This window comes from Natrinema hispanicum (genome assembly GCF_004217335.1).
Classification (GTDB): Archaea; Halobacteriota; Halobacteria; order Halobacteriales; family Natrialbaceae; genus Natrinema; species Natrinema hispanicum.
The window spans coordinates 444984-558869 of sequence record NZ_SHMP01000003.1 but is presented as its reverse complement, the minus strand read 5'-3'; the positions used below and the strand labels follow the sequence as shown (position 1 = coordinate 558869).

107 protein-coding genes, 3 tRNA genes and 3 rRNA genes (2 of these 113 running past the window's edge) are annotated in these 113886 nt (G+C 62.6%); 63 read left to right on the top strand and 50 right to left on the bottom strand.

The features are described from left to right. Positions 1 to 307, bottom strand: the 5' end (the start) of a protein-coding gene (rio1, locus tag BDK88_RS03540; RefSeq protein WP_130499187.1) for a serine/threonine-protein kinase Rio1. 569 nt of this gene lie to the left of the window's left edge; 307 of the gene's 876 nt are visible here — the first part of the coding sequence; its start codon is at positions 305 to 307; its stop codon lies off the left edge, out of view. 144 nt (positions 308 to 451) lie between these two features. Between rio1 and BDK88_RS03535 the strand changes: the two genes are divergently transcribed. The 3 genes from BDK88_RS03535 to ligA all read left to right on the top strand — a co-directional run bounded on the left by BDK88_RS03535 (position 452) and on the right by ligA (position 4399). After that, a complete protein-coding gene (locus BDK88_RS03535; RefSeq protein ID WP_130499186.1) occupies positions 452 to 1852 on the top strand; it encodes a selenium-binding protein SBP56-related protein in 1401 nt (466 codons plus the stop codon). A gap of 8 nt (positions 1853 to 1860) precedes the next feature. Beyond that, positions 1861 to 2226, top strand: coding sequence for a 2Fe-2S iron-sulfur cluster-binding protein (locus BDK88_RS03530; RefSeq protein WP_130499788.1), 366 nt, complete (start codon positions 1861 to 1863; stop codon positions 2224 to 2226). An 88-nt stretch (positions 2227 to 2314) separates the two neighbouring features. Further along, positions 2315 to 4399 (top strand): NAD-dependent DNA ligase LigA, encoded by a 2085-nt coding sequence (gene ligA, locus BDK88_RS03525; RefSeq protein WP_130499185.1) that lies wholly within the window; start codon positions 2315 to 2317, stop codon positions 4397 to 4399. 42 nt (positions 4400 to 4441) lie between these two features. On the opposite strand, the gene BDK88_RS03520 is transcribed toward ligA, so the two are convergent. The 5 genes from BDK88_RS03520 to BDK88_RS03500 form a co-directional block, all read right to left on the bottom strand. Next, the gene (locus BDK88_RS03520; protein ID WP_130499184.1) at positions 4442 to 4630 is read right to left on the bottom strand and encodes a multidrug transporter; all 189 of its coding nucleotides are present in this window, start codon (positions 4628 to 4630) and stop codon (positions 4442 to 4444) included. Positions 4631 to 4688: 58 nt separating this feature from the next. Further along, on the bottom strand, positions 4689 to 5660 hold the full coding sequence (locus BDK88_RS03515) for an ArsA family ATPase (protein WP_130499183.1): 972 nt from the start codon (positions 5658 to 5660) through the stop codon (positions 4689 to 4691). Positions 5661 to 5751: 91 nt separating this feature from the next. Next, positions 5752 to 6711, bottom strand: coding sequence for an ABC transporter permease (locus BDK88_RS03510; RefSeq protein WP_130499182.1), 960 nt, complete (start codon positions 6709 to 6711; stop codon positions 5752 to 5754). Then, positions 6708 to 7640: an ABC transporter ATP-binding protein gene (locus BDK88_RS03505; RefSeq protein ID WP_130499181.1), complete on the bottom strand. Its 933-nt coding sequence runs from the start codon at positions 7638 to 7640 to the stop codon at positions 6708 to 6710. The genes BDK88_RS03510 and BDK88_RS03505 overlap by 4 nt, the downstream gene beginning before the upstream one ends. A 114-nt stretch (positions 7641 to 7754) precedes the next feature. Then, the gene (locus BDK88_RS03500; RefSeq protein ID WP_130499180.1) at positions 7755 to 8024 is read right to left on the bottom strand and encodes a hypothetical protein; all 270 of its coding nucleotides are present in this window, start codon (positions 8022 to 8024) and stop codon (positions 7755 to 7757) included. A 172-nt stretch (positions 8025 to 8196) separates the two neighbouring features. On the opposite strand from BDK88_RS03500, the gene BDK88_RS03495 reads away from it, so the two are divergent. The 18 genes from BDK88_RS03495 (at position 8197) to lpdA (ending at position 34258) form a co-directional block, all read left to right on the top strand. Continuing rightward, positions 8197 to 8877, top strand: coding sequence for a hypothetical protein (locus BDK88_RS03495; protein WP_130499179.1), 681 nt, complete (start codon positions 8197 to 8199; stop codon positions 8875 to 8877). 26 nt (positions 8878 to 8903) lie between these two features. Next, the gene (locus tag BDK88_RS03490) at positions 8904 to 10646 is read left to right on the top strand and encodes an excinuclease ABC subunit C (RefSeq protein ID WP_130499178.1); all 1743 of its coding nucleotides are present in this window, start codon (positions 8904 to 8906) and stop codon (positions 10644 to 10646) included. A 635-nt stretch (positions 10647 to 11281) separates the two neighbouring features. Next, positions 11282 to 11578, top strand: coding sequence for an SUI1 family translation initiation factor (locus BDK88_RS03485; protein WP_130499177.1), 297 nt, complete (start codon positions 11282 to 11284; stop codon positions 11576 to 11578). 161 nt (positions 11579 to 11739) lie between these two features. Further along, positions 11740 to 12219: a GNAT family N-acetyltransferase gene (locus tag BDK88_RS03480; RefSeq protein WP_130499176.1), complete on the top strand. Its 480-nt coding sequence runs from the start codon at positions 11740 to 11742 to the stop codon at positions 12217 to 12219. Positions 12220 to 12321: 102 nt separating this feature from the next. After that, entirely contained in the window at positions 12322 to 12804 is a 483-nt protein-coding gene (locus BDK88_RS03475) for a GNAT family N-acetyltransferase (protein WP_130499175.1), read from the top strand. 650 nt (positions 12805 to 13454) lie between these two features. Further along, positions 13455 to 14789, top strand: a complete 1335-nt coding sequence (gene nrfD / locus BDK88_RS03465; RefSeq protein WP_130499174.1) for an NrfD/PsrC family molybdoenzyme membrane anchor subunit — start codon at positions 13455 to 13457, stop codon at positions 14787 to 14789. Between the two features lie 179 nt (positions 14790 to 14968). After that, positions 14969 to 16195 carry a putative manganese transporter gene (locus BDK88_RS03460; protein WP_130499173.1) on the top strand — a complete coding sequence of 409 codons (1227 nt, stop codon included), beginning with the start codon at positions 14969 to 14971 and terminating at the stop codon, positions 16193 to 16195. A gap of 181 nt (positions 16196 to 16376) precedes the next feature. Beyond that, positions 16377 to 17549 (top strand): lamin tail domain-containing protein, encoded by a 1173-nt coding sequence (locus tag BDK88_RS03455; protein ID WP_242611605.1) that lies wholly within the window; start codon positions 16377 to 16379, stop codon positions 17547 to 17549. A 4179-nt stretch (positions 17550 to 21728) separates the two neighbouring features. Further along, positions 21729 to 22178, top strand: a complete 450-nt coding sequence (locus BDK88_RS03445) for a hypothetical protein (protein ID WP_130499171.1) — start codon at positions 21729 to 21731, stop codon at positions 22176 to 22178. Further along, positions 22179 to 22856, top strand: coding sequence for a CIS tube protein (locus BDK88_RS03440; protein WP_130499170.1), 678 nt, complete (start codon positions 22179 to 22181; stop codon positions 22854 to 22856). It abuts the gene before it with no gap. A gap of 2 nt (positions 22857 to 22858) precedes the next feature. Further along, a complete protein-coding gene (locus BDK88_RS03435; RefSeq protein ID WP_130499169.1) occupies positions 22859 to 23887 on the top strand; it encodes a phage late control D family protein in 1029 nt (342 codons plus the stop codon). After that, positions 23884 to 24621, top strand: a complete 738-nt coding sequence (locus BDK88_RS03430; protein WP_130499168.1) for a phage baseplate assembly protein V — start codon at positions 23884 to 23886, stop codon at positions 24619 to 24621. Before BDK88_RS03435 ends, BDK88_RS03430 begins: the two co-directional genes overlap by 4 nt. 11 nt (positions 24622 to 24632) lie before the next feature. Continuing rightward, positions 24633 to 24923, top strand: a complete 291-nt coding sequence (locus tag BDK88_RS03425) for a PAAR domain-containing protein (RefSeq protein WP_130499167.1) — start codon at positions 24633 to 24635, stop codon at positions 24921 to 24923. Between the two features lie 3 nt (positions 24924 to 24926). Then, on the top strand, positions 24927 to 25325 hold the full coding sequence (locus BDK88_RS03420; protein WP_130499166.1) for a GPW/gp25 family protein: 399 nt from the start codon (positions 24927 to 24929) through the stop codon (positions 25323 to 25325). Further along, entirely contained in the window at positions 25322 to 28504 is a 3183-nt protein-coding gene (locus tag BDK88_RS03415; protein WP_130499165.1) for a putative baseplate assembly protein, read from the top strand. Before BDK88_RS03420 ends, BDK88_RS03415 begins: the two co-directional genes overlap by 4 nt. A 66-nt stretch (positions 28505 to 28570) precedes the next feature. Next, complete coding sequence (locus BDK88_RS03410; protein ID WP_207225248.1) at positions 28571 to 30544, top strand: putative baseplate assembly protein; 1974 nt, start codon at positions 28571 to 28573, stop codon at positions 30542 to 30544. A 3-nt stretch (positions 30545 to 30547) separates the two neighbouring features. After that, positions 30548 to 32686 carry a phage tail protein gene (locus tag BDK88_RS03405; protein WP_130499163.1) on the top strand — a complete coding sequence of 713 codons (2139 nt, stop codon included), beginning with the start codon at positions 30548 to 30550 and terminating at the stop codon, positions 32684 to 32686. Positions 32687 to 32806: 120 nt separating this feature from the next. Beyond that, positions 32807 to 34258, top strand: coding sequence for a dihydrolipoyl dehydrogenase (gene lpdA / locus BDK88_RS03400; protein WP_130499162.1), 1452 nt, complete (start codon positions 32807 to 32809; stop codon positions 34256 to 34258). Positions 34259 to 34275: 17 nt separating this feature from the next. Here the strand turns inward: lpdA and BDK88_RS03395 are convergent, their stop codons facing one another. Further along, a complete protein-coding gene (locus BDK88_RS03395; RefSeq protein WP_130499161.1) occupies positions 34276 to 34572 on the bottom strand; it encodes a DUF7521 family protein in 297 nt (98 codons plus the stop codon). After that, a complete protein-coding gene (locus tag BDK88_RS03390; protein ID WP_092932093.1) occupies positions 34569 to 34946 on the bottom strand; it encodes a winged helix-turn-helix domain-containing protein in 378 nt (125 codons plus the stop codon). The genes BDK88_RS03395 and BDK88_RS03390 overlap by 4 nt, the downstream gene beginning before the upstream one ends. 886 nt (positions 34947 to 35832) lie before the next feature. Here BDK88_RS03390 and BDK88_RS03385 point away from each other — a divergent pair. The 5 genes from BDK88_RS03385 (at position 35833) to BDK88_RS03365 (ending at position 41137) form a co-directional block, all read left to right on the top strand. Continuing rightward, positions 35833 to 37306, top strand: a 16S ribosomal RNA gene (locus BDK88_RS03385). Positions 37307 to 37445: 139 nt separating this feature from the next. Further along, positions 37446 to 37517 (top strand) — tRNA-Ala (locus BDK88_RS03380). Between the two features lie 227 nt (positions 37518 to 37744). After that, positions 37745 to 40660 (top strand): 23S ribosomal RNA (locus BDK88_RS03375). A 136-nt stretch (positions 40661 to 40796) separates the two neighbouring features. Then, positions 40797 to 40918 (top strand): 5S ribosomal RNA (gene rrf / locus BDK88_RS03370). The 16S, 23S and 5S rRNA genes sit together here with 2 tRNA genes alongside, the layout of an rRNA operon. A gap of 143 nt (positions 40919 to 41061) precedes the next feature. Then, a tRNA-Cys gene (locus BDK88_RS03365) sits at positions 41062 to 41137 on the top strand. Between the two features lie 577 nt (positions 41138 to 41714). Here the strand turns inward: BDK88_RS03365 and BDK88_RS03360 are convergent. From BDK88_RS03360 to BDK88_RS21030, 3 genes are all read right to left on the bottom strand, one after another. Beyond that, positions 41715 to 41788 (bottom strand) — tRNA-Lys (locus tag BDK88_RS03360). A gap of 62 nt (positions 41789 to 41850) precedes the next feature. Beyond that, complete coding sequence (locus tag BDK88_RS03355; protein ID WP_130499160.1) at positions 41851 to 42546, bottom strand: DUF7119 family protein; 696 nt, start codon at positions 42544 to 42546, stop codon at positions 41851 to 41853. Between the two features lie 54 nt (positions 42547 to 42600). Then, complete coding sequence (locus tag BDK88_RS21030) at positions 42601 to 42741, bottom strand: hypothetical protein (RefSeq protein ID WP_165396899.1); 141 nt, start codon at positions 42739 to 42741, stop codon at positions 42601 to 42603. 726 nt (positions 42742 to 43467) lie between these two features. On the opposite strand from BDK88_RS21030, the gene rimI reads away from it, so the two are divergent. From rimI to BDK88_RS03330, 5 genes are all read left to right on the top strand, one after another. After that, complete coding sequence (gene rimI, locus BDK88_RS03350) at positions 43468 to 43941, top strand: ribosomal protein S18-alanine N-acetyltransferase (protein ID WP_130499159.1); 474 nt, start codon at positions 43468 to 43470, stop codon at positions 43939 to 43941. Positions 43942 to 43984: 43 nt separating this feature from the next. Then, on the top strand, positions 43985 to 44389 hold the full coding sequence (locus BDK88_RS03345) for a DUF5810 domain-containing protein (protein ID WP_130499158.1): 405 nt from the start codon (positions 43985 to 43987) through the stop codon (positions 44387 to 44389). Positions 44390 to 44414: 25 nt separating this feature from the next. Continuing rightward, a complete protein-coding gene (locus BDK88_RS03340) occupies positions 44415 to 44825 on the top strand; it encodes a DUF5809 family protein (RefSeq protein ID WP_130499157.1) in 411 nt (136 codons plus the stop codon). Positions 44826 to 44906: 81 nt separating this feature from the next. Beyond that, positions 44907 to 45494, top strand: a complete 588-nt coding sequence (locus BDK88_RS03335; RefSeq protein WP_130499156.1) for an NUDIX hydrolase — start codon at positions 44907 to 44909, stop codon at positions 45492 to 45494. Between the two features lie 91 nt (positions 45495 to 45585). Further along, on the top strand, positions 45586 to 45951 hold the full coding sequence (locus BDK88_RS03330; protein WP_130499155.1) for a rhodanese-like domain-containing protein: 366 nt from the start codon (positions 45586 to 45588) through the stop codon (positions 45949 to 45951). Positions 45952 to 46075: 124 nt separating this feature from the next. Here the strand turns inward: BDK88_RS03330 and yciH are convergent, their stop codons facing one another. The 6 genes from yciH to BDK88_RS03300 form a co-directional block, all read right to left on the bottom strand. Further along, positions 46076 to 46369: a stress response translation initiation inhibitor YciH gene (gene yciH / locus BDK88_RS03325; RefSeq protein WP_006180453.1), complete on the bottom strand. Its 294-nt coding sequence runs from the start codon at positions 46367 to 46369 to the stop codon at positions 46076 to 46078. 126 nt (positions 46370 to 46495) lie between these two features. Then, positions 46496 to 48781: a transglutaminase TgpA family protein gene (locus BDK88_RS03320; protein ID WP_130499154.1), complete on the bottom strand. Its 2286-nt coding sequence runs from the start codon at positions 48779 to 48781 to the stop codon at positions 46496 to 46498. Then, positions 48778 to 49779: a DUF58 domain-containing protein gene (locus BDK88_RS03315; RefSeq protein ID WP_130499153.1), complete on the bottom strand. Its 1002-nt coding sequence runs from the start codon at positions 49777 to 49779 to the stop codon at positions 48778 to 48780. The genes BDK88_RS03320 and BDK88_RS03315 overlap by 4 nt, the downstream gene beginning before the upstream one ends. After that, positions 49776 to 50756, bottom strand: a complete 981-nt coding sequence (locus tag BDK88_RS03310; RefSeq protein ID WP_130499152.1) for an AAA family ATPase — start codon at positions 50754 to 50756, stop codon at positions 49776 to 49778. Before BDK88_RS03310 ends, BDK88_RS03315 begins: the two co-directional genes overlap by 4 nt. Positions 50757 to 50965: 209 nt before the next feature. Continuing rightward, the gene (locus BDK88_RS03305) at positions 50966 to 51160 is read right to left on the bottom strand and encodes a cold-shock protein (protein WP_008010533.1); all 195 of its coding nucleotides are present in this window, start codon (positions 51158 to 51160) and stop codon (positions 50966 to 50968) included. Positions 51161 to 51256: 96 nt separating this feature from the next. Next, positions 51257 to 51466, bottom strand: coding sequence for a DUF7573 domain-containing protein (locus BDK88_RS03300; protein ID WP_130499151.1), 210 nt, complete (start codon positions 51464 to 51466; stop codon positions 51257 to 51259). An 86-nt stretch (positions 51467 to 51552) separates the two neighbouring features. Here BDK88_RS03300 and BDK88_RS03295 point away from each other — a divergent pair, with 86 nt between their 5' ends. Next, entirely contained in the window at positions 51553 to 51747 is a 195-nt protein-coding gene (locus BDK88_RS03295) for a hypothetical protein (protein ID WP_130499150.1), read from the top strand. 22 nt (positions 51748 to 51769) lie between these two features. Here BDK88_RS03295 and BDK88_RS03290 read toward each other — a convergent pair whose 3' ends face one another. The 6 genes from BDK88_RS03290 to BDK88_RS03265 all read right to left on the bottom strand — a co-directional run bounded on the left by BDK88_RS03290 (position 51770) and on the right by BDK88_RS03265 (position 59276). Beyond that, complete coding sequence (locus tag BDK88_RS03290) at positions 51770 to 52807, bottom strand: 5,10-methylenetetrahydromethanopterin reductase (RefSeq protein WP_130499149.1); 1038 nt, start codon at positions 52805 to 52807, stop codon at positions 51770 to 51772. Further along, positions 52804 to 53577: a coenzyme F420-0:L-glutamate ligase gene (locus BDK88_RS03285; protein ID WP_130499148.1), complete on the bottom strand. Its 774-nt coding sequence runs from the start codon at positions 53575 to 53577 to the stop codon at positions 52804 to 52806. The genes BDK88_RS03290 and BDK88_RS03285 overlap by 4 nt, the downstream gene beginning before the upstream one ends. Positions 53578 to 53691: 114 nt before the next feature. Next, positions 53692 to 54414 carry a maleate cis-trans isomerase family protein gene (locus BDK88_RS03280; protein WP_130499147.1) on the bottom strand — a complete coding sequence of 241 codons (723 nt, stop codon included), beginning with the start codon at positions 54412 to 54414 and terminating at the stop codon, positions 53692 to 53694. Next, a complete protein-coding gene (locus BDK88_RS03275; RefSeq protein WP_130499146.1) occupies positions 54407 to 55996 on the bottom strand; it encodes a hydantoinase B/oxoprolinase family protein in 1590 nt (529 codons plus the stop codon). The genes BDK88_RS03280 and BDK88_RS03275 overlap by 8 nt, the downstream gene beginning before the upstream one ends. Beyond that, positions 55993 to 58062, bottom strand: a complete 2070-nt coding sequence (locus BDK88_RS03270; RefSeq protein ID WP_130499145.1) for a hydantoinase/oxoprolinase family protein — start codon at positions 58060 to 58062, stop codon at positions 55993 to 55995. Before BDK88_RS03270 ends, BDK88_RS03275 begins: the two co-directional genes overlap by 4 nt. Positions 58063 to 58070: 8 nt before the next feature. Next, entirely contained in the window at positions 58071 to 59276 is a 1206-nt protein-coding gene (locus tag BDK88_RS03265; protein ID WP_130499144.1) for an Nramp family divalent metal transporter, read from the bottom strand. A gap of 263 nt (positions 59277 to 59539) precedes the next feature. Between BDK88_RS03265 and BDK88_RS03260 the strand changes: the two genes are divergently transcribed. Genes BDK88_RS03260 through BDK88_RS03245 form a run of 4 tightly spaced genes read left to right on the top strand, consistent with a single transcriptional unit; the run spans position 59540 to position 61934 of the window. Then, on the top strand, positions 59540 to 60202 hold the full coding sequence (locus BDK88_RS03260) for an energy-coupling factor ABC transporter permease (RefSeq protein ID WP_130499143.1): 663 nt from the start codon (positions 59540 to 59542) through the stop codon (positions 60200 to 60202). After that, on the top strand, positions 60199 to 60477 hold the full coding sequence (locus BDK88_RS03255; protein WP_130499142.1) for an energy-coupling factor ABC transporter substrate-binding protein: 279 nt from the start codon (positions 60199 to 60201) through the stop codon (positions 60475 to 60477). The genes BDK88_RS03260 and BDK88_RS03255 overlap by 4 nt, the downstream gene beginning before the upstream one ends. 6 nt (positions 60478 to 60483) lie before the next feature. Then, entirely contained in the window at positions 60484 to 61212 is a 729-nt protein-coding gene (gene cbiQ / locus BDK88_RS03250; protein WP_130499141.1) for a cobalt ECF transporter T component CbiQ, read from the top strand. Next, the gene (locus BDK88_RS03245) at positions 61209 to 61934 is read left to right on the top strand and encodes an energy-coupling factor ABC transporter ATP-binding protein (protein WP_130499140.1); all 726 of its coding nucleotides are present in this window, start codon (positions 61209 to 61211) and stop codon (positions 61932 to 61934) included. Before cbiQ ends, BDK88_RS03245 begins: the two co-directional genes overlap by 4 nt. A gap of 11 nt (positions 61935 to 61945) precedes the next feature. On the opposite strand, the gene BDK88_RS03240 is transcribed toward BDK88_RS03245, so the two are convergent. Beyond that, positions 61946 to 62497, bottom strand: coding sequence for a ribbon-helix-helix protein, CopG family (locus tag BDK88_RS03240; protein WP_130499139.1), 552 nt, complete (start codon positions 62495 to 62497; stop codon positions 61946 to 61948). 70 nt (positions 62498 to 62567) lie between these two features. After that, positions 62568 to 63068, bottom strand: coding sequence for a metallophosphoesterase family protein (locus tag BDK88_RS03235; RefSeq protein ID WP_130499138.1), 501 nt, complete (start codon positions 63066 to 63068; stop codon positions 62568 to 62570). Positions 63069 to 63129: 61 nt separating this feature from the next. Here BDK88_RS03235 and BDK88_RS03230 point away from each other — a divergent pair, with 61 nt between their 5' ends. Beyond that, the gene (locus BDK88_RS03230; protein ID WP_130499137.1) at positions 63130 to 64521 is read left to right on the top strand and encodes an NUDIX domain-containing protein; all 1392 of its coding nucleotides are present in this window, start codon (positions 63130 to 63132) and stop codon (positions 64519 to 64521) included. Positions 64522 to 64671: 150 nt separating this feature from the next. Here the strand turns inward: BDK88_RS03230 and BDK88_RS03225 are convergent, their stop codons facing one another. Continuing rightward, the gene (locus BDK88_RS03225) at positions 64672 to 64860 is read right to left on the bottom strand and encodes a hypothetical protein (RefSeq protein WP_130499136.1); all 189 of its coding nucleotides are present in this window, start codon (positions 64858 to 64860) and stop codon (positions 64672 to 64674) included. Between the two features lie 243 nt (positions 64861 to 65103). On the opposite strand from BDK88_RS03225, the gene ddh reads away from it, so the two are divergent. Next, a complete protein-coding gene (gene ddh, locus BDK88_RS03220; protein ID WP_130499135.1) occupies positions 65104 to 66033 on the top strand; it encodes a D-2-hydroxyacid dehydrogenase in 930 nt (309 codons plus the stop codon). 281 nt (positions 66034 to 66314) lie between these two features. Here the strand turns inward: ddh and engB are convergent, their stop codons facing one another. Both engB and BDK88_RS03210 read right to left on the bottom strand, forming a co-directional pair. After that, positions 66315 to 66938, bottom strand: a complete 624-nt coding sequence (gene engB, locus BDK88_RS03215; RefSeq protein ID WP_130499786.1) for a GTP-binding protein EngB — start codon at positions 66936 to 66938, stop codon at positions 66315 to 66317. 112 nt (positions 66939 to 67050) lie between these two features. After that, positions 67051 to 67524 carry a hypothetical protein gene (locus BDK88_RS03210; protein ID WP_130499134.1) on the bottom strand — a complete coding sequence of 158 codons (474 nt, stop codon included), beginning with the start codon at positions 67522 to 67524 and terminating at the stop codon, positions 67051 to 67053. Positions 67525 to 67653: 129 nt separating this feature from the next. On the opposite strand from BDK88_RS03210, the gene BDK88_RS03205 reads away from it, so the two are divergent. Continuing rightward, positions 67654 to 68946 (top strand): TIGR00341 family protein, encoded by a 1293-nt coding sequence (locus tag BDK88_RS03205; protein WP_130499133.1) that lies wholly within the window; start codon positions 67654 to 67656, stop codon positions 68944 to 68946. A 51-nt stretch (positions 68947 to 68997) separates the two neighbouring features. On the opposite strand, the gene BDK88_RS03200 is transcribed toward BDK88_RS03205, so the two are convergent. Continuing rightward, on the bottom strand, positions 68998 to 69981 hold the full coding sequence (locus BDK88_RS03200; RefSeq protein WP_130499132.1) for an NOG1 family protein: 984 nt from the start codon (positions 69979 to 69981) through the stop codon (positions 68998 to 69000). Between the two features lie 82 nt (positions 69982 to 70063). On the opposite strand from BDK88_RS03200, the gene BDK88_RS03195 reads away from it, so the two are divergent. Next, entirely contained in the window at positions 70064 to 70435 is a 372-nt protein-coding gene (locus tag BDK88_RS03195; RefSeq protein WP_130499131.1) for a DUF5518 domain-containing protein, read from the top strand. Between the two features lie 44 nt (positions 70436 to 70479). Here the strand turns inward: BDK88_RS03195 and BDK88_RS03190 are convergent, their stop codons facing one another. From BDK88_RS03190 to BDK88_RS03175, 4 genes are all read right to left on the bottom strand, one after another. After that, positions 70480 to 70833, bottom strand: coding sequence for a four-helix bundle copper-binding protein (locus BDK88_RS03190; RefSeq protein WP_130499130.1), 354 nt, complete (start codon positions 70831 to 70833; stop codon positions 70480 to 70482). 120 nt (positions 70834 to 70953) lie between these two features. Further along, positions 70954 to 71238, bottom strand: coding sequence for a phosphoribosyl-ATP diphosphatase (gene hisE / locus BDK88_RS03185; RefSeq protein WP_130499129.1), 285 nt, complete (start codon positions 71236 to 71238; stop codon positions 70954 to 70956). Continuing rightward, complete coding sequence (locus BDK88_RS03180; RefSeq protein ID WP_092930668.1) at positions 71239 to 71706, bottom strand: bifunctional nuclease family protein; 468 nt, start codon at positions 71704 to 71706, stop codon at positions 71239 to 71241. 106 nt (positions 71707 to 71812) lie between these two features. Beyond that, positions 71813 to 74296, bottom strand: coding sequence for an ATP-binding protein (locus BDK88_RS03175; protein ID WP_242611604.1), 2484 nt, complete (start codon positions 74294 to 74296; stop codon positions 71813 to 71815). 88 nt (positions 74297 to 74384) lie between these two features. On the opposite strand from BDK88_RS03175, the gene BDK88_RS21690 reads away from it, so the two are divergent. The 6 genes from BDK88_RS21690 (at position 74385) to BDK88_RS03135 (ending at position 81444) form a co-directional block, all read left to right on the top strand. Further along, positions 74385 to 75611 (top strand): eCIS core domain-containing protein, encoded by a 1227-nt coding sequence (locus tag BDK88_RS21690; protein ID WP_242611603.1) that lies wholly within the window; start codon positions 74385 to 74387, stop codon positions 75609 to 75611. A gap of 5 nt (positions 75612 to 75616) precedes the next feature. Continuing rightward, positions 75617 to 76573: a hypothetical protein gene (locus BDK88_RS03165; RefSeq protein ID WP_242611602.1), complete on the top strand. Its 957-nt coding sequence runs from the start codon at positions 75617 to 75619 to the stop codon at positions 76571 to 76573. Between the two features lie 137 nt (positions 76574 to 76710). Then, positions 76711 to 78018: an eCIS core domain-containing protein gene (locus tag BDK88_RS21685; protein WP_242611601.1), complete on the top strand. Its 1308-nt coding sequence runs from the start codon at positions 76711 to 76713 to the stop codon at positions 78016 to 78018. Beyond that, positions 78018 to 78986, top strand: coding sequence for a hypothetical protein (locus tag BDK88_RS03150; RefSeq protein ID WP_130499128.1), 969 nt, complete (start codon positions 78018 to 78020; stop codon positions 78984 to 78986). The genes BDK88_RS21685 and BDK88_RS03150 overlap by 1 nt, the downstream gene beginning before the upstream one ends. 440 nt (positions 78987 to 79426) lie before the next feature. Further along, entirely contained in the window at positions 79427 to 80599 is a 1173-nt protein-coding gene (locus tag BDK88_RS03140) for an eCIS core domain-containing protein (protein ID WP_242611600.1), read from the top strand. Positions 80600 to 80709: 110 nt separating this feature from the next. Beyond that, positions 80710 to 81444: a hypothetical protein gene (locus tag BDK88_RS03135; RefSeq protein ID WP_242611599.1), complete on the top strand. Its 735-nt coding sequence runs from the start codon at positions 80710 to 80712 to the stop codon at positions 81442 to 81444. Between the two features lie 119 nt (positions 81445 to 81563). Here the strand turns inward: BDK88_RS03135 and pdxT are convergent, their stop codons facing one another. Further along, positions 81564 to 82181 (bottom strand): pyridoxal 5'-phosphate synthase glutaminase subunit PdxT, encoded by a 618-nt coding sequence (pdxT, locus tag BDK88_RS03130; protein WP_130499127.1) that lies wholly within the window; start codon positions 82179 to 82181, stop codon positions 81564 to 81566. 177 nt (positions 82182 to 82358) lie between these two features. Here pdxT and BDK88_RS03125 point away from each other — a divergent pair, with 177 nt between their 5' ends. Next, complete coding sequence (locus BDK88_RS03125) at positions 82359 to 82574, top strand: DUF4177 domain-containing protein (protein ID WP_130499126.1); 216 nt, start codon at positions 82359 to 82361, stop codon at positions 82572 to 82574. A gap of 54 nt (positions 82575 to 82628) precedes the next feature. Beyond that, complete coding sequence (locus BDK88_RS03120; RefSeq protein WP_130499781.1) at positions 82629 to 83609, top strand: hypothetical protein; 981 nt, start codon at positions 82629 to 82631, stop codon at positions 83607 to 83609. Positions 83610 to 83736: 127 nt separating this feature from the next. Here BDK88_RS03120 and BDK88_RS03115 read toward each other — a convergent pair whose 3' ends face one another. Then, positions 83737 to 83898 carry a preprotein translocase subunit Sec61beta gene (locus BDK88_RS03115; RefSeq protein ID WP_008010615.1) on the bottom strand — a complete coding sequence of 54 codons (162 nt, stop codon included), beginning with the start codon at positions 83896 to 83898 and terminating at the stop codon, positions 83737 to 83739. A gap of 66 nt (positions 83899 to 83964) precedes the next feature. Between BDK88_RS03115 and BDK88_RS03110 the strand changes: the two genes are divergently transcribed. Continuing rightward, positions 83965 to 84285: a thioredoxin family protein gene (locus tag BDK88_RS03110; RefSeq protein WP_242611598.1), complete on the top strand. Its 321-nt coding sequence runs from the start codon at positions 83965 to 83967 to the stop codon at positions 84283 to 84285. A gap of 94 nt (positions 84286 to 84379) precedes the next feature. Here BDK88_RS03110 and npdG read toward each other — a convergent pair whose 3' ends face one another. Continuing rightward, complete coding sequence (npdG, locus tag BDK88_RS03105; RefSeq protein ID WP_130499125.1) at positions 84380 to 85048, bottom strand: NADPH-dependent F420 reductase; 669 nt, start codon at positions 85046 to 85048, stop codon at positions 84380 to 84382. Between the two features lie 90 nt (positions 85049 to 85138). Further along, a complete protein-coding gene (locus BDK88_RS03100; RefSeq protein WP_130499124.1) occupies positions 85139 to 85396 on the bottom strand; it encodes a hypothetical protein in 258 nt (85 codons plus the stop codon). Positions 85397 to 85563: 167 nt separating this feature from the next. Here BDK88_RS03100 and BDK88_RS03095 point away from each other — a divergent pair, with 167 nt between their 5' ends. The 3 genes from BDK88_RS03095 to BDK88_RS03085 all read left to right on the top strand — a co-directional run bounded on the left by BDK88_RS03095 (position 85564) and on the right by BDK88_RS03085 (position 90109). Further along, positions 85564 to 86391, top strand: a complete 828-nt coding sequence (locus BDK88_RS03095) for a glycerophosphodiester phosphodiesterase (RefSeq protein WP_130499123.1) — start codon at positions 85564 to 85566, stop codon at positions 86389 to 86391. 363 nt (positions 86392 to 86754) lie between these two features. Further along, positions 86755 to 89229, top strand: a complete 2475-nt coding sequence (locus tag BDK88_RS03090) for a cbb3-type cytochrome c oxidase subunit I (RefSeq protein ID WP_130499122.1) — start codon at positions 86755 to 86757, stop codon at positions 89227 to 89229. 112 nt (positions 89230 to 89341) lie between these two features. Then, a complete protein-coding gene (locus BDK88_RS03085) occupies positions 89342 to 90109 on the top strand; it encodes a Nif3-like dinuclear metal center hexameric protein (RefSeq protein WP_130499780.1) in 768 nt (255 codons plus the stop codon). A gap of 109 nt (positions 90110 to 90218) precedes the next feature. On the opposite strand, the gene BDK88_RS03080 is transcribed toward BDK88_RS03085, so the two are convergent. Then, positions 90219 to 90599, bottom strand: a complete 381-nt coding sequence (locus BDK88_RS03080) for a putative quinol monooxygenase (RefSeq protein WP_130499121.1) — start codon at positions 90597 to 90599, stop codon at positions 90219 to 90221. A gap of 242 nt (positions 90600 to 90841) precedes the next feature. On the opposite strand from BDK88_RS03080, the gene BDK88_RS03075 reads away from it, so the two are divergent. Further along, positions 90842 to 91897: a deoxyhypusine synthase gene (locus tag BDK88_RS03075; RefSeq protein ID WP_130499120.1), complete on the top strand. Its 1056-nt coding sequence runs from the start codon at positions 90842 to 90844 to the stop codon at positions 91895 to 91897. 22 nt (positions 91898 to 91919) lie between these two features. Here the strand turns inward: BDK88_RS03075 and BDK88_RS03070 are convergent, their stop codons facing one another. Then, positions 91920 to 92321, bottom strand: a complete 402-nt coding sequence (locus BDK88_RS03070) for a pyridoxamine 5'-phosphate oxidase family protein (RefSeq protein WP_130499119.1) — start codon at positions 92319 to 92321, stop codon at positions 91920 to 91922. 472 nt (positions 92322 to 92793) lie between these two features. Here BDK88_RS03070 and BDK88_RS03065 point away from each other — a divergent pair, with 472 nt between their 5' ends. Beyond that, complete coding sequence (locus BDK88_RS03065; protein ID WP_130499118.1) at positions 92794 to 93024, top strand: hypothetical protein; 231 nt, start codon at positions 92794 to 92796, stop codon at positions 93022 to 93024. 206 nt (positions 93025 to 93230) lie between these two features. On the opposite strand, the gene BDK88_RS03060 is transcribed toward BDK88_RS03065, so the two are convergent. Further along, positions 93231 to 93998: a hypothetical protein gene (locus BDK88_RS03060; RefSeq protein WP_130499117.1), complete on the bottom strand. Its 768-nt coding sequence runs from the start codon at positions 93996 to 93998 to the stop codon at positions 93231 to 93233. Positions 93999 to 94103: 105 nt separating this feature from the next. Here BDK88_RS03060 and BDK88_RS03055 point away from each other — a divergent pair, with 105 nt between their 5' ends. Together BDK88_RS03055 and BDK88_RS21505 are read left to right on the top strand one after the other, a co-directional pair. Further along, positions 94104 to 94274, top strand: a complete 171-nt coding sequence (locus tag BDK88_RS03055; protein ID WP_092930637.1) for a DUF1059 domain-containing protein — start codon at positions 94104 to 94106, stop codon at positions 94272 to 94274. Between the two features lie 155 nt (positions 94275 to 94429). Further along, positions 94430 to 95803, top strand: coding sequence for an SRPBCC family protein (locus BDK88_RS21505; RefSeq protein ID WP_207225247.1), 1374 nt, complete (start codon positions 94430 to 94432; stop codon positions 95801 to 95803). Positions 95804 to 95888: 85 nt separating this feature from the next. On the opposite strand, the gene BDK88_RS03040 is transcribed toward BDK88_RS21505, so the two are convergent. Both BDK88_RS03040 and BDK88_RS03035 read right to left on the bottom strand, forming a co-directional pair. After that, positions 95889 to 96512: a class I SAM-dependent methyltransferase gene (locus BDK88_RS03040; protein WP_130499116.1), complete on the bottom strand. Its 624-nt coding sequence runs from the start codon at positions 96510 to 96512 to the stop codon at positions 95889 to 95891. A gap of 101 nt (positions 96513 to 96613) precedes the next feature. Then, entirely contained in the window at positions 96614 to 97867 is a 1254-nt protein-coding gene (locus BDK88_RS03035; RefSeq protein WP_130499115.1) for a cation:proton antiporter, read from the bottom strand. A gap of 210 nt (positions 97868 to 98077) precedes the next feature. Here BDK88_RS03035 and BDK88_RS03030 point away from each other — a divergent pair, with 210 nt between their 5' ends. Together BDK88_RS03030 and BDK88_RS03025 are read left to right on the top strand one after the other, a co-directional pair. Next, entirely contained in the window at positions 98078 to 98914 is an 837-nt protein-coding gene (locus BDK88_RS03030) for an ion transporter (RefSeq protein WP_130499114.1), read from the top strand. Positions 98915 to 99235: 321 nt separating this feature from the next. Further along, on the top strand, positions 99236 to 100630 hold the full coding sequence (locus BDK88_RS03025) for an FAD-dependent oxidoreductase (protein ID WP_130499113.1): 1395 nt from the start codon (positions 99236 to 99238) through the stop codon (positions 100628 to 100630). Positions 100631 to 100708: 78 nt separating this feature from the next. Here the strand turns inward: BDK88_RS03025 and BDK88_RS03020 are convergent, their stop codons facing one another. Beyond that, a complete protein-coding gene (locus tag BDK88_RS03020) occupies positions 100709 to 101170 on the bottom strand; it encodes a pyridoxamine 5'-phosphate oxidase family protein (protein WP_130499778.1) in 462 nt (153 codons plus the stop codon). Between the two features lie 64 nt (positions 101171 to 101234). Next, complete coding sequence (locus BDK88_RS03015; protein ID WP_130499112.1) at positions 101235 to 102890, bottom strand: sensor histidine kinase; 1656 nt, start codon at positions 102888 to 102890, stop codon at positions 101235 to 101237. Between the two features lie 223 nt (positions 102891 to 103113). On the opposite strand from BDK88_RS03015, the gene BDK88_RS03010 reads away from it, so the two are divergent. Further along, entirely contained in the window at positions 103114 to 105000 is a 1887-nt protein-coding gene (locus tag BDK88_RS03010; RefSeq protein WP_242611597.1) for an MASE3 domain-containing protein, read from the top strand. 69 nt (positions 105001 to 105069) lie between these two features. Here BDK88_RS03010 and BDK88_RS03005 read toward each other — a convergent pair whose 3' ends face one another. Next, a complete protein-coding gene (locus BDK88_RS03005; RefSeq protein WP_130499111.1) occupies positions 105070 to 106125 on the bottom strand; it encodes an LEA type 2 family protein in 1056 nt (351 codons plus the stop codon). Positions 106126 to 106359: 234 nt separating this feature from the next. On the opposite strand from BDK88_RS03005, the gene BDK88_RS03000 reads away from it, so the two are divergent. The 4 genes from BDK88_RS03000 (at position 106360) to BDK88_RS02985 (ending at position 109863) form a co-directional block, all read left to right on the top strand. After that, positions 106360 to 107025: an AIM24 family protein gene (locus BDK88_RS03000; protein WP_130499110.1), complete on the top strand. Its 666-nt coding sequence runs from the start codon at positions 106360 to 106362 to the stop codon at positions 107023 to 107025. A 148-nt stretch (positions 107026 to 107173) separates the two neighbouring features. Then, positions 107174 to 107911, top strand: coding sequence for a hypothetical protein (locus BDK88_RS02995; protein ID WP_130499109.1), 738 nt, complete (start codon positions 107174 to 107176; stop codon positions 107909 to 107911). A gap of 78 nt (positions 107912 to 107989) precedes the next feature. Further along, complete coding sequence (locus tag BDK88_RS02990) at positions 107990 to 108433, top strand: DUF2391 family protein (protein WP_130499108.1); 444 nt, start codon at positions 107990 to 107992, stop codon at positions 108431 to 108433. A gap of 170 nt (positions 108434 to 108603) precedes the next feature. After that, positions 108604 to 109863: an MgtC/SapB family protein gene (locus tag BDK88_RS02985; protein ID WP_130499107.1), complete on the top strand. Its 1260-nt coding sequence runs from the start codon at positions 108604 to 108606 to the stop codon at positions 109861 to 109863. Positions 109864 to 109879: 16 nt separating this feature from the next. Here BDK88_RS02985 and BDK88_RS02980 read toward each other — a convergent pair whose 3' ends face one another. The 5 genes from BDK88_RS02980 to BDK88_RS02960 all read right to left on the bottom strand — a co-directional run. Beyond that, entirely contained in the window at positions 109880 to 110341 is a 462-nt protein-coding gene (locus tag BDK88_RS02980) for a pyridoxamine 5'-phosphate oxidase family protein (RefSeq protein ID WP_130499106.1), read from the bottom strand. Between the two features lie 113 nt (positions 110342 to 110454). Continuing rightward, complete coding sequence (locus BDK88_RS02975; protein ID WP_130499105.1) at positions 110455 to 111270, bottom strand: GNAT family N-acetyltransferase; 816 nt, start codon at positions 111268 to 111270, stop codon at positions 110455 to 110457. A 306-nt stretch (positions 111271 to 111576) separates the two neighbouring features. Then, positions 111577 to 111987, bottom strand: a complete 411-nt coding sequence (locus BDK88_RS02970) for a universal stress protein (protein WP_130499104.1) — start codon at positions 111985 to 111987, stop codon at positions 111577 to 111579. 59 nt (positions 111988 to 112046) lie between these two features. Further along, positions 112047 to 113744: an acyl-CoA synthetase gene (locus tag BDK88_RS02965; RefSeq protein ID WP_130499103.1), complete on the bottom strand. Its 1698-nt coding sequence runs from the start codon at positions 113742 to 113744 to the stop codon at positions 112047 to 112049. Positions 113745 to 113846: 102 nt separating this feature from the next. Beyond that, positions 113847 to 113886 carry the end of a hypothetical protein gene (locus BDK88_RS02960; RefSeq protein ID WP_130499102.1) on the bottom strand. 227 nt of this gene lie beyond the right edge of the window, so the window shows 40 of its 267 coding nt (coding positions 228-267); its start codon lies beyond the right edge, outside the window — the gene reads right to left on this strand; it ends in the stop codon at positions 113847 to 113849.

The window sequence follows — 113886 nt, the reverse complement described above, 5'->3', positions numbered from 1 at the left end:
GGTCGTCGCCCAGCGCGTGATAGACGTTTGCCTCCTTGCCCGTCGAGAGCGGGCCGCCGAAGGCCTCGACGTAGCCGTCTTGGACGAGTTTATACAGCGCCGCGAACGTCGCGTCGTCGAACACCGACTGCTCGACTTTGAACTGGTCGGCGTCCTTGATTCGCTCCTGGAACTGGTTGAACTCGCGATCGCGCTTGCGGGCGATCCGATCTGCTTCCGTATCCGAGACGTCGATCTCTTCCCACTCGTCGCCTGGGGTCTCGGCTTCATCTACGTCGACCAGTCCGAACTCCGTTCCCTGTCCCATCTAGTCGGTTGTAGTGGCTCTGAGGGGTAAAGTACTGGGTCTCGTTTGGCGACGTATCATCGAGATTGAAAGTAACTGGTTGGCTTCGTTCGGCTGCTGTAACTCTCGAACAGACTTATCTACCTGTTCGTAGTCCAGAAGACCATGAGTGATGCTAGCACAGGTGGTGGCGCGGAGTCGGATCATGACCACGCCCAGCACCACGAGGGACCGGGCTACACAACACCACAGGCTGCTATCGAGGAGGGCGGACGGGAAAAATTGGCATACGTGATGAGTCTCTACGTCGGCACGGACGTCGACGCGCCGGACTTCGTTGCGGTCGTCGACCTCGATCCTGAATCGGACACGTACTGCGAAATCGTCGATCGCATCGAGATGCCAAACCGCGGTGATGAACTCCACCACTTCGGGTGGAACGCCTGTTCGTCGTCGTGTCACATGGAGGGCCTCGAGCGCCAACACCTGATCGTCCCGGGTCAGCGTTCCTCGCGGATCCACGTGATCGACGCGGCCGACCGACGGAATCCCGAACTGGTCGAGGTGATCGAACCCGAGGAGATCTTCGAGTACGATCTCTCTGCCCCGCACACGGTTCATTGCGTTCCGGACGGACAGATCCTGATCAGCATGCTCGGCGATGCCGATGGTGATCTCCCCGGCGGCTTCCTCGAGTTAAACGAGGACTTCGAGATCGAGGGCCGGTGGGAGCCCCCGGGCGAGATCGAGATGAACTACGACTACTGGTATCAGCCACGCCAGAACGTGATGGTCTCGACCGAGTGGGCCGCGCCGAAGACCTACTACCCCGGCTTCGACTTAGAGGACGTCGAGGAGGGCAAGTACGGCCAGAAGATCCACTTCTGGGACTGGGAAAACGGCACTGTCGAGCAGACGATCGACCTCGGCGAGGAAGGCCAGATTCCACTCGAGGTACGATTCCTCCACACGCCTGAATCGACACATGGGTTCGTCGGGACCGCGCTCTCGTCGAACATGTTCCACTTCTGGCGCGACGAAGAGGCCGGCGAGTACCGCGCTGAGAAAGCGATCGACTTCGAGGCCCGCGAGCATCCAGACTGGGATATGCCCGTTCCCGGGCTGACAACCGACATCCTGATCTCGATGGACGATCGCTACTTGTTCGGCTCGAACTGGCTCCACGGTGAGGTCTGGATGTACGATATTTCGGACCCGTCGAACCCGCGACGGGCCGACTCGCTTTCGGTCGGCGGCACCTTCGGCGACATCCGCGAAGTCCAGGGGCGGGAAATCGTTGCTGGCCCGCAGATGCTCCAGCTCTCGCTGGATGGCGAACGGCTCTACTGGACCACCTCGCTGTTCTCGTCGTGGGACGACCAGTTCTATCCCGAAGAAGCCGAGCGCGGTTCGGTGATGTTGAAAGCCGACGTCGATCCCCGAACGGGCACCCTCGAGTTGGACGACGACTTCCTCGTCGACTGGGGTGAGTGCCCGGCGGGCCCGGCCCGCGCTCACGAGATTCGCTGGCCCGACGGCGACTGCACGAGTGACGTCTGGCAGTGACTGCGCCAATGGCGAGCCATGAGGTCCGCCTCGAGTGGCCGACCGGCCGGACGAAGACGGTGACGGTCCGCGAGGACGAGACGGTCCTCGAAGCGGCTGGACGCGAGGGGATCGGACTGCCCTACGGCTGTCGAACCGGTGCCTGTGGGACCTGTACCGGTCGGCTGCTCGAGGCCACCGGGCGCGAGTCGGGCGACGAGCAGGTCCTCGACGTCGACGACGCGTTCGCGTATCGCCGGTGCCAGCGAGCGCTGAAGGATCGACACCGGTCGGACGGCTACGTGCTGCTGTGTGTCGCCGAGCCGCGGGCCGACTGCCGGCTCGCTGTCGGTCCCAGCGTCCATACGGAACTGGTCGAAAACCCGTGGAAATGAGGCTGCTCGCCGACCCAATCTGGACCGAAATAGCTCGATCGCGTCGCTGTCAGTACCATTAACGGGGGCGAGCCGCTACCCTCGAGCAATGCCAGCCGCCGACGAGAACGCGGACGCGGACAATCCCTATCTCCGGGAGCCGCCGACCGATTTCGCGCCGATCGAAGAACTGTCGGAGATCGAGGCCGAGCAGCAGGTCGAACTACTTCGCGAGGCGATCCGCGAACACGACCGCCGCTACTACGCCGAACACGAACCGGTGATCGCCGACCGAACCTACGACACGCTTTTCGCTCGTCTGCAAGCCCTCGAGGACGAATTCGACCTCGCCCATCCCGACAGCCCCACCCGCAGCGTCGGCGGCGAGCCGCTCGAGGCGTTCGAAACGGTCGACCACGTCGCGCCGATGCTGTCGATCGACGCGAGTGGTGAGGCCGAGGACGTTCGAGCGTTCGACGACCGTGTCCAACGCGAGGTCGGCGACGTTCAGTACGTCTGCGAGCCCAAGTTCGACGGCGTCTCCATGGAGTTCGTCTACGAGGACGGCTGGCTCGAGCGTGCCGTGACCCGCGGAGACGGCCGCGAGGGTGACGATGTGACAGCTAACGCGCGCACCATCGGCTCGGTCCCGCAGCGACTCCACGGTGACCACCCCGAGTTCCTCGTGGTTCGGGGCGAGGTCTACATGCCAAAAGACGCCTTTCAGGAGTATAACCGCGAGCGCATCGAGCGTGGCGAGGACCCCTTCGCGAATCCCCGCAACGCTACCGCTGGCACGATCCGCCAACTCGATCCGTCAGTCGTCGCCGAACGCCCGTTGTCGGTCTTCTTTTTCGACGTGCTCGAGGCCAGCGACCTCGCGGACAGCCATCAGGCCGAACTCGAGACGTTTCCCGACTACGGCCTGCGGGTAAACGACCGGGTCGAGGTGGTCGAGACTATCGAGGGCGCGATCGAGTACCGCGACCGCATGCTCGAGGCCCGTGACGAGTTAGACTACGAGATCGACGGCGTCGTGATCAAAGTCGACGATCGCGAGGCCCGCGAGGAACTCGGCCGGACGGCCCGTCACGACCGCTGGGCGTACGCTTACAAGTTCCCCGCCCGCGCGGAAGTGACCACGATCGCCGACGTGGCGGTTCAGGTCGGCCGAACGGGCCGGCTGACGCCCGTCGCCCTGCTCGAGCCGGTCGACGTCGGTGGCGTCACCGTCTCGCGGGCGAGCTTGCACAACCCCGCGGAGATCGCAGAGAAGAACGTCAACGTCGGCGACACGGTCCGCGTCCAGCGCGCTGGCGACGTGATCCCCTACGTCGAGGAGGTCGTCGAGAAAGGCAGCGAGGGCCACTACGAACTGCCAGACACCTGCCCTGTCTGTGATAGCCCCGTCGAGCGCGACGGCCCCATCGCCTTTTGTACCGGCGGCTTAGGCTGTGACGCCCAGCTGCGTCGGTCGATCGAGTACTACGCGGGTGACGACGGCCTCGATCTCGAGGGACTTGGGGAAAAAAGCGTCCGCCAGCTCGTCGACGCTGGGCTGCTCGACTCCGTTGCCGATCTCTATGCCCTCGAGCGCGACGATCTGACCGATCTCGAGGGGTGGGGCGAGACGAGCGCCGCGAACCTCCTGTCGGAAATCGAGGCCAGCCGCGAGCCGCCGCTTGCCGAGTTCGTCTCGGCACTTGGCATCCCCCACGTCGGCCCAACGACGGCCCGCGAACTCGCCCGCGAGTTCGGTACCTTCGTGGCGTTTCGCACAGCCGCGAAAGACGATCCTGACCGGCTCGAGGACGTCGAGGAGATCGGTGAGACCGTCGCCGAGACGATTCACGACTTCTTTACGAGCGAGGCCAACGCTGTCGTAGTCGACGATATTCTCGCGCACGTCTCGCCACAGGAAGCCGACACCGGCGCTGGCGGCGACGAACTCGATGGGCTCACGTTCGTCTTTACGGGTTCGCTCGAGGGAATGACAAGAGGCGAGGCCCAGGACCTCGTCGAAGCCCACGGCGCGAACGCGACGAGCAGCGTCTCGGGCAACACGGATCATCTCGTCGCCGGCGAGAATCCGGGCGCGACGAAACAGGAGGACGCACGGGACAACGACGTGCCGATCGTCGACGAAGACGAGTTTTGGGCGCTGCTCGCGGAGCGGGAGATCGACCTCGAGTAGTCACTCGAGAACGCAGGCCTCGAGCCAGACCAACGGGGGACCTCACCCGCGGCGAGTGAGCACCACGACGACCGCGATCACGGCGGCGGCAACGCCGATAAGCATCGGCACAAACTGCCCTGAACTCCACTCCCAGCCGAGATACTGGGTCCCGATGATGGCGACGAGCGCAACGACGGTGCCGATCGCCGTGATGGCCGGCGACGAGGTCCGACCGATCGAGAGTGCCATGGTCGAATGTTACTGAACCAACACAATAAGCGCTGGGCCGACCCCGTCAGATGTCCACTCAGGTCGGCATTCGCTCGGCGATAATCGACAGCGACTCCCGCCCGTGTACCTCGCCCTCGAGGTCCGGCAGCGTCACGATATCGAGGTCGGGGAACGTCTCGTGGATCTCGGCGAGGCGCTCCTCGTGGCGGGCCTGTCGGGACTGACAGCGCGGACAGCCCTCGTGTGGGTCCTCGAGCACCCGGTTGACGATCAGGCGCTCGACGGACACGTCGGCTTCGCGAAGTCGCGCGACGAGCCGCTCGGTCTCCGCGATGGCCATCTGCTCGGGGATCAGGACGACCCGAAACTCGGTTCGGTCAGGATCGGCGAGTAACTCGCGGGCGCGCTCGAGCCGGGCCTGAAACGACGCAAGACTCTCGTCGTCGTCCTGGTTGCCGAGCATCGACAGCGGCCCGAACATCGCCGTGCGGGCGGCCGAGCCGATCCGGCGGGCCTGTCCCCGCAGCGATTGGGCCGTCTCGAGGGCGTTGCCCATGATACCGGGCATATCGAACAGCCGCAGTGTGTGGCCCGTCGGTGCGGTGTCGAAGACGAGTACGTCCCACTCGCCGGAGTCGACGTATTCGACCAGCAAGTCGAGTGCTGCGATCTCGTCGCTGCCGGCCGGCATACCGCCGGAAAACAGCCGTTCGATCTCTGCATCCGAGAGGCTGATACCGGCACTGCGCAGATCGGCCGCCAGCGCACGCGCCAGTTTTTCGTAGCGCTCCTGTTGTGTTGCTGGGTCGATCTCGACGCCCCACAGCTTGCCTTCGGAGTGTGTCTCTCCCTCGAGCGGGCCTGGTAGCTCGAGTGCGGTCGGTTCCGAGTCGATGTCGGTCTCGAACGAGTCGGACAGCGAGTGAGCCGGATCGGTCGAGACGACGAGCGTTCGCTGCCCGGCGGCGGCAAGCGAGAGTCCGGTGGCCGCAGCACAGGTCGTTTTGCCGACGCCGCCTTTTCCGCCGTAGTAGATGCAGTCGGTCACGGCCACGGTTACCACGGTCGCTGATATAAACGGTGTCCCGAACCTAGAATCGCACGTCTCGATGGGAGCCGGCCGATGCCGGCCGGTGCGCTCAGATATCGACGCGGTCGAACCGGTAGAGCGCGACGGCGAGCGGGACGGCGATCCAGAACAGCAGGATCAGCAAGGAGAACCAGTCCTGTAGGAAGAACGGAAACCCGTTGGGGAAGGCGGCCTCGTTGAACGACGTTCCGATCCGGTCACTCGAGAGGGAACTGAACAGCGTGATCGTGTTCTGGTAGGCGTTGCCCGGATCGATCATATCGATGAACAGCGCCCAGTCGGGGAGCCTGGTCAGCTCGATCTGTTGGCCGGTAAAGTTCGTCGTCGTGTAGGAGACGCCCTCGATGTAGCCACGTTGCATCAGGAGGCCGAGTGCCGTCCGGATCGAGTTCCAGACGATATAGAAGAGGACAAAGACGCCGAACATCGCCGCGCCGGCCATCGTCGTCGATCGGGTCAGCGACGACAGCGAGACCGCGATGCTCATGTACGCGAGCCCGTAGACGATCGTCATCGCGAGGAAGGCGATGTACGCGGGGAAGGAAAACTCCGAAACCGCGAACACGACGGCGACCATCGCAATAAGGAAGCCGATAAGCAACGATAGCGAGAGCACGGCCGTCCGACCGAGCAGCTTGCCCAGTAGCACGTCTTTCCGAGAGTGAGGCAGCGACAGGAGGATCTTGATGCTCCCCGCTTCGCGCTCCCCGGCGATGGCCTTCCAGCCGAGGAGCAGCGCGATCAGTGGGATGATCAGCTTACACACTTGGCTGACGAGGGCGATGAAGCTGATCGTCGTAAAGTTGTCCGGATTCGCCCACGAGAGGAACCCGGCAAGAGCGGCCATCAGCGTAAAGAAGAACGCGCTCAGTCCCCAGAACAGCCACGATCGAACCGCATCCTGGAAGTCCTTCTTCGCGACTGCGCGGACACTCTCTGTGTCGATCGAACTCGCGGGCGAGCTGCCCGCGTCCGTCGCATCCGCCCCGGCCCCGGTTTCGGTACTCATTGCGCGTGCACCTCCGTTTCCGTATCGGTCGTATACGACTGGAAGACATCGTCGAGCGAGGCTTCGGTCGTCTCGAAGTCCCGGATCTCGATGCCGCGATCCTCGAGCACCGAGAGGACAGCCGTCTTCGAGCCGTCGACGGTGACGACGACCGTCGGTGGTGCGTGAGACTCAACGGTGGCGTCGGTGACGTCGGGCAGCGAACGGACCGCCTGTAGGGCGTCATCGTCGATCCGATCGACGGTGACCTGTAGCGTCGTCCCGCCGTCGACGGAGCTGCGCAGTCCCTCGACGGAGTCGACGGCGACCATCTGGCCGTCGCGCAGAATGCCGACGCGGTCACAGACCGTCTCGACCTGCTCCATGATGTGACTCGAGAAGAAGACGGTCGCGCCCCGTTCGTTTTCCTCGCGGACGATTTCGCGCATCTCGCGGGCTCCGTTCGGGTCGAGTCCGGTGGAGGGCTCGTCTAAGATCAGCAGGTCGGGTTCGCCGACCAGTGCCATCGCGAGCATGAGCCGCTGGGCCATCCCTTTCGAGTAGCCGCCGGCTTTTCGGTCGATCGCATCGGTCAGCCCGACGCGCTCGAGCAGCGCTTCGGGGTCGTCGGCAGCACCTTTCGAGTCGATGACGAACTCGAGGTGTTGGCGGGCGGTGAGCCGGTCGTACAACTCGACGCCTTCGGGGAGGACGCCGGTTCGCTGCCGAATCTCTCGGCTCCGTCGCTGGGCGTCCATGCCGAGGACGCTGGCCGAACCCGACGTCGGGCGGACGAAATCGAGGAGGACGTTGATCGTCGTCGACTTCCCGGCACCGTTCGGCCCGAGGAAGCCGAACACCTCGCCGTCCTCGACCTGAAAGGAGAGCGTTTCGAGTGCGACGGTCTGACCGAACCGCTTGGTCAGCTCGTCGACTGTGATAGCGGGCATGGCTGTGTGGTCGGAGCCGTGCCCGATAAGATTTGTGCCACTCGAACCGCGGCTGAATTCATCTGTTTCAGTTCGTCAACGATCGGATCCGGGGGTCAGAGCGGACGCCGCAGGTCAGATCGGATCGTCGGGATCGTACCGCTCGGCGGTTCGGTCGACCTCCGTGGCGTAGCGCTCGCGGGTTTCCTCGTCGGGCACCGGCTCGAGTCCGTTTTCGGGAATCTCGACCGCTGCGGTGACTTGTGTCCCAGTCCGTAATGCCGTCGAGGACCGCTGGCGCTGCTGATAGCGCGAGCCGTCCGGCGTCGCATAGACCAGCGTGACGAAATCGCGGTCGCCCAGTTCCCGTTCGACCAGCCAGCACTGCACCGTCGAGTCGCTCATAGTCGACGAGTTTGCAGTCGAGCACCGAGAATGTACCGCGTTCGCGCCGTCCGTCCTGAAGGGACGGCCTACGGATGCGAACGGCGAGCGTACACGCGCGAATGACGCCCATATGCGCGTGAACGAGCCCCGACGTACTTGATGGTCGACGGTGGACAGGTGACGACCACCGATGGCCGGACGCCGGACCGAACGCATCGACGAGTGGCGCGAGCGCGTCGACGAGCTGTGTTACGACGGTGAACACGTCGAACGCCGCGTCGACCTCGAGTGCGCGACGGTCGTCGTCACGACCCAGCGCGTGCTGGCGTTCGTTCCCACCACTGCTGGCCCGGCGTTTCGCCACGTCGATCGACCGAACGTCGGGACTGTCTCCCTCGAGACGTCGCAGCGACTGGCCGCTCTCTGTGCGGGGATCGTCGCCGCGTTCGCCGGCGTCGCCACGCTCGAGACGGCGACCAGCGTCGACTTCGCGTCGTTCGCGCCGTCCGTCAGCCTCGACGGACTCGCCCCCCTGCCCGGCTCCGACCTCGTCGTCGGCCTCGTCGAAGCCGTCCTCACAGCGATCGAGACGGTACTCGTGGCCCTCGAGTGGAGCATCCTCCTCGTCGGCGTCGCTGCGTTCGTCGTCGCCCTCGGGCTTATTGCTTATTACGCCCGCTCGCGCGCGCGATTGCTCGTCGTGCGCGTCAGCGGCGACGACGACCTCGAGATCCCCGTCACCGGGTCCGATCTCGAGTCCGATCCCGCTGTCACCCTCGAGGCTGCGATTCGGCCGGGATCGGACTCGACGCCCGCGTGTGAGGAACCCCTCGGCGAGCATGGTCGGGTCGACCTCGAGGAGTCAGGCTGAAACCGTCCCACTCCGTAGGACCGCCGATGAACGCCGATGGGGTTCGCGAGCGCGCCGGATCGTTGCCGCGAGAGCCCGGCGTCTACCAGTTTCGGGAGGGTGAGACGACGCTGTACGTCGGGAAGGCGGTCGATCTGCGCGATCGGGTCCGGTCCTACGCCGACCCGCGCAGCGCACGGATCGGCCGGATGGTCGACCGGGCCGACGACATCGAAATCGCCGTCACCGACACCGAGACGCAGGCGCTGTTGCTCGAGGCGAACCTGATCAAGCGCCACCAGCCCCGCTACAACGTCCGCCTCAAAGACGACAAGTCGTATCCGATGGTCCAGGTGACCGACCACGATGCGCCGCGGATCGAGATCACTCGCGATCCAGACGAGTCGGCGACCGTCTTCGGTCCCTACACCAGCAAGCGTCAGGTCGAGACCGTCGTGAAGGCGCTTCGCGAAACCTACGGGATCCGGGGCTGTTCGGACCACAAGTATGCGGGCCGCGACCGGCCGTGTCTGGACTACGAGATGGGGCTGTGCACCGCCCCCTGTACCCGCGAGATCGATCTCGCGAGCTACCGCGAGGACGTCACCGCCGTCGAGCGGTTTCTCGAGGGCGAAACCGGAATTCTCGCTGATCCGCTGCGCCGAGAGATGGAAGCGGCTGCGGAGGACCAGCACTTCGAGCGCGCGGCGAACCTGCGGGATCGACTCGAGACCGTCGAGACCTTCCACGGCGAGGGCGGCGAGGCGGTTCAGTCGGTCGGCGACGAGCGAGCCGTCGACGTCCTCGGGGTCGCCATCGAGGGTGACGACGCCACCGTCGCCCGCCTCCGCGCCGAGGACGGCAAGCTGGTCGACCGGGATCGGCATACGCTCGAGGCACCCGGTTCGTCGGCGGACGGCGATAGCGTTCCAGCCGTTCTGGCAGCCTTTATCGTGCAGTATTACGCCGAACGCGAACTGCCAGACGCCCTTCTGTTGCCCGAACGCCACGGTGACGAGGAGGTCGCAGCTTGGCTCGAGACCGAGGGCGTCGCGGTTCGCGTCCCGGGTGCCGGCCGGGAGGCCAAACTCGTCGACCTCGCCCTGAAAAACGCCCGGCGCAACGTCGGCCGGCGTGACGAATGTGGCATGCTCGCGGACGCCCTCGACCTCGATACTGCCCGACGGATCGAAGGGTTCGACGTGAGCCACGCCCAAGGGACGGCGGCGGTCGGTAGCAACGTCACCTTCGTCGACGGCAGCGCCGAGAAAGGCGAGTACCGACGGAAGAAACTCACCGATCAAAACGACGACTACGACAACATGCGTGCCTTACTCGAGTGGCGCGCTACGCGGGCCGTCGAGGATCGCGACGACCGGCCCGACCCCGATCTGTTGCTGATCGACGGCGGGGAGGGCCAACTCGCGGCCGCTCGCGACGCACTCGCTGCGGTGGGCTGGGACGTGCCGGCGGTCGCGCTGGCGAAAGCCGAAGAGCGCGTCGTGACGCGGGAGAGGGAGTATGCGTGGCCCAGCGATGCACCACAGCTGCATCTCCTCCAGCGTGTGCGCGACGAGGCCCACCGCTTTGCGGTGCAGTACCACCAGACGGTCCGCGACGAGGTGAAGACGGTATTAGACGATGTCGAGGGGGTCGGTCCCGAGACCCGGAAGCGGTTGCTCGGGCGATTCGGCAGCGTCGAGAACGTCCGTGACGCGAGCCTTGCAGACCTCCAGAGCGTCGAGGGGATCGGCGAGAAGACCGCCGCGACGATCAAATCGCGACTTTGAGGGTGCTCGCGAACACGTCTCACCGCGGTGTGATCGTGAGCAGCGGGGTCGCCTATCGCAGCCACTCATGGCTGTGGCTGAGAGCTGTCGTCCGTCGTTTGCGGGGTGGACCGCTCAGAACTCGTAGTGAGCGATCTCCCGTGAGTTGCAGTTCGAGCACCGGTCACGGTCAGGCGCGAGCTTTGTCCCGCAGTTTCGGCATTCGTACAGCCCCGTGTCGTCGGGTTTCCCGCGTAATGTTCTCAGCACACCCATCTTTTGCTCCCCCTTATCTAGGGGATTGGTGTGTACAACCATTAACATTATCGAGGGTTGGAGTGAGACTCACGTTCTTTCGACAGTCGGTCTGAGGGGACGCTCTCGGAACGCCTGCACCGACTCTCGTACTGGTTATGGGGCCGTCGTGCGACCGGAGCAGTCATACGGTCTGCTGTACCGAGTTACCGGTGCAACCGCAGTGCGGGTCGCGGTTGCACCGGCACTGACTGACAGGAGTCCGTATCGTGGCTCCGACGGACGGCGAACCGTCCGATTGTGACAACTGCTACAGCCCTCGCTCGCGTCGTCGACGATTGATCGCTAACCCGTTGCGACAGCAAGGACAGGACTATGGCCGCGCACAGTCATGTTACTGTATGGCAGACGAAGACGACCTCGAGGAACTGCTCGAGGAACTGGATACGCAGGGTGACCTCGAGACAGCTGAACAGGTGCTATCGCTGCGGATCGAGAAACGACGCTACGACAAGCCGGTGACGATCATCGAGGGGTTCGACCTCCCGCAATCGGAACTCAAGTCGACCGCATCAGCCCTCAAGAGTGCGCTGGGGACCGGTGGGACGGTCGACGAGGGTCGAATCGAACTGCAAGGTGACCACCGCGACCGCGTGCCGGATCTCCTACGCGAGCGGGGATTCGAGATCCGCGAGTGATACGGTCTGCTGTAACGATTTACCGGTGGGCCCGCAGTGCGGGTTGCGGTTGCACCGGAAATGACTGACAGTAGTCCGTATGAGCCCACACCACGACCGATTTGGTTTCGTCTCGTGTTTCTGGCAAGGAGTTATGTATATCCACCATTCAATGATGAGGTATGGACATTCGATCCGCGACAGCCGCTGATTTTGAAGCGATTACGGAAGTCGCCCGTGAAACCTGGCACGCGACCTACGACGAGCTCGAGCCCGACGTAATCGACCGGACCGTCGACGACTGGTACACTGACGACTCGATGCCGCTCGAGGCACCCGGCACGATCGTCCTCGTCGCGGAAGAAAACGGCGACCTCGTTGGCTTTACCCACGCCGTTGCCCAGGGCGACACTGCCGATATCCTGCGGCTGTACGTCCACCCGGACCACCAAGGCGAGGGGATCGGATCGGCCCTCCACGAACACCTCCTCGAGGCGATCGACTCGTACGATGTCGACCGGCTCCGGTCGTTCGACTTCGCGTTCAACGACGCCAGTCGCGCGTTCTACGAGGGGCTTGGCTTCGAGCAGACCGACGAAGGCGAGGTCGAAATCGACGGCGAGTACTACCCTGAAGCGGTCTACACGTTCGACTTCGCGTAATCAGCGCAGTCACATACGGATTCGATCACTGATTTCGGCTGCTGGCCGATACCTAACTGAGATGGTGCAACCACTTTGCTGTTCGCTCCCGTACCACGCAGTATGGAGATACAACCAGCGAGCCACGACGACCGCGATCGGATCAGAGCCGTCGCCCGCGAGACCTGGCACGATACCTACGACGAACTCGATGCCGAGACCATCGACGAGACGATCGAGGAGTGGTATAGCGACGAGGCACTCGAGACGGCGTTGACGAAACCGGGGACGGCCTTCCTCGTCGCAGAACGGGATGGGAAGATCGTCGGCTTTACTCACGGCGTTGTCAGCGAAGCGGAAGGTGATGTCCTGCGCATGTCCGTCCACCCGGACCACCAGAACGAGGGCATCGGCACCGCGCTGTACGAGCGACTGCGTGAGGACTTACAGGACTTCAATATGGAACGCATGCGCGCGATCGACCTCGCCTCGAACGAGGGCGGCCGGGAGTTCTACGAGACCCACGGCTTCGAGCCGACCGACGAGGACGACGTCGAAATCGGCGGCGAAAAGCGACGCGAGGTGGTCTACACGCTCGAGCTGTAAGCCATCGGGAACGAACCAACGGTATCGGGTCGCCATCCTCTGATCGGTTGGCGATCCCGATGTTGCGGCCGTCGTTCGAACAGGACAACTCGAGGAACTGCCCCGTCAACCACAGTGTCCGCTTGCTGCCCGCTGGGACGAAGAGACTCCGGCTCGAGGGGAGGCTGGCCGGATTCGTGACGTATCTGTTCTCGCCAACCTGACCAGTGACGCGCACCGTCACGCGACTACCGCTGCCTGGACACGCCTGTACCGTTACTGCACCGGTCGACCAGTCGTCTGCCGTCAGTGCCGCGTCGTTGCAGCCACGGGTCCGGATGGCTCCACCGCCCTGTGCTGCACCCGGCTCTGACAGTGCCGTCGCACCCGTCAGCGCACCGATTGCGCCGAGCAACGTGCGCCGTCGTGGGGACGCGCTGTCGCTCTCGCTCGAGTCGGACGGATTGTCATCGGTCATTGTGACCACCACTCATTACTTGCGGCTCGGAACGTGAAATATTGCTGTTACGATTCGACGAACTGGTCTCGCGGTGAACGCAATCGGGGAGAGATATTCAACGATGGTGACGCTAAGCAGGTCGATCAGTCGAACCCTTGCAAATGCACCGTACGGACGCAAGTGGAATGACGGTGTGTTTAATGGTAGCACGATGGGGACGAAAACGCCGAGCGAGGCCGATATCCTGCGACCGGTCGGATCGACATCGAGAACGTACTTCATCATGGTCGCCATCGCGGGGCTGGCGTTCGTCGCCTTTCTCGTGGGATGGGCCTACCAGCTTCAGGAGGGACTGGTCGTCACTGCCCTCGGTGACTGGGGGAGCGGCGGCGGTGCCACGTGGGGGATCTACATCGGCGCGTTCATCTGGTGGGTCGGGATCGCCCACGGCGGGATCATCCTCTCGGCCGCCGTCCGCCTGCTGGGCATGGACCGGTACATGCCGGTCGCCCGGCTCGCCGAGTTGCTAACTCTCAGCGGGCTCTCTGCGGCGGGCTTTTATATCATTGTCCACCTCGGTCGCCCCGACCGGATGGTCACCAGCGTCATCGGCCACTATCACATTACGGTCCACAACTCGCCGCTGGTGTGGGACGTGACCGTTATTACGGCGTACTTCGTGCTGACGGCGACCTACCTCGGGCTGACGCTCCGATACGACGTGACCCGGCTGCGCGATCAATTGCCCGATCGACTCGATCCGATTTATCGGTTTATGACGATCGGCTACACTGAAACGGAAGATCGGATCGTCGAGCGAATGGTCTGGTGGCTTGCGCTCGCGATTATCATCATGGCACCGCTGTTACTCCACGGTGGCGTCATCCCGTGGCTGTTCGCGGTGTTGCCGAACTATCCGACCTGGTTCGGCGGCGTGCAGGGCCCGCAGTTCCTCACGATCGCGCTGACGTCTGCCATCAGCGGCGTGATCATCCTCTCGTTTGCGTTCCGACGCGCGTACGACTGGGATCACATCATCACTGACGACATCTTCCGCGGACTGTTGCTCTGGCTCGGGTTCTTTTGTCTTCTCTTCCTGTGGCTGCAACTCCAGCAGAACATCACTGGTCTCTTCAAGGCCCCTATCGACCTGACTATCGCAGCCCTCGCCAGAGCCACCAACCCCATCTACCTCACGTCGATGTCGCTGGTCTTCGTGACGCTGTCGTATATTTTCGCCCAGACGATCCGACCGGCGCTGTTCACCAGGCGACGGGCTATTATCGCCGGCCTCGCCGTCCTCACCGCGACGATCTTAGAGAAAGTCCTGTTCGTCGTCGAGGGGTTCTTACACCCCACCTTCGACATCTACGAGGCCGTCCCGGGCGTCTACGTCCCTGGGTTGATCGAGGTTCTGTCGATCCTCGGAACGATCGGCATGGTCTGTCTGTTCTTCCTCACGATCGCCAAGATCGTCCCCGTGGTCGAACTCCACGCGATCGAGCACCTGCGTGACGGCCACGAGTCGATCAACGACCACGAATAGCGTCGCAAAACCCAGTTTTCTCGCGCGTCGACCGGTCAGCGGGTCGACCGCCGACGGATTTCGTTCTCGCGTCGCCATCAGGACGGACCATCAGCAACTATTTACCCAATGGTGCTAAACCTGTTTTTAGAAATGTCTAAACTTTGGCCTCCTCGCCTCCGAATCGCAGGTGAGACGGCATGAACGAGCTGCTGGACGTGTTCCTCGCGTCGCTTCGCGACGGCTACGTCCAGGTGAGCGCGTTCGTCGCAATGACGGTGCTCGCGTTCGGACTGGTCCAGTATCGCACGGACGGTGCGCTCATCGCCGCCATCGAAGACAACGAGCGACTGCAGGTGCTCTTCGGCGGCTTGCTGGGACTGACGCCGGGCTGTGGCGGTGCGATCGTCGTCATGCCGCTGTACGTCCGCGGGACGGTCAGTTTCGGAACCGTCGTCGCGACGCTTGGGGCGACCGCCGGCGACTCTGCGTTCGTCATCCTCGCGCTCGCGCCCGAGGCCGCACTGTACGCCTACGCCGTCGCCTTTGCGGCCTCCGTCGCAACGGGGTATCTGGTTGACTCCGTCGGCCTCGGCGTTTCGCGAGTCGACGCCGCCGTCGCGCGCCTCTCACCCGCCGCACGGCCCGACGGCGGTACTGCCGTCAACGGCGGCGTCACGCCGAACCCGGCTCACGACTACTGCGGGCCAGCCCCCACTCATGCCCACGAGGCGGGACCGGACCGTCGCTCTCGAGTCCTCACCCCGCTCTCCCACCTCGCACACATCACGTGGTGGGGGACCGCCATCGCCGGCCTCGGCCTCGGGATACTCTACTTGCTTCGTGGCGGCCCCGAGGTCGCGCTCACAGTGGGGGTCGGGTTCGATGGCCTGTTCACGATCGTCGGCATCGCCGGCGCAGTGCTGTCGCTGTACCTCTATCTGATCGGCCGTCACTACGTCGGTGAGGGGGAGATCGCACGGGCTCGAGACTCCTTTCACTCGGCTTACGACGCGCTCACGCATGCGGCGATGGAGACCAGCTTCGTCACCGTCTGGGTGCTCGTGGCCTTCCTCGTCTACGAGTACGCCGTGCTCCTGACGGGGCTGAACGTCGCCACTTTCGCTGCAGCGGCGGGCGTGCTGGCCCCGATCGGCGGTGCAGCCGTCGGGCTGATCCCGGGCTGTGGCCCCCAGATCCTGCTCGCCAGCGTCTACGCCGAGGGCGGGCTGCCCTTTTCGGCGCTGACTGCCAACGCGATCGCTCAGGACGGTGATGCTCTGTTCCCGCTGCTGGCCGTCGACGCCAGGGCTGCCGTCGTCGCCACGATCTATAACTTCTTGCCTGCTGTCGTCGTCGGTGTCGCGCTTGACCTGTTGTGGGGCCCCGTCTTCGGCATGGCGGAGTTCGGGTTTGGCGTGCTCTGAAACCGTTCTGATCGCTATCGCAGCGTGTTCGGTGCTGTCGGTGGTGCAATCGCATCGATCACGTCGTTCACAGATTCGATATGGTGGAGCATTATATTTTAATAGTATGCAATAGATATTATACGGTAACAAATGCGTACTATGCTCGTGAGGGACACCGAACTCCTTCTGCGGTCGGTCGGTGGAAGACATAACGGCCCGTTCGATAGCGCTACAATCGGGGTGGATCGGTGAGACGATGCGTCGGCTCTCACAGATAAAAACGGCCGTTCAAAAACGGCTTCCCGCAGTTACTCGATCGCCGATCGCAGCGTTGATTGTCGCGCTGATCCTCCTCGTTGTGGTTGCCGTGGCGGGTGTCGTCGGATACGAGTTCCCGTCGGGAATTTCCGCGGACGCGTGGATTTCGTCACCGCGGCTCGTCCTCTGGAGCAGCATCGTCGTTCTCGCGATCGTCACGATCGGTGGTTACCTGCTCTATCGACGGTACGAGGAGATGCTCCTCGATCAGTGGAGACAACTGTCGAATTGGGCGCAGGCGATCATCGCTGGCACAGTCTGTGGGGCGCTCGTTGCAACCGGTCTCGGCCTCGCTACCCTCGCTGGAGCGGTACCGCTTGCGTTCGTCCCTGTGTGGTCGCTGATCGCATGGCTTATCACGACCGTCTGTACGCTCCGCCAGCGCCGCACCTCGAATCCGGACGATTCCTCGTCCGCGCTCGAGTCGATGCTTATCACGGTTGGATACGCGCAGGCCAAGCACCTCCAGACACGCACGCTCGCTGGAATCGTGGGGCTTGCGGGTGCTGTCCTCGGGAGCGTCGGCGTTCGTGCGCTGCTCTCGTGGTTCACTGTAACCCTCACACCGCTTCAGAGTGCTTTCCTCGCTGTGTGCGTGTGGCTGGTTGCGACGGTGATCGTCTACAACCGCTACGCGTCTACGATTACCGATCGGACCGACCTCGAGTTCGTCGCGGTCTCGAACCCGGAACTGCGGGACGGCCGCGAGGTGACGATCAAAAACACCGGAACCGTCCCCATCGAACTGGCGCAAGCGAAGCTTCGTGACACGAACCGTGACTGCTATCAGTTCGATGGCGGCGTCACGCTCGGGCCCGGTGCATGCTGTTCGTTCGCGGTTCCGGCGTCGTTTTCGCTCGAACCGAACGAAGCCACGACGGCGCTTCCGCTTGGGTATACCCTTACGCAGGGGAGCGAATACCCGATGCTCTACACGCGAGACGGCGAGCAGTTCGTCCTCCAGAGCGGGACTGAGATGCGTGACCGTGATTCCACCCACGATACGACCCGACAGCCGGTCGGGCTGGGTGCCGATCCAACGCCACAGGAGTAGCCACACTCGGATTATACCATGCTCTGTGACGATTTCGAGCGCGAGTCGACAGTGCGAGAGATCAGCGTCCTTCGCCAGCAGCCGACGACGACCGACTCGTCGATGGGGCTCGAGTCGGGCACTCGTCGACCGACCGCCCGACTCGAGTCCAGTGTCACGACGATCGCAACGCTGACACCTGGCCGGCTGGCCGGCGGACTCGGTGTCCGTATCGCCCGAAAACGGAGTCCAGTCGAGTTGTTGGTTCGGTTGCCCCATGTGGCTCGTCCTGACGACGGGCTGGGAGACGAGTCGGGGGTGTCGGTCGTGTCGCCGTCTCCGATTTCCGGGCGGCCGGCTGCTCGCACGCGTTCGGCTTCGTCTGCCATCTCACCTAGCCGCCCGAACTGTACCGACCAGTCTAGTGGGATCCACAATCCGTCCGCTCTCGGGCCGATCCGTGCTCCTCGCTCGGTCACCGACACGGTGGGCACCTCGAGTGGAGCGCCACGACGGCCGCTCGAGTCGTTCGGGAGCGATACGGAGCGGACACGCCACCAGAAGCGGTGGCCACAGCCGGTGATGAGACGATTGATGCGCTCGGGAGACGTTCCGGAGAGGCAGAATGCCCTCGCGCATACCAGCAGCCAGGCGATCGCACTGCCCAACGCGGCTAGATTCGGTTTGTCACACGCGCTCGGCACTCGAACCGTGTCGCCGACCGACGAGATCGACGATCTATCCACTGATTACACCCCCTCGAGCCATGTCGTCGACCATGTCGATGCCTCGCTCGAGCGTGTAGTCCGACAGACTGGCCCGCAAGACGGTGCAACGAACGTGATCGCCCGACCTGATCGGATCGAGACACGACGTGTGGCTGCAGTCTCGGCCGATAGCGGACAGCGACGGCGTTCTGGAACTGGTTCGACTGTCTGGATGACGGATCGACACACGATGGCTGGTGTCGTGGCCGACAGCCGACACACTCCTGTCTGGCACCGTTCGTTGCGACGGCGCGATGGACCGACGCTGCGCCAGCATCGCCCGCGACGGAACGACCGTACGCGGGGGGGTCTCGATCTCCTCGCCGTCCACGCTTCCGATGACTCGCACGTCCAGACACGCGACCGTTCACGAGAGGGGTTTGCCACACGGGATCCCGTCTCTCTCCCTCACCGCGTGTCTCGAGTGCGCCCGTCTTTCTCGTCCCCTCGGTCGACATCATACATGACCGGTCGCGATCGGAGTCAGTGGCAGTCACGACTCGAATCGACCGCTTCGACTGCGCTGTACGAGGGACCGATCACCGAGCAGCCCCATTTCGCTTCGGTCGCGTCTCGAGTGCGCCCGTCCTTCTCGTCCCCTCGGTCGACATCACACATGACCGGTCGCGATCTGAGTCCGTGGCAGCCACGGCTCGAATCGACCGCCTCGACTGTGCTGTACGAGGGACCGATCACCGAGCAGCATCGTTTCGCTTCGGTCGCGTCTCGAGGACCGCACACGTCGACCCGACGCGATCGAGCGCCCCGCGATCAGGTGGCTCAAGCACCCACCGCTTTGGCTTCCGGCTCCGGGACGATGGAGTCACAGCGAACGGCCATCCAGCCGACCGGGCCGGTGTGGCTGTCGACCGACACTCACGACGCACGCAAGCCACACAGGCGGTTGTGGCTGCCGTCGGCCACGCGTCAGGAAAGCGACGTCTCAGGTGTCACCGCCGGCCAGCGCTCTCTTCGGTTACAGCGTGTCGCCGCGACCGAAGCCATCCGTCTGTCGGAAACCGCATCGCCGAGCGCGAGTCTGTCCAATCTGTTCGGTGGCCGACGTGTTCGTCGCATCCTCGAGACCAACACACAGCGTCGCATTGACCAACTGCGATCGCGGGTCGACGAGCGAGCGCCATCGGATCGTGTCCGCCGCCCTCGCCGCGTTCTGTCGAGGCGATCCGAGAGCGACACTGCTGGTAGACTACCAGTCGGTCGCTCGAGCATGGGTGGCGCAAGTGACGGAGATGGTGTCGGGTCGGTTCAGCCGGTCCGGATGCAGTCTCCGATCGCGGACGTCGCCCCAGCTTCGGTCAGTGTGGCCCGTGTCGATACCGGCCGCTCAGACCGACTGCAACCGGTATCTGTGAGAACGGACTTGGACGCCACTGCACGAGGTCCGTCTCCGGTTGAGCGACGTCGGCCACAAGGACTGCGACGGCCAGCGGTGTGGTCGGTACAGGCCGACGCTCAGCGATCCACTCGAGCACTGTCATATCTTGGTTCACGCCGCGACCTCACGCGTGCGTTCAGTAGGGAAATCGAACGGAAGCCCCACAGCAACGACGCCGCTCTCCGCTCGGATCGATATCTGTCGGAGCCGCAAGTAATACGTTCACCGGTCCAGCGATCCGGACAAGCTGGCCGTTTCCGACGCGAACCAGGGTTTACCGACGAGACTGTGGCTGGCCTGCCGGAAACCGTGACACCACCAGGTCGATATCTATCGGAGTCGCGAGTGGTACGTTCACCGATCCAGCGATCCGGACGAGCTGGCCGCTTCCGACGCGAACCGGGGTTTACCGACGAGACTGTCGCTGGCCCGCCGGAAACCGTGACACTACCGGATCGGTCTCTGCGCGTAAATACGCCCGACACCGCGTCTCGGACGCGAGTTGCTGCCGACCGAGTCAGGGACAGGGCTGTTAGCGGTGGCTCCACGAATACCGTCTCTGAGATCCGTGGACCCGACGAGGCGAACCACCTCGCTCGCGGCGGCGCAGTCGGCAACTTGGCGGTCCAGCGCGACCGACTAGGCGGAACCGCACGTCACTCGAGCGACCGGCTGTCGGTGCTCCGAACGCTTCCTGATGGTCGATCGCATTCCCGATTGCCCGACAGGACGACGGCGTCGGCGTTCACGGTGATCACACCGTCGGCGTTGACAGCCGGTTCAGGACGACCGGTCTCGAGCGAGAGACAACCCGTCGTGAGACCACGATCGAGTGCAGGGACGTACTGGGAACCGTCTGTCTCGCGTCACGGATACGAGTCGAGCGAGCATGGTCGAAACGGGCACAACTTGATCCGGGACGATCGACCACTCTTCTTTGGGACCAACGCGACAACGCGACGACAGCACTCGTCGTGGACACAGCACGAACGGCGTGGTGAGACGCGAGTATCGGTTGATAATGGTCCAGCAGAAAGCGTTTCGACCGCGTTCGACGTCGTCGATCCGACCGCCGATTCGACTGCACCGCCGAGGAGAGGACCACCGTCGGATCCACCCGCCGTGACTGGGATGAGCATTCGAGACGATCGTGGTACTCGGTCGACCGGTGTCGACGATCCGAATCGGGCCCTGCAGAGCGGAACGGCACCGATCTCGTCGACGCGGTCCACCGGCTCCCCGTCTCGTGTCGCTTTGACCCTCACTCGAACGGCTCGTTCGGTGCCGATCGTGGCGACGAGTCTGCACCGACGCCGGCCCGCTGGCGACAGGACTCGTGTGCGTGCTGCACGGTCGACGCCCGAGCTGGGTGACCCTGACGTGCAGTCACGCGCCCCCTCGTGGGTCGAGTACGGCAGCCGGACACCGTCACCTCGTCTCTTTCGGACGACCACCCTGTCCTCGCGTTCGACCCCGGCGACGACGGCTCCCCGCACCCCCATCGCGTCGCAGGCGGATCAAATCGGCGTGCCCTCCTCGATAGACTCTGTCGAGGCCACCGTCGACGAAACCGATGGCCGTGTCAGTATCGATACTGCCGACTCGGTTCCGGCTCTACAGCGCCGTCTGCCGGTCGCAAGCGCGACCCGCTTCAGAAATCGGCGGTTTCAGCCCAGTCGCCGTCTGCAGCGACGGTCGTCGATGGCGCAATCTGGGGCGACTCGATCGCCCGACGGAACTCGACTCGAGCGCGATCGCTTTGGAGTCTCGCCGCTTGTTCACCATCCTCGAGAACACGGCTCGGAATCTCCCGTGGCTACACGAGAGTCGCCGTCGCGAGGCCAATGGGACGAAGATAACGACACAAAAGATAATAGAACAATAAATAATAGGATTGAATCAATAGGACAAGCCAAGATGGAAACTGGGCGACGAACGAACACAGGAGCAAAACGACCGTCACTGACGTACCGAACCACGGCAAATGCGGATACGCCATCCGTCGATCGGGGCAGTTCACATCGGCCGACCGACGATATGTCGGATCCGACAGTCGCATCGACTGGGTCCTCTCGTGGCCCCCGCCCACGGCGTTCCAGTCGAGAGCGTCGGCAGGATCGACAACGGTACCGGGAGCCGGAACACGAAGCGCCGGCACGAGCCGGAGACGATAGCGACCGAACGCAAGCAGCGTTCCGTTCGGATACCGACCCGAATCCGGGCTCGGCCTCTCGTGGGCAATCGGGAAGTCGTGACGACGGGCGACCGTGGCCGGGTGAGAAGCGACAACCGTCGATCCAACGGCCGGAGCCATCGGTCGACGCCACTCCTGACTCGGCTCGCCACCGCCGGCACCGCTTCGACGGCGTCGACGTGCCAGCGAGCACTGACCCGCGTTTCGACGCCGATGTCGACCGTGCCGTTCAGGAACTCTACCGAAAACTCGAGCGGAAACTCAGAATCGAGCGCGATCGGAGGGGACTGTAGATGAGTGGCCGGAGCGGGACACTCGAGAAAGCCCAACTCATGATCGTCAACGGGAAACAGCGAGGTGAAACGATCGAGTGTGCATTCAATCCGAACGCCTACACGCTCGAAAAGAGCGTCAACTACGGCGAACTCAAGGCGACTGGGTCGGGAGCGTCGATCATGCAGTTCGTCGATGGGAACGCCGAAACACTGTCGATGGAACTGTTTTTCGACACGACCGACGAACTGGATTCGAACGGGTCACCCGACACGAAGCGGGTGGATGTCCGCGAGCGATACACACAGCACATCGATACGCTCCTGTCGGTCGACGGGGAGTTACACGCGCCGCCGGTATGTCGGTTCGTCTGGGGCGACGGGATCGATTTCACGGCGTTGCTCCAGCGGGCGGACAAACAGTTCACGAAGTTCCTCCCGAGTGGCGTTCCAATCCGCGCTCGAGTGAACGTCGTGTTCAAGGAATACAAGACGGCCGATTACCACAAGTCGGAGGTGTCGCCGGAGTCGACGGACAAGACCAAGGTCTGGACGGTCACTGACGGCGACACTCTCTGGTTGATCGCTGCTGAGGAGTACGGCGACGCCGCACACTGGCGGACCATCGCGAACCACAACGATATCGAGGATCCCCGTGCGATCGAGACGGGCGACACGCTCGAGCTACCGCCATTGTAGCTATGCAGACTGGAACGAGCATTCAGCCACGTTACTCACCGCGGTTCAGGGTCGATGTCGGCGACACGACGTTTCAGGAACCGGGTGGTCGAATCGCAGATCTCGTCGTCGAGACGACGCTCGACGGCGCAGACCGGTTTTCGTTCACCCTCAACTTCCCGTTCGACGAGGAACTCGGCGAGTTCAGCGGGCTGACGTGGGACGATTTTGCGATCGGGACGGCTATCGAAATCGCGATGGGATATGGCGGCGACGGAACCCTCACACCACTGTTGACTGGTTCGATTCGGTCGATCAACGCCGAATTCACGACCGATCGGGGACCGTCAGTTACGGTCTCCGGCTACGGGCTGCTCTGGGAGCTCATGCAGGGAACGGGTTCGAATTCGTGGACGGAGACGACCGTCGGAGAGGCCGTCTCGGACGTGCTATCGTCGTACTCGTTTTCGACGGTCGACGTCTCGGACGCGTCGATCAACCGCAAAACGTTGATCCAGGACGGACAAAGCGATTACCGGTTCGTCCAGCAGCTGGCCGAGACCTACGGATTCGAGTTCTACGCCGAACGGGATACCGTCCGGTTTCGACCTCACTCGGCGAAAGCCGAGGACGACGAGCCGGTCACCGAACTGTGGTACGGCGAGGCACTCCACGATTTCTATGCGGAGATCACGCAACGAACGCAGGTCGACGAAGTCGAGGTTCGGAGTTGGGACGGCCAGAACAAATCGGAGATCGTCGCCACCGCTGGCAGCCCGAACGCGAACTACAAGGAAGTGTTTCGAGTTCAAGCGATGTCACGGAACGAAGCGAAGCGAGTCGCCGAAACGAAACTGAACCGATTCTCTGACGGCGTCATCACCGGTCACGGTGAAGCCGACGGCACGCCGGCGATCAGGGCCGGTGCCGTCGTCCGACTCGAGGAACTGGGCGAGCGTTTCTCGTCGGACTACTACGTAACCGCCGCGACTCACCGGATGGGAAGCGCTGGCTATCGAACGTCGTTCGACGTAACGGAGGTGTCTTCATGAGACCCACCGGATTCATCGACGGCGGTGGCACGGACGACGGCGGCATCCGCGGCGTCGCCGTCGGGATCGTGACGGACAACGAGGACCCGAAGGACCTCGGTCGGGTGAAGCTCCGGTTCCCGTGGCGTGAGGCCGACGACGAGAGCCACTGGGCCCGGATCGCGACCGAGATGGCAGGCACCGAGTACGGTACCTACTTTCTGCCGGAGATCGACGACGAAGTGCTCGTCGCCTTCGAGAACGGCGACGTTCACAGACCGTTCGTCATCGGTGCGCTGTGGAACGGTACGCAGAAACCACCGCAGACGAACGCCAATGGGAAAAACGACATCCGCGAGATACGGTCCCGTAGCGATCACACCATCGCGTTCGACGACGCCGACGACGGCAGCATCACGATTCGGACGACTGACGGCAACGAGATCGTGATCGACGATTCAGGGACGTCCGAAACGATTCGGATCCGTGACGAGAAAGCCGACAACAGTATCACGCTCGATTCGGAAAACGGGACAGTCGAGATCGATGCGAAATCGAAACTCTCGCTGTCGGCATCGACGATTGCTCTCGACGGAAACTCGATAGAGCTCTCCGGAACGAAGGGACTCACGATTTCGGGGAACGGACCGATAGATATCGATAGTAAGGCGAAACTCTCGCTCTCCGGATCGATGATTGACGTCAATGGGACTGGCATAGTAAATATTAAAGGCAGTTTAATCAAATTGAATTAGATAAGACGAGTATGAAACCTGCAGCAAGGCTCGGCGATCAGACGGCACACGGGACACCACTTACTGGGACTGCCAGTCCGAACGTCGTGATCGGGAAGCAACCCGCATGGCGGGCGCTGGTGGACGTCCACACGTGTCCGCTCGTCACGGGGACCGTTCCCCACGTGGGCGGCACCGTCTCGAAGGGGAGTACGAGCGTGTTGATCAACGGGATGCCCGCCGCGCGAATGGGTGATACCATCGTCGAAAGCGGCCCGCCGAATACGATCGCGAGCGGGTGTCAAACAGTTCTGATCGGCTGATCCATGTCGGATGCATTTCTTGGAACGGGCTGGGCGTTTCCAGTGGAGACGGACCCTCGAGGCTCGGTCCGGACTGCCGACGCCGAGGACGATATCCGGGACGCGATCCGTATTATTCTCGGAACCGCCAAAGGTGAGCGGGTGATGCGACCCGAATTCGGCTGTGCAATTCACGACCACGTGTTTTCGGCCGTGACGCCAGCAACGTTGAATCTCATCGAAAGCAGTGTTCGTGAAGCGCTCGTCCAGTGGGAGCCCAGAATCGACATCGAAGACATCGACGCACGACTGGCCGATGAAAAGCCGACCGTGGTTCACATCGAGATCGAGTACCGGGTACGAACGACCAATAGTCTCTCGAATATGGTGTATCCGTTCTACATCACGGAGGGTGATGGATGAGCCAACGACCGGTCGTCGACGACAGGGACCGAGAAGCGTTGTATACCGAGCTACGGGAGCTCGCAGCACAGTACACCGAGTCGTGGGATCCGTCGACGGACGACAACGCGACGGTTCTGTTGCGAATCTTCTCCCAACTCGGCGAGGACGTGATCCGGCGGTTAAACGACGTGCCTGCAAAACACCGGCTCGCGTTCCTCGACGCACTCGGGTTCGACAGACGGCCGCCACAGGCCGCGCGGCTCCCAGTGACGTTCGAGGTGTCGACTGACATCGATCGAAACGTCGCGATCCCTGGTGGGACGCAAGCAGCTGCGGAACCGAGTGATGGACCGACACAACTCTTCGAACTCCCACAGGATGGCGGGTTCGAGGCGACCGGCGCGTCGCTGACGGACGTGATTGCGGTCGATCCGTCCGCGGATCGGATCGTCGACCACAGCGAACTCCGAACTGGCGATGACCCCGTCGAACTGTTCTCCGGCGAGAACGTACAGGAACACGTCCTGTATCTGGCTCACGACGACCTCCTCACGCTCGAGGCCGGCTCTCCACTCACGATAACGGCGGAGACGACCGTCGACAGGTCTGTCCTCGAGACCGAACTCGTCTGGGAGTACTACGGCGAAGCCGACGACGGGACAGTCGGGTGGCAGCCACTCGAGCCATGGAGTTGCCACACGTCGGGCGATGACGAACCCGGACTCGACACGCTCCAGAAGCGACTGCAGTCGGGGTCGTCATCACGGGTGGACGACGATCAAGTCGAACTGCGATTTCGGCTCCCCGGGGAGACGGTTCGCCACACCATCGACGGCGTCGAGAGCCGCTGGCTTCGCTGCCGAATCGCCGGTGGCGGATCCCTTTCCGAGCCGTTCTCGATGCGTCTCCAATCGATCTCGGCCAGCGTCGGTCGCGACACGCGTGAGGATGGGCTCGCTCCTGACCGCTTGCTGTCGAACGACGTACCGCTTTCGACGGACGAGGGTGACGTTCGCCCACTCGGACGATTGCCACACCCGCCTTCGACGTTCTACGTCGCGTCCGAGGAAGCGTTTACCAAACGAGACGGCATCGTCGAAGTGCAGTTCGAGCCGCCTGCCAATCCCGATGCGGATGGGATCGATACCGTGGCCGATCCCGACGCCACCGAGGAGGTCACCGTCGGTGCCAACGAGCATGACGGGGACGTATCGCCGACTCAGGGCGTCGGGGTACTCGATGGGCCGCCGGAACTCTCCTGGGAATACTGGACCGGCAGCGGCTGGAGTCGCCTGCCCGTCCTCACAGATGAGACGAACGATTTGCGAACGGCCGGTCGTGTTCGCTTTTCGGTCCCCACAGACATCGAGCCGACGGCGGTATCCGGCCACGAAAACGTCTGGATCCGCGCTCGGCTGGTCCGTGGGAACTACGGCCAGCCGTCCTTCGATATCACCGATGCTGGCGCACACGGATCGCTCGGTAACTCGCCCGACTCGCCACGCTTTGGCGGTGTGTCGATCCACTACGACTGTGACCGACAATCGTTCGAGACGATCCGAATGAAGAACAACGCGTCTATACGCAGCGTGTCCCCGGAACGCGACGGTCCACTGACGCCGTTTGTGCAACTGCCCGATGAGACGCAGACGCTGTACCTTGGTTTCGATGAGACGCTTCGTGATGGACCGCTCTCCATCTTTGTCCCGATCGAGGACAGCACGTATCCGCGTTCGTTCGATCCCGGCATGCGCTGGGAGTACTGTGTAGACCCCGACGAACGCGACTGGTCGAAACTCACGGTGCAAGACCGGACTGGTGGCTTGACCGAACGCGGCATGGTCAGGCTGACGTTTCCCGAACCGACGACCGCGTTCGAGTTATTCGGCCGGCAGCGCCACTGGATCCGGGTCCGCGTCACACAAGACGAATTCGATCGGTCTTTAGACGCCGACGCACAGTCGGTACGATCGACTGGTGAGACCGATCGGCTGCGTCATCGGGCGACGGCTCCACCAACCCTCGAGGGGCTGTATCCGAACACACAGTGGGCTTTCAACACCCGAACGATCGAAGACGAGGTCCTCGGCTCGAGCGACGGATCACACGACCAGTCGTTTGCGTGTGCCCACGCGCCAGTCATCGACATCGACGTGTGGGTCGACGAGTTCGAGACGCTGTCAACCAGCGAGCGGCGTGACCTCCTCGCCGAGCGTCCCGAAGACGTTCGGCGCGTCACTGACGCAAGCGGTGACGTGACGGAGTGGTGGGTTCGATGGCAACAGGTCTCGGACATGCTCGATTCAGCGCCGACGGATCGACACTACGTCGTCGACAAGATCGATGGGACCGTCAGCTTCGGGGACGGGAACAGGGGACGGATCCCACCGTCCGGACAGAAGAATATTACTGCAACATATACGACTGGCGGTGGCCGAGACGGGAACGTTGCGGCCGACACGATCACTGAGCTCACGAGTTCGATCTCGCTGGTTGAGGACGTCTCGAACCCGAAGCCAGCCGACGGTGGTGCCGACACCGAACCCAGAGACGCGCTCGTGTCCCGCACCACCACCCAGCTCAAACACCGGGGCCGGGCGGTCACTCCGTCGGACTACGAACAGGTAGCCACTGCGGCGTTTCGAGAACTAGCGAAAGTCGCCTGCAACCCGTGTGGTGCCACCGACGACGGCGATATTGTCCTGCTGATCGTTCCACAAACACGACGAGAGAAACCGATGCCTTCGATGGAACTCGAGCAACGGGTTCGTGAGACGGTACGCGAACGCGCACCCGTGTCGCTTGTCGAATCCGATGCGTCCCGGATCGTCGTCCGCGGCCCGACATACGCCGAAGTGTCGGTCTCAGTCACCCTGTCTATGGCAGATACCACGAGCATCTCGCTCCTCAAAACGGCTGTCGAACGGCGACTCGACGAGTTCTTGCATCCGCTCGACGGAAACGGTGGCGAGGGATGGTCCTTCGGCGCGAAGCCGTCTGTGGATGCGCTTATCGATGTCGTTACTGACACCAAACATGTCGATGCTGTGAATGACCTCGGCGTGACGGTCGAGGTCGATGGCGACGTCACGTCGCGGTCCGGGCGTGAGGCGGTGGCATCGCTTCCACCGGACGCGCTCGTCTGTAGCGGCACTCACGAGGTGATCGTCTCGATGACGGGAGGGGAGCATTCATGATCCAACCGAGTCGCCGAGCGTGGACACGGGGACTGAATCGCTCTCCCGATCCTCACGTTTCCGGAGGTGAGCACCGTGGGAATTGACGTCCCGGAACTCGACGACAGAACCTACGAGGAGATTCTGACCGAGGCGACGAATCTGATTCCGGCCTACGCCGAGGAGTGGACCGACCTCAACCCGCACGACCCCGGTATCGCGATCCTCGAGGTATTGGCCTGGCTGACGGAAACGTACATCTACCAACTCGACAGAGTCACGGACGATCACCGCGAGAAATATCTCTCGTTGCTCGATGAGCGCCGACGGCCGCCGACACCAGCGTCAACGCGGCTCCGGTTACAACTCCCAGCCGATACTGCGTGGGCGCACGTCCCGGCCGGGACGCGGCTTTCGGCCACTGACGCCGACGACGCCGATGCCAGCTACTGGTTCGAAACGGATCACCCGGTTACGCTGACGGCCGCGACACTCGAGTGTGTGCTGACGGTAACCGACGCTGGGAAAACCGATAACACGCATGCAAACCGGACTGAAGGAATGTTCTACCGCGCGTTCGGCGACGACCCTGCTGCCGGAGACATGTTCTATCTGGGATTCGACGCCGACCCGTTCGCTCACACACGAACGATGACCCTGACCGTTCGCTATCACGACGCGGACCTACCCGAGCCGGCAACACACGGATCAAGCGACCCGTCGTTTACCCCCTCTGTCGACCCGGTCTGGGAGTACCGCCACGAAGACGACGACGTGTGGCGTCGGCTCACAGTCGAGACCGATGGGACGAACGCGTTCTATCGGGGCGGCCAGCTCACGCTAGCGCTGCCCGACGATCGATCGGCGACCGGGAGCGACACGGACACCCTCGAGCGACCGACTGACAGCCACTCGTCGGTACGGACGTGGCTCCGGTGTCGTCTCGAGACGGCTGGATACGAAATCCCGCCGCAGTTCGACGCCATCGAACCGAACGTCGTCTCGGTGAGCCACCGCCTGTCGGTGACCGACGAGGAACTGACGGCTGTCGATCGCCTCGACGATGTGCCGGCACTCGACGGCCAGACCTACGCCTTCGAGCGGTCGCCGGTGCTTTCTGCGACGGTATTCGTCGACGGCCACCGGTGGCACGAGGTTCCGGACTTCGATGCGTCCGGTCCCGACGACGACCATTTCGTCCTCGATCGGGAGGACGGAACCGTCACGTTCGGCGACGGAATCAGGGGCCGTGTTCCACCTGCCGATGCCTCCGTCGTCGCCGACTACGTCGCCGGTGGCGGCGTGGCGGGGAACGTCCCGGCGACCGCTGTCTGGCACGTCTCCGATCCGACCGTCTCGGTCGACGGCCCAGTCGACAGCGCTGACATCGATGTCGAACCACTGGCGGCGGCAACTGGCGGCACTGACGGGGAGACGGTCGATGACGCGCTCGCCCGCGTTCGACGCGCTCGCCGGGTCCCATCCCGGGCAGTCACTGCCGACGATTACCGCTCGATTGCCGCGCAGACGCCCGGACTCCGGATCGGTCGGACGAACGTACTCGTCGAGGACGACGAGATCACCATCGTCGTCGTCCCCTTTGCACCGCCCGACATCGGTGCGCCGGAACCGAGCGAGGGATTCGTCCGTGCCGTTCGTCAGTACGTCTCGGAACGAAAACTACTGGGCGATCGCGTGTGTGTAACCGGCCCTCAGTACGTCGGCCTCGAAATCGAGGTTACTGGACGTGCTCGGGCTCGATACGCTGGCAGCGGCCACGACGCTGCTGTTCGGACGGCAATCGAGGAGTTCGTCCATCCACTGACGGGCAATGGGGGCGACGGGTGGCCCTTTGGCCACACGCTACACCGCACCGATCTGGTCGAGTTGCTTGCGGAACTGGACGTGATCGACCGGATCGACGAGATCACGATCACTGCCCACGGCGGTGCGACGATCGACGATGGTGCCGTCCGTATCGACGACACCGCGCTGTTCGCCGTCGAAGACGTGACGACGTCCCTTTCGAATCGGCCTGACTCGGCCACTGGAGGTGAATAACGCGTGGACTTTTCGTACGCGACGACGACGAGTACCGCTGACTGGCAGGAGTGGGTCGGTCGGAATATCGATGTCCGTGACGGCGGTATCGAACTCTCGACGACGACTGCCATCGACCGGTCGATGATCGCGGAGGATGTCGTCGACGTAGCGATCGACTCGAGCGGGAACCTATACACGCTTCGCTCGTCAGGATCGCTCTCTCGACACGATCCGACGTCGGACTGCACTCACCGCCTCTTGGATCGCTCCGATGGGGCCGTCGCGACTCCCTGCGCGCTCTGTGTCGACGGCGATCGGATCTTCGTCGCTGACAGTGCCGACGGCTCCGTCACCGTCCTTTCAGCCCGGCTCCAGCGGCCGATCAGGACGATTGAGACGGACGTAACAGACCCGATCCGGATCGCCCATGCGAACGAAACCCTCTCTCTTCTCGACGGCGTCGGCCGGATCCGAACCGTCGGGCGGGATACCGGACCCGATATCACCCGTCGCACGCATAGCACGGCTCTCGTCAACCCGGCCGATTTCACCGTCGACGCCGACGGCCAGGGATACGTCCTCGATCGCACCGACAGCGGACCGGTCATTCGATCCTTCGGTGGCAGAGAGGATCACCACGACGAACGGTTCCCGCTCACGAACGACGCGTTCGTCGCAGCTGCCGGTCCGTTCGTGCCGACCGCGCTGTCGCTGGTCGGTGACACGCTCTTCGTCGCTGGCCGCCTCGAGAACGGACATCAAGCACTGTTCGAACGGGATCCCGAGTCGAAATCGTTTCACGAGCGCCACCGGCTCGAGCGCCCGTGTCGAACGATCGTCGCACGATCGTTCTCATCCAACGACCGGCTGATCTACGCAGCTACCGGTCCGAACGGGCACGGTCGGCTGCTCCGTGAACGACGCCAGCATGCACGCCATCCACGACAGGACCGCTCCCTCGGCACTGCGCTCCATCGATACGACTCCGGTACGGACGATACCGAGTGGCACCGTCTTGCCCTTGAACGTGCCCAGGCGACCGCGAGTACGCAGGTTCGAGTTCGCTACGTCGCGACGAATCGTCCAGTCCCCTTCGATAGCGGGGTCGACGACCTCGAGATCGTTCCGACCGATGCCATTGACGACCTGTGCGAACTGGAGATCACGTCCGTGTGGGACCTCGCCAGCAGTGATCCTGCCCGGCTCGCGTCGACGTTCTCGGATTACTCCCGGTCGGACGTACAGACGTGGCAAGACGCGGCGACTGAGACGCTGGCAGCACACGCCGACGCCGACTGGACGACTGCCGATTCGGTCGCTCCGGACGATATCCTGTTACGCAACGCCGTCGGTCGGTACCTGTTCGTCGCACTCCAACTCGAGGGAAGTCCACAGTCATCGCCGCGCGTCGATGCTGTTATGGCGTTTTGTCCACGTCAGTCGTATCTCCGCTATCTCCCGGAACTGTACCAGGAGAACGATCGCTCGGCTGCGTTCTTGGCCCAGTACCTCTCCGTGTTTGAATCGATCTTCGCCGATATCGAGACGGAGATCGAGCGGATCGGCCGCTACTTCGACCCGCACGCCGTGCCGAGCGATGCCCTTTCGTGGCTCGAACAGTGGCTCGCACTCGAGCCCGACGACGGGTGGCCAGAAGACGCGCGTCGAGAACTGCTCTCTCGAGCACCGGAACTATACAAACGCCGTGGCACGAAAGCGGGCCTTCGGTCGCTGCTCGAACTCTATCTTCGCCACGCCGCATCGTCAGGTGTGGACGACCCGGCGTCATCGATGGCGACGACTGACGGCGGTGCTGGGACGAGCACCGAGACACTCCCTGATCACCGGCTGTTCTTTCTCGTCGGTGCCGAGCTCGACTGTATTGACCGTGAGTCGGTGCGTCGCCAGTATCCGCTCCCTGCAGGGCCACGGTCGTTCGTCGTGTTCTGTGGGCCGTTCGAAACTGCTGCCGAGCGGGCCACGGTCGAGTCAATCGTCGCGTCGGAGAAACCGGCCCACGTCGGCGCAGCCGTCGTCGAACTCGACGACGGACTTCGCCTCGACGGTGCGACCTTTCTTGGGCTCAATAGCCGACTGACGACGCGGGAGTTCTCACTCGGCGCAACGACGCTCGGTGAGGACACGGTCCTTGTCGACTGAGCGGGCCCGAAATATTGCCCGCTCCGGCCCGTAGTGTGACAACGGTCGGTCGATTCTGTCCCTATTTCTGTATGTTGACAAGGAACACATACACTATCCTTCGGCCCGTTACACCGCGTAATGGTCGTTGGAGACGTTACTACTGGCACAGATGTACTGGTTATCGGCGCAGGCCCTGCCGGCTACGTGGCCGCGATTCGTGCCGGACAGCTCGATCTCGATGTGACGCTCGTCGAGAAAGACGCCTACGGTGGAACCTGTCTGAACTACGGCTGTATCCCCTCGAAAGCATTGATTACCGCCACTGATATCGCTCACGAGGCCGCCACTGCCGAGGAAATGGGGATCCACGCCGATCCCGCGATCGACCTCGCCGGCATGATCGAGTGGAAAGACGGCGTCGTCGACCAACTCACGAGTGGCGTCGAGAAACTCTGTAAAGCTAATCAGGTAACGCTGCTCGAGGGGACCGCCCGCTTCGTCGACGATCGAACCGTCCGCGTCTCCCACAGCGGCGAGGGCCAGGGCTCGGAGACCCTCGAGTTCGAACACGCGATCGTCGCGACTGGCTCGCGTCCCATCGAAATCCCGAACTTCGAGTTCGACGACGAGCCCGTCCTCAACTCGCGACAGGCCCTCGCAGTTGACTCTGTCCCCGACTCGCTGGTCGTCGTCGGGGCCGGTTACATCGGGATGGAACTCGCCAGCGTCTTTGCCAAACTGGGAACCGACGTGACCGTCCTCGAGATGCTCGATTCGATTCTTCCCGGGTACGACGACGACCTCAAACGGCCAGTCAAGAAGCGGGCGAACGAACTCGGTATCGATTTCGAATTCGGCTACACTGCCACGGAGTGGCGCGACCGCGAAGCGGACGGAATCCGTGTGATCGCCGAGCCCGCTTCTACGGATGGTGGCGAACAGGCTACCGGTGACCAGCTCACGCTCGATACCGACCACGTGCTGGTAGCCGTCGGCCGCGAGCCAGTCTCGGACACGCTCGCTCTCGAAGCTGCCGGCGTCGAGACAGCGGATCGTGGTTTCATCGAAACTGACTCACGCGCACGTACAAACGTCAACCATATTTTTGCTGTCGGCGATGTCGCTGGCGAGCCGATGCTCGCACACAAAGGGAGTATGGAAGGGCAAGTCGCCGCCGAAGTGATCGCCGGCGAACCGACGGCCATCGACCACCAGGCGATGCCCGCCGTCGTCTTTACCGACCCCGAAATTGCCACTGTCGGGATGACCGAAACCGAAGCCGAGGAGGCCGGTTTCGAGACTGTCACCGGTCAGTTCCCGTTCCGCGCAAGCGGTCGCGCGCTGACGACCGGCGACGCCGACGGCTTCGTCAAAGTCGTTGCCGACGACGCGGACGGCTACGTGCTGGGTGCATCGATCGTCGGCCCCGAAGCCTCGGAACTGATCGCCGAACTCGGTCTCGCGATCGAACTTGGGGCGACACTCGAGGACGTCGCCGCGACAGTCCACGCCCATCCGACTCTCTCGGAGTCGGTGATGGAAGCAGCCGAAAACGCACTCGGACACGCGATCCATACGCTGAACCGATAACCGGATTCGGCTCGCCGTTACTGGACGTACAGCGAGTACGCGATCACCACGAAGCCGGCCAACACGAGCAGACTCTCGAGGAGGATCCCCGTCACGAGGTGTACCTCGAGTAACTCATATAGCATTCCGGCAAGGACGAACCCGAGCGTTACGAGGCCGAACCCGAGCGTGAGATAGCCGAGTGCTCGCTGTCTTGTCCGTCGGTATGCCTTGAACGAAAAATACGTGATTACGCTGCCGACGATAAGAACGAGCGTCTTGACGAGCGCGAGCGCGAGTGTCATCTCTACCGGTCCGGCAAGAAGCGGATTCATGTTTCTTTTCGCACCTCCGACCACAGGTCCGCAAGCCGCTCGTCCGCCGTCTGTGCCGGCCGATCGATCTGAACTGACAGTGACAGGTCATCGTCCAATCCGAATGAAATCTCGTCGAACGCGATCGAATACTTGCTCGCGTGATGCCCATCCTGTCGAATCTCCGTCGACTCCTCGAGCAGCGTCGCCTCGGTCAACAGCTCTAGCTTTCGGTACAGCGTCGACTGCGGGATCTCACATCGCTTCGTTAGCTCGGACGCCGTCATTGGCTCCTCGAGATTTTGGATGATCTCACGGCAGTCGGGATCGTCCAGCGCAGCGCAGATCTCCGCTGCGGACGGTGTCGACTCCGAAGCGAACGGGTCCCGGACCATTCGTCTTTCCCTTACAACGCGTGTGGTTTATCGGCATCGATGCGTTCCCCACTCATCGGCCCTCGACACGACAGTTTCTTGCGCGTGCGCCCTCGAGTAGGACACACGCGGGTATCATCCGGCCCGACCATGCCTTCGAGGGCGGGATGACCGGCCGACCTCCGCCCGCGTGACAGTTTCGCTGTGCTGACTCGAGCTATGAGCTGTCTGTCTGGCCACCAGCCTCTGACATGCTATCCTCGTAGAAAGACATGCCATGGAACTGGATTCTGAGATCGGTCTCGTTCGACGGCCTTATATATACACCCGGCACTCGATATGAATGCGAACGACGTGGCCCACGCGCCACGTCCCCTCCGGCCGTTTCCCGGCATGGAGGCAGGATTATACCCCCACTCTCGAGACGGTCGTTGATTCAGTTCGACGACTGTCACAGCTCGGGCATACCGGCTGTGTCACGATCGGTTTCCGATCGTGATGATCCGGTTGCCTTATATGTGACGTGGCATTCAGTTGTGATCGCACACACCCACGCCGGCTATGATTTCCGGCGTGGACGCGATCCGACGCCCTTATATGTCTCAGGGTGGTTGGGTGTAAACGCGAAGAACGCGTGATCGACGGGCCGTTCAATTCGGTCCGTCATCTCGTCTCGGACGGTTCAGGTCCGAAGGGGTTATGTACCCCCGATGGCTTATGAACACGTCCGAAGGAAATGAGGATCCTACCCCTGCGGTCCGCCGTATAGATGGGATCTGATGTTAGCCTTGGTAGTTCGGTGACGCCCGATCGGTCGTTCGATCGTGTCACCGAACGTGTGGACCCATGTGTGAGTGTATTTACATTCACCGCCAACTCCCCCAGCCTTGCTGGGGAAGAGCATTTCATTCCGGTTGATCCTGCCGGAGGTCATTGCTATTGGAGTCCGATTTAGCCATGCTAGTTGCACGAGTTTAGACTCGTAGCAGATAGCTCAGTAACACGTGGCCAAACTACCCTATGGATCCGGACAACCTCGGGAAACTGAGGCTAATCCGGAATACGGCTCTCAGCCTGGAAGTGGCGAGAGTCAGAAACGCTCCGGCGCCATAGGATGTGGCTGCGGCCGATTAGGTAGACGGTGGGGTAACGGCCCACCGTGCCCATAATCGGTACGGGTTGTGAGAGCAAGAGCCCGGAGACGGTATCTGAGACAAGATACCGGGCCCTACGGGGCGCAGCAGGCGCGAAACCTTTACACTGCACGAAAGTGCGATAAGGGGACTCCAAGTGCGAGGGCATATAGTCCTCGCTTTTCACCACCGTAAGGAGGTGGTAGAATAAGTGCTGGGCAAGACCGGTGCCAGCCGCCGCGGTAATACCGGCAGCACGAGTGATGACCGCTCTTATTGGGCCTAAAGCGTCCGTAGCTGGCCACGCAAGTCTATCGGGAAATCCGCGCGCTCAACGCGCGGGCGTCCGGTGGAAACTGCGTGGCTTGGGACCGGAAGATCCAGAGGGTACGTCCGGGGTAGGAGTGAAATCCCGTAATCCTGGACGGACCACCGGTGGCGAAAGCGCTCTGGAAAGACGGATCCGACGGTGAGGGACGAAAGCTCGGGTCACGAACCGGATTAGATACCCGGGTAGTCCGAGCTGTAAACGATGTCTGCTAGGTGTGCCACAGGCTACGAGCCTGTGGTGTGCCGTAGGGAAGCCGTGAAGCAGACCGCCTGGGAAGTACGTCCGCAAGGATGAAACTTAAAGGAATTGGCGGGGGAGCACTACAACCGGAGGAGCCTGCGGTTTAATTGGACTCAACGCCGGACATCTCACCAGCATCGACAATGTGCAGTGAAGGTCAGGTTGATGACCTTACTGGAGCCATTGAGAGGAGGTGCATGGCCGCCGTCAGCTCGTACCGTGAGGCGTCCTGTTAAGTCAGGCAACGAGCGAGACCCGCACTCCTAATTGCCAGCAATACCCTTGTGGTAGTTGGGTACATTAGGAGGACTGCCAGTGCCAAACTGGAGGAAGGAACGGGCAACGGTAGGTCAGTATGCCCCGAATGTGCTGGGCGACACGCGGGCTACAATGGCCGAGACAGTGGGATGCAACCCCGAAAGGGGACGCTAATCTCCGAAACTCGGTCGTAGTTCGGATTGAGGACTGAAACTCGTCCTCATGAAGCTGGATTCGGTAGTAATCGCGCCTCAGAAGGGCGCGGTGAATACGTCCCTGCTCCTTGCACACACCGCCCGTCAAAGCACCCGAGTGGGGTCCGGATGAGGCCTCGATTCCGAGGTCGAATCTGGGCTCCGCAAGGGGGCTTAAGTCGTAACAAGGTAGCCGTAGGGGAATCTGCGGCTGGATCACCTCCACAGACCGGGACTGGGGCGTTGCCCCAGCCCACCTTAGCGGTATTCCGCACGTTCGATCGCGCCGTTTGGCCGATCGGGCACCTTTGAACTACCAAGGCTAACACAATCTCTCTGTCCACCCTCTCTTAGGGGTGGACGTGGGCCCATAGCTCAGTGGGAGAGTGCCTCCTTTGCAAGGAGGATGCCCAGGGTTCGAATCCCTGTGGGTCCATGCTTCGTACTTGATCGCCGAATCCGTGCCCTTAAGTGGGAGACGGAACTTCGATTGAGTACGACCGAACCGATGCACCAGCCCGCGTAAGTGTGGCTGGGAAGGGTTAATGCAGGCCAGCTGTCTACTGGCGTGCAGATGAGACCGTGTGTACGTGTAGTCCAGGCGTCCACTGGACCCGTTCCCGGGTCACTCAACGTTGCGACTCTGTCGCAACGCCGATCCGATGAACGTGGCTACTGTGCCAGCTGGTGGATCGCTCGGCTTGAGAGCTGAAGAAGGACGTGCCAAGCTGCGATAAGCCTGAGGGAGCCGCACGGAGGCAAAGAACTCAGGATCTCCGAATGGGAATCCCCACCGCAATTGCTTCGCGCAATGGGGAACGTCGAGAATTGAAACATCTTAGTATCGACAGGAAAAGAAAACGAACGTGATGTCGTTAGTAATGGCGAATGAACGCGATACAGTCCAAACCGAAGCCTTCGGGCAATGTGGTGTTCGGACTGACTTTCACTTCCCGAAACGCGACACGAAGTCTCTTGGAACAGAGCACGAAACAGGGTGACAGTCCCGTAATGTCGTCGAGTACGGAACGCGTCAGTTCCAGAGTATCGGGGGTTGGATATCCCTCGTGAAGATCGCGGGCATCGACCTGCGAAGACTAAACACTCCTCAAGACCGATAGCGAACAAGTAGCGTGAGCGAACGCTGAAAAGCACCCCACAAAGGGAGGTGCAATAGGGCGTGAAATCAGTTGGCGATGGAGCGACAGAGCACACAAGGTCCCGGACAAAACGACCGCAGCGCGAGCTGCTAGTAGGAAGTTTGGGAAGCCGGTGTTCTGTCGTACGTTTTGAAAAACGAACCAGGGAGTGTGCCTGTTTGACGAGTCTAACTCGATTATCGAGGAAGGCGTAGGGAAACCGACATGGCCGCAGGCATTGCGAGGGCCGCCGTGTTCAAGCGCGGGGAGTCAAACGGGCACGACCCGAAACCGGACGATCTAGGCGTGGACAAGGTGAAGCGTGCCGAAAGGCACGTGGAGGCCTGTTAGAGTTGGTGTCCTACAATACCCTCTCGTGATCTACGTCTAGGGGTGAAAGGCCCATCGAGTCCGGAAACAGCTGGTTCCAACCGAAAGATGTCGAAGCATCACCTCTGCCGAGGTAGTTCGTGGGGTAGAGCGACGGATTGGGGGACCGCACTCCGAGAGGAGTGCGCCCCCCTGTCCAACTCCGAACCTACGAACGCCGCTTGACGCAGGGAGTCCGGTGCACGGGGTAAGCCTGTGTACCGTGAGGGAGACAACCCAGAGCTGGGTTAAGGTCCCCAAGTGTGGATTAAGTGCGATCGAAGGTGGTCTCAAGCCCTAGACAGCCGGGAGGTGAGCTTAGAAGCAGCTACCCTCTAAGAAAAGCGTAACAGCTTACCGGCCGAGGTTTGAGGCGCCCAAAATGATCGGGGCTCAAATCCACCACCGAGACCTAGCGGCACCTGTCACAAGGTGATCCCGTAGGTTGGCGTTCTGTTCGGGTGGAAGCACGGAAGAGATTTCGTGTGGACCGTTCAGTAACGAAAATCCTGGTCATAGTAGCAGCGTGAGTCGGGTGAGACCCCCGACGGCCGAACGAGTAAGGGTTCCTCAGCACTGCTGATCAGCTGAGGGTTAGCCGGTCCTAAGTCAGCCCGTAAGTCGAAGCTGACAACAGGGAAATAGGTTAATATTCCTATGCCAGTGTGCATTCAAAGCCAACGCTTTGGGGCCGCCTGAGCTGGGCCTTCGCCCAGTCGAACAGTCGAAAATCGTGGAAGCCGTAATGGCACGAAGCGATTGAATGGCTGGATAGCGCAAGTCAGGTCAACCGAGAGCCCGTGAAAAGGCGAGCACACTGTCCGTACCGAGATCCGACACAGGTACTCGTGGCGGCGAAAGCCAAGGTCTGTCGGGAGCAACCGACGTTAGGGAATTCGGCAAGTTAGTCCCGTACGTTCGCAATAAGGGATGCCTGCCCTGTTAGGGGCAGGTCGCAGTGACTCGGGCGCTCCGACTGTCTAGTAACAACATAGGTGACCGCAAATCCGCAAGGACTCGTACGGTCACTGAATCCTGCCCAGTGCAGGTATCTGAACACCCCGTACAAGGGGACGAAGGACCTGTTAACGGCGGGGGTAACTATGACCCTCTTAAGGTAGCGTAGTACCTTGCCGCTTCAGTAGCGGCTTGCATGAATGGATCAACGAGAGCGCCACTGTCCCAACGTTGGGCCCGGTGAACTGTACGTTCCAGTGCGGAGTCTGGAGACCCCCAAGGGGAAGCGAAGACCCTATAGAGCTTTACTGCAGGCTGTCACTGAGACGTGGTCGCCATTGTGCAGCATAGGTAGGAGCCGGTACACAGGTACCCGCGCTAGCGGGCCACCGAGGCAGCATTGAAATACTACCCGATGGTGACTGCGACTCTCACTCCTGGCGGAGGACACTGGTAGCCGGGCAGTTTGACTGGGGCGGTACGCGCTTGAAAAGATATCGAGCGCGCCCCAAGATTTCCTCACCCGCGTCGGAGACGCGGGAAAGAGCGCAAGAGCATACGGAAGTCTGACAGTGTCCGGCACAACGACGGACGCTGACGCGAAAGCGTGGTCTAGCGAACCAATTAGGCTGCTTGATGCGGCCAATTGCTGACAGAAAAGCTACCTTAGGGATAACAGAGTCGTCACCCGCAAGAGCACATATCGACCGGGTGGCTTGCTACCTCGATGTCGGTTCCCTCCATCCTGCCCGTGCAGAAGCGGGCAAGGGTGAGGTTGTTCGCCTATTAAAGGAGGTCGTGAGCTGGGTTTAGACCGTCGTGAGACAGGTCGGCTGCTATCTATTGGGGGTGTTACGGTATCTGACGGGAACGTTCGTATAGTACGAGAGGAACTACGAATGGGTGCCACTGGTGTACCAGCTGTTCGAAAGAGCACGTGCTGGGCAGCCACGCACCACGGGGTAAGAGCTGAACGCATCTAAGCTCGAAACCCACCTGGAAAAGAGATACCACCGAGGCCACTCGTAGAAGACGAGATCGATAGACTCGGGATGTACGCACCAAGGCAACGAGGTGTTGAGTCCGCGAGCACTAATCGGCCAAGCCACACACTCATAACTACAACTATAACGCATTGGATCCGTGACGCGGTGAACGGGTCCGGACGCAAACTGGACTACACGTACATGACGGTCTTGGACACACCACCGATTACGGTTTGACGACGGTTCGAATCCGTCGGTCGGCGTTACGGCGGCCACAGCGGCGGGGTTCCTCCCGTACCCATCCCGAACACGGAAGATAAGCCCGCCTGCGTTACGGTGAGTACTGGAGTGGGCGACCCTCTGGGAAACTCGTTTCGCCGCCTCCACTCATACTCAATACAGTAGCCCCACAGAGCAACCGCAAACGCGGTCGTTCTGTGGGGCTTTCTGCGTATATGCCAGTCAGGCTCTAACCGGGGCTGATCCGTACCGCTATGCTTAAACGAACGCAGTAACAAGAAGAAAATGCGCCAAGGTGGCAGAGTCCGGCCGAACGCAGCGGCCTGCAGAGCCGCCCACCGCCGGTTCAAATCCGGCCCTTGGCTCTTCTACGTTTTTCCGAGTCGACACACCTGGATCTCTTGAGCGGAACTACTGTCAGTCAAGGTGGTAGGACTGTTCGTTGAGTATATCATGCAGTTGGATGACTGTAGTTGATCAGTTCCGTTATCGATGCTTGCGTTGCGGACTTTGACGTAGTCTCGAGAGTGCTTTAGGGTCCCGAAGTCAGTTGTAAGAGCGTCTTCTCTCGAACAGCAGGACACATCTGACTGTCCTGCTGGGAGACGCCATAGGCACCGTTTGGAGATGATCTGGAATATGATTAGTCTCGAGAGACATTTTCAACCTGAGAGTTCACTCTTGTAACGTGCAGAGAGAACGTGAGACAGGAGCGATGGTTGGTGTTGTTTAAATGTGACACGGGATGAGAATGCACGCACTCTGCGTGTGAATACTGTTCTCAATGCTCGTCGCTCGCGGAGTTGGTTACGGTGAGATGCAGGTCTGTGAACTACACTGAGACTTCCTGCTCGTTCGCTTTGCTCACTGTACGGGCTGTGACTCGTCTCCTGGAAATCGCTCTAGTCGCGGTGCTCCTAACGACGTTGTTCGTCGCAAAAGCGGGCCGGGCGCGATTTGAACACGCGACCGTCTGGTTAAAAGCCAGACGCTCTGCCAGACTGAGCTACCGGCCCTGTAGTTCCCTCTTTTGGGGTGTCCCGGTTAAACGTTTCTTTCTCGATCGGCGCGGAGGCTGTTATTCGAAGTAGTGTTCGAGTGCGTCTGTGACGAGCTGACCCGGTTCGACGCCTTCGATAGATGCCCGTCGCCGGAGATCGCGGTACGTCCTCGGCGAGAGCGTAAGCTCGAGTTCACCGAGGACGACGTCGTGTGCGACGAGTGCCCGATCGATCGGAACGCCATCGTTGACTTTGCTGGCGATGCTGCGGACATCGCGGACGGTAAGGTCGCCATCGAGGGTTGCCCACGCGAGCAACAGTCGTGCTTCGCCACCGACGCGAGCGATGTGTTTGGCAGCGGTCGGTGCAATCTGACCGAGCGCCACCTGTTTGCGGACCGACCGCGGAAGGTCGTGGACGCGGGCCCACTTGCGGATGAACGAGACAGTCGTTTCGCCACCGGCACGTTCAGCAGCGGCTTTGTACGAGCCTTCACCACGGACAAGAGCGGCACAGGCGGCTGCACCGCGAAGCATGTAGAGGTGGTCGTCGGTGGTTTTCCCAGCGGCGAACCGGCGGACGGTCTCGGCGGCGGCAGCGAGACTGTCGGGGTCGTCGGGGTCGAATTGTACGGCTTCGCGGGCGCGGGTTCCGGTGACCGATTCGTCGCCCCGGATAACTGGTGCGCCGACGGGCGATTCACGATCCGTCGGAACCGATTGACCGTTCTCGGCGCGGCGGTTCGGACCCTCACCGGGTCGATTGTCGGTCATAAACCTGCATAGGTTGCTCGCATCAAAAAGCTCATTGTCTGGACGAGAGAGGTATCACTCCTCGCGCTGCTCGGCGAGATGCTCCCAGATTTCCGTACAGCCGGCCCCCTCTTCGATGTCGGCGAGATGTGTGTCATCGCGTTCCGTTGGGTCTTGTTCGGCCGGCTTTGGATTGCATTCGGCTGTATCAGTCATCGACGGCGTTTCGAACCCCGCCAGTATAAGTATCGTTTCGGCTGCAAGAGATACCCGTGCTCTGTCTTATGGGTCGATTATGCCGCTATCTCCGACGAGTAGCGCGTTCGACGCCAGCGTGTCGAACCGGTTCCTCAACCGAGTCTATCCGATGCGAGAGCCGAGGGCAACCTCGGTCTTTCCGACAGGGGCCGAAAGCCGATATTTGTGATCGACTGCTCGCTCGAGCCGCGTAGACAGCCCGAAACACGGACGTGTCGACGTTGTGGTGCTGTTCGAGACAACTATTTCGTGCTGTTGCGGTCATCGCAGTGTGTACAACTGCCTGGCTGCTGGTGGGGCGTGACGATGAACGTCGTCGTTCGTGACGCTGGAGCCCTCATGTCGTACAGGAGCCTCGAGGGCGCAGGTGCTCGCTACTGGCCTGGATGTGGCAATATGGGCCGGTAGGTGAGGCACTCCTCGCAACGAATTGTGTGCCCGTATACCACGATAAATAGCCTTGTAAGGCGGTACTGGCGATAGTTGAGGCCGGATTTGAACCGGATACTGCCAGATCAGTTCCGACGCGGCGACTCTGTGGGCTGGCGCGCGGTCGTTCGACACTGGTAACCGAGGTTTGTTCGGTCAACTCATATCAAATATACCGAAACCGCGAACCGCAGACCGTGGATGTCCCTGCCGCGACGCGCACGGCTTTTACTGCTTGGTGTGTTAGCCTCGCGTGTGACGACTTCCGCACCCGAGGACGGCGAGGCGGTGTCGATTAGGCCCGCAGAGCGTGCGGATCTCCTTGCAGTTGTTCGCATCGAGAACGCGTCCTTTTCGCAGGCCTGGCCGTACGACGCCTTCGAGCGATTCCTCGGTGAACCCGGCTTTCTTGTTGCCGAAATCGACGGAAGGATCGCCGGATACGTCGTCGCCGACGTTACACAACAGATCGGCCGCGCGCTCGGGCATATCAAAGACGTCGCCGTCCATCCTGACTACCGTCGGGTGGGCGTCGCCTCCACGTTGCTTTCCCGATCGCTCGGCGTGCTCGCGGCCCACGGTGCCGACACGGTCAAACTCGAGGTGCGGCAGTCGAACGATGGGGCGAAACGGCTGTACCGGGAGTTCGGCTTCGAGCCGCTGCGGCGAGTTCCAAGCTACTATGCCGATGGCGAGGATGCGATCGTAATGATTCGGAAGGTGGGATAGCGGGTTGCGGGACGTTTTAGCGTCCGGAGTCGTACGAGTGCGTATGGGATACGCCTGTCCGGTCTGTGACGCCGAGGAGGCAGACGCAGTACACCTTGCGAACCACCTTGCGATCACCGCATCGCTCGGTCGTGAGGACCACCGCGAGTGGCTCGCCGAGTACGCACCCGACTGGAGCGACTGCACGCCCGAGGAACTCGGCGAGCGCATCAGCCCGCACGCGGAGGAGATCGATACGCCCGAGTTCGAGGCGACTGGCCACGATCATGGCCACGGACACGACCCCGGACGGCCCGACTCGCTCGAGGCGGGAATCGCACGGCAGAGCCGCCAGCAGGGCCGTGGGTCGATGACCGCCGAGACCCAGCGCGTCCTCGAGGAGGCCGCTGAACTCACCCGCGAGATGACGGACCACGAAGGCGACGGCGACGAGAACGAAAACGCGTAACTACCACTCTTCCGACTGGACTGATATGCACACCGAGGGGACGTTTGCCTTTGAGTCGGCCGAGGACGCGCGAGCGCAGTACGAATCCGTCGGCCCTGCGGCCCAGACGGTCGTCCGCGAAGTCACGAAGGCGATGGCGTTCGACCGCGAGGAGTACGACGAGCGCGTCACCGGCGACGTCGTCGAAACCGCCCGTGACGCGCTTTTTGCGAGCTTACTCGAGGTCCATATCGGGAGCCGTTCGGAGTTCGAGGACTGGCGCGAAACGTACGACGGCGAGGTGACAAGGATTGGTCACGAGGCTGTCGACCACGTCGTCTGGCACGTGGGGCCGGACGATGAAGCCGTCGCAGCGACGTTCCAGAACGAGGAAGCGGCGGCAGTCGCGACGCTTCGGCGGCAGGCGTTCGGGCGCTTGTATCGAGATCTCGTCTAGATGGCCTTCGGGACAGGGATCGAACCGGCTCTACGCCGGTGACCATCATCTATTATCTGCTCGAGGACCCACGCTTTGACGATGACTGTACCCGACGACTGGGACTTGCTCGAGGAGCGAACCGAGTACGAGACGGGCTGGTACGACGGCGGCTACGATCGCTTCGAACAGCCCGATGGGAGCGAGAAACGGTACTACTGGGCAGACCTGCCGCCTGCAGTGGTCGTTGTCGCGCGGATCGATGGTGGTGTCCTCGCGGACACGGACGACGGTGATGATGGGCGTGACACCGGCGATCGCATCCTGTTCGTCGAACAGTACCGTCCGACGATCCGCGAAACACATCTCGAGCTCCCGGCGGGAATCGTCGAGGACGGCGAGTCCTACACGCAGGCGGCGACGCGTGAACTCGAAGAGGAGACCGGCTTTCGGCCCACGAGTACCGCGCTCCTTCAGGAGTACGCGGTCGCGACCGGTGTTTTGCGCCACGATCGTGCGATCGTCTATGCCGAGGGGCTCGAGCCGGGCGAGCAGGAGCTCGACAACAACGAGTTTCTCGAGGTGACGACCGTACCGGTTGACGAGGCACTCGAGCGTGCCCGCGAGCAGCCGACGAACGACGCGACGTTGGAGGGGTTGTTGCTCGCGAAAGAAGACGGGCTGCTGTAGGCGCTATCGGTTTTCTCGTTCGTCGTTGTACCAGTCCGGTTGACTGCTGAAACCTTTACTGACTTAGGTCCGCGCGTCCAACAAGCTGGTAATGGACGGCGAAATCTCCACTGACGAGGTCCACGACCTGCTCGAGGACGATGCTGACGTTTGTATCGTCGACATTCGTGACGAGCAAGCGTTCGAGCACAGTCACATTCCCGGCAGCGAGAACATCCCGTTTTACGAACTCACGAGTCGGGTCGACGAACTCGAGGACGCAGACCACATCGTCACTGTCTGCCCGCATGGCAAATCGAGCGTGCAGGCTGCACAGCTCATCGGCTCTTACGAGGGGACTGCCGACGCGCGCGTCGAGAGTATGGCTGGCGGCCTCGATAAGTACGGCATGAAGTTCGGTCTCGTCCGCGAGGACGGAGACGACGCGGAGTCGGCAACGCGTGAGTCGCCGTTCTAATCGTCTATCTACCAGGAGTTCGACCGAACGACGGTGACACAGCTATTCGAGAGCGATGTAAAAAACGATAGGAGAATTGCGACGCGGTCGTGGGCTCGGAAGTCGTCTCAGAGCATCGCGGGCATTAGGCGACGTTGAAGCCGCGGTCCCGAAGGAACTCCTCGATGCGGCCGGTGTGGTTCCCCTGCAGTTCGATCTGGTCGTCCTCGACGGTGCCGCCACAGGCGAACTTCGATTTGAGATCCGACGAGAGACTGTCCAGATCGACGTCCTTCGGATCGAATCCTTCGACGATCGTTACCTCTTTCCCGTATCTGCGCTCGTCAATGCGGATGTTGAGTTGCTGTTGTCCCTTGGCTACGTCCTCGCAGACGCAGAGTTCCTCGGGCAGCCCGCACGTCGAGCAGACTTCCGACATTACGTTCGTTGCTATGAAACGGGCATATTAAACACTATCGGGACCCGCATGCGCTCGCGTGGTTCTTTTTGAGTCCGCTGGGGCTCTTAGGGTCACTGACTGCGGAAGTGTCGGCTGTCAGCCGTCTCAGCGCAGCCGACCGACCACCGGAAGCCGGTCGCGAGCGAGCTCGTCGACGATCGCGATCGCTTCATCGGCTTCTGTTCGACTGACGCCGGTCCCGTAGGTCGCCCGTTCGTAGTAGTCGACGACGCGTTCGCCCCGCGCGTCGATCGGCGTCGCGTCGGCCGCGTCGGCTGCCGTCGACAGTGCGTGCAGGTATGCACGAGCCGACTCCGACCGACGCCGTGGACGGTACTGCCGGGCCAGAAGGTGCTCGAGGCGGGCGAACGCGCGTTCGGCGTCTCGATCGGGATCGCGTCGGGGACCGTGCCAGTAGATACCAAGTTTACGTCGGAGACGCGCCGCCGCGTCGGTTCGGCGCGCGCCCGCAGCGAGGCCGATGAGCGCCACGAGTCCGAGCGCTGCCGTGTCGCGCGTGATCGTGACGAGCGAGCCATCGGTTATCGAGTCGCCGCCGTTCGTGTCGGTCGCTGGGGTAGACGGCGTCTCGTTGGTCTCGTTGCCCTGTGTCGCCGGTGTCGATTCGTTCGGGTCGTCCGGATCGGTGGTTTCGTTGGGGTCGGACTCCGGTTGTTCGCCGGGCTCGTTACCGGTGGGGGCAGACGCCTCGTCGGAAACCGGCACGTCGTCGCTTTCTGCCGTGTCTACGTTCTCGCTGCCGGCATCGCGGGCTTGCTCGAGCCGGTCGGTGTGGACATCCTCGCGGCTGTCGCCCGGCGTCGGATCGAACCGGACCCAGCCGTGGTCCGGGAAGTAGACCTCGACCCAGGCGTGGGCATCGAGCCCGCGGACGACGTAGGTCTCGTCGTCGATCTGTTGGCCGCTCGTGTAGCCGGTGACGTAGCGGGCCGGGACCCCTTCTGCGCGGAGCATCTGGGTCATCGCCGTCGCGAAGTAGACGCAGTAGCCTGCCTCCATCTCCGTCGTGAACGCCTCGGCGACGTTGCCGTCGGGTTTGGTGACCGACAGCGAGTAGTCCTTCGATGACTCGAGGTGGCGTTCGATCGCAACTGCGGTCTCGTATGGATTTTCCGCGTCAGCCGTGATCTCGGCGGTCTGCGCTCGGAACTCGCTCGAGGTACTTTCGGGCAGCTGAAGGTACCGGTCGGTGACGCTGTCGGGATAATCCGTTCCGGCAGTCCGAAGCGCTGCTGGGTCGGGATCGACGACGCTACTTACGACGGTGTAGCGTTCGCCTGCCGACAGCGGCGTTTCCGGTCGCGGCTGGCCGTGTCTCGAGACGGTTGTCCGTCGTGTCACGTCGCCGTCGATAGTGATCGGCTGTGGCGCGACGGGCATGACGCCCAGTTTCGTCTCGGCGGTGATGGTCTGTTCGACCGTCTCGCCGTTGTTGGGCGGCGATGGAAGGGGTTCGTCGTACTGGCTGCTCCGACCGGTCCGGATCCACCCGTCGCCGGTGAATCGGTCGTAGACGCCGGTCCGCCAGTACGATCGCTGGTCCGACTCGACGGTAAATCGGACCGCAGGCGAGAGGTCGACTGCGCCCGCGATTCCTGACTGCCGAGGAGCGGTGTCGAGCGTTGCCTCGAGCGTGCCAGACTCGCCCTGAGCGAGGTGAGTCGGTGCCGCCGGCTGGCCGGGGACGACTGTGACCGAAAGCGAGAGGACGACGGCGAGCGCGAACAGTGCCGCGAGCAGGTCTGCCTGCTGTATCGAGCCGCCGTGGCGCTCGAGTTCGCCGGCCGCGATGGCTCCGATGGCGGCGAGGGTGCCGGTCACAGTGACGAGCATGCCCGCGTCGCCGGTCAGCACGAGAAACCCGAGGGCGGCTCCGCCGGGAACGATGGCGAGTCCGTACCGGCCTCGCATGGCGAGATACCACGAGAGGAAGACGGGTCCAGGTGCAAACCCCAGCGTCCAGATGCCCGCTTGTACCATCTGAAGGAGAGGCAGCCCGGTCGCGAGCGCGACGGTATCCGAGACGATCGTGTCGGCTGCCGTAATGACGACGCTCGGATCGACACCGGCCGACGTGAGATAGTAGGCGAAGCCGATCCCAGCGGCTGCCAGTGCAAGGGCCGCTGCGGTCCACGGCCGAATCAGTCGTGCAAGTACCGTCGCCCCGACGAGCATCGCCGCGACGAGTGCGATCAGCGACAGACTGCCGCCAACGACCTGCGTGATCCCATAGAGGACGCTCACGTACGACGCCGTCAAGGCAAGCACACAGAGTAGTGCGATCGAGCGGGCGGCCCCAGCGCCGTCGACCCCGTCCGTCTCGAGCGAGATCGGTCGTTCGTCGGCTCGCCCGGACGCGTCCGTGCTCATATCGTCACCCCCGGGTGGTCGCCACTGGCGAACTCATCGAAGGGCAGTTCGCGGTTGTCGGCGACGATCGTCGTTCCGTCCGTGTCAGTTCGAACCACTACGTCGGCGGCCCGTCGTGTCCGTTCATCGAGTTCGCCGGCATCGACGACGGCAAGCAGGCCGAGAAGCGCCCGATGGTGCTCTCGGCCCGCTTCCGGTGGCACGTTCCCGTCGGGAACGACGAGCCCGACTGAGAGCCCTCGCTCGAGGAGAACGGTCACGACAGTCGCGGCGGCTGTTGCCAACTCGTCGTCGCGGCCGGCGACACACTCGGCGGCGACGGTGACGGCAGTGCTGCCCTCGCTTTCGTCGTACTCCCTGACGAGCAGGTCGCCGTCGGGACGTTTGGCTGCGCTCTTCCAGTGAACGTCGCGCAGCGGGTCCCCGCGGTGGTAGTCCCGGAGGTGGTCGAACGTCTCGTGCTCGCGGTGCTCGGTGATGCCGACCAGCGCCTGTAGCTCGTCGGCGGCTCCCCGACCCACCTCGTGGACCTGCGGATAGACGAGCACGGGTCTGCGGTCCGTGAACTCGAAACGACGTTCGACGAGGCCGACGACGTCGCTGACGACGATCTCGAGCGGGCCGACCCGATGGCGGCCTCGGTGTGCGAGTTCGATGTCGTAGGTAACCGTCTGCTCGCCCTCGAGCGTGATCGCGGCGACGGGTCTCGTGGCTGCCGAGAGGCCCTCACCGACGGCGTCGCTGACGGTCGCGGCGAGCGGACTGTCGGTCTCGATCGTGACCGCGACCGTCCGGTGTTCGCCGACGAACCCCTCGGCGACGAGCTGGCGGGTGACGCGTGGCCGATCTGCACGGCCGACCGTGACGAGGCCAGCAAGCAAGACGATGACCAGTGGGACGACGACCGCGTTCAGCGCTCGGGGACCGAATCGCCAGCTCAGTGCGACGGCCCCGCCTGCGGTTGCGACGACGGCCCAGCCTCGGCGTGTGAGTCTCATTCGATGGGGACACGCTCGAGCGCGTCGGCGACGATCGCGTCCCCGTCACGATCGCGGTCGGCCGTTTTGATCCGATGGCTCATGACGACGGGGGCCTCGGTCTGGACGTCGTCGGGGAGGACGTACTCCCGGCCGTCCGCAGCGGCACGCGCCTGCGCCGCGCGCAACAGCGAGATCGTCCCACGGGGGCTGACGCCGATGTGGGCGTGTTCGCGGGTATCGGCCGCGAGTCGCGTCACGTACTCTCGAACCGGCTGTGCGACCTGCACTCTCGAGACGGTTTCACGGGCGGCAACGAGCGTCTCGCGGTCGGTCACTGGCTCGAGCGACTCGATAGGGTGGTCGCCGACGGTCCGGCCGAGCAGGTCGGCTTCCTCGTCGGGCTCGGGGTAGCCCAGTCGGAGTTTCTTCATGAAGCGGTCGACCTCGGCGAAGGGCAGGTCGTAGGTCCGATTCGGCTCGACGGCGTTCTGGGTCGCGATCACGGTAAACGGCGTCGGCAGCGTGCGCGTCTGACCGTCGGTAGTGACTTGCTCTTCCTCCATGGCCTCGAGTAATGCGGCCTGGGTCTTCGGCGGCGCGCGGTTGATCTCGTCGCCGAGCACGATGTTGCCGAAGACGGGGCCGGGTTGGAACTCGAACTCGCGGGTTTGCTGGTTAAAGACGTTCACGCCGGTGACGTCGGTCGGAAGGAGATCGGGCGTAAACTGGATGCGGCTGAACGAACAGTCGACCGATGTGGCGATTGATCGCGCGAGCATAGTCTTGCCGACGCCGGGAACGTCATTGAGTAAGACGTGGCCACGGCCGAGGAGGGCGATGACGACGTGTTCGATAACGTCCTCGTGGCCGACGATGACGCGCGAGACGTTTGCTTCGATGTCGGCACAGAGCCGTTCGACCGCCGGAATCTCGAGGTGATCGCCAGCAGCCGCTGGCTCGGTACGTGCATCTCCTGTCGAATTCGTATCAGTCATATGCTGGTGGCTTTTGGCGGGGACTCGGCCAGTACGACGCCATCCAACACTTCGGAACATATGTTTTGTGCTATGTGAATGACATCTATAGCAAAATACGCGGCCGCCGATAGCAGTCGCTCGAGCCGTCAGCGCTCACGAACGCGCTCACGCGAGCGCCGCCGCTATGGACGTAGCAATCAGAAAACGATACCTCCTGTCGGACCAGCCTAGAGCCGCTCGACGTTGGTCGCGCGTGGCCCCTTCTCGGCCTCCTCGATGTCGAACTCCAGTTCCTGACCCTCCTCTAAGTCAGGACCGCCGATGTCCTCCATGTGGAAGAACACGTCCTCGTCCGCGTCGTCAGTCTCGATGAATCCGTAGCCGCCAGTGTCGTTGAAGAATGCGACCGTACCTTTCGCCATTGCAAGTGAATACAACCCCGACGAAAACATAAAACTTCGGGAGCGCACTCGCAAGCCCGCCTCGAGACGGGCGCTATTGCCGATCTTACCCGCCTCTTACCACGATTTGCAGTCCGGACAGACGAGGTCGCCGTCATCACGCCAGACGCGGTCGGTCGACTGCTCACACTGGGTACACATGTACTCGCCCCAGGCGTACGTCGATCGGCTGGCTCCCCCCGCCGAACCAGCCGTATCGGTACTTGCGTCCGTCGGCGACTCGTCGTCAGCGGCTGCGAAATCAGAGAGCGTCGCGTCGTCGGTCACGCGTCGTGATAGGACCGCCACCGGTATAATCGCTCCGTCGGCGCGGGACCGGCACCGCCAAGTAGCATCGATAACAACCCCCGAATATGGTCACTATCACACCGATGAACATTGTCGTGGACAACATCACCGAAATGATCAGCCTCTTCAGCGACGTGGCGATGGGCGATGGCCTCGCGCCCCTGCTCGTCCTGGTCGGTGGGCTCCTCGTCGCGTTCTCGATGGCCGTCTTCGGGCTGCTGACGCTCGGTGCCGTCGGCAACCTCTTTACCGCGAGCTAAGGAGATTCCGCAGATTCGTTTTTTACTTCGTCGCGCGTGTGAGCGCCTCGCTCGCACGTTCGACTGCATCTTCGAGATCCGGCCCCAGCGGCGAGCCCACGACGATGCCGTCGACGTGCTCGAGCGCCGCTGCAAATCGGTCGGCGACCGTTTCTGTCGTGCCCGCGATACAGAAGGCGTCGATCATCGCCGGGGTGACGTGACCGAACGCCTCGGTCAGCTCTCCTTGCTCGAGTGCGTCGCTGACCGCCGTGGCGGCCTCACGGTCGATGTCGTGGCGCTCGAGGACCGGTTCCGCGGCTCCGCCGACGATAAAGGCGACGGGTGGGCGGGCCGCCTCGCGTGCCTCGTCCTCGTTGCCGGCGACGCTGACACTCGCGAACGCGAGTGCCTCGAAGTCGCCGTAGTCGTCCGGCCGCTCTGCCAGCCCTTTTTCCAGCTGGCCCGCAGCCCACTCGAGATCCTTGGGATGCGAGGCGTTGACCAGCGCGCCGTCTGCGTGTTTCGCGCTCATCCGGAGCATGTGTGGCCCCTGTGCGCCGACGTAGGTCGGAATCCGGCCCGATGGGGGCTCGAGATTCAGCGAGGCATCGGTCGCGCTGAAAGTTCCGTCGTGGGTGACCGTCTCGCCGGCCCAGAGGTCGCGCGCGAGGTCGAATGTCTCGAGGACGCGCCGGAGCGGCCGGTCGCGGTCGATCCCGAGATTCGACAGCGAGGACCGATCGCCGGCACCGACGCCGAAGACCGCGCGGCCGTCGCTGACCTCGTCGATCGTCGCCACCTGGGCTGCGAGTTTCACGGGATGGGTCTCGTAGGGATTGACCACGCCCGGTCCCAGCCGGAGTTCGTCGGTGGCGTCAGCCATCCGTGAGCACACCACGAACGGATCGCGGTTGAAGTAGTGGCTGCTCGTGAACGCGATGTCGAATCCCTCATCCTCGGCCAGTGCCGCGAGGTCGGCGATCCGCTCTGGCGGGTGTTCGGGCGTGAGTTCGATGGCCCACGTCGGGTCGGTGCTTGCAGTCGGTGCGTCGTCGCTCGAGTCAGTGTTCCCTGTCATGTGTCGTCAAAGCTCCATTCTCGCAGCGCCTGTCGGACGAGGTCGTCCTCGACGGCGCGAAACAGTTCGTCGCTCCCGTCGTGATCGCCAAACTCCCAGTCGCGGACGACCACGGCGGGCGTCCCGCCGGCACCTTCGCCAGTCACGAGGTTCGCGGCGGCCGCGAGTTCGTCGACCACGGACTGGACGGTGACGCCGAGTTCGTGGCCGTCGCGGTCGCATTCGCCGCGCCAGTCCCGGCTCGCGGGTATGCCGGCCCAGCCGATCGCGACGCCGCGCTGGCCGTGGCGAAACGGCCGTCCGCAGGTGTCCGTGACGATCACTGCGATATCCTCGATGCCGCGCGCTTCGAGGCCCGCACGGATCCGCTCGGCGCTCTCGGTCGGTCGCTTCGGCAGCAACAACAGGTCGTGGTGGGGCACGTTCGAGCGATCGATCCCCGCGTTCGGCGCGATGTGCCCGAAGCGGGTTTCGGCCAGCAGGAACGGACAGTCGATCAGCAGTTCCGTGCTCTCCTCTAAGACCGCCTGTGCGAACCGCGGATCCTTCTCCTCGCCGGCCACCGCTTCGATGCGGTCGGCGATCTCCTGGGCGCGGCCGCTAACGGGGTAGTCGGCGAGATCGGCCGTCCGGCCCTCGGCTTTCGAAACGATCGTACTCGCGACGGTGAGGACGTCGCCGGGCTCGAGGGCGGCCCGCTCTGCGACGAGTTCGGCGATGTCGTCGCCGGGGCGGATCTCGGGGAGCTCCGCCACGCCGGTGAGCTTCATACCGAAGCGTAGGGCAGCGCCGTCAAAAGCGCACCGTCACCGGAGACTTCGGCCACCGATGCCAACGGTCGACACGACGCTACCGTGGTGGCGCGGCCCACGCTGAGCGCGGCGTTAGCGGTCGTGATTGAACAGCGTTCCCGGGCCGTCGACTGCGAGATCCGCCGCTCCACAGAGGTCCCACAGCGTCGCGCCGTTGCTCGTGATCACCGGCACCCCCAGTTTCGACTCGAGGTCGTCGACCACTGCCAGCGAGCGGTAGTTCGTACAGGAGACGAAGACGGCGTCGAGGGCGGCGGGATCGACGTGTTCGCGGACCTGTTGGAACGCGTCATCAGGCGTCAGCGCGCCGATGGCCGTGTTCGCTGCGAGTCCCCGGCCGTCGATCGATGCGACCTCGAACCCCGCTGCTTCGAGGAAGTCCTGCTCTTTCGCGTCGAGGTTGCTGGTATAGGGCGTTACGACGGCGATTCGCTCGGCGTCGAGCGCCTCGAGCCCGCGGACGACCGAGCGGGCCGTCGCCACTGCGGGGACGCCGGCCGCCTCGGTCAGTCGCTCCTCGAGTTCGGCATCGAATCCCGGCCCGTGGAGTAAGCTGCCGGTGGTGCAGGCGTAGGCGACTGCGTCGATGTCGGCGTGGCCAAGCAGTTCGGCCGCACGCGCTGCGTCGTCGCTCATCGCGTCGAGTTCGTCGACGGTGACCGACTCGAGGGCCATCCGCGCGCCGTGGATGGTGACCGAATCCGGGAGGTGTGCCCGGAACTCTGGCTCGGCCGTCGTGTTCGACGAGGGAACGACCAGCCCAACTCGTTCGGAGCGCTCGCTCGGCTCAGACATCGTCGTCACCGTCGTCTGCCGGCTCGCCGTGGCCGCCGCCGCCGGGCGTTTTGACGGTGACCGTCGTCCCGGCGTCGACGTCGACGGTCGTCTTCGCGGGGGCCGGCTCGCCGTCGATCAGGTTCTCGCCGGTCGCACCGTCCTCACCGCCGGCGACACCTTTCGGCGCGTGGCGACGGCGCTCGGTCAACAGCGACACCGTCGATGCCTTCTCGACGGTGACCGAGCGCTCGAGGCCTAGGCCGCCGCGATGGCGGCCGCGACCGCCGCTGCCCTCGCGGAGCGCGTAGCGCTCGACTCGCAGCGGGTACTCGGTCTCTAAGGATTCGATCGGGGTGTTGAGCGTGTTGGTCATCCCGACCTGAACGCCGTCCATCCCGTCGCGGTCGGCCCGGGCACCGAAGCCGCCGGCGATCGTCTCGTAGTAGGTAAAGGAGCCGTCGCGAGCGCCGATGGTGAGGTTGTTCATCGTCCCCTGGCCCTGTGCGGGCACCCGATCGGGTGCCGCCTGTGCGAGTGCGGTGAAGACGACGTCGGTAACGCGCTGGCTGGTCTCGACGTTGCCGCCGACCACGGCGGCTGGGGACTCCGGATTCAGGAGCGTCCCTTCGGGCGCGTTGACGCTCACGGGTTCGTAGCAGCCGTGGTTCGGCGGGATCTCGGGATCGGTGATCGAGCGCACGACGAAGTAGACGGCGCTCGTCGCGACCGCCAGCGGGGCGTTGAGGTTCCCCTCGAGCTGGCCGGCGGTACCCGAGAAATCGACGTCGATCGCCTCGCCGTCGACCGTCACCGTGACGCTAATCTCGATGTCCTCGTCGGTCACGCCGTCGCCCTCGAGAACGTCGGTGGCCTCGTAGGTGCCATCCGGGAGCGCCGCGATTTCGTCGGTGATCCGTTCGCGCGAGTAGTCGATCACGGCATCGAAGCCCGCGAGGACGGTCTCGCGGCCGTGTTCGTCGAAGAGTGCGGCGAGGCGTTCCTCGGCGCGTTCGTTGGCCGCCTGCTGTGCGCGGAGGTCGGCCCGGCGCTCGCGGGCGTTGCGAACGTTTGCGAGCACGAGCGAGCGGACATCTTCGCGGGGTTCGCCACCTTCGACGAGCCGGGTCGGCGGTAGGCGGAGCCCCTCTTGATAGATCTCCTGTGCGCCCGCGGGCATGCTGCCCGGAGTCATCCCGCCGACGTCGGCGTGGTGGGCGCGCGAGACCGCATAGCCGACGATTTCCCCGTCGGGGGCGATCGGCGAGACCATCGTCACGTCCGGCAGGTGCGTCCCGCCGGTGAATGGGTCATTGAGCACAAAGACGTCGCCGGGCTCGGGGTCGTGTGCGCGGACGGCTTCGACTGCAGCGGGCATCGCGCCGAGGTGGACCGGGATGTGTTCGGCCTGGGCGATCATCTGCCCCTCGGCGTCAAAGAGCGCCGTCGAGCAGTCCCGCCGTTCCTTGATGTTCGGCGAGTAGGCCCCGCGGATCAGGGTCTGGCCCATCTCCTCGGCGACGCTCTCTAACTGGTTGCGCAGGACCTCGAGGGTCACTGGGTCGATACTGTCCGCCGTGTCGGGTGTCGAATCTCCTGTCATTCTGTGTCCACCTCCGTTCGCGTCATGACGAGCGTCCCATCGGCGAGGATCTCACCAGTCCAGGCCGGCGGGACGACCGTCGTACTCTCTGCCTGCTCGAGCACCGCCGGTCCCGCGACCGACGCACCCGTCTCGAGTCGATCCCAGTCGTAGACTGTCGTCTCTCGCGCGCCGGCCTCGGGGAAGTGTGCCTCCCGGGAACCGACGACGGCGTCGCCCGTTCCCTCGTGGCTGATCCCCGGTTCCGTGCCCGGCACCGTCGCCGTCGCGCGGAGGTTGACGACCTCGATTGATTCGTCCATCGCGTAGCCGTAGGTCCGCTCGTGGGCATCGTGGAAGCGCGCTTCGACCGCCGCCGCGTCGAACTCCTCGTCGACGGGGACGGTTAGTTCGAAGCTCTGACCCGCATACCGGCAGTCGGCGGCCCGTTCGACCTGCGCCGCGTCCGTATCGGACGCGTCAGCGAGCACGTCAGCCACCAGGTCGTCGTAGACGTCCTCGAGCGTCGCCCGGTCTGCACCATCGAGGTCGACGCCCACCGTTCGCACGGCGTCGTAGCTCTCGTCGGCCGCGAGGAGGCCGAAGGCCGAGAGAACGCCACCCGGTCGCGGAACGACGACGCGATCGACCGATAGCGAGTCGGCCAGTGCCGCGGCGTGCATCGGGCCCGCGCCGCCGAAAGCCACGAGCGCGAACTCGCGTGGGTCGTGGCCGCGCTCGACGGTTACCGAGCGGATCGTCCGCGTCATCGTCGCGTTCGCGACGCGGTAGACGCCCTGTGCCGCCTCGAGCGGTCCCTCGAGGCCTGCTTCGTCGGCCAGCCGGCCGAGCGCGTCGCGGGCCGCCTCGACGTCTAAGGTCATCTCGCCGCCGAGTGCGGTCTCGGGGCCGATGTAGCCTAACACGACGTTGGCGTCCGTGACAGTCGGCTTGGTCCCGCCGCGGCCGTAACAGGCGGGGCCGGGCTGGGAGCCCGAGGATTCCGGCCCGACCCGGAGCGCGCCGCCGGCGTCGACCCAGGCGATCGAGCCGCCGCCCGCGCCGACGGTGTTGACGTCGACCATCGGCGTTCGGATTGGCAGTCCGTCGATTTCGGCGTCGGTCGTCCGTTCGGCCTGTCCGTCCCGGACGAGGCTCACGTCGCTCGAGGTGCCGCCCATGTCGAAGGTCACGAGCCCCTCGACGTCGTCGTCATCGACGGTTGCTGCGGCCCCCACGACGCCGGCGGCGGGTCCCGACAGCGTCGTCGTGACGGCGTGTTCGCGCACCGTTTCGGGGTCGGCGATGCCGCCGTTGGCCTGCATGATCTGTGGTTCCGGAATCCCGGCGTCGCTTGCCTCGTCGACCAGTTTGCCGATGTAGTGGTCGATCGCCGGCCGGACGTAGGCGTCGACGGCCGTCGTCGACGTCCGCTCGAACTCGCGGAACTCCGCGAGCACTTCGTGAGATGCGGAGACGGGCACGTCCAGTTCTTCGCGCAGCGTCTCGGCGACGACACGCTCGTTTTCGGGGTCGGCATAGGCGTGCAGCAGGGAGACCGCGACCGCTTCGACGTCGCTGTCGCGAAGCGTCGCCGCCAGCTCGCGGACCTCCGCGACATCGACCGGCCGCTCGACGCCGCCTTCGGTGGTCCGTTCGTCGACCTCGAACCGCCGGTCGCGAGGCACCAGCGTTTCGGGCTTTTCGGCCTCGAGATCGTACAGATCCGGCCGGTCCTGGCGGCCGATCTCGAGGACGTCCCGGAACCCCTCGGTCGTCACGAGCGCGGTCTTCGCGCCGCCGCGCTCGAGCAAGGCGTTGACCGAGACGGTCATGGCGTGGGCGAAGCCGTCGATCTTGCCGGGTTCGATGCTGGCGTCGTCACACGCCTTTTCGATGCCCTCGAGCACGCCGACGTGCTGGGGCTCGGTTGATGGCACCTTCGCGGTGACGAGCCGGTCGTCGACCGACAGCGCCACGTCGGTAAACGTGCCACCGACGTCGACGCCGATCCGTGTCTCGTTGTCGCTCGAGTCGTTGTGCGTCGTTGCGTCTGAATTCGTATCGTGGTTTGGTGCGTCTGTCATTGAGATCGTTAGACGAAGAGGACGTCGTAGAGCGTTTGCAGGCCGATACCGACGACGACGAGCGTTACGATCCCACCGAGGACGTTCTGGAGGGTGGTGTTCGTGTACTCGCCCAGCAGGTCGCGGTTGTTCATCGCGTAGATGAGGAAGACGGCCAGAATCGGGAGCAAGAGCCCGTTGGCCACCTGTGCGAAGACGATCACCTGGATGGGATTGTAGTCAAGCGCCGAGAAGACGATCCCGATGCCGAGAATCGTCATCCAGATCGCCCGGAACCGCGTCGAGGTCAGGTCACGCTCCCAGCCGAGCGCGCCGGCGGTGGCGTAGGCACCCGCAAGCGGCGCACTCATCGCGCTCGTAAAGCCAGCCGCAAAGAGGCCGATCGAGAAGAACGTGAGCGCGTAGCCGCCGAAAACGGGCTCTAACTGGTCGCCCATCTCGCCGACGTTGTCGATCTCGGTCCCTGCGGGAAAGACCGCGGCGGCCGTGACGACGATCGCCGTCGTGATGAGGCCGCCGACGATGACCATCCCGATCGTGTCCGTGCGACACTCCGCGAGGTCGCTCGCGCCGTCCCACCGTTCCTGAACGGTACTCGCGTGCAGGAACAGGTTGTAGCCGACGACCGTGGTTCCGATGAGGCCGGCGATGAGATACGCCGAGCCGTCGGGAACCGTCGGCACGAGACCACCCGCCAGCGCGCCAACATCCGGCCGGACCATGACGGCGTTGAGCAGGAACGCCGCACCCATGATCCCCACGAGGCCGATGAAGACCCGTTCGATCAGTTTGTAGTTGCCCGTCCACAGCAGTCCGGCGGCGATGATGCCCATAATCGGGCCCCAGACGTTCTCGCTGACGCCGGTGATCGTCGCCAGGCCGGCGGCACCGCCGACGATGTTGCCCGTCTGGAACGCTGCCGTCCCGATCCCGATCGCACTCACGACGAGCGCGACGGAGATCGTCCGCGGAAGCGGGTTTTCGAACTCGTTTCGGAACGCCTCTCCCAGTCCTTCCTGCGTGATCAGTCCCAATCGCGCGCTCATCTCCTGGAGGACGATCGTCGCCAGAATCGAAAACGCAATCGTCCACACGAGCACGTACGCGTACTCCGCGCCGATCACGCTTGCAGTTGTTACCGTCCCCGGACCGACGAACGCCGCCGCGACGAGCGCCCCCGGACCGATCGCTTTCAGTCGGTCGATAATACCCATGTTGCGTATTCACATACACCACTCTCTGTATCGCTCAAAAGGGTTGTTAAGAGTCGAACATACGGGTACGTGTAGCGCTGGGAGGTTGTATCAGTTGTATGAATCCGTATGAAATCGTATGATATCTATATTTAGTTCCGAGTCTGGTGAACGTTCTGATTCGCGTGGTTTGGATGGCGGGCTGCGAGAAACTGTGTTTGTATTAGATCAACCAAAATTGTTTTAATGGGGAAGGCAGATAACTGCGAGTACGGCGATTACATATGCACATCATGGAAGGATTCCTGCCCGGCGTCTGGGCGCTCGCGTGGTACGCGATTGCCGCCCCAGTTGTCGGCTACGGAATGCTGAAGACTGCGCGTCTGGTGAAGGATAGAGATGTTAATAAGTCTCACATTGCTGTCGCTGCGGCGTTCATCTTCGTTCTGTCGGCGCTGAAACTGCCGTCCGTTACCGGGAGTACGTCGCACCCGACGGGCACTGGCATTGCGGTGGTCCTCTTCGGGCCAGCCGTCACCGCGTTTCTCTCGACGATCGTTCTGCTGTATCAGTCGTTGTTGCTCGGTCACGGCGGCCTGACGACCCTCGGTGCGAACGTTACGTCGATGGGGATCATCGGCCCCCTCTTTGGCTGGGCCGTCTACCGCTCGGTCAAGCCCCACACGGACCTTCAGAAGGCGACGTTCGCTGCAGCCCTCGTTGCCGACTGGACGACATACGTCGTCACGTCTACCCAGCTCGCCCTCGCGTTCCCGGCGGAACCGGGACTCAGTGGCGTCATCGATTCTGCGATCACGTTTTTGGGCGTCTTCGCGCTGACACAGCTCCCGATCGGAATCGTTGAAGGCGCACTCGCAGCCGGCCTGATCGGCTACATCTCCATGTCGAGTGAGTCGGTCCGAACCCGGCTGGGGGTGACAGCATGAACCGGTGGCTCGCCGCGGGTGGCCTCCTGATGATCGGGCTCATCCTCTTTTCGTTTACCACTGCAGGTGCGTGGGGTGGGGCCGACGGCGCTGCAGGCGAAAAGGTCGATTCCGTCGCCCCGGATTACGACCCGTGGTTCGAAAGCCTCTGGACGCCCCCGAGCGGCGAAATCGAGAGCTTGCTGTTCAGTCTCCAGGCAGCGATCGGTGGCCTCATCATCGGGTACTACCTCGGACGAGGATCTCCGCTGCAACCCGCGTCTGAGACGCCGTAGTGAGTCATGCACCACACGAGCCTGGAACAGATTCAGATCACCGCGGACTCCCGAATCGAAGGACGCTTGAACGCGTACTTCGTCTTTGCCGCACTGGTGTTGCTCCTCGTCGCTCCCAGTCGGCTCGCGTACGTCTGTGCACTCGCCTGCTTCGTGGCACTCGGTATCGATGCAACAGGCCGCGACTATCTGCAGGTGGTCCGGCTTCCGGTGTACTTCTTGCTCCCGAGTCTGATCCTCATCGCGCTGTTTACCAGCGGGCCGACCGCCGTCTCGATGGGCCCGCTCTCGATTTCCTGGACTGGAATCGACCGGTCGATAACGACGGGGCTACGCTCGTTCGGATCGATGACGATCTTGGGCTATCTGGTCGTGACGACGACGGTCCCGCAACTGTTTGCCGCGTTACGATCGCTGCGGTGTCCACAGTTCGTCATCGAGATTTCGTTGCTCACCTACCGCGTCATCCAGATCCTGCTCGACGAACTTCGCCGTCTCGAGCTCGCGGCGCGCGGGCGTCTCGGCTTCCGGACACGCCGGACGAGGTTTCGAACAGCTAAGTTGCTGGCGTTTTCAGTGTTCTTGAAGTCGATGTCACGGGCCGAAACCCTCAACGACGCGATGCTGGCACGCAACTACACCGGCGAGATGCCGATGGCACAGACGACAAGTCGGGGCCACGGCTACGCGGCTGCCGTCCTCACACTGATCGCCATCGCCGGGTGGGCCGTATGATCGAAACCGACGACCTGCACTTCCGACACGGCGACGACCCCATCCTCGAGGGCGTGAACTTCGAGGCACACACGGGTGAAGTGACGGTCATTTTCGGTCGCAACGGTGCCGGGAAGTCGACGCTGTTGCGCCACTTCAACGGCCTGTTCGAACCCGATTCGGGAACCGTGTTCGTCGGAGACGAGCCGGTCGAATACGACGACGACTCGCTTGCCGACCTTCGTATGCGCGTCGGACTTGTCTTCCAGAACCCCGACGACCAGATCGTCGCGCCGACGGTCGAACAGGACGTCGAGTTCGGCCCGCGGAACGCGGGCATCGACGACCCAGACCGAATCGAGCGCGTCCTCTCGGAGTTCGACCTCGACGAACGGACTGACCGACTGTGTAACACGTTGAGCGGCGGCGAGAAGAAACGCGTCTCGCTGGCCGGCGTCCTCGCGATGGAACCGGAGTACGTACTGCTCGACGAACCGACCGCCGGATTAGACGGCGACGGCTGTCGGACGATCGTCCGATTCGTCGAGTCGCTTACTGACGCCGGTATCACGCCGATCATCGCGACCCACGACGTCGGCTTCGGGCTCACCGTCGCCGATACGGTGACGGTGCTGGAAGACGGCGTTATCGACTACCGGGGAGAGACGCTCTCACAGCCGCTCGCCGAACGGTACGGCCTTCGAAACTACGTCTTCGAGACGTGGACATCGCCTGCTGAGTGAGATCGCTGTCCTCAGTCCTCTTTCCCTTCTCCTTCGGTCACGATCACCTTCGAAACGCCCTGCTCGAGTCTGATCTCCGTCGGTAACTCGACCGTGCTGCGTTCGATAAATCGCGTCATGAACCACCGAACCGCCTCGGAGGGAAAGACGAGGTGGTAGACTCCCTCACCTTCCTGGCGAACGTCGAGAAAGCCACAGAACGACAGCCACTCGAGGAGGTCCCCGACTTCCTCGAACCGGGTCGCGTACTCGTGGGCATGGTAGTCGGAGACGCGGTCGGCCGCTTCGACGAACGCCGGATCGGGATCGCCGCCGTTGTAGCAGTAGCCAAGGAAGGCATGGAGGAAGTCGATGTCCAGCAGGACGTGTTCGCCCGAGGAGAGCATTTGATAGTACTGTTCTAAGTTATCGCTTGGGCCTCCGTCGGCCGCCTCGAAGTTCGCCGCATAGAAGGTCAAGGCACGGCGGACGACCTCGCTCTGTCCGTTCCCCGTCTCTGCGACCAGCGTCTCGAGAGCCGTCGTCGAATCGTCGTCGAGCGATACCGTTACGCGCTGTGTCATAGTCACACAGGGGAACCCGAGACGGATATTGTTCACGCACTCGAGCGACCGACGAGGGCCGCTGGCGGACTCACTCGGTCCGTAACTCGACTGTCAGCGTCCCGTCTGTGACGGTCACGACGTACATCGTCGCGCGGTCGGCAGGTGCCGCGCCGGTCGCGCTGCCGGGGTTGAGCACCCGCAGACCGTCGACGGTCGTGTCGACGACCTCGTGAGTGTGGCCCGCGATGGCGACCGGCTCGGCGGTGACCGATTCGGCTCGGGCGGTCTCGACGACCCGTCGCTGCCAGCCCGCCAGCGAGCCGGCCCCGTGGGTCACCGCGAACGTCACCCCGTCGATCTCGAGCGTGTCCGCGTGCGGGAGCCCGAGCGTCGGCGGATCAGTGTTCCCCCGGACGGCAGTTAGCTCACCGTTCGCGAGGGCTGCGATCCGGTCGTAGGCCCGCTGTGAGTCGAAATCACCCGCATGAATCGCGTGGTCGGCTCGCTCGAGTTCGTCGTCGACCCAGTCGGGCACGGCGCGTTCGCGGGAGGGGACGTGCGTGTCGGAGACGATCGCGACTCGTGGCATATGCGGTCCGACGACGGCCAGTCCCGAAAGCGATTCCCCCCGCGCGCTCCTGTCCCCGCGTATGAACGACACATCGGACGGAGGGAGCGATGCCGATGGCGACGGGTCGGACGGAACTCACGTCGTCACCGCGTTTCTCCGGCACCACGGTGAGATCCTGCTGTTGCGCCGCAGCGAGGCAGTCGGCACTTACACCGGCCAGTGGGGTGGCGTCTCCGGCTTCGCGGAGGGCCAGCCCGACGAGCAGGTCCGCGTCGAGCTCCAGGAGGAAACGGGCCTCGAGCCCGATGCCGTCTCGCTCGTCCGATCGGGACGGCCGGTCGAATTCGACGATCCGGATCTCGAGCGCGCGTGGGTCGTCCACCCCTATCTGTTCGACTGTGAGACCCGCGAGATCGAACTCAGCGAGGAACACGACACCGCCGAGTGGGTCTCCCCGACGACCATGCTCGCGGGAGTCGGCGACGACCGCGAGACGGTACCGAAACTGTGGGCCGCCTACGAGCGCATCGCTCCCACCGTTCGGTCGATCGCGGCCGATGACGAACACGGCGCTGCATACCTGTCGGTGCGCACGCTCGAGGTGTTGCGCGATCGAGCGGGGCTGCTCGTCGCCGAGCGACGCGAGTTCGGCGCTGATCCCGACGGCGAGTGGGACGAACTCGCCGAACTGGCCGGGCGGCTGCTCGAGGCCCGGCCGTCGATGGCCGTCCTCCGCAATCGGGTAAACCGGGCGATGGCCGACGCGGATGGTGGAGACAGGGACGCGCCGGCCGTCCTCGAAGCGACGCTGTCGGGGATTGACCGCGCGCTCGCGGCCGATACGGACGCTGCGGCAACCGCCGGCGAGCGTCTCGATGGCAGCGTCGCGACGCTCTCGCGGTCGGGGACCGTCCTCGAGGCGCTCCAGCAGGGTTCGCCTGCGCGGGTGTTCGTCGCGGAATCGCGGCCGGCCCGCGAAGGGATCGCCGTTGCGGAGGACCTTGCTGAGACAACCGACAGCACGGTCACGGTGCATACCGACGCGGCGGTCGCGCACGTGCTCGCACGCAACGACATCGATCAGGTGGTCGTCGGCGCGGATACCATCCTCCCCGACGGTGCCGTGGTGAACAAGACCGGCACGCGCGCGCTGGCGATTGCTGCCGCCCGCGAGGGGATTCCGGTCTCGGTCGTCGCGGCCACGGACAAGATTTCGACCCGCGAGGATGTCAACCTCGAGTCCGGCGATCGAGCCGCGGTTTACGACGGCGACGCAGCCGTCGACGTGCTGAATCCGACCTTCGACGTGACACCTGCCGACTGCGTGACCGACGTCAGTACCGAGCGTGGGGCGCTCAAGCCCGGTGCCGTTGGGGATGTCGCCGCGGAGTTGCGCGAACTCGAGACCTGGCGTGACGACGGCGATTCGGCGGAGCCGGAAGCGACAGATCGAAACCCCTCGAGGGAGTAGCGTCCGGTGGCGGCCATGACGAAGTGTTACCCCCACTGAGCCCCTTGTGACGAGGGATTTTTCCCGAGCCGCCGTTCTAACGTCCTCGGAGTCCAACGTGGATGGACAACGCAGTACGTAGCGTCCGCCACTCGCTCGAGAGAGGGCCAGTCATCCCCAGATCGTAGCATTCCCGACGCAGTAGAACAACGCGACCCAGCCGACGAAGAGTCCCGCGACCACCACCGCGAAGTCCGCCAGACACGTCCCAACGATGACGCAGTAGCCGACCCCGATCGTCAGTAACAGCAACGAGACGCCGAACAGAACGTGACATCGTCGTGCTACGTTCGGTTCCATGTCCCTCAGTATCACGATCGGCTGTAAATAGCTATATCAGGAATGTGTGATAGTAACTGCAGGAAGGATTCCGTCCGGGAATCGACCTGTATCGCACGGATTCCCGGTCGGAGAGACAGACGACGATGAGCAGCTATCACTGTCACTGACTGTCTGATCCCGACACTGCTTGCACGACCACGCTCGATGGGCTGTGTTGCTTGGACACGAAGTTTCAACCCCGATTCGGGCGTAGCGACGCCCATGGCATTTGAAATCGAGCGACTCGGCGTCCACGAATCAGTCGAGGCGGTGTTCCCGCCGGCGGAACTCGCGGACTTCCTCGCCGACCTGCCGACCGAGGTTGCGGTCGTCGACGACAACGGCATCGACGACTGCGACGCGGTCGTCACCCTCGTCTACCGCGAGGCGTTCCTCGAACTGGACTGGATTCATTCGATCCAGGCGGGGTACGATCGATTCCCGCGTGACGTTCTCGAGGACCACGATGTGATCCTCACGAACAGCGCGGGGATTCACGACCAATCCGTCGGTGAGACGGTCGCGGGCTACGCGCTCATGTTCTCCCGGCGGCTCCACAACTACGTCGCAAACCAGCAACAGCGCCGCTGGGAGCGCCCCGAGTGGGACGACGCCTTTACCCTCCCGGGGTCGACGGCCTGTGTCGTCGGAACCGGAACCCTCGGGAGCGGCGTCGCGGAGACACTGGGCGCGCTCGGAGTTCGCGTGACAGGGATTCGGCGCTCCAGTGACCCCGTTCCCGACTTCGACGAGGTGTATGCGAACGATCGATTGCTCGAGGCGATCGGCGACGCCGAGTTCGTGATCGTCACCGTCCCGTTGACCGACGAGACTCACCACCTGTTCGATGCGGACGCGTTCGATGCCATGCGCGACGACGCCTACTTCGTAAACGTCGCCCGCGGCTCGGTCGTCGACGAACCGGCCTTGATCGACGCACTCGAGGCCGACGAGCTTGCTGGGGCGGCGCTGGATGTCTTCGAGGCGGAGCCGCTGCCTGACTCATCGCCACTCTGGGGAATGGACGAGGTGATTATCTCGCCCCACGCTGCGGCCTACACGCGGGACTACTTCCGGGACGTGGGCGAGATCGTCCGCGAGAACGTCGAGCGGCTCGCAGACGATGAGGAGTTCTACAACCGCGTGGTCTGACGGAGGGAACACCCGATCGCAGACCGGTGATGCTACCACCCGTGTGACGGTTTTGAATCCATTGGCCGGGCGCACGGCTCGAGCAAATGCGAGAGCCGTGCAACTCGGGGGAGGGCAGGCAGCTACCCAGTTATCGACCGCGAGCGAAGCCGACGGCTGAGCGAGCGGGCCGATGACCGACCCGTAGGGGAGGGAAGAGTGCTTTTGATCAACCTTTTACCGAGGGATGTCACGCTGTGCGGCGAAGCCGCCAGCGTGACAGACTGCAGCGTAAAAGGTTGTTAGAAGAATTTGAACAGATCGTCACGATTCTGTTCGTGCAGATGCTCTCGAACGGCCTCGTGCAGCGGCTCGAGTTGGCCCTTCTTCGCGCTGATCGGCGCGATGACTTCTTGCCACTGTTTCCACGGCGGATACAGGCCGAGCCGATCACAGAGTTCGTTCAGCCGCTCGTCTTTGTCGTCGACTTTGTCCATCTTGTTGACGGCGACGACGGTGGGGATGTCCAGCTCCCGCAGGAAGTGGAACATCTCGACGTCGTAGGGGATTTCGTCGGGACCGGAGTGGCGGTCGATGATGTCGATGACGCTCTTGCCGTCGACGACGAGGACGGCGACGAGGATGTTATCGGCGTATGCCTCGAGATAGTGGACGATTTCGGTCTTGATCTCCTCGCGGAGGTCCTCGTCGACGCCGCTCATGAAGCCGAAGCCGGGGAGGTCGGTGATGACGAAGTCTTCGGGTGCCCAGTCGTAGTGGTTGGGCTCGCGGGTGACGCCGGGTTTGCCCCCGGTGTCGAAGCTGTGGCCGGTCAACTCGCGCATGAGGGTGGACTTGCCCACGTTCGAGCGACCGACGAGGGCCACCTCGGCGTCCCGGTCGGGTCGCGTGTCGAACTCGATCATACGGGTCCGTAGGCCGGTGTAACCTTTATAGGCGTTGTAACTGGTGTCGTCCGCTCGCGGGGGCTCGCTCGAGGCCGTCGCGATATCTGCCGGCCGTTGCACGCGTCGCATCTCACAAGCTCGTCGCGATGGCCACCCCGATTCCGGCCGATATCGCCACGAGCGCGACGATTGCCACGAGCCGGCGGCTCGAGGGCGTCGCCTCGAGGTCGACGTGGCGGCTGTCGCGGGCGGTCTGGACGCCGAACCAGGCCAGTGACGACCCTCCGCCAAGCATCGCTACGGCGAAGAGCCACGCCGCCGTCCCACCGTCGACGAGTGCGGATCGGACCGCAGAGAGCGTGACGACGCTTGCGAGGATGATGTCACCGACGCCGACGAGGGCGTTCCACGGGACGGTTCGGTCGCCGACCGAGACCGAGTCGGCGAGCCCGCCGATGACGAACAGGACCGCCGAGAGGACAAAACCGACGAGGAGCGCGACGGCCAGTGGGCCGGTGAGTACGCTCGGGCTGAAAGCGACGAGATACGCACTGACCAACCCGAGCATGACGACGCCCAACAGCAGGGCGATCCGTCGTTTCATACCATCACTTATTTCCTTTGACACAAGTATGTTTCGCGAGCGCCGAACGGTCTCTCGAGCGACGATCCGACTGACAATCCGTGACAGAATGCCCCGAAGTTATACCCCCGCGGTCCGTCACCCCTCGACGTGCGGCTCGTACAGCTGACGGTCCCGACGGGCAAGCGTCAGGCGATCCTCGAGACGCTCGACGAGCGGAAGATCGACTACGTCGTGACCGACGAAAAGAGCAGTCGGAAGTATACAGCGGTCGTCTACTTTCCGCTGCCGGATGCAGCCGTCGAACCGGTCTTAGACGAGATCCAGGAGACGGGCATCGACGAGGACGCCTACACGGTCGTCGTCGACGCGGAGACGGTCGTCTCCCGACGGTTCCAAGCGCTGCGCGAGGAGTACGAGGACGGCGATGTCGGTTCTGACCGCATCTCGCGCCACGAGCTACAGGCGGAAGCCGACGACTTGACGCCGAGTTTGCCCGTCTACGTCGTGATGACGGTCATCAGCGCCATTGTCGCGACCGCGGGGCTGTTGTTGGACTCGCCGGCGGTCGTCGTCGGCTCGATGGTGATCGCACCCCTCATCGGTCCGGCGCTCGGGGCCAGCGTCGGGACAGTGGTCGACGACGAGGACCTGTTCACTGAGAGCGTCACCTATCAAATTATCGGCGTCGTGCTCGCGATCGGAGCGGCAGCGATCTTTGCGGTGACTGCTCGCACGACGAACATCGCCCCGCCTGGGCTCGTCCTCTCGAACGTCGGTGAGATTTCGGAGCGACTCGCGCCAGACTTGCTGTCGCTCGTGATCGCCCTCGGCGCGGGCGTCGCGGGGGTCGTCAGCATCGCGACTGGGACCTCCGTCGCGCTGGTTGGTGTCATGATCGCGGCGGCGTTGATCCCGCCAGCCGGCGTCGCAGGGATCTCGCTTGCGTGGGGCCGGCCGTCAGCAGCGATCGGTGCGACGGTACTCGTCCTCGTCAACCTGCTGTCGGTGAACCTCGCTGGTCTGTTGACGCTATGGTACGCTGGCTACCGCCCTGAGAACCTGTTCTCACTCGGCGAGACGGAACAGCGCGTGCGCCGGCGGATCGCCGGGCTCGTCCTCGTTGTCCTCGCTTTCGCGGTCTTTCTCGGCGGGATCACCTACTCCTCCTACGAGACCGCGACCTTCGAGCAGGACGCTCGTGACGAAGTCGAGATGGTCCTCACACAGGAGCCATACGAGAGCTACGAACTGCTCGAGTTCGAAGTCGTTCTCGATACCGACTACCCGTTTCGGAATCCACAGCGGGTGATCGTGACGATCGGCGGCCCACCAGGTGAGTCGGCACCCCAACTGGCCGACACGCTCAGCGAGCGGATCAACGACCATGCCGACGAGTCGGTCACTGTCGAGATCAGATACATCGAGACACTCGAGCGATGAGCTCGCTGCCCGTCTCGTCGATCACAAAAGCGGCGTGCTCGACCGTGCCGGTTAGCCGTCGAACGGCAGTTCGGGTTCGTATCCGATCGCCTCGACGGCGGCCTCGAGCACCGTTTCGACGTTCGAATCGGTCGTGACGCTCATGGTGTAGTCAGCGGCGACCGCATCGTCGAGGTCGTCCGCCTCGAACCGGTCTGCCTTGTTCGCGACCGTCAACACCGGGACGTCCTCGAACTGAGCGGCGATCGAGTCCCGAAGCTCGAGCTGTGAGTCGATCGGGTAGCCACACTCGCCGGTCGGATCGACCATGACGAGCATACAGTCGGCGAGGTGTTCGATGGCGCTGACTGCCTGGGATTCGATCGCGTTGCGATCCTGTGGCGGGCGGTCGAGCAGGCCGGGCGTGTCGACGATCTGGTAGCGGATGTGATCGCGCTCGAAGTGACCGAGACCGATCCCCTTCGTCGTGAAGGGGTAAGAGGCGGTCTCGCCGCGGGCGCTGGTGACGTCGTTGACGAACGATGACTTGCCAACGTTGGGGTAGCCGGCGACGACGATCGTCGGCTCGTCAGGGTTGATTTCGGGCAGGTCCCGCAGGTCGTTGCGCGACTCGTTGATATACAGCAGGTCGTCGTCGATCTGCTCGACGATGTCCGCGAGCCGGGCAAAGGCCTGCTTGCGGTGTTTGCGCGCGGTGTCGACATCGGTCTTGCGCAGTCGCGGCTGGTATTCCTCGTGGATCTCGCGGGCTTTGCGGCTGGCCCACATTACTTCCGAGAGGCTCTGGCGAAGCTCGTCGACGTCGACGATCGCGTCCGCCAGTTCGTAGTAAAACGGGTGGGCGTCGTACTCGAAATCCGGCCACGCCGTCACCACGTTCTCTAAGTTGTCGGAAATTATGTTTGCCGCCGTCTGGAGCATCGACTGCTGGGCCTCGAGGCCGCCTTTGGCCTTGCCGGCCCGCGCTGCCCGCGAAAACGCCTTGTCGATCAACTCTTCCGACGTGGGCGTCGTCGGAAGGTCTTCGAAAATCATGCTCCGTGGTAGACGCCGCGACCATAAAAGGGCGTCCGTTGGCCGCCGTCAGCTTATGCCTGCTGGTGTGCTAGCGTTCACTATGACTGACTGGCGTGCCGTCTTCATCGGGTTCGTTGCCATGACTGTTGTCGGAATCTTCGGGCTCGTCGTCCCAGGCATCGGCCAGCTCGCTGCGGGGCTGTTCGGCGGCTTCGTTGCCGGCTACATCGCCGGCGGTGGGCTCGGCAGCGGCTTCTGGCATGGGCTGCTCGCAGGCGCGCTCGGCGGCATCATCGGCGGGTTGCTCGTCGGCGTCGCTGTCGGTCTCGCCGGGCTCGCGCTTGGACCCGTCGGGGGCGCGATCTCCGGCGCTGCCGGGCTCGGTATCTTCATGTTCGCCGTCACGATCTCGCTGCTCATGGCACTCGAGAGTGCGATCGCCGGTGCCGTCGGTGCAGCGCTCAGTGCCTGATCGCCGACTAAAACGAGGTTGCCTCGAGTGTGCGGTGTGCGTTTTCAGGCCCCAGCCATCTCCCGACAGCTTTCGGCACACTTCGGCAGGATCTCCGCGCAGGCCTGGCAGTGGTCGTGGTCGTGTTGCTCACACTCTTCGGCACACTCCTCACAGAGGTCCGCACAGAGTTCGCCCAACTCGTCGTGATACCCCGAGTTGCGGGCCATGAATCGCGCGTGCAGCGACGCAATGTCGGCCACGTCGCGACAGAGCCGAATACAGCGGGCCATCTCTTCGCCGTCGTCCGCGCTGGCGTCGGCACACCATTCACAGACCTGAGCGGCCTCGAGGCAGTGGTCGATACACGCCTGCATCTGTTCGTCCGAATGCGCGGTTTCGAGTTGTTTGATCGCCATCACCGATGCGTTACTGCCCCAGTCGATTCAACGCCGTCGTGGACACTGCAAGCACGGTGACGGCTCCGGCAGGATCGCCCTCGAGAGCGCTCGAGCCGGCTAACAGTAGCTTCGTTCGACTCAGCGCCGGGCCTCGAGTTCCGCCTCGAGATCCGCTACGTCCATGTCTTTCATCGAGAGCAATACGAGCAGATGATAGATAATGTCGGCCCCCTCGTGGGCGATTTCCTCGCGGTCGTCGTCTTTGGCCGCGAGAACGAGTTCGGTGGACTCCTCGCCGAGTTTCTCTAACACCGCGTTCTCGCCTTTCTCGTGGGTAAACAGCGAGGCAGTGTAGGAATCTTCGGGCAACGTTTCCTTCCGGTCTTCGATAACGGCGAACAGTTCTTCGAGTATCTCGTCCATTTACAGCTCACCAGACACGTTGCGGAGGTCTTCGAGGTCGGCGAACTTCTCGCTGTCGTCTCGACCGTCCGCAAAGACCTCGTCGGTAACCTCGATCGGCGCGTTCGTCCGGGCTGCCAGCGCGAGCGAATCGCTCGGCCGGGCGTCGATAACTGTCTCGCCGCGGGGGGTCTTGAGGTGGAGATCGGCGATGTACGTCCCGCCCTGCCCGTCTTCGCGGGCCTCGATCTCGTTGACGACGACACGATCGATTCGGCTGCCCAGTTCCTCCATCACGTCCAGTAACAGATCGTGGGTCAGCGGCCGACCAATGTCCTCAGCCTCGAGTCCGCGGGCGATACTCGTCGCTTCGTTGAACCCGATGAAGATCGGCACGACGTCGTCTTCGCCCTCGACGGCGAGAACGACCACCGGGACCGGCCCCTGCGGAGTCCCCGCGACGCGCACCGCGTCGATGGATGCCTGCATACCCCTACTGTGGGACGGTAGGGGCAAAACACGTCCGGTCGCGAATGCATGCACGACGGCACTGCTCGAGGTCTCGGTCCAGCATACGGGAGCATCAGATCCCTGTTCATCGATCGAGCACGACGGTTGTCTCGCGTTCACGCTCGAGGTTGAAAATCCGCCAGGCACCGTCTTCGGGCCGTAGCTCGTACGATTGCGTCGCCCGGTCCCCGTTGCACTCTCGGGTCAGCTTTAGTACGACTCGATCGTCGTCGTCTCGAACGCGCTCGATCTCCCCGGCGATCGACAGGTCGCCGTGTGAGAGGATCAGCTGCTCTTTGTGCGAGAACTCGTCGGCGAGCGCCCGGGAGTGGTACAGTTCGTGAGCGCGGTCGCCCTCGCCGTCGGCAAGCAAGTCGACGAACAGCCGAACGACGTCTTCGGGCGAGCGGTCGCCTGCCTGCTCGTCGACCATCTGATCGTTGTCGTCCGATTCGGGCGCGACGTCGACGCTCCGGAGAAGGTGGCTGTACTCGCTCGTCTCGAGCGGATAGAGCTGTCGCGTGCTGACGGCGGCTTCGATCGCACGAACGACGTGTCGCATCTCGATGCGCTCGTCGCGGGCGGCCATGATCGCCGCCATCCGGCTGATCTTCGCGATCTGGCCGCCCGTTAGCTCGATGGCTGCGAGGAGATCGTACTCGAGGTCGCCGGTCGGTGCGTCGTCAGGGAAGGCGGTCCGCCAGATCGCTTCACGAACCGGCGGCTCGGGCGTTGGAAACCACACGGTGTGGTCGATCCGGCGCTCGAACGCGTCGTCAATGTTGGCTGCATTGTTCGTCGTTAGCACGACAACGCCGTCGTAGCGTTCGATGCGCTGGAGCAGGTAGTTGACCTCGGCATTGGCGTAGCGGTCAGTTGCGTCGGTTACGTCGGCACGGTCGCCGAAGACCGCATCCGCCTCGTCGAACAGCAGGATCGCGTTCGACTGGGCGCCAGCCTGAAAGATCCGTTCTAAGTTCTCCTCGGTCTCGCCGATGTACTTCGAGACGACCGTCGAGAGGTCGATCTTGTACAGCGCCATCCCAACGTCGGCAGCGAGCACCTCTGCGGCCATCGTCTTCCCCGTCCCCGACGGCCCCTTGAAGAGCGCGACCACGCCAGTCGCTCGCGATCCGCCCGCATCGAAGCCCCACTCGCCGTAGATGCGCGCCTGTTCCGTGATGTGGTCACGTACCAGTCGTAGTTTGCGGTCGGTCTTCTCACGCAGCTGGATATCGTCCCAGTCGTTTGCAGGCTCGATCCGCTGGGCGAGGTCGTCGAGGCCGTCATCAGACTGGGCGCGACAGCCGTCATAGATATCTGCAGCGGTGAGGTCGTCGCCATCGGCTACCGACCGGGCCGTTGTCAGCGCCCCCTCGAGTTGTCCCTGCGTGAGCTCGAACGTGCCGGCCAGTGTCGCCGGCTCGACGTCGTCGGGCAGGGCGTCGGCGTGGTCCTCCCAAAACGCCAGGCGCAGGTCGAACGAGGGTCGCGGGAACTCGAGGATAGCGTCCATATCGACGGTCGTTCCCGTCGGTCGCCACGCCGCAGTCCCGGTCACGAACAGCGGTGCCGCGAGGTCGGCAAACCGGTCGAAAATCGTCTCGAGCGTGTGCTCGGTCTCCCGCTCGCGGAGGGTGTCAGCGTTCGTGAGGTGGACCGGACAATCTTGAAGCAGTGCCTCTCGATGGAGGCGCTCGAGTGCGTTCTCATCTCCCTCATCGCCCCCGTTTGTCTCGAGGACCGCCGGCAGCGACGCACGGAGCAGTCGATCGTCTGCCAGCGCCTCGATCGCACCATCGCGCTCGCTACCCGCTGGCCCGTGGAAGTAGTAGCGACCGCCGGCTGCATCTGTCGCTGCCAGCGACGTGAGTCGGTCGCGGACGTGTGGTTCGAGCAGGAGCTCATTGAGCGATTGATCGGGCGTTATGAGGGTTGCGACCTCTTCTAGCGCAGGATCGAGATCGACGTGTCCCTCGAGATACGAGACGAGTCGGGGATCGACGGTTACGAGCCGATGCTGGCTCGAGCGACTCGGTTCGACTGGCGCTGAAAGCGCCACCAGATCGTGCTGGCGAAGCGGAGATTGCTGCCCCACCAGCGCGGTTGCAGCAAGCTGCTGTGTCTCGGTTCGGGAGAACAACTCGCCGATCAAGCCGACTGTCGGGTGCGTTATTCCGTTGCCGTGTAGTTCACGGAAAAAGCCCTGGTAGTCGGCGTCGAGTTCGGGTGCGAGTGCCAGCATGAACACGTCGAGATGCGCTCGAGACAGGCCGAAGCGGTCGGTCAGCTGCTGCAGCCGAAGTGTGACAGCGGGCGGTGACTGCTGACACCGCTCGTCGATCCGCGCCGCACGGTCGGTGAGGTGATGAACCGTCTCGGCCGGCAGTCCATATGACAGAGCTACTGGCTCATCTGCCAATTCGACCTCGGTCACGGTCGCCGGCATCTCTCCCGTTGGGATCGTGTCCGTGGTTTCTATGCACGCCTCGAGGAGGGCTCCGATTCGCTCGAGTTCGTCCAACAGATGCGCTCGTGTGGTCTCGTAGGCCATCCGATCGATACGCAAACCAATACAGTACTCGCTGATAAAATTTAGCTGTAGTACAACAGTAAATACTAACACTTTGGGGATAAAATGAGGGACTATCACAGCGATGGGACGATATGCTTCGCGATCGCAGCGGTCGTCCGACGAGTCGACGTCGTCGACGCCGCTTTCGATCCGACAGTCACTGGACTCAGATAGCTCGATCCAACGGCCGAACGACACGACAGCAACCGATGCAGAGATGCCCAAATCGATCGGCGGATTCGGTGCTGCCGAACGGCTGCAGCGAGCGAAAAACCAAGCCGGATCGGCCACCGAACGGGCACCGAGCGGTTCACACCCCAGTGCTCACTGGAACGCCGGACGTAGTGCTCCGCCGTCGCTCCAGCGAACCACGGCGGCGGCACAGGAGACGAGTCCAGCCGGTGAGACGCAGGTTCCCGACTCGGTTCGGGACGTGATTTCCTCGCCCGGCCGGTCGCTGAATCCGTCCATTCAGCGCGCGATGGAGGATCGGATGGGTGATTCGCTCGGCGACGTGCGGATTCACACCGGGCCGAAGGCGGCGCAGGCCTGCGAGCAGATCAACGCACGGGCGTTCACCGTCGGCAATCACGTTGCTTTCAATTCTGGAGAGTATGATCCTGAGTCACCAGAGGGACAACACGTCTTAGCCCATGAGTTAGCACACGTTCGCCAGCAAACCGGCGGGGCGATTTCGATGTTTCCGCAGGCGGATCTCGGTCTCGAGATCGATCCCGACCCGCAGTTAGAACGTGAGGCCGAAGAGACTGCTCAGCGAGTGATACAAGGTGGCAAATTGGGCATTCAGCGGATGGCCAAGACCGAGGTACATCTGCAGCGATACCCAGGCAAATCATTCGTCCAGAAGGGCAAGGACGTGCTTGGTAACGACCCTGCACCGGAGATGACCGACGTTCAGGGAAAAGATCAGATCGCTGCCAAGGTCGAAGCGCTGGCTGAGAACCAACAGAAACTGTTCGTCGAGGTCAAAAACACTGGCCAGTCTACCGCCGAGAAGGTCGGCGTCGAAACTGGCAAAGGAACGCTGGCGGCGACTGGTGGACTTGTCGGGACGGCACTGATGGGCCCAGGGGTTGGCACACTTATTGGCGGGTTCGCCGGTGGCGCAGTGGGTGGCATCTACGAACGTCTCTTCGATGACGGCACGCAGGCGATGACCAACGCCGCCGAGTCGGCCAGCGATTTGCTTACCGTCATTGACCAGCGTGTCAAAGATGCTATGGAGCGGTACGTTGGAGAGGATACTGTATCTGACAACTCGACTGGAGATGCGCAGAGTAGAAGGTGATACGTATGGATGCAATCATCACTGGAGAATCCAAGAGAATCGGCCTCAGCGTCTTCGATAACAATGATGTTGAGCACCTAATTGAGATGGGTGAATCCGGAGATGTCAAGTATCACGAACAAGATGGCTATCCCGATAAGGCAGCCAAGCGGACGCCGGAAGGTAACGAACACGTTAGTCAGACACGGAAGTTCGCCCAATACTACGTCTTTGCCAAGAGAGGATACGACACGGTACCACCACTGATCCATCCGGAACGGCTGAACATCGTCAGGCAGGCTCTCGAGTCGATGTCCACTGAGAAGTGCATGGACCTGTTCGGAGATCTCTACCAGCAGATGGCGAGTCACCATATCGGCACCGAGCGCATCGTAGATATTCCATCTGGAGTTGACGAGGAGTCTGTCCTCTACCGGAAAGACATATATCTCGGCGTTGACCCGACTGAAACCGAGGTCGCTGAGGGGGCTATCTCTCTTGCGAGTGAGTATGGGATCGATCTTGACGAACCGGACGCCCACGAACAGTCAGTTACGGACCTCGATACTAACGAGCGGACTGCCTGGGAAGAGTTCGGCGACGCACTCGGCGATCTCGTTGCCGAAAACGACATTGACGTCTCCGAAGCAGCGTACATCGACTCGGTCTCAGCGTTGCACATGGCGTATCTCGACAGTCGTGGCCGCGAGCATGTGACTGAGGCAACACAGTCACTGGACCGTGAGCCAGACGCGCGCTTCGAACTCGTGCCGATCGATCTACAATCGCCTGAAGACTTCCAAGAATATCTCGCATTTAATCTCAAGTGCCAGATCCGCGATTGTTTCGTCCGAATGGGCGTCCAGCCACCCGAAGCGTTTCAGGTCCTCGGATACGGACGCTACGAAGCCACTGAACGGTACAACAAGGTCGAGTTCTATCCGAAATTCCACGATCCAAAGAACGAGGCACTGCTGAAGTAACGGTCTTGTGTGGATATCTGCCAGAATCGTTGATTCGCCACTGTGGTGTTCTCACACGCTGGTAGCGAATCAGGACTAACTGCAAGCCAAGGTCAATGAACTGTCGATCAAACTTGGAGGGGAACATTTTCCAGAAAATGAGCGACGGCGGAACCGGAGAAGCCCTCAAGATGGGGATGACCCAAGCCGGGAAACAGTCAGGGCTGCCCTTCGGGCAAATCATGGGATCGCTTTCGGGTGCTGCCCTTCAGGCGATTTACAACAACCGAAAGCAAGTAGATGTCACAGCGATGGGACGATATGCTCAGCGATCGCAGCGGTCGTCCGACGAGTCGACGTCATCGACGCCGCTTTCGATCCGACAGTCACTGGACTCAGATAGCTCGATTCAACGGCCGAACGACACGACAGCAACCGATGCAGAAATGCCCAAATCGATCGGCGGATTCGGTGCTGCCGAACGGCTGCAGCGAGCGAAAAGTCAGGCCGGATCGGCCACCGAACGGGTACCGAGCGGTTCACACCCCAGTGCTCACTGGAACGCCGGACGTAATGCTCCGACGTCGCTCCAGCGAACCACGGCGGCGGCACAGGATACGAGTCCAGCCGGTGAGACGCAGGTTCCCGACTCGGTTCGGGACGTGATTTCCTCGCCCGGCCGGTCGCTGAATCCGTCCATTCAGCGTGCGATGGAGGATCGGATGGGAGATTCGCTGGGCGACGTGCGGATTCACACCGGGCCGAAGGCGGCGCAGGCCTGCGAGCAGATCAACGCGCGGGCGTTCACGGTCGGCAATCATGTCGCGTTTAACTCAGGTGAGTACGATCCAGAGTCACCAGAGGGCCAGCACGTGCTCGCGCATGAGTTGGCGCACGTGAGACAGCAGACCGGTGGTGCGGTCTCGATGCTGCCGCAAGAACAGCGGGGACTCGAGATCGATCCTGATCCGCGGTTGGAACGTGAAGCTGAAGAGACAGCTCAGCGGGTAATGGAAGGCGGCGAGCTCGGCATTCAGCGGCTCCGTAAAACGGACGTGCACATTCAGCGGAAAGAGAAGGTTTCCCGACGAGAGTTTTTTACAGGGACGACCGGTGCCGAGGAGACGGCGGCCGCGCTCGAGGAGGTCACTGATCCGCAGTCACTGCTCGAGCGAGTCGTGTCCGGGGCGCAGGAAATCGACTGGGTCAGCGTTTTCAAGAAGGCAGGAATCGCTGCGTTCAAGTCGAATCCAGCCGCAAAGGCAGCAGTCTCTGCAGCGGATGAAATCGACTCGCAGCTGCGTGCTGACTCCGTTGCCGAAGGAGACTTGATCGCCACACTCGAGCAGCACGAGCCGCCTCAGAGTTGGGTGGAGACGATCGCTAAACAGGCCGCCGAAATGATTGGTAAAGACACTGGTTCAGGTAATTCACAGGGAGTCTTAGAGATGGGAGAGGTGAACTAATGAAGGCAGTTATTACTGGAGAAAACGACGAGCGTGTTGGGGTTAACCTTCTCGATAATAATGACATCGAGCATGGCATCGAGATGGAATTTGATGGTGAAATCAAATATCACGAGCAAGATGGCTATCCAGACAAGTTCGAGAACCGCTCGTTGATAGACGAGAACGAGCCAGTCAATCAGGCTCGCCGATACGCGAGATACTATGTCAACCGTGAGCGCGGGTACGACACGATCAATTGGCGAGAAGATCCGGATCGAATCCTCGCGGCCGCAGTCGCCGTTGCCGAGTTAGATCGTGAGACTGTCCTCGAGTATTTCGGTGGGTTGTACGCTCAGGTCCGAAGTCATTTCGGTGACGCTGACCGCCCCGTTCCGTTGCCGGAGGGCGCTGCTCCTGGTCATGTCAGCTACCAGCAGGACATCTATCTTGGCCTCGCAGACGACACGCTCGCGTCGCTGGCCGATCTCGGTGACGAACTCGAGGTGTCCACACTTCCCGACGAGCCTGCACAGTCCATCGAATCGCTCGTCGCGAGACTCCTCGAGGCAGCACCGGCGGACGCGGCCGTGCCAGAGCCGTCGGATCTCACGATCGACGTAACTTCGGGTGTTCATGTTCGCTGGGACGATGCCAGCGGCCAGTACCATCACGAACGCCACGGCCAACCCGACCTCGAGCGGGATCCGGACGCACGGTTCGACGTAAAACCGTTCGCACCGGACGGTGTCGAGGACTTTCAGTTCCAGCTCGTCCATAATCTCTGCTGTCAGGTCCGGGACTGCTACATCGAGATGGGTGTCGTTCCGCCCGAACCGTTTCGGATCAAAGGGCTCGGAAAACATCAAATCGCGACCCTGTACGAACACTACGACTACTATCAGCGGTACCACGATCCTAGCGCGACGATCGACTGGGACGCACTGGAACCTGCAGAACACCGCGATGGGCAACTGACTGACGTATAAGACGCATGGTCTGTCCCATTGGCCAGAATCCGATCGGTAATCAGTTGGGCAACGCTCGAGCGTTCACGGTCGGGGATTGGTCCGCGTTCGCGCGAGGCCTTCTGCGAATACCTCGATCACCACCTCAAGTGCCAGCTCAGGGAGTATTTTGTTCGGATGGGTATCTACCCTCCCGACCCGTGTCGTGTCCTCGGCAACGGCCGTCTCGAATCCATCGCTGCATACAAAATACTTGATATATATTTTGGGTGTCACGACCCCGAAGCGGAGACACTGCTATCGTAGCTGCCTGTGATCCCACGAATCAGCGCCCATGCGCTCGTGTGGTCTCACCATTCGATCGATACGCAAACCAATACAACACTCGAGGATTAAAATTTAGATATAGTGCAATAGTAAATACTAATACTTTGGGACTAAAATGAGGGAATATCACAGCGATGGGACGATATGCTCAGCGATCGCAGCGGTCGTCCGACGAGTCGACATCGTCGACGCCGCTTTCGATCCGACAGTCGCATACCGCAGACGCCACAGTCCAGCGGCCGAGCGACACATCAGCAGCAGATGGAGAAATGCCCCACTCGATCGGCGGACTCGGTGCCGCCGAACGCCTCGAGCGGGTGAGGAAGCGAACCGAATCAGCCACCGAGCGAGCAACGAACGATCCGCGTTCCGCAAAGCACTGGCATCGTGGTGCGCCAACGCCGCTCCAGCGAACCACGGCGACACAGGACACGAATTCGGCAGGTGAGACACGGGTTCCCGACTCGGTCCGGAACGTTATTTCCTCACCTGGCCGGTCGCTGGATCCGTCGATCCAGCGTGTGATGGAAGATCGGATGGGCGACTCGCTCGGTGACGTGCGGATTCACACCGGGCCGAAGGCGGCGCAGGCCTGCGAGCAGATCAACGCGCGGGCGTTCACCGTCGGCAATCACGTCGCGTTTAACTCAGGTGAGTACGATCCTGAATCACCAGAAGGCCAGCACGTCCTTGCACACGAACTCGCGCACGTCCGCCAGCAAACTGGCGGGGCAATCTCGATGCTGCCGCAGGAGGATCTCGGTCTCGAGATCGATCCTGATCCGCGGTTGGAACGCGAAGCTGAAGAGACAGCTCAACGGGTAATGCAAGGCGGTGAGTTAGGGATTCAACGTCTAGGTACAACAGAAGTACACATCCAGCGGTCGGAGAAGGGTGTATTGCCGTCGCTGAAAGACATCGTATACCACGGCGAATCCGGATCGGGGCTGCCGCTGACAGACGTTGATGACGTGTCCGGTCTCGATGAACGCCTCTACGCACTGGCAGAGAATCAGAATAAACTGCAAGCCAAAGTTGAAGCCCTCTCGAATAACCTCGAGGGGAACATTTTCCAGAAGATGAGCGACGCCGGAACCGGGGAAGCCCTCAAGATGGGGATGACCCAAGCCGGGAAACAGTCAGGGCTGCCCTTCGGGCAAATCATAGGATCGCTTTCGGGTGCTGCCCTTCAGGCGATTTACAACAACCGAAAGCAAGTGCTCGAGATTCTCGGACTCAAGTCCGAATCAACTCTTGACGAAGCCCAGGGAACTGGTGCAGGTAATGATCCGACTGGAGTGAGATAATAATGAACGGTAAGATTATTGGTGAAAATGAGAATGGTATTGGAATTGATGTTGATGACAATAACGACGTAATTCACGAAATTTCGATTGAAAAGGGAAGTTTGGAAATCGTGTATCACGAACAAGACGGCTACCCGGACGACCCGGACAGGCGAACGAGCGATGGCAACGAGATGGTCGATCAAGCGCGGGATTACGCCAAGTGGTACGTCGCGCAAAACACCAAGCACGACACGGCTCCCTGGTACCTCCGAAGTAATCGGATCGAGCAGGTCAAAGACGCCGTCGCGAACCTTCCCGAGGACGACCTGAATCGCTATTTCGATCACTACTATCGGCAACTGGCTGGCGCGTACGATGCAACTATCGCACAGCCACGTCCGGATCCCGTCCCGCCCGGTGCGGCGATGAACGAGTACCGCGAGCACAAACTCGATGTCTACCTTACTGACGATGGGAGCGACATCGACGCCACGTCCGACGTCCACGTGATGTACTACGCTGGCATCAATGACGATCGCCTCGTCCATGGCGATGACCCCTATCCAGCCCGAACACCAGATACACGCCTCGAGCACGTCGTTATCGACATTGACAGGGATCAGTTCCGAGAGTTCCTGACCTACCATCTTCGCTGTCAGATCCGGGATAGCTACCTCGCTCGTGGTGAGGACCCACCTGACGAGTATCGCGTTCTGGGTCCTGGGACGGACCACATGATGGTTCGGTGTATGAACCGTGACGCTGTTCCCTCATATCACGATTACAACGCCAACGTCAGCGGGTACCGTGCTGAGGATACGTTCAATGCAGGGCTGTTCGCACCACTGTTGAACCTCCTCTAAGCGATCAGTCCGCGATGCACGCGATAGAGGGGTACCACACAGAACGAGTATCCCGCACGCAGCTGTGTCGGGTCACGAAGAGCGCACCGCTCGGGAACGATTTCGAGCGATCGGTCGTCCTATGCGGACTCCTCGAGTCCCGGCACCGCTGCGGCCTCGTTTTCGAAAAAGGCCAGTCCGTGAATCCGGCTATCGGGTGTCAATTCGGGATGGAACGCGGTGCCGACGACGGGGCCGTCTCGGACCGCGACCGGCCGGTCGTCCCACGTCGCGAGTACCTCGGCGTCGCCAACCGAGTCGATCGCTGGCGCGCGGATGAACACCGCCGGATACGGCTCGTCGAGGCCCGCGACCTCGAGTGGCGCTTCGAAGCTGTCTTTCTGGCGGCCGAAGGCGTTGCGCTCGACTGTGACGTCGAGTAGCCCCAGTTCGTCGACTCGGTCATCGCCGGCGTCGCTCGAGGCAACGATGAGGCCGGCACAGGTCGCGAGTAGCGGTTTGCCGGCGGCGACGTGCGCCTCGATTTCGGGGGCGATGCCGTCGCTGTGGAGCAACCGCGAGATAGTCGTCGATTCGCCGCCGGGCAGTGCCAGCAGATCGCACTCGGGGACGATCCCCGCGTCGCGGATCTCGTGGACGGTGACCTCGCGGCCGTGGGCTGTGGCGGCGCGTTCGATGGCGGCGGCGTGTTCTTCGACGTCGCCTTGGACCGCGACGACGCCAGCAGTGAGGGACATGGCCGCGGGTATGGATGGCGCGTTCAAAAAGGTCGCGTCACGGGCTCCCGTGACGAACGATGACTGAAGTCGATGCCCGGCGGCGCTGGCCGGTGTCTGTACAGTGCTGGGAACAGTTCGGTTGGAATATGTCCTGCCCCAGTCTTACTGGCGTTGACCACGTCTGGGAAAGCAGTGATGAGTCACTCCGACGTGCGTCGATGGGAGTACAAGACGCTCAGACCACCCCGTGACGAAACGAAAAAAGAAGCCGAAGACCCGCAAGCGGCACTGAACGCGCACGGCGATGACGGCTGGGAACTCGTCGAGACGATCGATTACACGAATGGCGGGACCAAGTTTCTCGTCTTCAAGCGCCCGGCCGCGGTCGCCGGCAGTGCCAACGAGGAGTGACCCGACGTGAACGATCGCAACGACACCTCCTCTGACATCGGGACGGCAAACACGATGCGCGAGCGTGCCGGCGAGAGCCACCTCAAGATCTGGCTGCTCCTCGGCGCGAACCGCCTTCACGTAACCGCCGTCCTGACGCTGGTCGTCTTCGTCGGCTTCGTCGCGGCTGTCACCCTGCTCCCGAAGCCGCTGACGCCACAGTTACAGACCGGCGACACGATCGAAACGATGTTTTCGACGATGCTCTCGGCTATCATCACCGGGACCACGCTCGTCGTCACGATCGGTCAGCTGGTCCTTTCTCAGGAGAACGGGCCGCTTGGCGACCAGCGCGATCGAATGGAGAACTCGATGGACTTCCGGGACTTTACCGAGGAGCTGATCGGTTCACCTAGCCCGGCTGATCCGTCGACGTTTCTCCGGGAAATCGTCGGCGTAGCGCAGCAGCGAGCCGAAGACCTTCGCGAACAGGTCTCTGGAAACGACGCCGACGGGCTCCAAGAGGACGTCGACGAGTTCACCGATAGTCTCGTCGGCAACTCCGAAACCGTCCGCGACCAACTCGAGGGTGCGTCGTTCGGGACCTTCGACGTCTTGTTCGCCGCGCTCAACTACAACTACGGCTGGAAGATCTTTCAGGTCGAACGGATCGCAAACGAGTATGAGGACGATCTCTCCGAGGACGAACTGGCGCTGTTAGACGAGCTGAAGACCGCGCTGAGCCTGTTCGGCCCGGCGCGGGAACACGTCAAGACCCTGTACTTCGAGTGGGCGCTCGTTTCGCTCTCGCAGATGATCCTCTATGCGGCGGTGCCGGCGCTGGTCATCGCCGGCATCATGCTCACCGTTGTCGATGCGGGCACGTTCCCCGGACAGACACTCGGCGTCGCGAACATGACGTTGGCGATCGGACTGGCGTTTACGATCACGCTCGTGCCGTTTCTGCTGTTTACGGCCTACGTGCTCCGGATCGTCACGGCCGCAAAGCGCACGCTCGCAATCGAGCCACTCATCCTCCGCGACTCACAGCGGTAGGCTACGATTCGGACGACGTTCCGGTCCACCGAGTACCGACCCATCGTCGACGTCGCTCGGCTATCGCAGTCACTATGACGCGCTGCTCGAGACGCTGCTGAAAGGGAACGGGTCGAGAGAAGGCGAGTTACGAGATGAACGTCAGCAGCTGAACGAGCACGCCCAGCATGACGCCGAACGCGATGACCGTCTTGGGGTCGATACGGATAGCGTTCGAGTCCTCGGAGTCGAAGTACCGGACGAGTCCGGCACTGGACATCAGCCCGCCGGTGTTCTGTCCTTTGTCCATATCCGTTCCTATGGGCCCCCGGAACTAAACCTTTCGACCGACCGTCCGTCGAGAGAATGGGCTGCGATGGCAGTGGGAAACCCTTATGCGCAGCGCGTGGCAACTAGAGCTGACCGCATGACCGTCACACTCAAGGACTTCTACGCTGACTGGTGTGGCCCCTGCAAGACCCAGGACCCGATCCTCGAGGAGCTCGAGGAAGACTGGGAGGGCCAGTTCGAAGTCGAGAAAGTAAACGTCGACGAACAACAGGACGTCGCCAACGAGTACCAGGTTCGATCGCTACCGACGCTCGTCATCGAAAACGACGACGGTATCGTCGAGCGCTTCGTCGGCGTCACCCAGCGTGACGACCTCGAGGACGCCCTCGAATCCGCCGGCGCGTAGACGACCAGCAGCGATTATTCTCGTTTCATTGACCGACGAGCGGCCGCGCTGTCACGGGTTGTTCGTCGCGCAGAGGGAGACGACCGTACGAGATCTAGACCCACTTCACGCCGACGTCGTGCATGTCGTCGTTGTACTTCGCGATGTTGATGACCAGCGGCGTGACGCTTTCGACTTCCGCCGCGTTGGCCAGCGGGCCGGCCGCAAGCGCACGTAGCCCCTCGAGTTCCCCTGCGAGATTCAGGACGGTGTCGCGGGCCGCCTCGTCGTCGGCGACGACGAGCGTATCGAGATCGAGGTCGGTCTCGAGGTCGGCGAGTGCGCCGGCCGCGAGGTTGTGGAACGCGCCGACGACGGGCACCTCGTCGGGAGCCCGCTCGGCGACGAGCTCGGTTACGCTGCCGGCCGACGGCGGATGATAGTGGAGGCCATCTTCGTCACCTTTCATGCCGACGGCGGGGGTCACGAGGACGGTGTCCGAATCGAGGCTGTCGGCGACCGCCTCGACGGTGTCGCCGACGTGGTACGGCGGAACGCTGCACACGACGATGTCCGCGCGGTCGGCGGCCATTTCGTTGGCGAAGCCCTTGATGTCGACCGAGTCGGTGTGATCCTCGAGTGCCGCCTCGTACTCCGCGACCGCGTCGCGGGCCTTCTCGGGATCCCGAGAGCCGATGAGGATCTCGTGGCTCGTATCCCGCGCAAGCCGCAACGCGAGCCCTTCGCCGATATCGCCAGTGCCGCCAAGTAGTGCAATTCGCATACGAATGTCTCGGGACGGAACGCGAATAAAAGGGCGGGAGGGCGGCCGATCTCGCCGCGTTCTCGAGCGGCGGCTGCGCTCGACCACCTCCTATGGCGCGTCGTCTTCGGTGGGGTTCATCGCCGCTCCGAGCCCGCTGTCGTAGGCGTCGCGTTCGGTCACCTCGCGGAGCCGCTGCTCGAGGCGCGTCTCGAGTTCCTGCCGGCGGTCCGCGTCGACGTCTGGTTCGCCCGCGAGTTCACGAACATCGTCGCGAGCCGCTTGCAACACGGCGACGGCGTCCTCTGTCTCGAGGTCGGCAGCGCAATCGAGCGCGCGTTCGACGGTCGCGAGCGTGGGCTCGGTCATAGCGGCGGTTCACGGGGAACCGGGATCAACGGCGGGCCAGAACACGCCACGTCCGAGCGGAGGTTCCATTAACTGGAACGATTCACACACCGATCGCACAGCCGCCGCGCGATCGGGTGTGCAGTGACTTTCAGTGGCTACTATACCTAACCCCCCGACGCTCCGGTATGGCCCATCCTGCCCTCATCGCACACCGTGGCTACGCCGGCATCGCACCCGAAAACACCGTCGAAGCAGCCACACGCGCGGCCGCCCACAACGAGACCGCGATGCTCGAGATCGACGTTCAGCCGGCCGCCTGCGGTACCCCGGTGGTAATCCACGACGAGCGCCTCGATGGGAGCCGCAACGGTCGCCCATTGACGGACGCTACCGGACTCGTCTGGGAGACACCGCTCGAGAAACTGCAGGAGACGCACGTGCTGGGAACCGACGCGACGGTGCCGACGCTGGCCGAGTTCTTCGCGGCCGTCCCCGAAACGGTCGGCGTCAACGTCGAACTGAAGAATCCTGGGACGACGGAACTGCGCGTCGGTGAGTCACTCTCGCCGGCTGACCGCGACCAGCGCCGCGAGGTGTGGCAGCCGTTCGTCGAGCGTGTCGTCGCCGACTGTGCGACCTTCGGCGGCGACCTGCTGTTCTCGTCGTTCTGTGAGGGTGCGATCGCAGCGCTCCGAGCGGTCGCCGACTACCCTGTGGCACCGCTGGTGTGGGACGACCTCGAGGCGGGTCTCGAGATCGCACGGCGCTACGATTGTGAGGCGATCCACCCGCCACGGAACGCGATCGCCGGGACGCACCTGGCCGAGACGGCATATGCCGGCTTTCCCGCAGCCGAACCCGCGATCGACGTCCTCGAGGTAGCCCACGCGGAGGGGCGTGCGGTCAACGTCTGGACAGCGACGAACTGGGTGCAGTTCGACGCGCTCGCGGCGGCCGGGGTCGACGGCATCGTCGCCGACTATCCCGGGTTGGCTCGGGACTCGAGTGACTAGTGGTTCGTCACGCCTGGCGTTGCGGGTCGAACCGATCGCGGTTCTCTGGTTCGACTCGCACGTCGACGCGTGACGGAGTACTAGATCGATCCGGTTGGGACCGCAGCTTGCATCCATCGTTGCTCGAGTCACGATGGAAACTCGTCTCCTGGTCGGATTGCCACTGCGTGGTTCGGTCGATAAGTAGTGCCTGCAGATGCGTCGTGTACCTTGATATATGCTATCGTGGTAAGACGGCGAGTATGAATCTCTGTCGCGTACCGAGGTGCTGTCTCGGCCGGTGTTTCGAACCGCTTCGTCACAGCGTCTCCGACGTGACGATGGCTGTGTGGGGCGCTACCCGGATTGTGGGGGTGGTGACCGATGAGTGAGTTCCCGCCGCGAACGACGATCAAGCGCTGGCTGGTGACGACGAATCACAAGGACGTTGGGATTCTCTACTTGTTTACTGCGCTGTTCCTGCTTGTCGCCGGTGGCGTCCTCGCGTTGCTGTTCCGGATCCACCTGTGGGAAGCGGGCGGGATCGGCTTCCTGACGAACACGCAGTACAATCAGGCGGTGTCGGTCCACGGGCTCTTGATGGTGTTCTGGTTTATTTCGCCGCTTGGCTTCGCATTTGCGAACTATGTCGTCCCCTTACAGATCGGGGCGAAAGACCTCGCTTTTCCCCGGCTAAACGCGCTGAGTTACTGGTTTTATCTCTTTTCCGGAATTCTCATCTTGCTGTCCTTTTTCCAGGGGACCACGTGGGCTAACGGCTGGTACATGTACGCCCCGCTGAACGTCCCGATCTACAATCCCGGCTACACGCTGACGATGGGTGGGAACACGACGATCCTCGCGTTGACCCTGTTCGTCATGTCGGTCACCCTCGGCTCGGTGAATTTCTTGACGACGATCCACTGCTGTCGCGCCGAGGGGATGGGTCTCTGGAACATGCCGCTGTTTACCTGGGGGACGCTGCTGACCGTCTGGATGATGTTGTTTGCCTTCGCGGCGCTGCTTGCCGCGCTTATTCTCATGCTCTCCGATCGGCTCTTTCTCACTCAGTATCTTTCCTCGACGGCCGATGGCTCGAGCCTGCTGTGGGCGCACATCTTCTGGTTTTTCGGCCATCCGGAGGTCTATATCGTCTTCTTCCCCGCGCTGGGGATCATGTTCGAAGTCGTCCAGACCTTTACCGGTCGCCGGCTGGTCGGTCGCAAGTGGGTCATCATCGCGATGGTGCTGGTCGCGATTCAGTCGTTTTTGGTCTGGATGCACCACATGTTCCTGACGACGATCAACCTCCCGATCAAGACGCTGTTTATGGCGACGACGATCGGGATCTCGTTACCCTTCGATCTGATGGTCTTTTCGATGATCTATACGATGGTCAAAGGTCGAGTGCGGTTTACGACGCCGTTCCTGTTTGTCCTCGGCGCGCTCCTGTTGTTCATCCTCGGCGGGATCACCGGCGTCTTCCTCGGTGCGGTCGTCCTCGACTACGAGCTTCGGGGCACCTACTGGGTCGTCGCCCACTTCCACTACGTGATGGTCTCCGGTGTCACCGCGCTGATCGGTGGCCTCTACTACTGGTGGCCGAAGATCACCGGGAAGATGTACGACGAACGGCTGGGGAAGCTCAGCTTCGCCATCTACTTCGTCGGCTTCAACCTGCTGTACTTCCCGATGTTTCTGGCCTGGGAGACGCCCCGCCGGGTCTTCCACTACAACGAAGGCGCACAGCTCTACCAGCAGCTCGCGACCGTCGGCGCGTTCGTCCTCGCCCTGTCGATCCTGCTGGTCTTCATCACGCTCGCACAGAGCATCCGCTCGGGACCGGACGCACCCGACAATCCATGGCAGTTTGCACGCACTGCCGAGTGGGCGACGACTTCGCCCCCGCCGCTGGAAAACTGGCCCAATCGGCCCAGCTACGCCAGCGGAAGCCTCGAGTTCGTCGACGACACGCCCGCGACCGATGGCGGTGCGGTTGCCCACGGCCGGGCGGGACAGGCCGAATCGCTCGAGACCGAACACGAGGATCACGCGAGTATCTGGCCGTTCGGGATCGGGATCGGGATGTTCGTTACCTTCCTCGGACTGTCGGGGTTGACTCCCTTCGTCGCCGAGTTCGCAACCGCACGCGGGGCGGAATTCGCCGGGTTCCCTCCACCGAGTGGGCCGAATATTCTCTATCCCGTGCTTTCGGTCGTCGGCGTCGGCATCCTCGGATACACGCTCTTCGAGTACGGCCGCGAGCAGTTCCACGCACCGGAGATGGAGATCGCCGAACGCTGGCCGTTCGAGGGCGTCGACACGACCAAGATGGGTGTCTGGTTCTTCCTCGCGTCGGACGTCGTCGTCTTCGGAGCCGTCATCGGCGGCTACGTCTTCATGCGACTCAGCACGGGCTGGGGCCAGATCGAACCCGTTCCACCATCTGCGATCGTCGGACTGGTCAACACCTACGTGCTGTTGACCTCGAGTTTCACGGTCGTTCTCGCGTTGACCATGGCCGAACGCGGAAACAAACGCGGCCTGCTGGCGTCGATGGGCGCGACGCTGGCACTCGGGCTCACGTTCCTCGCGGTCAAGGGCTATGAGTGGAGTCAGGAGTTCGCCCACGGCATCTACTGGTTTACCGACCTCGAGTATTCGATGTACTTCGTGACGACTGGCCTGCACGCCTTACACGTCATTCTCGGCTTGCTCATCGCCGGGTTCATGGTCTACCGAGTCCTGACCGTCGACGCCTATCTCGAGGACGACCGGCCAGTCGAGTACTTCGGGCTCTACTGGCACTTCGTCGACATCGTCTGGGTGATTCTGTTCCCGCTGTTCTACCTCATGTAGCGCAGGCCCGTTTTTGATTCGACTCGACGCGCGTCGAGTCGTCGGCACTGATGCTTTCATCCGACAGGATGAAGCACTCGGTTACAAGGCGACCGTCGCACAAGAGCCGACCATGCAACTCTCGCGCGTCGTCGATAGACTCGATGAAGAGCTCCGAACCGCAGACTACGCCGACCTCGATGCGAGTGCGAACGGCCTGCAGGTCGGCCCGGACGAAGCCGACATCGAGCACGTGGCGTTCGCCGTCGATGGCGTCCGCGAGACGTTCGAGAATGCGATCGCAGCCGACGCGGACCTGCTGGTCGTCCACCACGGCCTCTCGTGGGGCGGGATCGACCGCGTTACCGGCCAGACCTACGACCGACTCGCGCCGCTGCTCGAGGGCGACCTCGCGCTGTACGTCTCACACCTGCCGCTCGATGGCCACCAAGAACTGGGCAACGCTGCCGGTGTCGCCGATGTGCTCGAACTCGAGGATCGCACGCCGTTCGGCGAACTCGGTCCCGAATACATCGGCCAGCGCGGGACGGCAGCCGACCCCTACAGCCCCGACGAGTTACGCGAGCACCTCGAGGCCGCCCTCGACACTGGCGGCCGGCCCGTTCCAGTGCTCGATTTCGGCCCCGACGAGATCGAGGACGTGGCGATCGTCACCGGCAGCGGGACCGACTGGCTCGACGAGGCTGTCGAAGCTGGCGCGGACGCGCTCGTGACCGGCGAAGGGAAAGGGAAAGTCTACCACGAAGCCAAGGAAGCTGGGATTCACGTCTTCCTTGCAGGCCACTACGCGACCGAGACGTTCGGCGTGCGCTCGCTGCAGGAGATCGTTGAGGAGTGGGGGCTCGAGACGACGTATCTCGACGTGCCGACGGGACTGTAGTCACTCCCAGCAGGGAGTACAGAGAATCCATATATCGAAGCAAATCCCGATACATCTAGCCCTTGCCAAGAATTGCATGCAAGATGTAGAGATGGGTTCAGCACACGGATTACTCATCAGGGACTCGATCAATTCCGTCGTGGCGGTCGTGGATCGACACGCGTCCGTGTCCCAGTGTCGAGGCCTTCTCCTCAAGTTGGTGGACGAGTTCCGCGCTGGGTTGTCCATACACGTCGATGGCATCGAGATCAATGAACTCGCCGATCGGGGGGAACTCGGGACCCGCAACCTCCATGTGATACGCTAATGATGCAGAATCGGCGTGCGTGTGCACGACGGTCATTCGGGTGCCGTCCTCACTGAAGTAAACGTCGTACGACAGGATGTCGGGTTCGTTGGCGTCGACGAACTCCACCAGGTCGGTCATCGCTCCCTTGAGTTCGTCCAGTTTCCCGTCACGAACCGCTGATCGGTCTACGTAGACAATCATTTCAGATTCCTCGGCTCTCCATACGTCGTCTGTCAATGTGGGTGTTTCCCACACAACATTGGTTTCTATGAACCCGCAGGATACGCGCCTTGTATCTTGCACGGGTCCAAGAACATCTATCACAATTGGCATGGGTCCTGATGGTCAGTACGCATTGTGGGTGAGCGATTCTATGACTCTCTCGAGGCGACGGAACAGAGTGAACCGCGACGTTCAAACCGGTGGCTCGCGCATGCGAAAACATGAGCGACGAGCACGATCACGACAGTGACGCCGCCGATGGCGACGCGGACGGCCACCACGAGCCTGAGCGTGAGACCTTTTCGCACGATCCGATCGGCCACGCCGAAGTCCGGGCCGGGATGACGGTCGGCGAACTCGCCGACGAGTATGGCAATGCTGGCGTCGGCGCGGCGAACCTCCACGAGGCCGTCGACATCACCGAAGCGATGTTCGACGACGACGTGACCGTCTTCTTCAGCCTCGCGGGCGCGATGGTGCCGACCGGTATGCGTGCGATCGTCGCCGACCTGATCCGTGACGGTTACATCGACGTGCTGGTCACGACGGGGGCGAATCTCACCCACGACTCGATCGAGGCCATCGGCGGCAAACACCACCACGGCGAGGTGACTGCCGAGGGCAAAACCGAACGCGAACACGACGAGCAACTGCGCGACGAGGGCGTCGACCGCATCTACAACGTCTATCTTCCACAGGAGTTTTTCGCGACGTTCGAATCGCACCTGCGCGATGAGGTCTTCCCGACCCTCAAGGCGGAAGGCGTCGTCTCGATCCAGCGGCTCACCGAGGAACTCGGCCGGGCCAACGCCGACGTGAACGAGCGCGACGACGTCCACGAAGATCCCGGCATCGCCGCTGCAGCCTACGAAAACGACGTACCGATCTACTGTCCCGCCGTCCAGGACTCCGTGCTGGGCCTGCAGGCGTGGATGTACTCCCAGACGTCCGATTTCTCGCTGGACGCGCTGGCTGACATGACGCCGCTGACGGACATCGCCTACCATGCCGACGAGGCCGCCGCGTTCGTCGTCGGCGGCGGCGTCCCGAAGAACTTCACCCTCCAGACGATGCTCGTCTCGCCCGACGCCTACGACTACGCCGTCCAACTGACGATGGATCCCCAACAGACTGGCGGCCTTTCCGGTGCGACCTTAGATGAGGCCCGCTCGTGGGGCAAACTCGAGAAAGACGCCGAGAACGTCTCGGTCTATGCCGACGCGACGATTACGCTTCCGCTCGTCGTCGCGGCCGCGCGCGAACGACTCGAGAACTGAAGCGAGCGCAGTCGGTCGAGCGTTACTCGATCTCGTCGTCGTAGGTCCGGTAGGTCGCCGAGCCGATCTCGATCCGGACCAGCGTGTTCTCGGCGTAGGCATCGGGGCCCGCCCCGTACTTCTCGTTGATCCGGCGGCGGGCGGCAGCTGTCTCAGCCTCGTCGTCGATTACCGTCGCCGTGCCGAGCAGCGACACCATCCAGCGTGCCTGTCCTGCCTCGTCGTGCTGGATCGAGAGGGAAACGCGTGGGTTTTGCCTGATGTTCGCCAGCTTTCGGCCCGTCGTCACGATTTCGACGACCCCGTCGGCGTACCGATACCAGACCGGCGCGACGTGGGGCCGTCCCTCGACGCAGGTTCCCAGGTGGGCCATCAGCGGCTCGCGCTCGAGCAATCGTTCTGCCTCCGGTGGAACGGTTGACACAGTGGGATCGTCGACGGTGACCGAGAAAAGCGTCAGCCCTGACTGTCCGGAACCTCGGCTCGCGAGACGCCCTGGAAAATAGTCGGCCTCGTTTCGCGCCGGTCCCACGAAACCGACGTCCGTCACGGCGGCAGCGACTCGCTCGTCACGGCTATCGATACGCGAGGCATCACTGGCACGTATTCCCAAGCTGTCGATATAGTAGCCGGTCACTGCCGTTTTCGATCGTGCCCATCACATCGATTCCAGTCGGCCACCTCCCAGTCCCGAGCGCGGCTCGATGGCTGTCCTGACAGTGACATCTTCTACCATGGCAATTGCTTTCTGACACCATTTGCTCGAGATGAGGTTTATCATGAACTTTTATAACCATGGAGGCGGTATGAGGGTGTACAGATGTCGGTCGTACACGTAGCAGCCTGAGTTCATTGCCGACCAGTACCGATTTCGACGACATTACCACCCGACCGACATGCACACAGAATACCTGACCCGATCCGAGCCCGAGCCCGAACCCGAACCGACGACCGACCGAACGCGAGCGACACCCGCGAGCACGACAACGACCCCGCTCGAGGACCCGCGAACGGCGACTGACCGCGCCCCCCGGATGTTTTCCTATCGGAACCGGGCGCGACTCGAGAACCTGGTCGACGAGTGGAACGCGGCGTTTGCGCCTGGAACCACGGACGAAGCGGCGTAAGGAAGACCTGTTCTGTCGAATCCAAACCGTCTTTGGAGCGACGGCACTACGTTCGCCTGGCCGATGACGATGCACCCGCTCCGAGCCGGACTCGGCATCCGGTCGTGACGAGCCCTATGAGTGCTGAGGCCATCGCCTTACTCGCCCATCTGATCGTCGCCGTCTCGTTGTCCGCTTCTCAAGAGGCGTCGATTCACACCACTTGCCTACATAAACCGGGACCAAACCGAGTGCTGCTCGACGTCGTTGAGGATCGATCGCAGCTCCTCGAGATCCACGCCGTCGGAAGGTGGTGACTCGGCCCTCGAGTCGCGCCTGTGCTCGCGATCGGACTCGACGAACGACTCGAGGTCGAGGTCGTCGATCATCGCCGGCGAGGAAATCGACGCGATGAGGCGCAGAATCGACCGGTTCACTTCTTTCATCGCGCGGCGCAGCTGACGAAGACCCGAGAGCCGCTGTCGGGTCTCCGCCGGGAGATCCGCTTCGGAAACGGACGTGTCCGGTTCGATGTCTAGTTCGGAGGGGTCGATGACGATGTGGACGTTCCCGATATCGTCGAAGTGAATGCGCTCTCTGTGCTGTCGCAGCCGATTGATCCGGTCGATCGTATCATACACCTCGAGCAGCGACCGGCGAACGTCGGGCGAGAGTCGAAGGAACATGCCAGTGTGCTTTACTTGGTCAAACGCCGTCGTCGAGAGGGAACTCGGAAACGAGACGACGTATCTGATCTCCAGTCTCGTTCCCGGAGGAACTTCGATCGGCAGGTCAACCTGCTGGCGCTGCAAGTCGCCCGTGAGGAGCGTGGCGAGATCCCGCATTCGTTCGGTGTTTTGCTCGAGTTCGGTCTGGATCGCCCGCAGCGACTGAATTTCCTGCCACTGATTCCGCAAGTAGAACGTGAGGAAGACGGCGAATAGCGCGGTGACGCCACCAGCGAGAATCGAGATCACGGCCTCCGTCTCCACCATGTACTGTGCAATCGTGAGCAGTGTACAAATGCTGCGTGGGCGGTCGTAGGCGTCCCACGCTCGTGCGGGCGGCAGCTACATGGCGCTTGCGCTGGTCTCACACACATGGTCACGGAACGGTATCGATTCGAGTGTCGTGACGTTGCGGATTGCGACGTGGTCGTCTACAGCGAGTTCGAGGAGTCGATATACGAGGCCGCACGGTCTCATCTGAAGGACGTCCACGGGCGTGACGTCTCCGACGAAGACATCGAACCGTACATCGAAACGCTCTGACACGGGTTGTTGCCCTGAGTTCCCGGCGCACTCGCATGGTGGGCTGTGAGTGGTCCGAAACCCACTGACAGCAGTCCGTATGATCCTGCCAGCACATCACGGCCGGTCGCAGGTCACGTTCTATTACGATCGCTGTCGGACGTGAACACGGAGCAATGATAGGGCCCGCGTTCGGAAACAGTGCGAGTGCGTCAGCCTCGGCCGACGCCTCGATGCTGATCGATCGACACTTGCCCGAGTTCGACGTCACGGTGGTCCGACACGCCGTCGTGGACGCCGATCCCGAGACGACCTACGACGCAATGCTCACCGCTGATCTGCTGGATACCGGGCCGATCGTCCGCGCCCTTGGGCGCTTGCGAACCGCCCCGATGGTGGTGTCACAGCGTCTCCGGGGTGTCTCCGGGGAACCGGAACCCGACCAGCTTCGGTTCGTCGACGTGCCGAAGACCGACGAGTGGCTGCACCTCGAGGACGCGCCAGGCGAGGAGTTCGTCTTCGGTGCAGTCGGAAAGTTCTGGCAGCCGGCGATCGAGTGGCGACAGATCGAGCCGGACGCGTTTGCAGCCTTCGACGAGCCGGGCTATGCGAAACTCGCGATCAGTCTCTCCGTCCGATCGGACGGCGAGGGGCGGACGCTGCTGTCCTACGAGGCACGCACAGCGACGACCGACGACCGCGCCCGCCGTAACTTCCGGTGGTACTGGCGGATCATCGGCCCGTTCGCAGGTTACCTGATGTCGCGCTCCCTCGAGCGCATCAAAGCTGATGCGGAGAGACAGGCGAGTCGGGAACCGACGGAGCCCAGTGCCGACGTGGAGAATCGCGACCGTTCGAACGGGCCAAGCAGCCGACGAATCGCAACGGCCATGCTCGTCCTCGTGGCCACGTACCACTTCGGGGTTCGGCCCTGGCACCGTCGCTGGGGAGTCCCTGCAAGCGAAGTCCAAGCACCCCTGCCCGGTGACGATCTGCTCCCGGACGCGACGGATCAGGTCACCCATGCGGTCGAGGTCGATGCCCCCGCTGAGGCGGTCTGGCCGTGGCTTGTCCAGATCGGTCAGGGACGCGGCGGCTTCTACAGCTACGACTGGCTCGAGAACGCCGTCGGTGCCGACATTCACACTGTCGATCGAATCGTACCGGAACTCCAGGTCCTCGAGGAGGGTGACACCATCAGGCTGGCACCCGAAGACTATCCCGGCTCGTCACCCGAATCTGTGCCGACAGTCGCGCGTCTCGACCCCGAGCGAGCGCTCGTCCTCAGACCACCCGGCGAATCGCCGGCGTGGACGTGGGCGTTCGTCCTCGAGCCGATCGACGAGGATACGACGCGGCTGTTCGCACGCATGCGATCGAAGCCGCGACAGTCGTCGATCGGCCCGTTCTCGGAGGGGTCGCCGCTTCGCGCGATCACCAACTACCTCTTCTGGGAGCCAGCGCACTTCGTCATGGAACGGAAGATGCTCACGGGGATCAAGCGGCGTGCCGAACAGGCGAAACAGGTAGATTCGTTCTCGACAGCGTGAACGAGCGGATGACTATCCACGAGTTCGGCGCGGCCAGTCGACTGCTGTTCACTCGCCAAACTGCTCGCATCGTACACCGGATGTGCTACGCCTGTGGCGAGCGAAACGTTCGGATGGTATCTCGCTTGCCGGACGTGGCGTCGACCTCGACGCAGCCCAGCTCGGTAAACACACGGTTCCAGTCGCGGTGGTATAGCGGGAAGTCGTCGTTGACGTAGCTCACGTCGGGGTCCGATTCCTGTGACCGATCATCCTCGCCTTCGTTTTCGATCGTAATGAGGAGGTCGCCACTGATTCGAGCCAGGTCCTCGAACACCCACTCGACGTCCGGGTGGAGGTGTTGCAGCGTCTCGACCGAGTAGACGACGTCGAACTGGTTGTCATCGAACTCGCCAACGACGGCTTCGATCGAGTCGTGATAGAACGTTCCGTCGGCGGCAAGCTCGGGGTACGCCTCTGCCATGACGTCGAACGCGTCGTCGTTGACATCGATTCCTGATAGGGTTTCGAAGCCATCGTCGTGGAGATGCGCGAGGTGACGGCCTGAACTACAGCCCACCTCGAGAATAGATGCGTCTCGGCCGACGAGCCGATCGAGAATACTGCGGATCGTCTCACTCGTCTCGTCAGGCCCGTAGTAGGCGTAATATTCCGGTGAGTATTCGCCGGACCGGTCTGCCCACTGGCGACGGACCGTTGTAGAATTCACGTGTACTACTGCCGACGAACACGTAAAGTCTAGGTGGTCTCTCTCGTCCTTTTTCATCCATCAACGTCGGATTCACGCCGACACGCCATCCATCGGGGTCGTCATTTCGTCTTGTCGAGAGCGCCAACCCGCGACGCACGCTCTCGGATCCCCGTCACGCGGAGGACCGTCGGCATCAGCAACCCCTGGACGAGCGCACCGGTTATCGCGACGCCGAAGACCACCGCTTGAATGAATTCGCGGCGCGGCAGCCCTGCAGGCAGCCCGAGCGTCAGTGCGATTGGGACAACGGTGTGTAATCCACCCCAGACGAGCATGTGTTGATAGCTCCCCGGCGTCTTCGTCGTGGCAATCGCGTTCATAGTGCCGACTAAACTGTAGACGACCACCGCCCGCACGAGCAAGACGAGGACGGCAGCAACGAGGATGAACTCCAGCCGTCTGACCAGACTGTCGATCGGGACCTGTGCGCCGATGAGGACGTAGACCAGCGTCGAGATGAGAAACGCGCCGCCTTCCCAGGTGTCGCGGACGAACTCGAGAATGTCGGGATCGATCTCGATCCCCTCGCTTGCGGTCGTCTCGATAAACAGGCCCGCGCCTACCGTTGCGAGGATGCCGCTGACACCGACCACACTCGTGGCGAGGACGTAACTCCCGTATGCCACCAGGACGGTACTGAGGAGGATCGCCATGCGTTCGGGAACGCGACGGATGAACTGCGTGGCGGTGTATCCGAGGACGGCCCCGATGAGGAAGCCGCCGACGCCGACGACGATGAGATCGATTACGACTGTGGTGGCGATCTCGGAGCCGCCCGTCGGCGTTGGGCGCTCAGCGACGAGCACGAGTAGGACGTTCACGATAACGACCGCAACCCCATCGTTAAACAGGCTCTCGCTGTCAATGATGACCGACAGCCGCTCCGGCGCGTCGATCTCTTCGAACAGCGAGAGGACGGCGACCGGATCCGTCGGCACGACGATCCCAGCCAGCAACAGCGCAATCAGTACCGGGAGTCCGAACACTGCAGCCGTCGCCGCGCCGAGCAGTGCGACCGCCAGCGGAATCCCGACCACGACTAAGACGAGCGGCACGACGATGTTCTCGCGCAACACCCTGCGATTCAGTTCGATCGCCCCGTTGAACAGGATCAGCGGGAGCACGAGAGACATGATCACGTCGTGAGAGAGCCAAAGCCCGACGTCGATGGGGAGGATCGAAATCCCCACCCCGATCAGAATCAGGAGAATCGAGTACGGAATCTCGAGCCAGACGTCGACGACGACCCTGATCGCCAGTGCGAGGACAAGCAGTGCGAGGACGCGATACAAAAACTCGAGCGCCGCACTCATCACTGCACTCCTCCACGCGGACGGGATAATACCCGGTGGATACACAGCCGTGGTAGTCCGTCGTAACTGAGTGTTTCGTTGTCAGCAGTGACGTGACCATGTGACTGGCGAGTGACGCCCGTCGGTGAATTCATGCCGCAAGTTTCTCGAGACGGCTGCCGCTCATCGATCCGAGGGTCTACATGGTTCGCTCCCGGAGACTCCTATCGAATGTCGGCCGAACCGTCGTACCGGAACCGCGATCGTCGGGAACTCGTTCGGTTCTATCTGCTCGATCACCGGACGCCGCTGGGAAAAGCGATCGACATCGCGCTGTTCGCTTTGAATTTCGCGTTCGTCGCCATCTTCGTCGCCGAAACCTACGCCCTCTCGGCTGACCTCCGGACGACGCTCTGGCACCTCGAGGTCGGGATCGCCGTCGTCTTTCTGGTGGAGTACGTTTTGCGACTGTACGGCGCTGCGGATCGCCTCGCGGAGTTCGCCAACCCCTACACCGTCGCCGACCTGCTCTCGATTTTGCCAACGTTCCTCGTGCTGTTTTTACCGGGGGTGACGATCGTCAACGTCGGGTTCCTCCGTGCGGTCCGGGTCGTTCGTGCGCTCCGGTTCTATCGGTTCACGCAAGACGCGGAGTTCTTCTTTGGAACGATCTCCGACAATGCCTTGCGCGCGCTGAAGTTGCTGTTGACGGTGCTGGTTTTGCTGTTCGTTTCCGCTGGCCTATTCTACAGCGCCGAACGCGCGGTCAATCCGGATGTTACCACGTTCGGTGACGCCTTTTATTACGTCGTGGTCGCGCTATCGACGGTCGGGTTCGGTGATATCGTTCCGGTCACGGCCGCCGGCCGGTGGGTCACGGTGGCGGCGATTCTGGTCGGCATCATTGTCATCCCGTGGCAGGCAAGCAAGATCGTCCGTGAGTGGAGCCGCAGGGACAAAGTCGACGTCACGTGTCCGAACTGTGGGCTGTCGTCTCACGACCGGGACGCCTCCCACTGCAAAGCCTGTGGCCACGTCATCTATCAGGACGACGACTCGAGCGAGTGACCCATCACGGAGACAAGCAACGCACACGCGGTAGGTATTCGTGGTACGTCGACTGTCGATATCGTGTTGGGATACGTACCGAGACACTGGGTTCGAAACGGCAGTGGACGCACGACTATCCACTGCTGAAGTCGTCGGCTGCGTTGATAATCAGTCGAACTGATCAATTCATCGGCCGATAGCGACGCTCTCTGTACGATTTCGGCGCTAAGCTTACAGTCGTCGATTCCGATATAGACAGTTGTCGAAAACCAGGAGGAAAAAATATGAGTTATAGGTCTGGAGTCGAGCGTATGCAGTACCGACCCACACAACCCAATAATGTCTGGTAAATACGACCTAGTTATCGTCGGCGGCGGTATCAGTGGCGCATCCCTTCTGTACACGACCGCAAAGTTCACTGATATCGACTCGATCGCACTGATCGAGAAGGAATCGGAGATCGCAGCGATCAACTCCCACCACACCAACAACTCCCAGACTCTCCACTTCGGAGACATCGAGACCAACTACACGCTCGAGAAGGCCGAAGAGGTCAAAGAGGCTGCGGAGCTTCTCGCGGGCTATCTCGAGAACCACGACCCCGACCGAGAGATGCACTCCAAGCGCAGCAAGATGGTCCTCGGGGTTGGCGACGAAGAGGTCGCAGAACTCGAGGAGCGATACGAGGACGAGGGCTTCGGCGACCTCTTCCCGAAACTCCGGCCGATCGGCCGCGAGGAGATCGCCGAACTCGAGCCGAAGGTCGTCGAGGGCCGCGACCCCAACAAGGAGATGCTCGCCCTGCAGACGCCCGACGGCTACGTCGTCGACTACGGCGAGACGTCGAAGTCGTTCGTCGACGAAGCGCGCGAGGAGGCAACCGTCGACGTCTACACCGGCACGGAAGTCACAGACATCACGCCGACGCTCGACGGCTACACGATCGAAACCGACCACGGTCGCTTCGACTGTGACGCCACCGTCGTTGCCGCCGGCTCGCACAGCCTGCAGATGGCGAAGGAACTCGGCTACGGGCAGGACAAGGTCTTGCTCCCCATCGCCGGGAGCTTCTTCCTTGCGGACACCGACGACGGCCTCCTGAACGGGAAGGTCTACACGCTCCAGATGAAGAAGCTGCCCTTCGCGGCCGTCCACGGCGACGCGGACGTCCACGACGGCAGTATCACCCGATTCGGGCCGACCGCAAAGCTCGTCCCGACGCTCGAGCGCGGCCGCATCTCGACGGTGAAAGACTTCCTCGACGTGTTCGGCCTGAACGCATCGGCGTTCCTCAGTTACGCCAACATCCTTTCGGACCGCATCCTGCTGCCGTACGTCCTTCGGAACCTCCTCTATGACATCCCCGAGGTCGGCCGGAAGCAGTTCCTGCCGCACGTCCAGAAGGTCGTTCCGACCGTCGAACTCGAGGACATCGAGCGCGCGAAAGGCTACGGTGGCGTCCGCCCACAGATCGTCGACACGAAGAACAAGTCCCTCGACATGGGCGAGGCCAAGATCGTCGGCGACGACATCATCTTCAACATCACGCCGTCGCCAGGTGCCTCGACGTGTCTCAAAAACGCCATGCGCGACACGCACACGCTGCTTGACTTCCTCGGCGACGACTACGAGTTCGACGAGGAAGCCTTCCGCGAGGAAACGATCGGTCACTTCCCGCGTGCTGACGACTCCGACGACCCGAAAGTGGTCGCACCGAGCGCTGACGACGACTGATCGGCCAGCGCGGTCCCGTCCGTTTCAGTTTCGTTCGCGGGACTCGATCGTCCCACACTCCGATTTTCTCTCCCACCGCTAGGCCGTGTCCTCGCTCGAGTCAGCCATGCGCTCGCTGTAATCCCAGCTGTAGATTTCGTGGGGATCGATCCGAATCCGGATTTCCTCGCGGTCGTCGTCGAGCAACCACGTTGCGAGCGCCGAGTCGGTCCCGCCGAGATACCGCTCGAGGAGCGCCCGCAGGACCGTCTTGTCGGTATCGGGCGCGAGGGTGGCGGTTCCGTTCCCCCTCACGCCGCGATAGGGGACGTCGTTGGTCGAGACCTCGAAGGCGACTGCCGGATCGTTCCGGAGGAAGCGAACGAGCGCTGCGTTGGCACCGGTCGCACACTCGAGGGTGCCCTCGCGGTAGCGATACCACAGCGTGACGAGCCACAGCGAGCCGTCGGGTCGCTGGGTCGCGAGCCGGATCGGGATCGTCGTCTCCTGGAAGAAGGTCTCGACCTCGGATTCGGACCAGGCTCCGCGGAAGTCAGACACGGGCATACTCGAAACGACACGTCACAGTTGCAAAAAGCTCGACCACGAAAGGGTGACGAGCGCGCTACTCGGCTTTGGGGAGCGTAACCACGAAGACGGCTCCCTCGGGATCGTTGTCTTCGACCCAGATGTCGCCGCCGTAGGCGTCGACCAGCGTCTGGGCCAAGTACAGGCCGAGTCCAGTGCCGGCACTGTCGAGTCCGCGCTTGCCTTTGCCAAAAATCTCGTCTTTTTGTGCGTCGGGAACGCCGGGACCGTTGTCCGCGACGCGAACAGTGACCTCGCTCGCGTCGTCGGACACCGAGACAGTCACCTCGGGAACCGCCTTGTCGTTGTGCTGGACGGCGTTTTTCACCAGGTTTCGGAAGACTGACTCGAGCATTTCGTTTGCCAGCACGGCCGTCTCAGGGAGTGGCCCCGCGACGGAGACATCTGCGTCAGCGTGCTGTGACTGGACGTCTGCAACAACGTCCGTGATGAGGGGACGGAGGCGTATCTGGCGCTGCCCGTCAGCGTTCGCGAGCATCACGTCGGCCATCTCCCGTGCCGTCTTTGTCAACTCGACTGCTTGCGACGTGCTGTCTTGGAGCGTTTCGAGATAGTCCTCGCCGTCGCTGCCCGCCTCGACGTGGTCGGCCAGCAGATCCGCGTAGGCGAGCACGATCTGGAGGTCGTTGCGGATGTCGTGGCGCAACACCTGGTTCAGCGTCTCGAGGTCGTCACGCTGTTTCTCGAGTCGCCGTTCGTACGCCTGGCGTTCGTGCATGTGGCCGTCGAGCGTCCGACACAACTGGTTGAACCCGTGCTCGATGCGTTGCCACTCGTCGGCACCCTCGAGCGTGATGCGCGTCTGATACTCCTGGTTTTCGACCGCTTCGAAGCCGGCTAGCAACGCCTCGAGTTGCGCGAGGTTCCGCCGGTAAACCCACCACCCGAACAGGGCGAGCGTGCCGAGCACGAACACGAGCGCGCTGCCCTGAAGCATGGTGAGTTCGCGGCTCCGTTCCTGTATCGGAACGCGACTCTCACTGACGGCGACCGTCCAGCCGGTCTCCGAGAGCGTCGTCTGGCGTTCCATCAGGTCGGCGTTCGGCGACGGTGCAGCCGTATAGATGCGCTCGCCGGACTGTGACTCGATCGTCAACCCCTGTTCGGCCTCGAGCGTCGACGCAAACTGTGGGAAGAAGTTCCCGTGTTCTAAGTGAAACGCCGCGTTGAGCGTACCAACGCGCGTGCCGTTCTCGGACAGCGGCGTACTGACCGTCAGGATAAGGTTCCCGGATTCGGCTTCGATCGGCTCGCTCACGTAGGTCTCGCCGTCCATCGCACGCCGAAAGTAGGTGCGGTCGCTGAAGTCGTCGCCGACGGCGGCTCTCGGTCTGCCGGAGTCGGCGACGATGGTCGTCATCGTCCCGTTGGCGGCGATGACGGACGCGCCGGCAAACGACGACCGCTCGACGAACGTCTCGAGGGCCCGTCGCTGGGACGTACTCCCGTGGCGTGCCAGTTCTGGGTTCGTCGCTCCGATTTCGGTGGTGCGCTGGAGCGCGGCGAGTTGTCCGTCGAGTTCGGACTGGAGATGCATCGTCGTATGTTCGAGTTCCTCTTGTTCGTGGGTGTAGAGGGCGTCTTTGTGGTGTTGAAAGCCGACGACGACGGAGGCAGAGAGGACCACTGCGATAAGCGCGATGAGGAGAAGAAACAGGCGCTTGGTCTTCATCGAGTGTGTATTCGTCGTTTGGACAGTGAAAGTACTGATTTCGCCCGACAGCTACGTCTTCGACCGGCTCCCAGCAGCCGACTGTCTCACCCGACCCCGAAGACGCGACACCGCGATCCGGATCGTCGCTGCGGACGCCAGTCGATGTTCTTATACCGACACGCTGGGACGGGAGAGAGTACAAGTGGCTGTCAGTAGCATGGTGTCCTGGTGGCGGACGCACGTGGGCGCTCTCGTCGGGGTGGCCGGTGGCGTCGGTGTGCTGTATGCCATCCAGTTGCAGAACTTCCTGCTCTTTCACAGCCTTGTTGAACTGGTCAGCATTCTCATCGCTGCCGTCGTGTTCCTCATTACCTGGAACGCACGCGAAGAGCTCGATCGGTCGTTTCTGGTAATTCTCGGCGTCAGCTATCTGTTCGTCGGCGGCGTGGATCTGCTTCACGTCCTCACGTACAAAGGCATGGGGGTCTTCCCCGGCACTGGTCCGAATCTGCCGACTCAGCTCTGGGTCCTGGGGCGGTATCTCGAGGCAGGCTCGCTTTTGGCTGCAGGAATCGTCGGCCTCGTCGTCGGTGAGCGAGACGACCTCGAGTGGACCGGGAACACGCTGTGTGCGCTAGTGATGGGCTATGCTGCCATCGTCGCCCTCGGACTCGGGTCGATCTTCGTCGTCGACTGGTTCCCACAGATGTACGTCGAGGGGAGTGGCCTGACACGAGTCAAGGTCGCCAGCGAATACGTCGTTATCGCCCTCTTCGCGGCCAGCCTTGGTCTCCTCTATGGCCAACGGGAGACGTTCAACCGGCGTCTTTTCCAGTTTCTCGCCGGCTCGATACTGCTGACGATGGGCGCAGAACTCGCGTTTACGTTCTATGTCGATGTCTACGGGATTTCCAACGCCGTTGGGCACTTCCTCAAGCTCGCCTCGTTCTATCTGATCTACCTGTCTGTCGTGAAGATGGGGATCAAAGAGCCACAGAAGACGCTCTATCGAGCACTGGCAAAGCGCGAAGCCGAGGCTCGCAAATTCAAAAAGGCGGCCGACTACTCGGGCCATGCCGTGTTGATCACGGACCGAGATGGCACCATTCAGTATGTCAACAGCGCGTGGGAGGCGATCACGGGCTACTCGGCAGCCGAAGCCCGCGGGCGGAACCCCCGACTCCTCAACTCCGGCGAGCACGACGAGGCGTTTTACGACGAGCTGTGGTCGACGATTCTCGCGGGGGACGTCTGGGAGGGAGAGATCGTCAACGAGCGTCAAGACGGCGACCGATACGTGATCCACCAAACGATCGCGCCGATCTTCGGCGAGGACGAGACGATCCAAAACTTCGTCGCGATCCACGGCGATATCACCGATCAGAAAGTCTATCAACGACAGCTAGAGAGCGACCTCCACCAGAGCGTCACGCAGCTTCAGGTGCTCGCCCGCGTGCTCCGACACAACATCCGCAACGAGGTGAACGTGATCGCGGGCAACGCCGAGATGATCCAAGAGCTGTCCGACGACACCGACGACATCGCACCGATGGCTGGCCGGATCGTCGACGCGAGCGATCACTTGCTTGCCCAGGCCGACAAGCAACGTGAGATCGTCCAGTTCCTGTCTGCGCCGTCGACGACAACGATACTCGAGCTGTCGGCCGTCGTCGACGATATCGTGAGCCAGCTCGAGCAGCAGTATCCTCGGGCCGATATCACGATCGACATCCCGGCCGACCTCGTGCTCCGTACGCTGCCGGAACTCGAGCAGGCGATCACGGAGGTCGTCGAAAACGCCATCGTTCACACCGAGTGCGGAACGCCTACGGTGACGATCAGCGCTCGTTCCCGGGACCGGATGGTCGAAATCCGGGTCGAAGACAACGGACCGGGGATTCCAGCCGCGGAACGGCAGGTAATCGCGGGGGACGCGGAGATCGACGCGCTCTTACACAGCAACGGCATGGGGCTGTGGCTCGTCGATCATATCGTCATGGAAGCTGGCGGCACGATTCGATTCGAAGACGCACAGTCCCGTGGGAGTATCGTTACACTGACTCTCCCACGAAACGGGACGCTGAGCGACCGGAGCGATTCTTCCACCCCGATTGCCACCACCCGGTGACCCCTCTCTCGTCGCTGTCACACCGTTTTCTCGGCTGACCCATGGTTGCCCTCGAGTGGTGTCGATCCGTCATAGCCGGCTCTCGTCGCTCGAGCGGGCTGCTATCGCGTCTCTCGTGCGTTGTAATTGGCGCTGACTCGACTGCTGTCCCTGTTCTTGTCCGGGCTCGTCGCTTACAGACCCGTTCGTGCTCTCGCTCTCGTTTTTCTGTCCGAGCAGATCCGTTTCGAACGGCTGCTCGTACGAGAGAAACTCGAGTGGAACCGTCCGCTGGACGCCGCCGTAGGAAAGCGTCGCAGTGAAGTCGACCGTCAGGGTCGACCGTTCGTCGTTTCGGAGGTGTGTCACCCACCACTCGTCGAGTTTGGAGTTGTTGATTGCTGCACTGGCCTCGAGCGTTCGAGTGTTGTTGGGCCGTAACACGGTCTGTTGGCCGGCGATGCCCTGCCCGACGACGATCCCGTTGAGTCGGACCGTGTATCGAAGTTCCGTGATCGGCACCGGAACCGGCGTTGGATTGGTCACCGTCGCCGATGCGTCGATCGGCGTTCGGGTGGCGGTGGCGGTGCCCCACTGTGCGTTCGTCTCATCGACGACCAGCAGCGTTTGGCCGGCGACCTGCAATTGCTGACTCTCGTTCGTTTCGAGCGGCTCGAGCAGGTTCGTGTGAACCGTTTGGGTTCGAGCCCACTCCGTCGCCGGGAGCCGGATCCCGGCGTAGTTGACGACGACGTCGGGTTCGACTCGAACCGTCGTTGTCTCGTTTCTGTTGACGTGGGAGGCCCACCACTCGGGGATCTCGTCGTTGTCGAGCCACGTGCTGACGGCGACGGTCTTCTCGTCACCGCCGAGATTGATGCGGTTTTTCTCTCCCGTCGCGACTTCGATATCGTTCATCGAAACCGTATACGAGATGTCCGCTGCGGGGCCGCCGACGCGGAGCAACAGCGTATTATCGACGGTGAGCTGCGTTTCGACTTCAGTCCGGTCGGCCGTAACGGTCCCCCAATCGTTGTCGACCGATTCGACCTGCGGTCGGCCTACTGTGAGGACACCGTAGGCCACAGTTGCGACGATCAGGAAGACGACGAGAAGAACTACTGCTCCCGTTCTGCGACGAACCATCTACCGCAATTTCACTGTCACCGTAATTCCGACATCGCGTTACACATTCAGGCCGTTGAAATCCACCACCCATTCGACCGATCCCGGCAAGATGGATCGTCCTCGTCCCGATTTCTGTTGACTTCTGGGTGCATCTCGATCGGCCGTCTTTCATGCCGACCTGAAATTGGGATGTGAGTAACTATTTTTACGGGTGCCGCCCAAGGCTCGGTAGAGCCATCCGGCTCGCTCATCATGAACGTCGACGAATTTGTTACTGCAAACGAACCGAAAGCTGGCGACGAGACGTTTCAACTCGAGAACTCGACGCTGCTCGATATCGACCTCGACGGAACCGTCATGGCGAAAGCCGGGTCGATGATTGCCTACGACGGAGACATCTCGTTCACGGGGAAATCGTCCGCCGAAGGCGGCATTACGGGATTCATAAAAGAGAAAGCGACGGGAGAGGGAACGCCGGTGATGGAAGCGACCGGGTCCGGCCATCTCTATCTCGCGGATCAGGAAAAGAAGATTCAGCTCCTCGAGCTCGATGCCGGACAGTCGATTTCGGTCAACGGCAACGACGTCCTCGCGTTCGAGTCGAGCGTGAACTACGAAATCCGGACGATCAAGAGCATCGCGGGCTTTTCGGCCGGCGGCATGACCAACGTCTTCCTCGAGGGACCCGGCAGCGTCGCGATCACGACCCACGGCGAGCCACTGGTCTTGCGCCCGCCGGTTCGCACCGATCCCAGCGCGACCGTCGCCTGGAGCGATACGACACCCGGCAGCCACGTCGACAGCGCACTCTCGAATATGATCGGCCAGTCCTCTGATGAGACCTACCAGCTCGAGTTTTCGGGCTCGGAGGGGTTCGTGGTCGTCCAGCCCTTCGAGGAACGCGGGCCACAGCAGTAGCAGGCACGACGGCCACTGCCACGGACTCCTGTCAGTCAGTGCCGGCCGGCCGCGACCGCCCTGCGGGTCCACCGGGACACAGTGACAGTAACCCGGATGACGTGTCGGCCATAGATCGACAATCGTCGGGACAGTAGTACCACTATCGATGCTCTCGATTGGTGCACCGCGCGCTGACACCGCGGCCGTCGTCGTGGCTACGGTTGCCCTCACGTTGCCCCATCTCTTCGCCGGCCGACTCGGCGTCAGCGGCCGGATCCCCCGGAGCCGATGGCTGTCGATCGCCGGCGGCGTCTCGGTCGCGTACGTCTTCGTCCATCTCCTGCCGGACGTTGGGGAAGCTGCGGCAACGCTTGCGGCACACGGAAGCCCAACCGCCTTTGCTGAACACCACGGCTATCTGATCGCTCTGCTCGGCTTCGTCACCTTCTACGGGCTCGAGCGACTCGTCCGACGGTCGAACGCCGACTCGGATCGAACGGGATCAGCTGGCGACGGCATTTTCTGGATCCACGTCAGCTCCTTCGCCGCCTACAACGCGATCGTCGGCTACCTGCTGTGGGATCGCGAACTCGGGAGTCTCCTCTTGTTTTCGGTCGCAATGGCACTGCATTTCTTCGTCACCGACGATGGCCTCCGCGCACACCACGGCCGGACGTACCACCGGCGTGGACGGTGGGTGCTCGCGACGGCGGTAATCGTTGGGGCCGTCGCCGGCTATGCCCTCGAGAACGTCGACCTCCTCATTGCGGTGTTCGTCCCGTTTCTCGCCGGTGGGGTCATCCTCAACGTGATCAAAGAGGAGTTGCCATCTGATCGTGAGAGTCGATTCTGGGCGTTCGCCGTCGGTGCGGCGGGCTACGCTGTGTTGTTGCTGTTCGTTTAATATGCATCCGTTCAAACCGTGCTCGTCGCCGGCAGACTCGAGCGGGAGCGTTTTGTCGGTCCACCGCAATCACTCGCTATGAGACTCCGACGGCCGCGCCGCCCACAGCAGTTTCGGCTCGCGGACTCGGCCCAGCAGACTGTCGGCGGGTTTCTGCTGGCAGGCCCGTTCGTGGTCACTGAGGAGGTTTGGACGCTCGCGGAAAACATGCACGTCCTGCAGGCGCTCGTAATCGTGGCCATCGTCTTCGGGATCGGCTATGCGGCGCTGTATAAGGCGGACACGACCCGCGATGCTGACGACGAACAGGAGGTCGTTGGGGTCCCGCTTCGCTTTATTTCGCTGATGACGGTGACGTTCGGCTCAGTAACTATCCTCGCGCTGTTATTTGGTGCTCCCTCGACCTTCCTCGAGACGGAGTCGGCCGGCAAACTCGCCGAGACGACGTTCAAGGCCGTCAGTGTCGGTTCGGTTTTCAGCGTCGTCGGCGCGGCAACAGCCGACACCATCTTTGCGAAGTAGTGTTGGATTCGTTCGTTGATACACAGCTCTCTGGGCTGCGGTCGTGTTTCCGATTTAGTCGACTGGCTCGAGCGGCTCGGTCAGCGTTGTGATACACGGTTGCGGCCGCTGGTGTTCGCACATCGAAGCGTCCCGAAGCTTGACGGAACTCTCCCACGAAGCACAGCGACGTGACCGATCCTGTCGCTGCCCCGCTTCAACTGTTGGTGTTTCGGGTGGCGATCGCGTTCGGGATCGGCGCGCTCATCGGACTCGAGCGCGAACAAAGCGAATCGGGCGGTACGTTCGCTGGGAGTCGCACGTTTCCGCTGTTCGCACTCTATGGGGCGCTCGTCCAGGCGTTTTTCCCGACGCTGCTTCCGATCGCAGTTGGGACGCTCGTGGTGCCGCTGACGGTGGCGTATCTCGGCAAGATCTGGTTCGAGGGAGACATCGGGCTGACGACGGTGATGGCCGCGTTACTGACCGTCGTCCTGGGAGCACTGACGACCCATTCGGAACGCGGCGCGGTTCTGGCCGTCGCCGTCGGCGGTGTCGTCACAGTTCTGCTCTCTGCAAAGGGACCCATTCATAACTTCGTCGACCGGATTGACGAGGCCGAACGCCGCGCGTCGATCAAGTTCATCCTCGTCGTGTTGGTTGTCTTTCCGCTCCTCCCCGATCGGGAACTCGACGTCGCGCTCGGACTCAATCCACGGTTCATCTGGCTCATGGTCGTGTTCGTCACCGGACTGAGCTTCGCCGCCTACGTTTTGAGTCGGACGATCGGGACGGAACGGGGGATCGCCCTGACCGGTATCCTGGGCGGGTTCGTCTCCTCGACCGCGACGACGGTATCGATGGCCGAACGCGCGAGCGCGGACCGCTCCCTCTCCCAGCTCTGTGCGTTCTCGACGATCGTCGCGTCGATCGTCATGTTTCCGCGGGCACTCATCGAAGTCGCCGTCGTCAACCGGGAGCTGCTGCCAGACGTCGCCGTTCCGCTGTCCGTAATGACGGTTATCGGTGCGTGTATCGCCGCCGTCATCTACTGGCGAGCGACCACGAAGCGAGACGAGGAAGCCAAAACCGACCTCACGAACCCGTTTCAGTTGCGCCCGGCGCTGTTTTTCGGTGCCGTCTTCGCAGCCGTCCTGCTGGTCTCCGAGTCCGCCCACTCCCTGCTCGGTGAATCGGGAGTCTACGCGACCGCGTTCGTCTCCGGCCTCGCCGACGTCGACGCGATCACGCTCACGCTGAGCAGGCTCGCAGCCGACGGAACGATCTCGAACCACGTCGCCGCAACGGGAATCGTCATCGGCGCGATCGCGAACACCATCGTGAAAGCTGGTCTCGCGTGGGTGATTGGGACCCACGAACTCGGTCGCGTCGTGACTGCTGGCCTCGGTGCTGTGTCGGCGATCGGACTCCTCGTCGTCCTGCTCGTCTGAGCGACTCCCCGTCCGGCTACGACTCCGACGTGGCTCGACCGGTTATCGTGTCGAGCTCGAGCTCGAGGATGCGGATCTCGATCTCGTCGATGTTCTCGTCGAAGACGCGAATGGGTGCGAACTGCCGGTTGATCTCGGCCGTATCGAACCGATCGTACTCCGAGTCCGGAATTTCGGAGAGTTGGCCGGTGACCATCACGCTCCAGGACTCGATCTCGCGCGGATCGTCGGTCGCTTCCGTCCCGTAGCAGACGTAACACGCCGTCTCGGTCGCCTCGATGAACGCCTGTTTTCGGCTCCCGTCGGTGACGCCGAGCCGGAAGTAGAGCCCGTCGCTGTCGTAGTAGTGTGCCAGCGGGATGGCGTAACTCTCGTCGTCTTTCGAGAGCGAGAGAACGCCCGTTTCGGCCGTTCGTAGCCGCTCTTCGATCGTCGACTCGTCGATGCCGAACGTGTACGCGTAGTCGATGTGTTTCATCAGCGGGAGAAGGGTAGGAATGAGTACACGGCCGCGGGCTATAGATGTTCGCTCCGCCGTGTCGGTTCCGCACGGCTGTGGCGCTATGGTGGGAGCGGTGCTCTCCTCGAGCGCTAGAGGTACGAACCGTCGTACGATGCCTCGGACCGCTCTGCGTGGGAGTTTCCACAGTCGTTACACTCGAGGTGATCCATGTTGTTCATCGAGACCTCGAGCGAGCCGCAGTTCGCACAGTAGAAGCCGTGCTGTTCGGTGTGGGTGTCATCCTCGTAGGTCGCGAAAAACGGCGCTGCGGTGCCGGACTCTGGCTCGTCGCGGGCGATGTACGCCGTCGTTCCGTCGTCGGTTGTCGTCAGTTGCCCGCTGACCCGTTTCGTTTCAGGAAACTCCTCGTCTGCTGCGTCCTCCCCTGTCGAATCAGGGAGAGTCGCGTCGACGTCCGGCTCCGTGTAGACGTAGTTGACGACCGACTCATCGGCAATCTCGACCCGCCGGTCCCCGTCGTGTTCGAGGCCGAGCCGTTCGACGAAATCGTGGCCCTCCGTGTTGGCCTCGAGCACGGTGACACAGATGTGTTCGGCCCCGCGGTCGCGGAGGGTCTCGGTCGCGGTCTCGTACAGTTCGGTGCCGATGCCTTTCCCTCTGTGTTCCGGATCGACGAACAGCCACCTGACCTCGCCCCAGCCGTCCTTGAGTCGTCCTTCGACGAACCCGGTGATGGTCGTGTCCTCGATTTCCGAACTGGTTTCGGCGACCTGCAGCAGGGTCTCCTCGTCCTCGCGTTTGTCGGTGACGGCCTCATCGGCGAACTGGTCGTCGACCAGCCCGTCGATCTGTGCCGGACTGAGCCTGAACGAGGCCGTCAGCGAACTGTCGACGACCTCGCGAATCCGGTCGGCCGCTGCCGGTGTCGGTTCCCGAATCTCCATAGCGAATGCCCGGCATCGACGCGGATAAGATGGCTGCCGGCGGAGCCATGCGGCCACCCCCTCTGATTCGACTCCTCTCCGTCGGGTTGGTGACACGGTCCAAAAGTGCCGACGCGGCTCGAGCGCCGCTGGAAGCCGAAGACTGGCAGTTTGCCGTCCGCCCACAGATCTCGTGTGACCACCGCCTGAGCCGGATTGCTGTCACGAGCCCTCGGCCACCCGAAGCACGGTCGCGGGTGCGCCGGCACTGACTGACAGCGGTCCGCCTGCAATGACAGTGCGACTCGAGTCAGACCTCGAGACGAGTTACTCCTTGCTGCCGGTGATGACCACCGGCCGATCAGTGTTGAGAATCACTCCCTGAGAGATGCTTCCGAACAGTGCTTTCCCGACGGGCGAGCGCTTCCGACCGCCGAGGACGATCGTGTCGACATCGTGGGCCTCGGCGTGCTCGAGAATGTCCTCTTCGGTGTCGCCGCTGTCTTCGACGATCGTCACGTCGATGCCGGCGTCCTCGAGGGTTTCCGCTGCGCGGCGGACGGCATCGATCTCGGAGGCGGAATCGTGATCCTCAGCTTCCGCCTCGCTTTCCTCCGTGAAGACGAACAGGACGTAGGCCTCAACTGCATCCGCGGCAGTCGGCAACGCCGTGACGTAGTCGACCTGTGCCAGTGCCCGGTTCTCGTTGGTGTCAACAGGAATCAAGACGCGATACATAGACACGTGTTAGCAGTCTTTAACTATAAACCTCGTCCCAACAGGGGGTCTCCTCGCGGTTAGTCCGCGTCGTCGCGCTCTCGCAGGGAGCGCCGTTGGATCTTTCCCGTCGTCGTCGTCGGGAGCGTTTCGACGAACGCGATGTGTTGAGGATACTCGTATTCAGCCAGCCGATCACGGACGAGCGTCCGGATCTCCTCGCGAAGCGCGTCGGGATCGTACTCGTCGCGTGCGGGCTTGACGAACGCTTTGATCGCCTCGCCACGGGTCTCGTCGGGAACACCGACGACACCGACCTGTTCGACGGCGTCGTGGGTCAGAATCGCGTCTTCGACCTCCATCGGCCCAACGCGGTAGCCGCTGGTGAGGATCACGTCGTCGGCCCTGGAAACGAACCACAGGTAGCCGTCCTCATCGCGCTTGACGAGGTCGTCGGTCAGGAACCACCTTCCAGAAGAGCGTTGCTCTTCTGACTCCCCGCGAGCGGAGATGTCGTCGATCTGTTTATTCGCTGTTTTCTCGGGCAGCCCGTGGTACTCGTCGAAGAAGACCCGGCGATCGCCCGGTTTAATCGCGAGTTCACCGGTCTCGCCACGCTCTTTGCGCTCGTGCGTCTCGGGATCGAGCACCGCGACCTCGTAGCCCGGGAAGGGCTTGCCCATGCTGCCCGGCCGCGTGTCGAACCAGGTTTCGGAGTTGCCAACGACGAGGTTGAGTTCCGTCTGGCCGTAGAACTCGTTGATCGCGACGTCGTCGAACGTCGCGTCGACCCACTCGACGACCTCCGAGGTGAGCGGCTCGCCGGCCGAGGCGAACGTCTCGAGCGAGAGATCAAAGCGGGCTTCGGGGTCGTCGACGCCCATCAGCATCCGGAGCGCAGTCGGCGGCATGAACGCCTTCGTCACGTCGTGGCGCTCGAGGAGGTCGTAGACCTCCTGGGGGTCGAACCCATCGCGAGGCCAGCCGACGATCGTACAACCGTGATGCCACGCTGCAAAGAGGGTGCCACCGAGGGCTGCACCCCAGGCCCAGTCGGCTGGCGTCCACAGCGTCGCCTCGCCCTCTGCGAGGCCCTGATCGAAGTAGTTGTACGCCGCGGCGGCCCGCCCGAGCCAGAGCGCGTGGCTGTGCCGGACGCCCTTCGGTGGACCCGTCGAGCCGCTGGTATACATGATCGCCGTCGGCGTCTCGGGCGTCGCATCGTAGACGTCGATTCCCGGCTCGTAGGCGGCGACGAGCTCGTCGAAGGCGTGTGCCTCGCCTGTGACCGAGTCGGCATCGCCGAGTTCGATGACGTGCTCGAGTGCTGGACACTCCTCGCGGATCTCGTCGATCGTCTCCCGGACGCTCGGGTCGACGACGACGGCTGTGGCTTCGCTGTCTGCGAGTCGGTACTGAAGTGCATCACGACCGAACAGTACCGTCAATGGAACCGACACCGCACCGAGTTTCCAGTTCGCGAGGTGGGTCAGCGGGTTCTGCGGTTTCTGTGGAACGACGACGCCAACCCGGTCGCCAGCCGTGACGCCGAGGTCAGCCAGCGCGGCGGCGAGGCGATCTGATCGCTCGTCGAGGTCGTCGAAGGAGTAGGTCTCGAGGCCTCCGTCGGGGTGGTCGTACCGCAGCGCCGTTCGACTCGTGTCCTCGTGTTTTCGAAGGAAGTCGACGGCAGGGTTGTACTCGTCGGGAAGGTCCCACGAAAACTCCTCATGGGCCGTCTCGTACTCGTCGTAAGTCGGCATTACCGTCCAGGTCATGCGGTGGCGTACCGGTGCCAGCACATAGCCTTTTTCGACATGCGCGAACCTCGAGGTGGATCGGGGATCGCGGGCCTCAATCAGCGAGCGCGGTGGCTCATTTCAATCTTCTTCCTCCTCGTCTGCTTCCGCCTCATCGTCG

Bases quoted from the DNA above. Each gene is read 5' to 3' on its own strand.
- BDK88_RS03535 (WP_130499186.1), top strand. From the start codon at position 452: ATGAGTGATGCTAGCACAGGTGGTGGCGCGGAGTCGGATCATGACCAC.
- BDK88_RS03530 (WP_130499788.1), top strand. From the start codon at position 1,861: ATGGCGAGCCATGAGGTCCGCCTCGAGTGGCCGACCGGCCGGACGAAG.
- ligA (WP_130499185.1), top strand. From the start codon at position 2,315: ATGCCAGCCGCCGACGAGAACGCGGACGCGGACAATCCCTATCTCCGG.
- BDK88_RS03520 (WP_130499184.1), bottom strand. From the start codon at position 4,630: ATGGCACTCTCGATCGGTCGGACCTCGTCGCCGGCCATCACGGCGATC.
- BDK88_RS03510 (WP_130499182.1), bottom strand. From the start codon at position 6,711: ATGAGTACCGAAACCGGGGCCGGGGCGGATGCGACGGACGCGGGCAGC.
- BDK88_RS03505 (WP_130499181.1), bottom strand. From the start codon at position 7,640: ATGCCCGCTATCACAGTCGACGAGCTGACCAAGCGGTTCGGTCAGACC.
- BDK88_RS03500 (WP_130499180.1), bottom strand. From the start codon at position 8,024: ATGAGCGACTCGACGGTGCAGTGCTGGCTGGTCGAACGGGAACTGGGC.
- BDK88_RS03495 (WP_130499179.1), top strand. From the start codon at position 8,197: ATGGCCGGACGCCGGACCGAACGCATCGACGAGTGGCGCGAGCGCGTC.
- BDK88_RS03490 (WP_130499178.1), top strand. From the start codon at position 8,904: ATGAACGCCGATGGGGTTCGCGAGCGCGCCGGATCGTTGCCGCGAGAG.
- BDK88_RS03485 (WP_130499177.1), top strand. From the start codon at position 11,282: ATGGCAGACGAAGACGACCTCGAGGAACTGCTCGAGGAACTGGATACG.
- BDK88_RS03480 (WP_130499176.1), top strand. From the start codon at position 11,740: ATGGACATTCGATCCGCGACAGCCGCTGATTTTGAAGCGATTACGGAA.
- BDK88_RS03475 (WP_130499175.1), top strand. From the start codon at position 12,322: ATGGAGATACAACCAGCGAGCCACGACGACCGCGATCGGATCAGAGCC.
- nrfD (WP_130499174.1), top strand. From the start codon at position 13,455: ATGGGGACGAAAACGCCGAGCGAGGCCGATATCCTGCGACCGGTCGGA.
- BDK88_RS03460 (WP_130499173.1), top strand. From the start codon at position 14,969: ATGAACGAGCTGCTGGACGTGTTCCTCGCGTCGCTTCGCGACGGCTAC.
- BDK88_RS03445 (WP_130499171.1), top strand. From the start codon at position 21,729: ATGTCGGATCCGACAGTCGCATCGACTGGGTCCTCTCGTGGCCCCCGC.
- BDK88_RS03440 (WP_130499170.1), top strand. From the start codon at position 22,179: ATGAGTGGCCGGAGCGGGACACTCGAGAAAGCCCAACTCATGATCGTC.
- BDK88_RS03435 (WP_130499169.1), top strand. From the start codon at position 22,859: ATGCAGACTGGAACGAGCATTCAGCCACGTTACTCACCGCGGTTCAGG.
- BDK88_RS03430 (WP_130499168.1), top strand. From the start codon at position 23,884: ATGAGACCCACCGGATTCATCGACGGCGGTGGCACGGACGACGGCGGC.
- BDK88_RS03425 (WP_130499167.1), top strand. From the start codon at position 24,633: ATGAAACCTGCAGCAAGGCTCGGCGATCAGACGGCACACGGGACACCA.
- BDK88_RS03420 (WP_130499166.1), top strand. From the start codon at position 24,927: ATGTCGGATGCATTTCTTGGAACGGGCTGGGCGTTTCCAGTGGAGACG.
- BDK88_RS03415 (WP_130499165.1), top strand. From the start codon at position 25,322: ATGAGCCAACGACCGGTCGTCGACGACAGGGACCGAGAAGCGTTGTAT.
- lpdA (WP_130499162.1), top strand. From the start codon at position 32,807: ATGGTCGTTGGAGACGTTACTACTGGCACAGATGTACTGGTTATCGGC.
- BDK88_RS03395 (WP_130499161.1), bottom strand. From the start codon at position 34,572: ATGAATCCGCTTCTTGCCGGACCGGTAGAGATGACACTCGCGCTCGCG.
- BDK88_RS03390 (WP_092932093.1), bottom strand. From the start codon at position 34,946: ATGGTCCGGGACCCGTTCGCTTCGGAGTCGACACCGTCCGCAGCGGAG.
- BDK88_RS03355 (WP_130499160.1), bottom strand. From the start codon at position 42,546: ATGACCGACAATCGACCCGGTGAGGGTCCGAACCGCCGCGCCGAGAAC.
- BDK88_RS21030 (WP_165396899.1), bottom strand. From the start codon at position 42,741: ATGACTGATACAGCCGAATGCAATCCAAAGCCGGCCGAACAAGACCCA.
- BDK88_RS03345 (WP_130499158.1), top strand. From the start codon at position 43,985: ATGGGATACGCCTGTCCGGTCTGTGACGCCGAGGAGGCAGACGCAGTA.
- BDK88_RS03340 (WP_130499157.1), top strand. From the start codon at position 44,415: ATGCACACCGAGGGGACGTTTGCCTTTGAGTCGGCCGAGGACGCGCGA.
- BDK88_RS03335 (WP_130499156.1), top strand. From the start codon at position 44,907: ATGACTGTACCCGACGACTGGGACTTGCTCGAGGAGCGAACCGAGTAC.
- BDK88_RS03330 (WP_130499155.1), top strand. From the start codon at position 45,586: ATGGACGGCGAAATCTCCACTGACGAGGTCCACGACCTGCTCGAGGAC.
- yciH (WP_006180453.1), bottom strand. From the start codon at position 46,369: ATGTCGGAAGTCTGCTCGACGTGCGGGCTGCCCGAGGAACTCTGCGTC.
- BDK88_RS03320 (WP_130499154.1), bottom strand. From the start codon at position 48,781: ATGAGCACGGACGCGTCCGGGCGAGCCGACGAACGACCGATCTCGCTC.
- BDK88_RS03315 (WP_130499153.1), bottom strand. From the start codon at position 49,779: ATGAGACTCACACGCCGAGGCTGGGCCGTCGTCGCAACCGCAGGCGGG.
- BDK88_RS03310 (WP_130499152.1), bottom strand. From the start codon at position 50,756: ATGACTGATACGAATTCGACAGGAGATGCACGTACCGAGCCAGCGGCT.
- BDK88_RS03305 (WP_008010533.1), bottom strand. From the start codon at position 51,160: ATGGCGAAAGGTACGGTCGCATTCTTCAACGACACTGGCGGCTACGGA.
- BDK88_RS03295 (WP_130499150.1), top strand. From the start codon at position 51,553: ATGGTCACTATCACACCGATGAACATTGTCGTGGACAACATCACCGAA.
- BDK88_RS03290 (WP_130499149.1), bottom strand. From the start codon at position 52,807: ATGACAGGGAACACTGACTCGAGCGACGACGCACCGACTGCAAGCACC.
- BDK88_RS03285 (WP_130499148.1), bottom strand. From the start codon at position 53,577: ATGAAGCTCACCGGCGTGGCGGAGCTCCCCGAGATCCGCCCCGGCGAC.
- BDK88_RS03280 (WP_130499147.1), bottom strand. From the start codon at position 54,414: ATGTCTGAGCCGAGCGAGCGCTCCGAACGAGTTGGGCTGGTCGTTCCC.
- BDK88_RS03275 (WP_130499146.1), bottom strand. From the start codon at position 55,996: ATGACAGGAGATTCGACACCCGACACGGCGGACAGTATCGACCCAGTG.
- BDK88_RS03270 (WP_130499145.1), bottom strand. From the start codon at position 58,062: ATGACAGACGCACCAAACCACGATACGAATTCAGACGCAACGACGCAC.
- BDK88_RS03265 (WP_130499144.1), bottom strand. From the start codon at position 59,276: ATGGGTATTATCGACCGACTGAAAGCGATCGGTCCGGGGGCGCTCGTC.
- BDK88_RS03260 (WP_130499143.1), top strand. From the start codon at position 59,540: ATGCACATCATGGAAGGATTCCTGCCCGGCGTCTGGGCGCTCGCGTGG.
- BDK88_RS03255 (WP_130499142.1), top strand. From the start codon at position 60,199: ATGAACCGGTGGCTCGCCGCGGGTGGCCTCCTGATGATCGGGCTCATC.
- cbiQ (WP_130499141.1), top strand. From the start codon at position 60,484: ATGCACCACACGAGCCTGGAACAGATTCAGATCACCGCGGACTCCCGA.
- BDK88_RS03245 (WP_130499140.1), top strand. From the start codon at position 61,209: ATGATCGAAACCGACGACCTGCACTTCCGACACGGCGACGACCCCATC.
- BDK88_RS03240 (WP_130499139.1), bottom strand. From the start codon at position 62,497: ATGACACAGCGCGTAACGGTATCGCTCGACGACGATTCGACGACGGCT.
- BDK88_RS03235 (WP_130499138.1), bottom strand. From the start codon at position 63,068: ATGCCACGAGTCGCGATCGTCTCCGACACGCACGTCCCCTCCCGCGAA.
- BDK88_RS03230 (WP_130499137.1), top strand. From the start codon at position 63,130: ATGAACGACACATCGGACGGAGGGAGCGATGCCGATGGCGACGGGTCG.
- BDK88_RS03225 (WP_130499136.1), bottom strand. From the start codon at position 64,860: ATGGAACCGAACGTAGCACGACGATGTCACGTTCTGTTCGGCGTCTCG.
- ddh (WP_130499135.1), top strand. From the start codon at position 65,104: ATGGCATTTGAAATCGAGCGACTCGGCGTCCACGAATCAGTCGAGGCG.
- engB (WP_130499786.1), bottom strand. From the start codon at position 66,938: ATGATCGAGTTCGACACGCGACCCGACCGGGACGCCGAGGTGGCCCTC.
- BDK88_RS03210 (WP_130499134.1), bottom strand. From the start codon at position 67,524: ATGAAACGACGGATCGCCCTGCTGTTGGGCGTCGTCATGCTCGGGTTG.
- BDK88_RS03200 (WP_130499132.1), bottom strand. From the start codon at position 69,981: ATGATTTTCGAAGACCTTCCGACGACGCCCACGTCGGAAGAGTTGATC.
- BDK88_RS03195 (WP_130499131.1), top strand. From the start codon at position 70,064: ATGACTGACTGGCGTGCCGTCTTCATCGGGTTCGTTGCCATGACTGTT.
- BDK88_RS03190 (WP_130499130.1), bottom strand. From the start codon at position 70,833: ATGGCGATCAAACAACTCGAAACCGCGCATTCGGACGAACAGATGCAG.
- hisE (WP_130499129.1), bottom strand. From the start codon at position 71,238: ATGGACGAGATACTCGAAGAACTGTTCGCCGTTATCGAAGACCGGAAG.
- BDK88_RS03180 (WP_092930668.1), bottom strand. From the start codon at position 71,706: ATGCAGGCATCCATCGACGCGGTGCGCGTCGCGGGGACTCCGCAGGGG.
- BDK88_RS21690 (WP_242611603.1), top strand. From the start codon at position 74,385: ATGGGACGATATGCTTCGCGATCGCAGCGGTCGTCCGACGAGTCGACG.
- BDK88_RS03165 (WP_242611602.1), top strand. From the start codon at position 75,617: ATGGATGCAATCATCACTGGAGAATCCAAGAGAATCGGCCTCAGCGTC.
- BDK88_RS21685 (WP_242611601.1), top strand. From the start codon at position 76,711: ATGAGCGACGGCGGAACCGGAGAAGCCCTCAAGATGGGGATGACCCAA.
- BDK88_RS03150 (WP_130499128.1), top strand. From the start codon at position 78,018: ATGAAGGCAGTTATTACTGGAGAAAACGACGAGCGTGTTGGGGTTAAC.
- BDK88_RS03140 (WP_242611600.1), top strand. From the start codon at position 79,427: ATGGGACGATATGCTCAGCGATCGCAGCGGTCGTCCGACGAGTCGACA.
- pdxT (WP_130499127.1), bottom strand. From the start codon at position 82,181: ATGTCCCTCACTGCTGGCGTCGTCGCGGTCCAAGGCGACGTCGAAGAA.
- BDK88_RS03125 (WP_130499126.1), top strand. From the start codon at position 82,359: ATGAGTCACTCCGACGTGCGTCGATGGGAGTACAAGACGCTCAGACCA.
- BDK88_RS03120 (WP_130499781.1), top strand. From the start codon at position 82,629: ATGCGCGAGCGTGCCGGCGAGAGCCACCTCAAGATCTGGCTGCTCCTC.
- BDK88_RS03115 (WP_008010615.1), bottom strand. From the start codon at position 83,898: ATGGACAAAGGACAGAACACCGGCGGGCTGATGTCCAGTGCCGGACTC.
- BDK88_RS03110 (WP_242611598.1), top strand. From the start codon at position 83,965: ATGGCAGTGGGAAACCCTTATGCGCAGCGCGTGGCAACTAGAGCTGAC.
- npdG (WP_130499125.1), bottom strand. From the start codon at position 85,048: ATGCGAATTGCACTACTTGGCGGCACTGGCGATATCGGCGAAGGGCTC.
- BDK88_RS03100 (WP_130499124.1), bottom strand. From the start codon at position 85,396: ATGACCGAGCCCACGCTCGCGACCGTCGAACGCGCGCTCGATTGCGCT.
- BDK88_RS03095 (WP_130499123.1), top strand. From the start codon at position 85,564: ATGGCCCATCCTGCCCTCATCGCACACCGTGGCTACGCCGGCATCGCA.
- BDK88_RS03090 (WP_130499122.1), top strand. From the start codon at position 86,755: ATGAGTGAGTTCCCGCCGCGAACGACGATCAAGCGCTGGCTGGTGACG.
- BDK88_RS03085 (WP_130499780.1), top strand. From the start codon at position 89,342: ATGCAACTCTCGCGCGTCGTCGATAGACTCGATGAAGAGCTCCGAACC.
- BDK88_RS03080 (WP_130499121.1), bottom strand. From the start codon at position 90,599: ATGATTGTCTACGTAGACCGATCAGCGGTTCGTGACGGGAAACTGGAC.
- BDK88_RS03075 (WP_130499120.1), top strand. From the start codon at position 90,842: ATGAGCGACGAGCACGATCACGACAGTGACGCCGCCGATGGCGACGCG.
- BDK88_RS03065 (WP_130499118.1), top strand. From the start codon at position 92,794: ATGCACACAGAATACCTGACCCGATCCGAGCCCGAGCCCGAACCCGAA.
- BDK88_RS03060 (WP_130499117.1), bottom strand. From the start codon at position 93,998: ATGGTGGAGACGGAGGCCGTGATCTCGATTCTCGCTGGTGGCGTCACC.
- BDK88_RS03055 (WP_092930637.1), top strand. From the start codon at position 94,104: ATGGTCACGGAACGGTATCGATTCGAGTGTCGTGACGTTGCGGATTGC.
- BDK88_RS21505 (WP_207225247.1), top strand. From the start codon at position 94,430: ATGATAGGGCCCGCGTTCGGAAACAGTGCGAGTGCGTCAGCCTCGGCC.
- BDK88_RS03035 (WP_130499115.1), bottom strand. From the start codon at position 97,867: ATGAGTGCGGCGCTCGAGTTTTTGTATCGCGTCCTCGCACTGCTTGTC.
- BDK88_RS03030 (WP_130499114.1), top strand. From the start codon at position 98,078: ATGTCGGCCGAACCGTCGTACCGGAACCGCGATCGTCGGGAACTCGTT.
- BDK88_RS03025 (WP_130499113.1), top strand. From the start codon at position 99,236: ATGTCTGGTAAATACGACCTAGTTATCGTCGGCGGCGGTATCAGTGGC.
- BDK88_RS03015 (WP_130499112.1), bottom strand. From the start codon at position 102,890: ATGAAGACCAAGCGCCTGTTTCTTCTCCTCATCGCGCTTATCGCAGTG.
- BDK88_RS03005 (WP_130499111.1), bottom strand. From the start codon at position 106,125: ATGGTTCGTCGCAGAACGGGAGCAGTAGTTCTTCTCGTCGTCTTCCTG.
- BDK88_RS03000 (WP_130499110.1), top strand. From the start codon at position 106,360: ATGAACGTCGACGAATTTGTTACTGCAAACGAACCGAAAGCTGGCGAC.
- BDK88_RS02995 (WP_130499109.1), top strand. From the start codon at position 107,174: ATGCTCTCGATTGGTGCACCGCGCGCTGACACCGCGGCCGTCGTCGTG.
- BDK88_RS02990 (WP_130499108.1), top strand. From the start codon at position 107,990: ATGAGACTCCGACGGCCGCGCCGCCCACAGCAGTTTCGGCTCGCGGAC.
- BDK88_RS02980 (WP_130499106.1), bottom strand. From the start codon at position 110,341: ATGAAACACATCGACTACGCGTACACGTTCGGCATCGACGAGTCGACG.
- BDK88_RS02975 (WP_130499105.1), bottom strand. From the start codon at position 111,270: ATGGAGATTCGGGAACCGACACCGGCAGCGGCCGACCGGATTCGCGAG.
- BDK88_RS02970 (WP_130499104.1), bottom strand. From the start codon at position 111,987: ATGTATCGCGTCTTGATTCCTGTTGACACCAACGAGAACCGGGCACTG.
- BDK88_RS02965 (WP_130499103.1), bottom strand. From the start codon at position 113,744: ATGACCTGGACGGTAATGCCGACTTACGACGAGTACGAGACGGCCCAT.